This window comes from Allobosea sp. P5_A5 (assembly GCF_056400625.1).
This window is the reverse complement of the sequence record NZ_JBFUKY010000015.1, coordinates 1-83,638: the sequence shown is the minus strand read 5'-3', so window position 1 is coordinate 83,638 and position 83,638 is coordinate 1. Positions and strand designations below refer to the sequence as shown.

The 83,638-nt window shown below is 65.7% G+C and carries 82 protein-coding genes, 1 tRNA gene and 1 pseudogene; 51 read left to right on the top strand and 33 right to left on the bottom strand.

Features of this window, described 5'->3' with window-relative positions:
* The first annotated feature begins 72 nt into the window (after window positions 1–72).
* Window positions 73–149: transfer RNA gene (locus tag AC1DR6_RS21525), tRNA-Met, on the top strand.
* Between the two features lie 143 nt (window positions 150–292).
* Here the strand turns inward: AC1DR6_RS21525 and AC1DR6_RS21520 are convergent.
* On the bottom strand, window positions 293–721 hold the full coding sequence (locus AC1DR6_RS21520; protein ID WP_476831318.1) for a helix-turn-helix domain-containing protein: 429 nt from the start codon (window positions 719–721) through the stop codon (window positions 293–295).
* 242 nt (window positions 722–963) lie between these two features.
* Between AC1DR6_RS21520 and AC1DR6_RS21515 the strand changes: the two genes are divergently transcribed.
* Entirely contained in the window at window positions 964–1,761 is a 798-nt protein-coding gene (locus tag AC1DR6_RS21515; protein WP_476831317.1) for a DUF72 domain-containing protein, read from the top strand.
* Between the two features lie 4 nt (window positions 1,762–1,765).
* Here the strand turns inward: AC1DR6_RS21515 and AC1DR6_RS21510 are convergent, their stop codons facing one another.
* The 5 genes from AC1DR6_RS21510 to htpX form a co-directional block, all read right to left on the bottom strand.
* On the bottom strand, window positions 1,766–2,269 hold the full coding sequence (locus tag AC1DR6_RS21510; RefSeq protein ID WP_476831316.1) for a YbaK/EbsC family protein: 504 nt from the start codon (window positions 2,267–2,269) through the stop codon (window positions 1,766–1,768).
* 4 nt (window positions 2,270–2,273) lie between these two features.
* Entirely contained in the window at window positions 2,274–3,866 is a 1,593-nt protein-coding gene (gene purH, locus AC1DR6_RS21505) for a bifunctional phosphoribosylaminoimidazolecarboxamide formyltransferase/IMP cyclohydrolase (protein WP_476831315.1), read from the bottom strand.
* Window positions 3,867–3,975: 109 nt separating this feature from the next.
* Entirely contained in the window at window positions 3,976–5,736 is a 1,761-nt protein-coding gene (locus AC1DR6_RS21500; RefSeq protein ID WP_476831314.1) for a heparinase II/III family protein, read from the bottom strand.
* A gap of 91 nt (window positions 5,737–5,827) precedes the next feature.
* The gene (locus AC1DR6_RS21495) at window positions 5,828–7,183 is read right to left on the bottom strand and encodes an RsmB/NOP family class I SAM-dependent RNA methyltransferase (protein ID WP_476831313.1); all 1,356 of its coding nucleotides are present in this window, start codon (window positions 7,181–7,183) and stop codon (window positions 5,828–5,830) included.
* 5 nt (window positions 7,184–7,188) lie between these two features.
* Window positions 7,189–8,109, bottom strand: a complete 921-nt coding sequence (gene htpX, locus AC1DR6_RS21490) for a zinc metalloprotease HtpX (RefSeq protein ID WP_476831312.1) — start codon at window positions 8,107–8,109, stop codon at window positions 7,189–7,191.
* Between the two features lie 102 nt (window positions 8,110–8,211).
* Here htpX and AC1DR6_RS21485 point away from each other — a divergent pair, with 102 nt between their 5' ends.
* Window positions 8,212–8,433 (top strand): DUF1674 domain-containing protein, encoded by a 222-nt coding sequence (locus AC1DR6_RS21485; RefSeq protein WP_476831311.1) that lies wholly within the window; start codon window positions 8,212–8,214, stop codon window positions 8,431–8,433.
* A 92-nt stretch (window positions 8,434–8,525) separates the two neighbouring features.
* Window positions 8,526–9,830 carry a class I SAM-dependent methyltransferase gene (locus tag AC1DR6_RS21480; protein WP_476831310.1) on the top strand — a complete coding sequence of 435 codons (1,305 nt, stop codon included), beginning with the start codon at window positions 8,526–8,528 and terminating at the stop codon, window positions 9,828–9,830.
* A 33-nt stretch (window positions 9,831–9,863) separates the two neighbouring features.
* Here AC1DR6_RS21480 and AC1DR6_RS21475 read toward each other — a convergent pair whose 3' ends face one another.
* A complete protein-coding gene (locus tag AC1DR6_RS21475; RefSeq protein WP_476831309.1) occupies window positions 9,864–10,181 on the bottom strand; it encodes a DUF2853 family protein in 318 nt (105 codons plus the stop codon).
* Between the two features lie 239 nt (window positions 10,182–10,420).
* Between AC1DR6_RS21475 and AC1DR6_RS21470 the strand changes: the two genes are divergently transcribed.
* Window positions 10,421–11,368 (top strand): 2-hydroxyacid dehydrogenase, encoded by a 948-nt coding sequence (locus tag AC1DR6_RS21470; protein WP_476831308.1) that lies wholly within the window; start codon window positions 10,421–10,423, stop codon window positions 11,366–11,368.
* On the opposite strand, the gene AC1DR6_RS21465 is transcribed toward AC1DR6_RS21470, so the two are convergent.
* From AC1DR6_RS21465 to AC1DR6_RS21450, 4 genes are all read right to left on the bottom strand, one after another.
* Window positions 11,365–11,880 carry a L,D-transpeptidase gene (locus AC1DR6_RS21465; RefSeq protein WP_476831307.1) on the bottom strand — a complete coding sequence of 172 codons (516 nt, stop codon included), beginning with the start codon at window positions 11,878–11,880 and terminating at the stop codon, window positions 11,365–11,367. The genes AC1DR6_RS21470 and AC1DR6_RS21465 overlap by 4 nt on opposite strands.
* A gap of 119 nt (window positions 11,881–11,999) precedes the next feature.
* Window positions 12,000–12,830, bottom strand: a complete 831-nt coding sequence (locus AC1DR6_RS21460; protein WP_476831306.1) for a heme ABC transporter ATP-binding protein — start codon at window positions 12,828–12,830, stop codon at window positions 12,000–12,002.
* Window positions 12,823–13,917 carry a FecCD family ABC transporter permease gene (locus AC1DR6_RS21455; protein WP_476831305.1) on the bottom strand — a complete coding sequence of 365 codons (1,095 nt, stop codon included), beginning with the start codon at window positions 13,915–13,917 and terminating at the stop codon, window positions 12,823–12,825. Before AC1DR6_RS21455 ends, AC1DR6_RS21460 begins: the two co-directional genes overlap by 8 nt.
* An 8-nt stretch (window positions 13,918–13,925) precedes the next feature.
* The gene (locus AC1DR6_RS21450; RefSeq protein WP_476831304.1) at window positions 13,926–14,885 is read right to left on the bottom strand and encodes a heme/hemin ABC transporter substrate-binding protein; all 960 of its coding nucleotides are present in this window, start codon (window positions 14,883–14,885) and stop codon (window positions 13,926–13,928) included.
* 268 nt (window positions 14,886–15,153) lie between these two features.
* Between AC1DR6_RS21450 and hmuQ the strand changes: the two genes are divergently transcribed.
* From hmuQ to AC1DR6_RS21435, 3 genes are all read left to right on the top strand, one after another.
* Window positions 15,154–15,501 (top strand): heme-degrading protein HmuQ, encoded by a 348-nt coding sequence (hmuQ, locus tag AC1DR6_RS21445; RefSeq protein WP_476831303.1) that lies wholly within the window; start codon window positions 15,154–15,156, stop codon window positions 15,499–15,501.
* An 11-nt stretch (window positions 15,502–15,512) separates the two neighbouring features.
* A complete protein-coding gene (hutX, locus tag AC1DR6_RS21440; RefSeq protein ID WP_476831302.1) occupies window positions 15,513–16,034 on the top strand; it encodes a heme utilization cystosolic carrier protein HutX in 522 nt (173 codons plus the stop codon).
* Window positions 16,035–16,251: 217 nt separating this feature from the next.
* Window positions 16,252–17,607: a hypothetical protein gene (locus tag AC1DR6_RS21435; protein ID WP_476831301.1), complete on the top strand. Its 1,356-nt coding sequence runs from the start codon at window positions 16,252–16,254 to the stop codon at window positions 17,605–17,607.
* A 3-nt stretch (window positions 17,608–17,610) separates the two neighbouring features.
* On the opposite strand, the gene AC1DR6_RS21430 is transcribed toward AC1DR6_RS21435, so the two are convergent.
* A complete protein-coding gene (locus AC1DR6_RS21430; protein ID WP_476831300.1) occupies window positions 17,611–18,333 on the bottom strand; it encodes a fused DSP-PTPase phosphatase/NAD kinase-like protein in 723 nt (240 codons plus the stop codon).
* Window positions 18,334–18,487: 154 nt separating this feature from the next.
* On the opposite strand from AC1DR6_RS21430, the gene ppa reads away from it, so the two are divergent.
* Window positions 18,488–19,024, top strand: coding sequence for an inorganic diphosphatase (ppa, locus tag AC1DR6_RS21425; RefSeq protein ID WP_476831299.1), 537 nt, complete (start codon window positions 18,488–18,490; stop codon window positions 19,022–19,024).
* A gap of 113 nt (window positions 19,025–19,137) precedes the next feature.
* On the opposite strand, the gene AC1DR6_RS21420 is transcribed toward ppa, so the two are convergent.
* A complete protein-coding gene (locus AC1DR6_RS21420; RefSeq protein ID WP_476831298.1) occupies window positions 19,138–20,013 on the bottom strand; it encodes an HpcH/HpaI aldolase/citrate lyase family protein in 876 nt (291 codons plus the stop codon).
* A gap of 88 nt (window positions 20,014–20,101) precedes the next feature.
* Here AC1DR6_RS21420 and AC1DR6_RS21415 point away from each other — a divergent pair, with 88 nt between their 5' ends.
* From AC1DR6_RS21415 to AC1DR6_RS21390, 6 genes are all read left to right on the top strand, one after another.
* Entirely contained in the window at window positions 20,102–21,835 is a 1,734-nt protein-coding gene (locus tag AC1DR6_RS21415; RefSeq protein WP_476831297.1) for a serine/threonine dehydratase, read from the top strand.
* A 164-nt stretch (window positions 21,836–21,999) separates the two neighbouring features.
* Window positions 22,000–23,061: a MaoC family dehydratase gene (locus AC1DR6_RS21410; protein WP_476831296.1), complete on the top strand. Its 1,062-nt coding sequence runs from the start codon at window positions 22,000–22,002 to the stop codon at window positions 23,059–23,061.
* Between the two features lie 144 nt (window positions 23,062–23,205).
* Window positions 23,206–23,607, top strand: coding sequence for a succinate dehydrogenase, cytochrome b556 subunit (sdhC, locus tag AC1DR6_RS21405; RefSeq protein ID WP_476831295.1), 402 nt, complete (start codon window positions 23,206–23,208; stop codon window positions 23,605–23,607).
* Window positions 23,608–23,617: 10 nt separating this feature from the next.
* The gene (gene sdhD / locus AC1DR6_RS21400; protein WP_476831294.1) at window positions 23,618–24,010 is read left to right on the top strand and encodes a succinate dehydrogenase, hydrophobic membrane anchor protein; all 393 of its coding nucleotides are present in this window, start codon (window positions 23,618–23,620) and stop codon (window positions 24,008–24,010) included.
* A gap of 4 nt (window positions 24,011–24,014) precedes the next feature.
* Window positions 24,015–25,847, top strand: a complete 1,833-nt coding sequence (gene sdhA, locus AC1DR6_RS21395) for a succinate dehydrogenase flavoprotein subunit (RefSeq protein ID WP_476831293.1) — start codon at window positions 24,015–24,017, stop codon at window positions 25,845–25,847.
* A gap of 9 nt (window positions 25,848–25,856) precedes the next feature.
* Window positions 25,857–26,657: a succinate dehydrogenase iron-sulfur subunit gene (locus AC1DR6_RS21390; protein WP_476831292.1), complete on the top strand. Its 801-nt coding sequence runs from the start codon at window positions 25,857–25,859 to the stop codon at window positions 26,655–26,657.
* A gap of 238 nt (window positions 26,658–26,895) precedes the next feature.
* Here the strand turns inward: AC1DR6_RS21390 and AC1DR6_RS21385 are convergent, their stop codons facing one another.
* Together AC1DR6_RS21385 and AC1DR6_RS21380 are read right to left on the bottom strand one after the other, a co-directional pair.
* Window positions 26,896–28,137 (bottom strand): NAD(P)/FAD-dependent oxidoreductase, encoded by a 1,242-nt coding sequence (locus tag AC1DR6_RS21385; protein WP_476831291.1) that lies wholly within the window; start codon window positions 28,135–28,137, stop codon window positions 26,896–26,898.
* Window positions 28,134–28,931: a glutamine amidotransferase gene (locus tag AC1DR6_RS21380; RefSeq protein ID WP_476831290.1), complete on the bottom strand. Its 798-nt coding sequence runs from the start codon at window positions 28,929–28,931 to the stop codon at window positions 28,134–28,136. The genes AC1DR6_RS21385 and AC1DR6_RS21380 overlap by 4 nt, the downstream gene beginning before the upstream one ends.
* Before the next feature lie 241 nt (window positions 28,932–29,172).
* On the opposite strand from AC1DR6_RS21380, the gene AC1DR6_RS21375 reads away from it, so the two are divergent.
* The 5 genes from AC1DR6_RS21375 (at window position 29,173) to AC1DR6_RS21355 (ending at window position 36,127) form a co-directional block, all read left to right on the top strand.
* Window positions 29,173–29,808 carry a TetR/AcrR family transcriptional regulator gene (locus AC1DR6_RS21375; RefSeq protein WP_476831289.1) on the top strand — a complete coding sequence of 212 codons (636 nt, stop codon included), beginning with the start codon at window positions 29,173–29,175 and terminating at the stop codon, window positions 29,806–29,808.
* Window positions 29,805–31,052, top strand: a complete 1,248-nt coding sequence (locus AC1DR6_RS21370) for an efflux RND transporter periplasmic adaptor subunit (RefSeq protein ID WP_476831288.1) — start codon at window positions 29,805–29,807, stop codon at window positions 31,050–31,052. Before AC1DR6_RS21375 ends, AC1DR6_RS21370 begins: the two co-directional genes overlap by 4 nt.
* Before the next feature lie 11 nt (window positions 31,053–31,063).
* Entirely contained in the window at window positions 31,064–34,294 is a 3,231-nt protein-coding gene (locus AC1DR6_RS21365) for an efflux RND transporter permease subunit (RefSeq protein WP_476831287.1), read from the top strand.
* A 103-nt stretch (window positions 34,295–34,397) separates the two neighbouring features.
* A complete protein-coding gene (locus AC1DR6_RS21360) occupies window positions 34,398–34,562 on the top strand; it encodes a DUF2256 domain-containing protein (RefSeq protein ID WP_476831286.1) in 165 nt (54 codons plus the stop codon).
* Window positions 34,559–36,127 (top strand): cryptochrome/photolyase family protein, encoded by a 1,569-nt coding sequence (locus AC1DR6_RS21355; protein ID WP_476831285.1) that lies wholly within the window; start codon window positions 34,559–34,561, stop codon window positions 36,125–36,127. The genes AC1DR6_RS21360 and AC1DR6_RS21355 overlap by 4 nt, the downstream gene beginning before the upstream one ends.
* Before the next feature lie 39 nt (window positions 36,128–36,166).
* Here the strand turns inward: AC1DR6_RS21355 and AC1DR6_RS21350 are convergent, their stop codons facing one another.
* Window positions 36,167–36,853, bottom strand: coding sequence for a hypothetical protein (locus AC1DR6_RS21350; protein WP_476831284.1), 687 nt, complete (start codon window positions 36,851–36,853; stop codon window positions 36,167–36,169).
* A 485-nt stretch (window positions 36,854–37,338) separates the two neighbouring features.
* Window positions 37,339–38,238, bottom strand: coding sequence for a DMT family transporter (locus AC1DR6_RS21345; protein ID WP_476831283.1), 900 nt, complete (start codon window positions 38,236–38,238; stop codon window positions 37,339–37,341).
* Window positions 38,239–38,380: 142 nt separating this feature from the next.
* Between AC1DR6_RS21345 and AC1DR6_RS21340 the strand changes: the two genes are divergently transcribed.
* The gene (locus AC1DR6_RS21340) at window positions 38,381–39,247 is read left to right on the top strand and encodes a LysR family transcriptional regulator (protein ID WP_476831282.1); all 867 of its coding nucleotides are present in this window, start codon (window positions 38,381–38,383) and stop codon (window positions 39,245–39,247) included.
* A 45-nt stretch (window positions 39,248–39,292) separates the two neighbouring features.
* A complete protein-coding gene (gene obgE, locus AC1DR6_RS21335; RefSeq protein WP_476831281.1) occupies window positions 39,293–40,336 on the top strand; it encodes a GTPase ObgE in 1,044 nt (347 codons plus the stop codon).
* Window positions 40,337–40,463: 127 nt separating this feature from the next.
* On the opposite strand, the gene AC1DR6_RS21330 is transcribed toward obgE, so the two are convergent.
* Window positions 40,464–41,600 (bottom strand): DSD1 family PLP-dependent enzyme, encoded by a 1,137-nt coding sequence (locus AC1DR6_RS21330; RefSeq protein WP_476831280.1) that lies wholly within the window; start codon window positions 41,598–41,600, stop codon window positions 40,464–40,466.
* A gap of 152 nt (window positions 41,601–41,752) precedes the next feature.
* Here AC1DR6_RS21330 and AC1DR6_RS21325 point away from each other — a divergent pair, with 152 nt between their 5' ends.
* Window positions 41,753–43,573 (top strand): ABC transporter ATP-binding protein, encoded by a 1,821-nt coding sequence (locus AC1DR6_RS21325; protein WP_476831279.1) that lies wholly within the window; start codon window positions 41,753–41,755, stop codon window positions 43,571–43,573.
* Window positions 43,574–43,602: 29 nt separating this feature from the next.
* Here the strand turns inward: AC1DR6_RS21325 and AC1DR6_RS21320 are convergent, their stop codons facing one another.
* The 4 genes from AC1DR6_RS21320 to AC1DR6_RS21305 form a co-directional block, all read right to left on the bottom strand.
* Window positions 43,603–44,613, bottom strand: coding sequence for a Gfo/Idh/MocA family protein (locus AC1DR6_RS21320; protein WP_476831278.1), 1,011 nt, complete (start codon window positions 44,611–44,613; stop codon window positions 43,603–43,605).
* A complete protein-coding gene (locus tag AC1DR6_RS21315; RefSeq protein ID WP_476831277.1) occupies window positions 44,613–45,644 on the bottom strand; it encodes a Gfo/Idh/MocA family protein in 1,032 nt (343 codons plus the stop codon). The genes AC1DR6_RS21320 and AC1DR6_RS21315 overlap by 1 nt, the downstream gene beginning before the upstream one ends.
* A gap of 15 nt (window positions 45,645–45,659) precedes the next feature.
* Window positions 45,660–46,835 carry an extracellular solute-binding protein gene (locus AC1DR6_RS21310; RefSeq protein ID WP_476831276.1) on the bottom strand — a complete coding sequence of 392 codons (1,176 nt, stop codon included), beginning with the start codon at window positions 46,833–46,835 and terminating at the stop codon, window positions 45,660–45,662.
* 130 nt (window positions 46,836–46,965) lie between these two features.
* Window positions 46,966–48,144 (bottom strand): ROK family protein, encoded by a 1,179-nt coding sequence (locus tag AC1DR6_RS21305; protein WP_476831320.1) that lies wholly within the window; start codon window positions 48,142–48,144, stop codon window positions 46,966–46,968.
* Between the two features lie 131 nt (window positions 48,145–48,275).
* On the opposite strand from AC1DR6_RS21305, the gene AC1DR6_RS21300 reads away from it, so the two are divergent.
* From AC1DR6_RS21300 to AC1DR6_RS21290, 3 genes are read left to right on the top strand one after another with little or no spacing between them, the layout of a single operon-like run.
* Entirely contained in the window at window positions 48,276–49,022 is a 747-nt protein-coding gene (locus AC1DR6_RS21300) for a glucosamine-6-phosphate deaminase (RefSeq protein ID WP_476831275.1), read from the top strand.
* A 2-nt stretch (window positions 49,023–49,024) separates the two neighbouring features.
* On the top strand, window positions 49,025–50,059 hold the full coding sequence (locus AC1DR6_RS21295; RefSeq protein ID WP_476831274.1) for an N-acetylglucosamine-6-phosphate deacetylase: 1,035 nt from the start codon (window positions 49,025–49,027) through the stop codon (window positions 50,057–50,059).
* 29 nt (window positions 50,060–50,088) lie between these two features.
* The gene (locus AC1DR6_RS21290; protein WP_476831273.1) at window positions 50,089–51,282 is read left to right on the top strand and encodes an ABC transporter substrate-binding protein; all 1,194 of its coding nucleotides are present in this window, start codon (window positions 50,089–50,091) and stop codon (window positions 51,280–51,282) included.
* 196 nt (window positions 51,283–51,478) lie between these two features.
* Here the strand turns inward: AC1DR6_RS21290 and AC1DR6_RS21285 are convergent, their stop codons facing one another.
* The 5 genes from AC1DR6_RS21285 to AC1DR6_RS21265 form a co-directional block, all read right to left on the bottom strand.
* A complete protein-coding gene (locus tag AC1DR6_RS21285) occupies window positions 51,479–52,600 on the bottom strand; it encodes an NAD(P)/FAD-dependent oxidoreductase (RefSeq protein WP_476831272.1) in 1,122 nt (373 codons plus the stop codon).
* 106 nt (window positions 52,601–52,706) lie between these two features.
* Window positions 52,707–53,417 carry an ABC transporter ATP-binding protein gene (locus AC1DR6_RS21280; RefSeq protein WP_476831271.1) on the bottom strand — a complete coding sequence of 237 codons (711 nt, stop codon included), beginning with the start codon at window positions 53,415–53,417 and terminating at the stop codon, window positions 52,707–52,709.
* Complete coding sequence (locus AC1DR6_RS21275) at window positions 53,417–54,178, bottom strand: ABC transporter ATP-binding protein (RefSeq protein ID WP_476831270.1); 762 nt, start codon at window positions 54,176–54,178, stop codon at window positions 53,417–53,419. Before AC1DR6_RS21275 ends, AC1DR6_RS21280 begins: the two co-directional genes overlap by 1 nt.
* Before the next feature lie 17 nt (window positions 54,179–54,195).
* Window positions 54,196–56,058 (bottom strand): ABC transporter permease, encoded by a 1,863-nt coding sequence (locus AC1DR6_RS21270; protein WP_476831269.1) that lies wholly within the window; start codon window positions 56,056–56,058, stop codon window positions 54,196–54,198.
* 44 nt (window positions 56,059–56,102) lie between these two features.
* Window positions 56,103–57,308 (bottom strand): ABC transporter substrate-binding protein, encoded by a 1,206-nt coding sequence (locus AC1DR6_RS21265; protein ID WP_476831268.1) that lies wholly within the window; start codon window positions 57,306–57,308, stop codon window positions 56,103–56,105.
* A 300-nt stretch (window positions 57,309–57,608) separates the two neighbouring features.
* Between AC1DR6_RS21265 and AC1DR6_RS21260 the strand changes: the two genes are divergently transcribed.
* Window positions 57,609–58,382, top strand: a complete 774-nt coding sequence (locus AC1DR6_RS21260; protein ID WP_476831267.1) for a ferredoxin--NADP reductase — start codon at window positions 57,609–57,611, stop codon at window positions 58,380–58,382.
* A gap of 13 nt (window positions 58,383–58,395) precedes the next feature.
* On the opposite strand, the gene AC1DR6_RS21255 is transcribed toward AC1DR6_RS21260, so the two are convergent.
* The 3 genes from AC1DR6_RS21255 to AC1DR6_RS21245 are packed head-to-tail and all read right to left on the bottom strand — an operon-like array spanning window position 58,396 to window position 61,056.
* Complete coding sequence (locus tag AC1DR6_RS21255) at window positions 58,396–58,824, bottom strand: DUF1810 domain-containing protein (RefSeq protein ID WP_476831266.1); 429 nt, start codon at window positions 58,822–58,824, stop codon at window positions 58,396–58,398.
* 34 nt (window positions 58,825–58,858) lie between these two features.
* A complete protein-coding gene (locus AC1DR6_RS21250) occupies window positions 58,859–60,109 on the bottom strand; it encodes an aminopeptidase (RefSeq protein WP_476831265.1) in 1,251 nt (416 codons plus the stop codon).
* A 59-nt stretch (window positions 60,110–60,168) separates the two neighbouring features.
* On the bottom strand, window positions 60,169–61,056 hold the full coding sequence (locus AC1DR6_RS21245; protein WP_476831264.1) for a GntR family transcriptional regulator: 888 nt from the start codon (window positions 61,054–61,056) through the stop codon (window positions 60,169–60,171).
* An 81-nt stretch (window positions 61,057–61,137) separates the two neighbouring features.
* Here AC1DR6_RS21245 and AC1DR6_RS21240 point away from each other — a divergent pair, with 81 nt between their 5' ends.
* A complete protein-coding gene (locus AC1DR6_RS21240; RefSeq protein WP_476831263.1) occupies window positions 61,138–62,280 on the top strand; it encodes a C45 family autoproteolytic acyltransferase/hydolase in 1,143 nt (380 codons plus the stop codon).
* 47 nt (window positions 62,281–62,327) lie between these two features.
* On the top strand, window positions 62,328–63,884 hold the full coding sequence (locus AC1DR6_RS21235; RefSeq protein WP_476831262.1) for an ABC transporter substrate-binding protein: 1,557 nt from the start codon (window positions 62,328–62,330) through the stop codon (window positions 63,882–63,884).
* On the opposite strand, the gene AC1DR6_RS21230 is transcribed toward AC1DR6_RS21235, so the two are convergent.
* The gene (locus AC1DR6_RS21230; RefSeq protein ID WP_476831261.1) at window positions 63,827–64,528 is read right to left on the bottom strand and encodes a GntR family transcriptional regulator; all 702 of its coding nucleotides are present in this window, start codon (window positions 64,526–64,528) and stop codon (window positions 63,827–63,829) included. The two genes, AC1DR6_RS21235 and AC1DR6_RS21230, sit on opposite strands and share 58 nt — an antisense overlap.
* A 107-nt stretch (window positions 64,529–64,635) precedes the next feature.
* Between AC1DR6_RS21230 and AC1DR6_RS21225 the strand changes: the two genes are divergently transcribed.
* The 19 genes from AC1DR6_RS21225 (at window position 64,636) to AC1DR6_RS21135 (ending at window position 80,448) form a co-directional block, all read left to right on the top strand.
* The gene (locus AC1DR6_RS21225; RefSeq protein WP_476831260.1) at window positions 64,636–65,511 is read left to right on the top strand and encodes an alpha/beta hydrolase family protein; all 876 of its coding nucleotides are present in this window, start codon (window positions 64,636–64,638) and stop codon (window positions 65,509–65,511) included.
* Between the two features lie 23 nt (window positions 65,512–65,534).
* Entirely contained in the window at window positions 65,535–67,076 is a 1,542-nt protein-coding gene (locus AC1DR6_RS21220) for an ABC transporter substrate-binding protein (RefSeq protein WP_476831259.1), read from the top strand.
* 39 nt (window positions 67,077–67,115) lie between these two features.
* Window positions 67,116–68,060: an ABC transporter permease gene (locus AC1DR6_RS21215; protein WP_476831258.1), complete on the top strand. Its 945-nt coding sequence runs from the start codon at window positions 67,116–67,118 to the stop codon at window positions 68,058–68,060.
* A 68-nt stretch (window positions 68,061–68,128) separates the two neighbouring features.
* Window positions 68,129–68,911: an ABC transporter permease gene (locus AC1DR6_RS21210; RefSeq protein ID WP_476831319.1), complete on the top strand. Its 783-nt coding sequence runs from the start codon at window positions 68,129–68,131 to the stop codon at window positions 68,909–68,911.
* The gene (locus AC1DR6_RS21205; protein ID WP_476831257.1) at window positions 68,908–70,611 is read left to right on the top strand and encodes an ABC transporter ATP-binding protein; all 1,704 of its coding nucleotides are present in this window, start codon (window positions 68,908–68,910) and stop codon (window positions 70,609–70,611) included. The genes AC1DR6_RS21210 and AC1DR6_RS21205 overlap by 4 nt, the downstream gene beginning before the upstream one ends.
* 355 nt (window positions 70,612–70,966) lie before the next feature.
* Window positions 70,967–72,280 (top strand): tyrosine-type recombinase/integrase, encoded by a 1,314-nt coding sequence (locus AC1DR6_RS21200; protein ID WP_476831256.1) that lies wholly within the window; start codon window positions 70,967–70,969, stop codon window positions 72,278–72,280.
* Window positions 72,277–73,104: a hypothetical protein gene (locus tag AC1DR6_RS21195; protein ID WP_476831255.1), complete on the top strand. Its 828-nt coding sequence runs from the start codon at window positions 72,277–72,279 to the stop codon at window positions 73,102–73,104. Before AC1DR6_RS21200 ends, AC1DR6_RS21195 begins: the two co-directional genes overlap by 4 nt.
* A 96-nt stretch (window positions 73,105–73,200) precedes the next feature.
* A complete protein-coding gene (locus AC1DR6_RS21190) occupies window positions 73,201–73,431 on the top strand; it encodes a helix-turn-helix transcriptional regulator (protein WP_476831254.1) in 231 nt (76 codons plus the stop codon).
* Window positions 73,432–73,435: 4 nt separating this feature from the next.
* The gene (locus AC1DR6_RS21185) at window positions 73,436–73,633 is read left to right on the top strand and encodes a hypothetical protein (RefSeq protein ID WP_476831253.1); all 198 of its coding nucleotides are present in this window, start codon (window positions 73,436–73,438) and stop codon (window positions 73,631–73,633) included.
* The gene (locus AC1DR6_RS21180; RefSeq protein WP_476831252.1) at window positions 73,633–73,920 is read left to right on the top strand and encodes a winged helix domain-containing protein; all 288 of its coding nucleotides are present in this window, start codon (window positions 73,633–73,635) and stop codon (window positions 73,918–73,920) included. The genes AC1DR6_RS21185 and AC1DR6_RS21180 overlap by 1 nt, the downstream gene beginning before the upstream one ends.
* Window positions 73,917–74,420 carry a hypothetical protein gene (locus tag AC1DR6_RS21175; RefSeq protein WP_476831251.1) on the top strand — a complete coding sequence of 168 codons (504 nt, stop codon included), beginning with the start codon at window positions 73,917–73,919 and terminating at the stop codon, window positions 74,418–74,420. The genes AC1DR6_RS21180 and AC1DR6_RS21175 overlap by 4 nt, the downstream gene beginning before the upstream one ends.
* Window positions 74,417–75,853, top strand: a complete 1,437-nt coding sequence (locus tag AC1DR6_RS21170; protein WP_476831250.1) for a replicative DNA helicase — start codon at window positions 74,417–74,419, stop codon at window positions 75,851–75,853. Before AC1DR6_RS21175 ends, AC1DR6_RS21170 begins: the two co-directional genes overlap by 4 nt.
* Complete coding sequence (locus AC1DR6_RS21165) at window positions 75,850–76,170, top strand: hypothetical protein (protein ID WP_476831249.1); 321 nt, start codon at window positions 75,850–75,852, stop codon at window positions 76,168–76,170. Before AC1DR6_RS21170 ends, AC1DR6_RS21165 begins: the two co-directional genes overlap by 4 nt.
* A 2-nt stretch (window positions 76,171–76,172) precedes the next feature.
* A complete protein-coding gene (locus tag AC1DR6_RS21160) occupies window positions 76,173–77,342 on the top strand; it encodes a hypothetical protein (RefSeq protein ID WP_476831248.1) in 1,170 nt (389 codons plus the stop codon).
* Between the two features lie 16 nt (window positions 77,343–77,358).
* Window positions 77,359–77,823, top strand: a complete 465-nt coding sequence (locus tag AC1DR6_RS21155) for a DUF5681 domain-containing protein (protein WP_476831247.1) — start codon at window positions 77,359–77,361, stop codon at window positions 77,821–77,823.
* On the top strand, window positions 77,810–78,001 hold the full coding sequence (locus AC1DR6_RS21150) for a hypothetical protein (protein ID WP_476831246.1): 192 nt from the start codon (window positions 77,810–77,812) through the stop codon (window positions 77,999–78,001). Before AC1DR6_RS21155 ends, AC1DR6_RS21150 begins: the two co-directional genes overlap by 14 nt.
* Before the next feature lie 696 nt (window positions 78,002–78,697).
* Window positions 78,698–78,865: a hypothetical protein gene (locus AC1DR6_RS21145; RefSeq protein WP_476831245.1), complete on the top strand. Its 168-nt coding sequence runs from the start codon at window positions 78,698–78,700 to the stop codon at window positions 78,863–78,865.
* Between the two features lie 83 nt (window positions 78,866–78,948).
* Complete coding sequence (locus AC1DR6_RS21140) at window positions 78,949–79,929, top strand: hypothetical protein (RefSeq protein ID WP_476831244.1); 981 nt, start codon at window positions 78,949–78,951, stop codon at window positions 79,927–79,929.
* 141 nt (window positions 79,930–80,070) lie between these two features.
* On the top strand, window positions 80,071–80,448 hold the full coding sequence (locus tag AC1DR6_RS21135) for a hypothetical protein (protein WP_476831243.1): 378 nt from the start codon (window positions 80,071–80,073) through the stop codon (window positions 80,446–80,448).
* 90 nt (window positions 80,449–80,538) lie between these two features.
* Here the strand turns inward: AC1DR6_RS21135 and AC1DR6_RS21130 are convergent, their stop codons facing one another.
* A complete protein-coding gene (locus AC1DR6_RS21130) occupies window positions 80,539–80,718 on the bottom strand; it encodes a hypothetical protein (RefSeq protein ID WP_476831242.1) in 180 nt (59 codons plus the stop codon).
* 601 nt (window positions 80,719–81,319) lie between these two features.
* Window positions 81,320–81,544 (bottom strand): hypothetical protein, encoded by a 225-nt coding sequence (locus AC1DR6_RS21125; protein WP_476831241.1) that lies wholly within the window; start codon window positions 81,542–81,544, stop codon window positions 81,320–81,322.
* Window positions 81,545–81,751: 207 nt separating this feature from the next.
* On the opposite strand from AC1DR6_RS21125, the gene AC1DR6_RS21120 reads away from it, so the two are divergent.
* The 3 genes and pseudogenes from AC1DR6_RS21120 to AC1DR6_RS21110 form a co-directional block, all read left to right on the top strand.
* Window positions 81,752–81,934, top strand: a complete 183-nt coding sequence (locus AC1DR6_RS21120) for a hypothetical protein (RefSeq protein WP_476831240.1) — start codon at window positions 81,752–81,754, stop codon at window positions 81,932–81,934.
* Window positions 81,934–82,437, top strand: coding sequence for a GNAT family N-acetyltransferase (locus AC1DR6_RS21115; RefSeq protein ID WP_476831239.1), 504 nt, complete (start codon window positions 81,934–81,936; stop codon window positions 82,435–82,437). Before AC1DR6_RS21120 ends, AC1DR6_RS21115 begins: the two co-directional genes overlap by 1 nt.
* Window positions 82,438–82,474: 37 nt before the next feature.
* Window positions 82,475–83,638 (top strand): annotated as a pseudogene (locus AC1DR6_RS21110) (hypothetical protein); the annotation flags it as partial.

Sequence of the window (83,638 nt, the reverse complement as noted above, 5' to 3'; positions counted from 1 at the left end):
GCGTGATCGTTTAAAGCCAAGGTTCCGGAAAAGCACAAACGCTCCCAGGATACCAAAGGCCAATACCGTTGACGCGGGGTGGAGCAGCCCGGTAGCTCGTCAGGCTCATAACCTGAAGGTCGTCAGTTCAAATCTGGCCCCCGCAACCAAAATACAAAACCCCGTCGCTCCAGCGGCGGGGTTTTTGCGTGAGGGGGGCCTTGGAAGAGCGATCTGCCCGATCATCCAGTCCGCAACCGCGCTCGAAATAGCAGCGGCAAGACGGTGTTCAATGACCGTTCCAAATGACGCTCTAGCGATTACGCTTGTTTTGTTCACGCTTAAGCTGCTGGAAAAGCTCAAGAATGGTGCGCCTGTCAGCGGGATGAGCGAGCTCAGTCAGATCGATATGCAGCGCATCCGAGCGATCCAATGATTGGGCATTCTCCACGCTTTCGGCGTGATAGGTCGCCTGCTGCGGTTCGGCAAATTGCAGCGGTAGCTTCGAACCCAACTTCAATTCGGCCAGGAACTGCCGGGCCGTCGTCTGATACAGGGTTGTCAGCTTCAGCAACTGTGCGAGCGATACTTGTCGTCGCCCCAACTCTTGATAACTGATGAGTTGCTGGCTGACATCGAGAGTATCGGCGACCCGCTGACCCGAGAGTCCCGCTCGCTCTCGCAATTGACGCAGTTTCGCGCCTATCGCTATGTCCAGCTCTCCAGCCGCTTCCTCGTCCACTCATCCCCCCTCTCTTGAGCTTTGAGGGGAGCTGGGGTCGATCGGACGGACAACGCATGTGAAGTTGATAAATGGAGCTTATGCTCGCTAGGTGAGAGGTCTTGCTTGGGCTGGGTCAGTCCCGCCATACCCATGAGCGATCCTGACAGGGGCCGTCCGCCCCGCGAGGTTTATAGGTATGGCTTCCCGCGCGCAGCGCGTGCTCGTACGATCGTCGAACTCCATCAGGCAAGGCGAAACAGATGGCCCAGGGCAAGATCCATATTGGCATCGGCGGCTGGGTGTTCGAGCCTTGGCGCGGGACTTTCTATCCTGAGCGGCTGCCGCAGAAGCGCGAACTCGAGTACGCCGCGAGCCAGCTGACCTCGATCGAGATCAACGGCACCTATTATGGCTCCCAAAAGCCGGAGAGCTTCGCCCGGTGGCGCGAAGAGACTCCAAACAACTTCATCTTCGCGGTCAAAGGCTCGCGTTACTGTACCAACCGCAAGGTGCTGGCCGAGGCCGGTCCTTCGGTCGAAAAGTTCCTGACCAGCGGTCTCGCCGAGCTCAGGCACAAGCTGGGGCCGATTAACTGGCAGTTCATGCCAACCAAGCGGTTTGAGCCGGCTGATTTCGAAGCTTTTCTGAAGCTGCTTCCGAAGGAGTTGGATGGAATCGCGCTGCGTCATGCCGTCGAGGTTCGCCATGACAGCTTCCGCTCACCCGATTTTGTCGCGCTCCTGCGGGAGTATGGCGTCGCGGCGATCACCTCCGCCGACGCCGATTTTCCGCAGATCGCCGATCTCACGGCGCCCTTCGTTTATGCCCGCATCATGGGCACGAAGGAGGCCGAGCCTAAGGGCTATTCCCAGGCCGGCTTGAAGCGTTGGGCGAAATCGGCGCAAGCTTGGGCCGAGGGCGGTGTCCCAGACGGGCTGGACACCATCGCGCCACCGGCCAAAGCGCAGGCGCGCGATGTGTTTCTCTATGTGATCAGCGGCGACAAGGTCCGCAACCCGGCCGCGGCGATGGAACTGATCGCGCTCACGAAAGCCTGAGCCTTCAGGCGTCGTCCAGCAGGGCAGGGGCGCCGCCGAGCTGGGCGACGTCCTGACAGATATCGACCCATTCGGCCGAGGTTAGGGCCGCCATGCGTTCCGGCGCGATGCGAACCGCGCTGTGGGTCGAGCCGGCGGCGGGCACGACTTCGTCGAAAGCCCTCAGCGAGACATCGCAATAGACCTTCAACGACGTCGCCAGCCCGAAGGGGCAGACGCCCCCGACAGGGTGGCCCGTCAGCGCCTCGACCTCGTCCATGCCGAGCATGCGCGGCTTTCCGCCGAGCGCGGTCTTAGCCTTGCGGTTATCGAGGCGGGCATCACCACGCGCCACCACTAGCACCACCTCCTCGCCGATCCTGAGCGAGAGTGTCTTGGCAATTTGTCCGGGCTCGACGCCGTGGGCTGCGGCGGCGAGAGGCACAGTCGCGCTGCTCTGTTCGGTCACGATGACCGTAAGGTCGGGCGCATGGGCTGCGAAGAAGGCGCGGACGGATTCGAGGCTCATCGCATCAGTGGCGGAAGTGGCGGTGGCCGGTGAAGACCATGGCGAGGCCGGCTTCGTCGGCCGCCTGAATGACGAGATCGTCGCGCATCGAACCGCCGGGCTGGATCACCGCCGTCGCCCCGGCTTCGGCCGCAGCCAGCAAACCGTCGGCAAAGGGGAAGAAGGCATCTGACGCCACGACCGAACCCTTCGCCAAGCTTTCCGGCAAGCCGGCGGCCCGGGCGGCCTCTCCCGCCTTCCAGGCGGCGATGCGCGAGGAATCGACGCGGCTCATCTGGCCTGCGCCGATGCCGACCGTGGCGAGATCCTTGGCATAGACAATCGCGTTCGACTTGACGTGCTTGGCGACGCGGAAGGCGAAGCGCAGATCGGCGAGTTCGCGCTCGCTCGGCTGGCGCTTCGTCACGACCTTCAGCGCCATATCGTCGACGACGGCGTTGTCGCGCGACTGGGCGAGGAAGCCACCGGAGACGGTGCGCAGCGAAAGGCCGGGCGCGCKGACGTCCGGCAGGCCGCCCGTCAGAAGCAGGCGCAGGTTCTTTTTCGCAGCGATCAGCGCGATCGCGTCTTCATCGGCATCGGGCGCGATGATGACCTCGGTGAAGACTTCGACGATCTTTCGCGCGGCTTCGGCATCGAGCCTGCGGTTCAGCGCGACGATGCCGCCGAAGGCCGAGACGGGGTCGCAAGCGAGCGCCTTGTCGTAGGCATCGAGCAGCGAGGAGCCCGTGGCCACGCCGCAAGGATTGGCGTGCTTGACGATGACGCAGGCCGCGCTCGCTGCCGGATCGAATTCGGCAACGCATTCGAAGGCCGCGTCGGTGTCGTTGATGTTGTTGTAGGAGAGCTGCTTGCCCTGGACCTGCCGGGCTGTCGACACGCCAGGGCGATTCTCCGGGGTGCGATAGAAGGCCGCCCATTGATGGGGGTTCTCGCCATAGCGCATCGTCTCGGCGAGCGTGCCGCCAAGCGCACGGAAGGGCGGAGCGGTGTCGCCGAGCTCGCTTGCGAACCAGCTGGAGATTGCTGCGTCATAGGCCGCCGTGCGGGCATAGGCTTTCTGCGCGAGTTTGCGACGCAAGGTGAGGGTGGTGGCGCCCTTCTGGGCCGTCAGATCCGCGAGAATGGAGGCGTAGTCTGCCGCATCGACCACCACGGCGACGTCATGATGGTTCTTCGCGGCAGCGCGGATCATCGCCGGGCCGCCGATATCGATGTTCTCGATGCAGTCGTCATAGGGTTTGCCGGCCGAGACCGTGGCCTCGAACGGGTAGAGGTTCACCACCAGCAGATCGATCGGCTGGATGCCGTGGCCGATCATGGAGGCCTGATGTTCGGGATGGGAGCGGATGGCGAGCAGGCCGCCATGCACCTTCGGGTGCAGCGTCTTGACCCGGCCGTCCATCATCTCCGGGAAGCCGGTGAGGTCGGAGACGTCGCTAACAGGCAGTCCGGCCTCGTGCAGCGCCTTGGCGGTGCCGCCGGTCGAAACCAGCGCGATGCCGAGGTCGTGGAGGGCGCGCGCGAAGTCGATCAGCCCCGTCTTGTCGGAAACGGAAAGAAGGGCGCGCTCGACGCGGCGAAGCTCATTCGGCATCGGTCTCAAATCCGGCTCGGATAACGGGGCAGGCGGTTGCGCGCGGGCTATCATGCTGCGGCGCCAAAGGCAAAGACTGCCGCCGCCGGGCTGCTGGGCCGCCGGGCCTTCAGGCCTGGGGATCGGCGTCGGCGTTACCGGAGGCGCCTTCCTGACGTTCGGCTAGGAGCGAGGCCAAGGTCTGGCCGGCGCGCGGGTTGGCCGCGCTGATGCGATGGAGCCGCCAGATCACGCGCGGGGTCGCGGCGGCATCGAAGGCGACGACGATCTGCTCGGTGCGGCGACGGCCATCCGCCGACGCCAGGAAAAGGCTCTCGTCCAGCATGAGTGGCAGGCCACCGGCCTCGAAGCTCCAGACCTCACCGGAGGCGAGAGCCAGCAGGGCGGCGGTATCGTCACGCAGCAGGCTCGCGCGGACATTCGGATGCAAATGGAAGCGCAGCGCGGCCGGCAGCGACGCGCGAGACCCGCTCAGCGTGATCTCGTCCTCGCCCGCGAGCGCGCTGCCGTCGCCGGCGAGCTGCAGGCGGCGCGTGTGGACCGCGCCGAGCGCATATCGGTAGCCGTCATGGCTGGCGACCCATTCCGGGCCGTCGGTGCCTTCCTGCCGCGCGACGCGAACATCGGTGGGGCCGGAAATCACCCGCATCTCGCCGAGCACCCGGCCGAAATTGGCGCTGGAGCGGTCGTCCAGCACCAGCGTCGAATGCGCCGCGGTGCTGCGTGCGGCCAGTTTCAGTTCGGGCGGCCCGAAACGGCTGGAACCGCAATTGACGATGATCCGCTGCGCGCCGCTGGAGAATTCGAAGGCGAGACAACCGGCATGGGCCTCGACGGAATAGGCGCCGCGCGGAGGGGCGCCAGCATCGACGACGACGACGCTGCGCCCGGCCGACAAGCGACCATAGCCCGAATAGGCGGCGTGCTCGGTCGGGCGTCCGCGCGCGTCGTCATAGGCCGCCAGCGTTGCCATCAGATCCGGCGGCGTGATGCCCATGCCGTTGAACAGAGCAAGCGCGCCATCGCCGTGCCGGAACAGCCGCAGATGCGGCATCATGCGTTCAATGGCCGTTAGCACACCGCGCGGCGGCTCGAGCCCACGGGCCGCGAAGGTCTCGCGCAAGGGCAGGAGATCCAGCAGGAGGTCGATCAGCAGGCGCGGGTTGCGGGAGAGATGGCCGCCATCGGGCAGGATCTGGTCGTCGAGTTCGTCCGAGAGCAGCGTCTCGATGCGGCGGCGGCGGGTATCCTGCCCGTCGAGACAAATCGCGGCGAAGGCCAGCGCGATCAACCCGTTCAGCCGGTCCGCGCCCTCGACGGCGCCGGCGAGCGACAGGCGCACGCGGTCCGCCAGCCGCGAAACATGGCGCACGAAGCGGTCGTAAAAAGCGTGATCGACACCTTCCAGCAAAAGCGGCGAGTGCGACAGCAGCGAGACCAACCGCCGCGCGGCCACGCCGGGGCGGCGGGCGATATCGACCCTGTCGCGGCGCCGAACGATGAAATCCTCGACGAGACTGCGGGCGTTGGCCCGAGCGATCGCGGTATCGGCGGCGCGCATGTGGCGAAGCCAGGAAAAACCGTAGAGCGCCTCCGCCCAGGCCTCGCTCGGCGGCTCGACCTCGAAGGGCGATTCGCCATGAGTTCGCAGCGTGCGGCCGGCGAAGGCATAATAGCCCGCATAGAAATCGGCGGCCGTGGTGGGATCGGCGGTGCGCAGATCATGCGGGGCGAAGAGCAGCCGGCTCGCGGGGTGGCGGCCGAAGGGCCAGAGCCGCCGCGTCGCGCCGACCAGCCGGCCACGGGTCCGCCGAGCCGCCCGTCCAATGGCGGCCTGAGCCAATCCCCGGCGCTCGGTCCAGGCGCTCAAATCCTCCACATGCTCCGCTTCCGGGCGCTACCCGCAGGCGACGCCGATCCAGTCGGAAACGGCGCGGCTGCCCGCGCGAATCCTCACGCCGTCATAGCCTGATCAAGCGGCTTGCGTAAAATCCCGCCCATCCCGAAAGGCGCGGGGTTTCCCCCGGCAACTGATGCGGCAAGGTCCTGACATCGCCGCGCGCGTCGATGGCGGCGGCAAGATCGCCGATCTCATGGGCGCTGACGGGGCTGCGACGAAACTGGGGATGGCGTTCGAGAAAGGTCTCGACCTGGGCCTCGCCCTCCTGCGGTTCGAGCGAACAGGTGCAGTAAACCAACCGGCCGCCCGGCTTCGTCAAGGCGGCTGCCGCGTCGAGCAGGCGCGCCTGCAAGGCGCCGAGACGGTCCCGGTCGTCGGGCGATTTCGTCCAGGCGACGTCGGGATGACGGCGGATCGTGCCGGTTGCGCTGCAAGGCGCGTCGAGCAGCACCGCGTCGAAGGGCTCGGCCTGCCAACGCGTGGCGTCGGCGGTGACGATCTCGGCTTCCAGCCCGAGCCGCGCGAGGTTGGCCTTGAGCCGCTTCAGGCGGGGCGCCGAACGGTCGAGCGCGGTCGCGCTCGCGCCCGCTGCGGCGATCTGGGCGGTCTTGCCCCCAGGAGCGGCGCAGAGATCGACGATGCGCTCACCGGGTGCCGGCGCGATCAGCCTGACGGGCAGGGCGGCGGCGGCATCCTGCACCCACCAAGCGCCCTCGGTGAAACCGGGCAGGTCGGCAATGGACTGCCGGCTTCGCAGGCGGATCGACCCTGTTGGAAGCAGGACGCCGTCGAGCTTTTCGGCCCATGTGGCGGCATCGCTTTTGACGCTGAGGTCGAGCGGAGGCTCCTGCCGGTGGCTGAGCGCGATCGCGGCGGCGGCCTCCGGCCCATAGGTCGCGGACCAGCTTTCGGCGAGCCATTCCGGCACGTCACGGAGCGGATCGGCGGCGGCTTCCGCCAGAACCGCGTCGCGCTCGCGGGCGAGCCGGCGCAGCAAGGCATTGCCGAGCGCGACGTAACGGGACGAGCGCGGGTCCTCGTGAAGCTGGCGGATGGCGATGTCGACCGCCGCATGGTCGGGCACGTCGAGAAAGAGAATCTGCGCAGCGGCAGCGGTCAGGACCGGCTCGAACGGACCGGAATTGCGCGGGCTGCCGCGTTCCAGCCGCGCGTCGATAGCGTGCTGGATCGTGCCCAGCCGGCGAAAGGCGGTGATCGCGATGGCGCGCGCGAGCGCCGCGTCTGCTGGTTCGAGCTTTGCGGCTGGTAACAGCCGCTCCAGTGTCTCATCCAACGAGACCTTGGCGCGCAGCACCTCGTCGATGACGCTGGCTACGAGACGACGCGCCGGCAGGCCCGGTGCATCGGAGGGCGCCGGCACCGCTGCGGATTCGCGGTCTTGCTCGGAAGTCGACATGGCCATCAACCCCACGGCCCCGGTTGGCGTTGCGCTTCGCCCCGGGGGCGGGCGGGCGCAGGGGACAGGCCTGCGCCGCCATCTGCCACACCCATGGCCCGAGCCTGCTCCATCAGAGCGGCGATGCGGTTACCGGTGTCGGGATGCGTCGAGAAGAGATTGTCCATGCCGCCTGCGGTCAAAGGATTGATGATGAAGAGAGGCGCCGTAGCAGGCTTCGCCTCGGCTGTCTCGTTTGGAACATGACTGACGCCGGCCGCGATCTTGGCGAGCGCATCCGCGAGCCAGACCGGATTGCCGCAGATCTGGCCGCCCATCTTGTCCGCCTCGTATTCCCGCGAGCGCGAGATCGCCATCTGGATCACGGCCGCCGCCATCGGCGCCAGGATCGAGAGCAGGATCTGGACGATGACATTCGGGCGGTTGTCGCGCGAGCCGAAGACCATGCCGAACGTCACCAGCGAGGAGATCGCACCCGCCATGCTGGCGCTGATCGTCATCGTCAGCGTGTCGTGGTTCTTGATGTGGGCCAGTTCGTGCGCCATCACGCCGGCCAGCTCTTCATGGCTCAGCGTGCGCAGGATKCCGGTCGTCACGGCGACGGCCGCGTTTTGCGGGTTGCGGCCAGTGGCGAAGGCGTTGGGCTGGTCCTCCTGAATCAGGTAGACGCGCGGCATCGGCAGGTCGGCGCGAGCGGCGAGGTCCCGCACCATGCGCCACAGCTCGGGTGCCGTGGCCTCGTCGACCTGCTGCGCGTTGTAAGCGGAGAGTGCGAGCCGGTCGGAGTTCCAGTAAGTGAAGAGGTTGGTGACGACGGCAAAGCCGAGCGCCGCCAGCATGCCGCCGCTGCCGCCGAGCAGATAGCCCACCGCGCCGAACAGCGCGGTGAGGCCCGCCATCAGCATGCCGGTGCGGACGTAATTCATCGTCTTCCTTTCGTGATCATTGGCTTACACGGCCTCGCGCAGGCCGAGTCCGTGCCTTATGTGGTGGGGTGAAACCCGATCCTGCAAGGGAGACGAGGCGCGATGCCCGACGCCACCGAAGACAAAGCCGTTGAAAACACGGCGCAGCGCAGGCCCTTGTCGCCAGCGGCCGAACGCGCGCTCGCCGAGGCCAAGGCCCGGCGCGAGGCGAGCGATGCCCGTGCCGCCGAAATCGCGCGCCCACGCGAGGTCAACGGGCGCGGTGGGCTGGAGCCGGTGCGCTATGACGACTGGGAAGTGAAGGGTATCGCCAGCGACTTCTGAGCCCGCGTCGCCAGCGGACGATGCAACCGGGACGATTGCCAACCCGCGAGGTTGCATTCAAACAGCTTCGAAGCGGATCGGATCATCGCGGCATGGACAGCAACGACAAGCGGCTCGCCGCCCTGCGCCGGCTTCTCGGCGAGGCGCATGAGAAACTGGGGCTGAAACTCGGTTTCCGACTTTGGGACGGCAGCATGGTGCCGGCGGTCTGGCCGCAAAGCGGGCTCGGCATCGCCATCGCCGATCCCGGCGTCGTCGCTGCGCTGCTGCGCAGGCCGAAGCTCGACACGCTGTTGAACCTGCACATTTCGGATCGTTTGGCGATTATCAACGGCTCGCTGTTCGATCTCGCCGCGGCGCGGCCGGATCGCAAGGTCGGGCGTCTTGCCCGCAACATTCCCAAAGGTGCCGTCTTCGAGGTCGTTAGGCGCTTCCTGTTCGCGCCGGGCAAAGCGGCGGACGCGGTCAGCCATCGCAAGGGCGACGAGATCGCCCGCGACGGCGCTCCGGCCACCAACAAGGCCAATATCGCTTATCATTACGACGTCTCGAACGATTTCTACCGGCTCTTCCTCGACGAGGAGATGGTCTACACCTGCGCTTATTTCACAGAGGATCATGGCGATATCGCGCGTGCCCAGCAGGACAAGCTGGACATGATCTGCCGCAAGCTGCGGCTGAAGCCGGGCGACCGCTTCCTCGATATCGGCTGCGGCTGGGGCGCGCTCGTCTGCCATGCGGCGCGCCATTATGGCGTCGAGGCCCATGGGGTCACGCTGGCCGAGGAGCAGCTCGCTTATGCCCGCGACAAGGTCGCCAAGCTGGGTCTCGAAGGAAAGGTCACGCTGCATCTCAAGGATTTCGCCCAGATGGAGGGCGAGTTCGACAAGATCTCCTCCATCGGCATGTTCGAGCATGTCGGCATCGCCAACCATCCGACCTATTTCCGCGCGGTCAACAAGCTGCTGCGGCCACGGGGGCTTTATCTCCACCACACCATCGCGCGGCGCGCCAAGAAGACCGACAAGGCTTTCCGCAAGATGCCGGCCGAGTACCGCGCGCTGGTGCGCTACATCTTTCCCGGCGGCGAGCTCGACCATCTCGGCATGTCGATCACCAATCTCGAGCGCAACGGCTTTGAGGTGCATGATGTCGAAGGCTGGCGCGAGCATTACCAGCGCACGACGCGGCTCTGGTGGGAGCGGCTCGACGCCAACCGGGAGAAAGCCGAGGCCGAGATCGGCCCGGAACGGACGCGGATGTGGCTGCTTTATCTGGCCGGCTGCTCGCTCGCCTTCGAGCGCGGTGGGGCGATGATCAACCAGACACTGGTGTCCAAGCGGCGCAAGGGCCCCTCTGGTCTGCCGCTGACGCGGGCCGATCTCTATCTCGACTAGAGAGGAAAGCCGGCGCCGAGGCGCCGATGGAGATTACTTCTTGGCGAAGAGGTCGAGCTTTCCGTGATGCTCGGCCAGAAGGTAGTAGAAGGTCAGGCGCGACTTGGTGCGGTCGGCCTTCATCGCCTCGCAGACCGCCTTGATCGAGCCGTCGAGATCGCCGGATTTCAGGCCGAGCTTCTTTTTCAGGAAATTTTCCCGCACGCGCTCGATTTCCTTGGGGTCGGAGCAGGCGACGTAGCGGGTGTCGGATTTGCTCATGACCAGTGCGTAGGCCTTGGCCATGCCGGCAAAGGCGGGATCGTTGATCGGCTTCGTGGCGAACTTCTTCAGGTCGGCAAGGTGATCCATCTGCAGCCCCCTCCTGCCCGCGTGGTGCGGGGCGGTTTCGTGTCGCGGTTGCGAGGTTAACGCGGTTTTCTTCGAGGTGCGAGGCCTTCGAGGCTTCTCTTTCGGATCATTCCGGGGGCGCGGTCAGAGCAGTGCCGTCTTGCCGAATGCGCCGGGGGGATGGCCGTTGCTGCGATGGCATGGGTTGAGCTGGACGACCGGTGGTGCTGCGATGCAGCATCTGCGAGGGGATCTTTCGAATGAAGCCGACGATTTTGATGGTGCCGCGTTTGCCGGGCGCGCTCGTGCAGCGGCTCAGCGAGCATTTCGAACTGCTCGGTCCGTTGGAGCGATCGGCGCCGGATGCCTTGCCCGAAGGGGCGGTGCGGGTCGAAGCGTTGCTCACGGTGGGCAGCCAGAAGACCGATGCGGCGCTGATCGACGCCTTGCCGAAACTCAAGCTGATCTGCTGCTATGGAACGGGAATCGAGGGGGTCGATCGCGCCCACGCGAAGGCGCGCGGCATCCAGCTCGCCAATGCGGCGGACGCCAATGCCACCAGCGTCGCGGAATTCGCGATGGGGCTGATGCTCGCGACGGCGAGGCGGATTCCGCAAGGCGACCGTTTCGTGCGGGCCGGTCACTGGAAGGGCAATTCCATCGAACGGATGCCGCCGGTGCCGGGTTTGGCGGGGAAGCGCCTCGGCATCTATGGGCTGGGTGCCATCGGCAGCCGCGTCGCCTTGCGGGCGGCGGCCTTCGAGATGGAGATCGGCTACCACAACCGTTCGCGTCGCGAGGATGTGCCCTATGCCTATCACGACAGCCTGCTCGGACTGGCCGGCTGGGCCGACATCCTGATGGTCTCGGCGCGGGCGAGCGCGGAGAACCGCCATGCGGTCGATGCCGCCGTGCTGGCGGCGCTCGGGCCGGCCGGGCACTTGGTCAACATCTCGCGCGGCATCGCGGTCGATGAAGACGCCCTGTGCTCGGCACTGGAAAGCGGTGGGATCGCCGGGGCCGGCCTCGATGTCTACGAGAACGAGCCGCACGTGTCGGACCGCCTGAAGGCGATCGAGAACGCCGTGCTGACGCCGCATATCGGCGCCAATGCCGAATCGGCGCAGGCCGCGCAGCAGGACATGCTCTTCGGCAATCTCGAAGCCTTCTTCGCAGGCGGTGCGCTGCTGTCGCCCGTCACGCTCTAGGGCATGACGACGACAGGCGTGCCCATCTGCACGCGGGCGTAAAGGTCGATCACGTCGCTGTTGTGCATGCGGAAGCAGCCATAGGAGGCGGCGGTGCCGACCGTCTGCGGCATGTTGGTGCCGTGGATAGCGTATTCGCCGCCTGGGCCGAGGCCGATGACGCGGGCGCCCATCGGGTTGCGCGGCGAGCCGCCGGGAATGACATCGGGCAGGCGCGGATTGTCGCGCTTGACCTCGGACGGCGGGCTCCAGGCCGGGTCGACCTGCAACTCCTCGACATATTTGACGCCGCGCCACTGCTTGCCGGCCTTGCCGACCGCGATGGTGTAACGGATGGCCTCGCCAGGCGCGTAGACGAAATACAGACGCCGCTCCCCGGTGCGGATCACGATCGTGCCGGGGTTGAAACGGGCGTCGTTCAGGCCGACGACCTCACGCGCATGACTTGCGCTGGCGAAAGCCGGCAAGGCTGCACAGGCCAGAAGGCCGGCTGCGATAAGCGATCGGGACATGGGTGGGCTCCGCTCGGACAGGCCGCAGCTTTCGCGCCGATCGGCTGAATCCCGCGTTGAGCGATATGGTGAATCGGCTGCGGCCCCGATTCAGCATGAATCGGCGGTGAATCCCGGCTTCAGGCGGCGGAACGGCCGCGATGCTGCTGCGGCAGCAGGAAGGGCATGCCCGGCGCTGGCGCCCGGCTGAGCGAGAGATCGACCCGGAAGACCTGCTGCAACAGCGCGTCGTCGAGCGTCTGCGCCGGCGGGCCTTGCGCGATGATGCGGCCGCGATCCATCACCACGAGATGGTCGGCATAGGTCACGGCCAGGTTCAAATCGTGCAGGACGACCAGCACGGCGACGCCGCGGCTCGCGATCTGGCGGGCCATGTCGAGCAAAGCCAGCTGGTGGCAGAGGTCGAGGCTGGCGATCGGCTCGTCCAGGAACAGGACCTGCCGCTCGGTGACGCTGCGTCCGGCTTCGAGCTGGCAGAGCACACGGGCGAATTGCACGCGTTGCTGCTCGCCGCCGGACAAGGTCTGGTAGCGGCGCCCGGCAAGGTCGAAGACGCCGGCCGCCGCCAGGCTCTCGGCGACGATCGCCTCGTGGCGCGGGCGGGTCAGCGCGCGGCCGATCCCGTCGACGCCCAGCCTCGCCACTTCGTAGACGTTGAAGGGGAAGGCCAGCCTCGCATGCTGCGCCATCACGGCGCGCTGGCAGGCGAGGCGCCAGGGCGGCATCGCTTTCAGCGGCTCGCCATCGACCTGCACCTCGCCATGGGATGGCGCGAGCTCGCCGGTCAGCAGCTTGAGCAAAGTCGATTTGCCGGCGCCGTTGGGGCCGATCAGGATCGTCGTCGTGCCGGGTGCGAGGTCGAGGGAGGCGTCCGCGACGAGAGCGCGCTTGTCCGCGATGAAGCCGAGGTTTCGGCCTGACAGGATCGTTTTTGGGGGGACTTCAGACATCGAGAGGCCCCGCGCGGCGCAGCAGCAACCAGAGGAAGAAGGGCGCGCCGATCGCGGCAGTGACGATCCCGATCGGCAGCTCGGCGGGTGCGACGATCAGCCGGGCAACGATATCGGCCGCGACCAGCAGCATCGCGCCGCCGAGCGCCGAAAGCGGCAGCAGCAGGCGATGATCCGGCCCGACCCAGAGCCGCACCAGATGCGGCACGACGATGCCGACGAAGCCGATCAGCCCGGCCGAGGCGACGCTGGCGCCCACCGCGAGCGCCACCAGCACAATGGCCATCGCCTTGATGCGTTGCACGGGGATGCCGAGATGATAGGCCTCCGCCTCGCCCAGCATCAGCCCGTTGAGGCCGCGCGCCAGAAAGGGCATCAGCAGCAGCAGCGGCAGGATGATCGGCGCGATCGCCGACAGCTTCGTCCAGCTCGCACCGCCCAGGCTGCCCAGCGACCAGAAGGTCAGGTCCCGCAGCTGCCGGTCGTCCGAGACGAAGGCGAGCAGGCCGGTCAATGCGCCTGACAGCGCGCCGAGCGCAACGCCGGCCAGCAGCATCGTCGCGACGGAGGTGCGGCCCTCGCGGGTCGCGATGACATAAAGGACGAGCGTCGAGATCAGGCCCCCGCAAAAGGCGCCGAACGGCAGGATCGCGAAGGGCAGCTTCATCAGTGTGCCGGTGAGGAAACGATCGCCCAGCACGATCGTCGCCGCAGCAGCCAACCCGGCGCCGGCCGAGACGCCGACGAGGCCGGGATCGGCCAGCGGGTTGCGGAACAGGCCCTGCATCAGCGCGCCGGAGACCGCGAGCCCGGCTCCAACCAAAAGCCCGAGCAGGACCCGCGGCAAACGGATATTCAGCACCACGAGCGCGTCGCGGCCTTCCAGCACCGAGGCGTTGCCGGTGATCCATGCCGTCAGGATGCCGGCGACGCGACCGGGTGCGATCGGGACCGCGCCCTGTCCGATGGCGACCACCGCGAGCAGAAGACAGCCGACCCCGAGGCCGACGCAGGCGATCAGCCCCAGCCTGCGGCGGCCGGCAACCAGCCCGGCGAGCGAGGGCTGCGGGATCGCCGGGGATGACACCGCCAGGCTCAAGGAGCCGCGCCCGTGGTCAGCGGTGGGATGGCCCGCTGCGTGTAAATCGCGGCCATCAGATCGCGAGCGGCGAGAGGCGTGCGCGGGCCGAAGCCGAGCAGATAAAGCCCATCCATATGGACAAGACGCCTGGATGCCGCCGCTGGCGTCTGCGCGAAGACCGGCAGCGCGAACAGCTCCTCGGCCGTGGTGCGATGGTTGCCGCCATTGCTCATCATCAGGATCATGTCGGGGGCGGCGGCGATGATGGCCTCGTCGGTCATCGGCTTGTAGCCTTCGATCGCGGCAGCGGCATTTTCAGCCCCGGCCAGCGCGATCATGCCGTCGGCTGAGCTGTTTCGCCCGCCGACGAGCGCGCGCCCGTTCTGCAGCGAAAGCACGAAGAGAACGCGTTGCGGCTTGCCCAGCCCATCGCGCAAAGTGCCGAGTTCAGCGAAGCTCGCCATCGTTCGGGTGGCGAGGCGCTCGGCCGGCTCGGCCGCGTCGATCGCGGCGCCGATCGCCTTGATCTTGGCGGCGACGCCTTCTGCGGTCTGGCCATCGGGGATGCGCGCCAGCTTGACGCCCGATTCGGCCAGCAGCGAGACCGCGTCCGGGGGGCCGGCGCCCTCGATCAGCAGCACGAGCGACGGCTTGAGCGAGAGCACGCCCTCGGCCGAGATGGCGCGGACATAACCGATATTAGGCTTCTGCTGCAGCGCTTCCGCAGGAAAAAGGCTGGTCGAATCGACGCCGACGAGACGGTCCTGCCGGCCGAGCGCGTAGATCACCTCGGTGATGACGCCGCCGGCGACGACGACGCGGTCGGCGGTTTCAGCCACGGCGCTGCCGGCGCCCCACGGTCCCGACAGGATCGCGACCGCGAGCCCGATCGCCGCCAAGGCGGCACGCGGGGTCGACCACCGGGCGAGAGCGCGGTCGGCGGCGGCTGTGGTGGGACCCTGGCTTTTGGACATCGCGTCGCTCCTGCGCCGCATCCGGCGCCGTGCGCCAGGAATGCCTTGCGTGACTGCTTGCAGTCGGCCTGTCTTACATCGCAACGGTCAAGTAAATCTCAGTTTTTAATGATTAAAAACTAAAACTGTTCTCGACTGTTGTTGACGCAGATATTCGGCTTTACTAGAAGCGGTCAAGCGCGACGTGCTCGGCGTCGCCCCCCGCCGTTCTCGCGCGGCGTTTCGCTATTCGTTTCCCAGGCCTCGCGGCCCAGTGCAGGATCGCCCGATGTTCATCGCCATGAACCGCTTCAAGGTCGTCAAGGGTGAGGAGGCCGCCTTCGAGACGGTCTGGTCCTCGCGCAAGACGCGGCTCGACGAGATGCCGGGTTTCCTCGCCTTCCACCTGCTCAAGGGGCCTGAGAAAGAGGACCACACCCTCTATTCCTCGCATACGAGCTGGGCCTCGAAAGAGGACTTCACCGCCTGGACCAAATCCGATCAGTTCCGCGAATCGCATCGCAATGCCGGCCAGCCGCGCCCGGCGCCGATCTATCTCGGCCATCCGGAATTCGAGGGTTTCGAGACGGTGCTGAGCGAGACCAACCCGCGTCTTCCTCGCCAGGCGGCCGAGTGAGAGCCGAGGCGATGACTTTGGCAGAGGTCGAGGGCCGCGAGCCGATCCAGCATGCCCGCGAGATCCTCGCGGCCAAGCCGGATGCGATGATCGAGGCGGTGGCGCGCGAGGCGGGGGTCTCGACGCGCGCCGCGCTCGATCTGCTGCCGGGCGAGCAGCGTCTCCTGGTCGCGCCGGAGCACCTCGAGGCGCTTTGGCAGGACATCGCCGGATGGGGCACGGTGCTGTTCCTGATGCACACGCCCGACATCGTCCTCGAGGTGGAAGGCTCGCTGCCTGTCGGCAGCTTCGGCCACGGCTATTACAACATCCATGGCGACAGCCCGATCGGCGGGCACATCAAGGCGGAGAACTGCCGGGCGATCTATCTGGTCGATCGCGCCACCGGACAGGGCCGGCGGGCCTGCTCGGTGCAGTTCTTCAACGGCGCGGGCGAGGTGATGTTCAAGATCTTCGTGCGGCGAGATGCCCATCGCGCCTTGCTGCCGGATCAGCTAAAGCGCTTCGAGGATTTGAAGACGCGCTTCGTCTGAGCCGCATATCAGCGCCGCGATGCCCTTCGCATCGCGGCCGCAGCGGCCCGCAGCAACGGCCGATGATGAGATCTGTTTACCTCCGGTTAACCATGAAGGCGCAGCCTGACGGCTCGCGCGATCTGCGGTCGTGATGCCGGATTCTCGTCCCCCGCGGGACGCCTATGACGGCATCGTGGAAGCCGATCCGATCGATGGGCCCGCGGAGGACGCTGCCATGGCCGCTCATATCGTCATGGACCGCGCGAGCTTTCCGCCGCGCCGCTCGCCGCTGACGATCGCATCCGGCCGGCGCTTTATCGCCCGGCGCGCTCCGCTGCTGCGGTCGAGCTTCGGTGCCGCCGCGCTGCTCGGCCTGCGTTTCCTGCAGGCTCGGTTCATCTCGGTCTGGGGGCTGATCATCGCGGCCGCCTTGTGCCCGCCCGGCGTCTTCGCCGCCTTCGCGGTGTTTTCCGCAGCCGTCAATTTCGTCGCCACCGCCTCGCTCCTGCGGCTCGAAATCGTCTTCTTCCAGACCCGTGACCGGGACAGGCTCGGCCTCGCGGTGCGCCTTGCTGGCGTCGTCGGCGCTCTCTTCCTCAGCCTATCCGCGCTCGTGCTGTTCGTTCTGGCGATCACCGGCTGGGTCGCGCCGGCGGTGGCCTTCTTCTTCCTGGTTTCTCTGGCGGCGCGGGCCGGTCTGCGGTTGCTCTGGGCCGAGGCGACGGCAGAGGGCGATTTCCGCGCCGTCGGCAACAGCAATGTCGTTCAGGCCATCGTTCAGCCAATCCTGATGCTCCTGCTGATCTTCATCTTCGGACCCAAGGCTCTTGCGCTCTTCGTAGCCGATGCCGCCGGCCATGTTCTGGCGATGGGGTATCTGCTGAGACGCCGGGCGCCGGCTTTGGCGACGCTCGTCCGGCCCGGCCTGTGGTCCGTGGCCAGCCTGCAAGAGGCCGCGCGGCGCTGGCGTGGCGTCGCGATATTGTTGCTGCCTTCGGCGCTGCTCTCCTATGGCTTCGCGATCGCGCCGATCCTGGCGCTGCCCTATGCCTCGAATGCCGTGCTCGCCGCTCATGTCGCGCTGGCGATGCGCCTGCTGGATATGCCGGCGCAGATGTTCGGCACGGTCGCGGTGCCGCTCACGCTCAACCGCCTGCGGGCTTATGTCGGAGCGCGTCGCCAGTTCTGGATGAAGCTGATGACGCTGGTCCTGACGCTCGTGGCGGCAGGTCTTTTTGCGGCGATAGGCTCGGCCGCCTGGCTCGTGGACATCTTCCTGGACGGCACGCATTGGGACGGCGTCGGCGACACGATCGCGGTCCTGAGCATCTTCTATGCGGCCTCGACCTTGATCGGGCCGTTGCAGGAAATCGCCACGCTGTCCCATCGCGCCATCGGACAGCTTGCGATCAATGCGCTGTCGCTAGTCGCCATCGTCGGCGTGATGCTCGGCTTCGGCGCGCTGACGCCCACGCTGCTTTATGCGCTGGGCGCCGTCTCGGTCCTGCGCACGCTGCTCTATCTCGGCTTCATCTGGCTCGGGCGCGAGGATGTCGCGGGCGAGGAGCCGGGCCTCGCTGCAGCCGGCTAGCGTCTATTCGCGCCGGATCAGGCGGTCGGCGATCAGCGACGAAAAGAGCCCCGGCTTGAACTCGCGCTCCAGCCGGGCGGGATCGTAGATCGTCTCGACCCAGTCCAGGAAGGGAACGCCCTTGGCTTGGCCCTCGCGGCGATAGGCCTCGAAGAAGGCGTCCAGGATGCCGGTCTTGGCAAAGCGGAAATGGCCATAGCGCAATGACAGCTGGCGCATCGCCTCCTCGAGCGGCCTCTGCTCGTGGACCAGCAGGTAAAGCGCCGAGAAGAATCCGGCCCGGTCCGCACCCGACTTGCAGTGCACCAGCGCGGGCTCCTCCAGACTTGCGAAGAAGGCCTTGGCGCCCAGGATCGTCTCGCGCTCGGGTGCGCCGCGCGAGCGCAGCACGAAATCGACGAGGCGGATGCCATGGCGCTCGCTAGCTTCCTTCTGCAAGGGCCAGGAGCCGTGCTCGCGTCCGCCGCGCAGATTGACGATGGTCTTGACGCCCTTGCGCGCGAAAGCCGCGATCTGACCGGGCGCGGGCTGCGACGAGCGCCACAGCCGCGGCGTGACCCGATGCGCATTGAGATAAGCGAGTCGGAAGATGCCGTGGTCGACCAGCAGCATGTTGGCCCAGGCGCGCAGGCGCTGGCCGCCGCTGGCGATCGGCTGGTCCCAGCGTGCGATGCGGGCCATGCGCCTGGCGTATCGTTCTTCGTCGGGCCTCAGGCGGTTCAGCACGGCCCGGTCTCGCGGATGGTCATGATGCGCCCGATAGCAGCGGAAAGGAGCCCGCGCAAATCTGCGGATGCGGCGTCTTCATGAAAGGCTTGGACTTTCCGGCGCGAACTTGCATAAGGCCCCCGCTCATTTCGCCAGAGACAGGTCTTCATTCATGCGCATCGACGCCATCTCCATCGGCAAGAATCCGCCGGACGAAGTCAATGTCCTGATCGAGGTAGCGATTGGCGGCGAGCCGATCAAATACGAGATGGACAAGGAGGCCGGCACGCTTTTCGTCGACCGCTTCCTCTACACCCCGATGCGTTATCCGGGGAATTACGGCTTCATCCCGCACACGCTGTCGGACGACGGCGATCCCTGCGACGTGCTGGTCGCCAATACGCGCCCGCTGGTCCCCGGCTCCTATATCGCCGTGCGTCCGATCGGCGTGATGCTGATGGAAGACGAGGGCGGCGGCGACGAGAAGATCATCGCCGTGCCGGTGCCGAAGCTGACCAAGCGCTACGAGAACGTGCACAACTACACCGACCTGCCGAAGATCACGCTCGACCAGATCCAGCACTTCTTCGAGCACTACAAGGATCTCGAGCCCGGCAAATGGGTCAAGCTCAAGGGCTGGGGCGACGCCGCCATGGCCAAGACGCTGATCATCGAAGCGATGGATCGCGCCAAGGCCGCCAAGGCCTGATCCATCCGCGTGAAGCATCATGCTCGGGCTTGACCCGAGCATGACGGAAACCAGTGCCTTCCGTCCTGAGGTTCTCGGATCGAAGCTGTGCTTCGCCCGAGAATGACGGCAATTTATCCGCTGATCGCGTCCGCCAGAGCCACGGTGCGCCTCGCCATATCGGCGTGCAGCAGCTCGACCATGCGCCCATCGAGCTGAATCGCGCCCTTGCCGGCGTTCTCCGGCCGGTCGAACGCTGCGAGGATCGCTTTGGCGCGCGCCAGCTCGGCCTCGTCCGGCGCGAAGATCGCATTGGCGGTTGCGACCTGCGCCGGGTGGATCAGCGTCTTGCCGTCGAAGCCGCAATCGCGGGCCTGCTCGCATTCGGCCCTGAACCCGGCCTCGTCCTTGATCTCGTTATAGACGCCGTCGAGGATATCGAGGCCATAGGCGCGGGCGGCAAGCAGGGCGGTCGTCAGCCAGGGCAGCATCGGGGCGCGGCCCGGGACCAGGCGGGCGCGCGTTTCCTTGGCGAGATCGTTGGTTCCCATCACGAGACAGGCAAACCTCGTCGCGGGGTCGCGCGCGGCACCGGCAATCGCCTCGACTTGCAGGATCGCGAGCGGCGTCTCGATCATGGCCCAGATCGCGACCCTGGGATCCGCACCAAGCGTCGCCAAGCGGTTGCCGATCTCGACCAGCGTGTCCGGGCTGGAAACTTTCGGGATCAGGATCGCGTCGGGCTCGCTTGCAACGGCGGCCGCTAAATCGGCCTCGAAAAGATCGGTATCGACGCCGTTGATCCGGATCACGACCTCGCGGCGCCCAAAGCCGCCGGCTTTCACCGCAGCGCCGACCTGCTCGCGTGCGGTTGCCTTCAGATCTGGCGCGACGGCATCTTCCAGATCGAGAATCAGAACGTCTGCCTCAATCGCGCGGGCCTTTTCCAGTGCGCGGGCGTTTGAGCCGGGCATGTAGAGCGCGCTGCGGCGGGGGCGAAAAGTCGTCATGGTGGCTCCCAAGGGATCGCGGTCTTGCTGCAGCGCAACCTAAAGCATCGTGGCCCGAGGGGAAGCGCTGCGAAGGGTGGAGTGGTTCATGAAGCGCATCGCCGGCGTCGATGGCTGCAAGGCAGGCTGGATCGCGGCCATAGCGTCGGCTGATCGTGGCTCGGCTCCGGTCATCCGCATCGTCTCCCGCTTCGCCGATCTTCTCGAAGGGGTGGACGCGCCGGAGATCGTCGCGGTGGATATGCCGATCGGGCTGCCGGACCGGATCGAAGGGCGGGGCCGTGGACCGGAAGAAGCGATCCGATCGGTGCTGGGCACCCGCAGCTCCTCGGTGTTCAGCATTCCATCGCGTGCGGCGGTCTATGCGATCGATCGCCCGCTTGCGGGGATGGCGGACATCGCGCTGGCCCATACCGAGACCTGCGAGATCGCCCGCGCCACCTCCGAGCCCTCGGCCGGGTTCAGCCGCCAGGCTTTCATGATTCTGCCGAAGATCCGCGAGATCGACCGGTTGTTGCGCGAGGACGAATCGGCGCGCGCTCGCGTCCGGGAAATCCATCCGGAGCTGGCCTTCTGGACGATGAACGGCGAGAGACCGCTTCGCTTCGCCAAGAAGAGTTCCGAGGGAGCGGCGGAACGAGCCGGCCTTCTTATGGCAAACGACCTCGACCGTGCCACTGTCGAGGCCGTGCCTCCGAAGGGGGCCAAGCGAGACGACCTCCTCGATGCGCTCGCGGCGCTGGTCGTCGCCCGGCACATTGCCGGCGGGCGCGGAAGGCCCTTTCCGGACCCGCCGAGACGCGATAGCCACGGCCTGCCCATCGCGATCTGGACGTTTGCGTCCGGGCCGCCGACACAGGATGCCGATATGAGCGACCGACCCGTCACCCGCCCGATGATCGAAGAGGCTGCTCAGCGCATCGCCGGCCATGCTCGCGTGACGCCGGTGATGAGGCTGGGCGCAGGCGCTTTCGGCAGCGATGCGGACATCTCGTTCAAGCTCGAATGTCTGCAGCATGCCGGCTCGTTCAAGACGCGCGGTGCCTTCAACACCCTGCTCTCGCTCAGCGTGCCGGCGGCCGGTGTCTCGGCGGCATCGGGCGGCAACCATGGCGCCGCCGTCGCCTATGCGGCGATGCGGCAGGGTGTGAAGGCGACCATCTTCGTGCCGGAGATTTCACCTGCCGCGAAGATCGAGGCCATTCGCCGCTTTGGCGCCGATGTCGTGGTCGGCGGCGCGCAATATGACGATGCGCAGGCGGCCTGCGACCGCTTCGTGGCGGAAACGGGCGCGCTGAAGATTCATCCCTTCGCCGCGAAGGAGACGATCGCCGGGCAGGGGACGCTGGGGCGTGAGTGGGACGGGCAGGAGCCCGATCTCGACACCCTCCTCGTCGCGGTCGGCGGCGGCGGCCTGATCTCGGGCATTGCGAGCTGGTTTGCCGGCACCAAGGTCAAGGTCGTCGGCGTCGAGCCGGAGGGATCGCGGGCGCTGCAAGCGGCGCTGGAGGCAAAGGCGCCGGTCGAGGTCAAGGTCGCATCCGTGGCAGCCGATTCGCTGGGCGCACGCAATGTCGGGCCGCTCGTCTACGAGATCTGCAAGGACGCGGTCGACCACGTCGCACTGGTGGCGGATGCGGCGATCAACGAGGCGCAGAAGGTGCTGTGGCGCGATTTCCGGCTCGCTGTCGAGCCTGGCGGCGCGGCGGCGCTGGGCGCGCTGATCAGCGGCGCCTACAAACCGGCGAAGGGCGAGCGGCTCGGCGTGCTGGTCTGCGGCGCGAATGTCGATCTGGCGAAGCTGGCGGCGGTCGTGGGGTAAAGAGGCGTCATTCTCGGGCTTGACCCGAAAATCTCATGACGAAAGAGGCGCACTTTCCTGCATGAAATTCTCGGGGCAAGCCCGGCATGACGTCGGACCTTTCCTTAGGGCTTGCCGCCGCCCTTCGTTGCAACGCACACTCGCCCGCGATCAGGAGGCTTTGCATGCCCGGCGCGAGCGCAAAAACCAGTTCCGGCCGATTCTTCGAGGATTTTCACCTCGGGGACACGATCGTGCACGCGACGCCGCGGACGGTGCGGGCCGGCGATGCGGCGCTGTATTCTTCCCTCTATGGCTCACGCTTCGCCGTGCAGTCCTCCGACGCTTTCGCCATGGCGATCGGCTACCCCACGGCGCCAATCGACGATCTGCTGGTCTTCCATATCGTCTTCGGCAAAACGGTGCCGGACATCTCGCTCAATGCGATCGCCAATCTCGGCTATGCCGATGGCCGTTTCCTCAAGCCGGTGTTTCCGGGCGATACGCTTTCGGCCACCTCCGAGGTGATTGGGCTGAAGCAGGCCTCGTCGGGCGATGCCGGCATCGTCTATGTCCGCTCGATCGGCCGAAACCAGCACGCCGAGATCGTGCTGAGCTATGCAAGGTGGGTTCTGGTGCGCAAGCGCCGGCCGGGCACGCCGGCCCATGCCGAGCAGGTGCCGGAACTGCCCGGCGTCGTCACCCCCGAACTGCTCGGCGAAGGCTGTCCGCCGGTCGAGCTCGCGTCCTATGACGATGCGCTCGCAGGCTCCCGCTTTCGCTGGGCGGATTATGCCGTGGGCGAGCGTATCGACCATGTCGACGGCATGACGGTGGAGGAGGCGGAGCATCAGCTTGCCACGCGGCTCTATCAAAACACCGCGCGGGTTCATTTCGATGCGCACGCCGCCAAGGATAGCCGTTTCGGGCGCCGGCTGATCTATGGAGGCCATGTCATCAGCCTGGCCCGCGGGCTGTCCTTCAACGGCTTGAGCAACGCCTTCCATATCGCCGCGATCAATGGGGGGCGCCATGTCGCGCCGCTCTTTGCAGGCGATACCGTCTATGCCTGGAGCGAAGTGCTGGAATGTGCCGAACTGCCCGGCCGCAGCGATCTCGGCGCGCTGCGATTGCGGCTTGTTGCGACCAAGAACCTGTCCGGTGCCGGGCATCCCTTCAAGGACGGGGAGCGCTATGCCGAGGGCGTGGTTCTCGATCTCGACTACTGGGCACTGCTGCCCCGCTAGCATTTCCGATAAAATGACATAAAATGAAATCCGTCACCAGCGTCGCTTCTGTCGCATTGCAGCACTGTCGGGGTTTCGGTAGACAGCAGATCACTCTAGAATGATCCCAAATGCGCCCCGTATGCCGGCGGCGTCGATCGGAGAATGATCTTGGCCGAGGTCAAGCCCGCGGCTCGCCCGCTGTCCCCCCATCTGCAGATCTACCGCTGGTCCTGGACGATGGCGATGTCCGTCGCCCATCGCGTCACCGGGACGGGTCTCTATCTCGGCACCGTGCTGATCGCCGCCTGGCTTGTCGCGGCCGCGTCGGGCCCGCACGCCTTCGAGACGGCCCAGTGGTTCGCGGGGTCGATCCTCGGCCGCCTGGTGATGTTCCTCTACAGCTTCTCGTTGATCCACCACATGCTCGGCGGTGTGCGCCATTTCATCTGGGACACCGGCAACGGCTATGATCCGCAGACGCGGATGAACCTCGCCAAGTTCTCGCTGGTGGGCTCCATCAGCCTGACGATCCTGATCTGGGTCGTCGCGCTCGTGCTGCGCTGAGGAAACCGCCATGCTCTCCAACTCCTCGATGCGCACCCCGCTCGGCCGTGTTCGCGGTCTCGGTTCGGCCAAATCCGGCACAGGCCATTTCTGGCTGCAGCGGGTCACCGCCGTCGCCAATCTCGTCCTGACGATCATCTTCGTCGGCATCGTCATCGCGCTGGTCGGCCGGCCCTATCCGTCGGCCGTCAAGCTTCTGTCCAACCCGCTCGTCGCCATCCTGATGCTGCTCTTCATCGTCTCGGCCTGCATTCATATGCGGATCGGCATGCAGGTCATCATCGAGGACTATGTCCATCATGAGGGCGCCAAGATCCTCGCTGTGATGGGCAACACATTCTTCGCCATCGTCGTCGGCGCTGCCAGCGTCTATGCGGTGCTGAAGCTGTCATTTGGAGGCTGATCCGATGGCGATCACCAAGTCCCGCCCGGTCCAGGCCTATGCCGGCACGGCCTATCCGATCACCGACCACACTTTCGATGTCGTCGTCGTCGGCGCAGGTGGCGCTGGGCTTCGCGCCACCGTGGGCTGCTCGCAAGCCGGCCTGCGCACCGCGTGCATCAGCAAGGTGTTTCCGACGCGTTCGCATACGGTGGCGGCGCAAGGCGGCGTCGCCGCCTCGCTCGGCAATATGGGCAAGGACACCTGGCAGTGGCACATGTACGACACCGTCAAGGGGTCTGACTGGCTCGGCGATCAGGACGCGATCGAGTATCTGGTGCGTAATGCGCCGGCTGCCGTCTACGAGCTCGAGCATTGGGGCGTGCCGTTCTCGCGCACCGAGGACGGCAAGATCTACCAGCGCCCCTTCGGCGGCATGACCACCGAATTCGGCGAAGGCCCGCCGGCCCAGCGCACCTGCGCGGCGGCCGACCGTACCGGCCACGCCATGCTGCACACGCTCTACGGGCAGGCGCTGCGCCACAACACCGAGTTCTTCATCGAATATTTCGCCATCGACCTGATCATGGACGAGGACGGCCATTGCCGGGGCGTGATCGCGCTGAAGCTCGATGACGGCACGCTGCACCGTTTCCGCGCCCAGCAGACGATCCTGGCGACCGGCGGTTATGGTCGGGCCTATTTCTCGGCGACTTCGGCCCATACCTGCACCGGTGACGGCGGCGGCATGGTGCTGCGCGCCGGCCTACCGATGCAGGACATGGAGTTCGTGCAGTTCCACCCTACCGGCATCTACGGCTCCGGCTGCCTGATTACGGAAGGCGCACGCGGCGAGGGCGGCTACCTCACCAATTCCGAGGGCGAGCGCTTCATGGAGCGCTATGCGCCCTCGGCCAAGGACCTGGCCTCGCGCGACGTCGTCTCACGCTCGATGACGATGGAGATCCGGGCCGGCCGCGGCGTCGGCAAGGACAAGGACCACATCTACCTGCATCTCGACCATCTCGACCCGAAGATCCTGCACGAGCGCCTGCCCGGCATCTCGGAGAGCGCCAAGATCTTCGCCGGCGTCGACGTGACGCGCGAGCCGATCCCGGTTCTGCCGACGGTGCATTACAACATGGGCGGCATTCCGACGAACTTCCACGGCGAGGTCCTGACCAAGGTCGGCGGCGATCCGGATACCGTGGTGCCGGGCCTGATGGCGATCGGCGAAGCCGCCTGCGTCTCGGTGCACGGCGCCAACCGTCTGGGTTCGAACTCGCTGATCGACCTTGTGGTGTTCGGGCGTGCAGCCGGCCTGCGTTGCGCCGACACGGTCACGGCGGGCGAAAAGCAGCCGGAACTGCCTAAGGGCTCGTCTGACCTCGCGCTGACCCGCCTCGACAAGTACCGCAATGCCTCGGGCGGCACGCCGACAGCGGCGCTGCGCGACCGGATGCAGCGGACGATGCAGAACAACTGCGCCGTCTATCGCGAAGGCGACACGCTTGAAGAAGGCCACAAACTGATCCACGAGGTCTGGGGCGGCCTCAGCGATGTCGGAACGAAGGATCGCTCGCTGATCTGGAACTCGGATCTGATCGAGACGCTGGAGTTCGACAACCTGATTACTCAGGCCGTCGTCACCATGGACTCCGCGTTGAACCGGCCGGAAAGCCGCGGCGCCCATGCCCGCGAGGATTATCCGAACCGCGACGACAAGGACTGGATGAAGCACACGCTCGCCTGGATCGACGACGAGAAGCGCACCGTCTCGCTCGACGACCGTCCGGTCCATACCTACACGCTCTCGAACGACATCGAGTACATCAAGCCCAAGGCGCGGGTGTACTGAGGAAATCCGATGGCTGAATTCAACCTTCCGAAGAACTCCCGCCTGACTGAAGGCAAGGCCTGGCCGAAGCCGGCCAGCGCCAAGAATGTCACCGAATTCAAGGTCTATCGCTGGAATCCGGACGATGGCGCCAATCCGCGCACCGACACCTATTACGTCGATCGCGACGATTGCGGGCCGATGGTTCTCGACGCGCTGATCTGGATCAAGAACAAAGTCGACCCCACGCTGACCTTCCGTCGCTCCTGCCGTGAGGGCATCTGCGGCTCTTGCGCCATGAACATGGACGGCAAGAACGGGCTGGCCTGCACGACCGGCATCGACGAGTGCAGCGGTACCACCGGGAAGAGCGCCGGCCGGGTCGCGATCTATCCGCTGCCGCATATGCCGATCGTCAAGGATCTGGTTCCGGATCTGACACGGTTCTACGCACAGCACGCGTCGATCGAGCCTTGGCTCCAGACGACCACGCCGGCACCGGAGCATGAGTGGCGCCAGGCCAAGGATGATCGCGAGAAGCTCGACGGTCTCTATGAGTGCATTCTCTGCGCCTGCTGCTCGACCTCCTGCCCGAGCTATTGGTGGAATGGCGACCGCTATCTCGGCCCCGCCGCGCTGCTGCAGGCCTATCGCTGGCTGATCGATTCCCGGGACGAATCGACCGGTGAACGCCTCGACAATCTGGAAGACCCCTTCCGGCTGTATCGCTGCCACACCATCATGAACTGCGCGAACGCCTGCCCGAAGGGCCTGAACCCGGCCAAGGCGATCGCGGAAGTCAAGAAGATGATGGTCGCCCGCCAGGTCTGAGCCGGCGCGAAAGCTACTGGCGTGGCCGTCTAACGCGACGGCCTGCGCTTCCGGTGCTCACGGACTGAAGTCCGCTCCGCTCCGGTTCTCGGCCGCCACGCCAGCCGACTCACGACAGCGCGTTCGCGCCCAGCTCAGCAGCGCGTCATTCTCGGGCTTGACCCGAGAATCTCATGACGAGACAGCACTGGTTTCCGAGATGGTCGGGTCAAGCCCGACCATAACGCCCTGCCGCCGCTCAACGGATATAACGCCCCGGCCGGAACGGTGTCGGGTCTATTGGCGGCTTTTCTCCGCAGACCATCGCGGCGATGATTTCGCCGGTGATCGGCCCGGTCGAAAAGCCGATATGCTGGCTGCCGAATGCCAGCCAAAGGCCGGGATGGCGTGGCGCCTCGCCGATCATCGGCAAGGAATCCGGCAGGGTCGGCCGCGCGCCGCGCCATGTCTCACCGACGACCTCGCCGAGCGGGAAGGCCTCGCGCGCCGATGCGGTGGCCGCATCGATCTGGCGGTGCTCGTCTGGCGCGTCGCGGTCGGAGAGGTCCACCCCGCTGGTGATGCGAAAGCCCTGCTCCATCGGGGCCATATAATAAGCTCCGTCGACATCGTAGACCGGTCGCGAAAGGCTCGCCCCCGCGTTGGGTTTGAGATGGCGGTGATAGCCGCGCTCGACATCGAGCCAGGGGTCGAGACCGAGCGGCTTCAGCAGGTCGCCGCTCCAGGGTCCGAGCGCCACGACAGCGAGATCAGCCCCGAAGCTGCCCGTCGCGGTGTTGGCGCGCCATCCCCCGCCCTGGCGGATGAGCCCGGTGACGACCGCCTGCTCGATGCGCCCGCCACGCTTGGCGAAAAGCGCGGCATAGGCGGCCGTGACGGCGCCGGGAGAATCGACCGAACCGACGGCGGGAATGAGCAGGCCGGCCGGGAAGATCGGATTCAGGCCCGGCTCGACGCCGGAAATGCCCTGTCTGTCGAGAATCTGCGACCCGATGCCGTGCCGCTTGAGAAACTCATGCTCGGCCCGCGCCGCTTCATGACCGGCCTCGGTGCGCCAGAGCTTTAGTGTCCCGGTTTCGCGCAGGCGATGCGAGACGCCGGCCTCTGCCATCAAGGCGCGATGGCGCTCGACTGTACCTGCCGTCAGCGCCTGCAAGGCCTCGATCCGAGTTCCGGCCTGCGAGGGGCGCGCCTCCCAGAGGAAGCGCAGCAGCCAGCCCGGCCGGGTCAAGGTGCGGCGCCAGCTCAGGTTCAGCGCCGGGTGGCGGTTGCCGAGATAGCTGGCGATCCTGGCGTAGAGCGAGGGATTGTTCAGCGGAACGAACGAGGAGGTCGCGAGCACGCCGGCATTGCCATAGGAGGTTTCCCGGCCTGGCTCCTTGCGGTCGATCAGCGTGACCGTGAGGCCTCGCTTCTGGAGCGCGAGCGCGCATGAGACGCCGACCATGCCGGCGCCGATAACGAGAACTGAACGCGTCACGCGGTTGCCGCTCCGGCTTCCGCCGGCTCCTTCAGCCAATGGTCCAGAAAGGCGTCGAGCCAGAGCCGGATGGCCGGATCATGCTGGAACCAGCCGGGGATATGGGTATGGCCGAGCTGGGCGCCCGGCATCAGCGTGCGTTCGTAGCCGCGCACCGACCAGCGATACATCATCGCCGGCGTCACTTCCGGGTGAAACTGGATGCCGTAGGCCTTTGACCCGGTCCGGATGGCCTGCACGGGGAAGTCGCCGCCCACGGCCAGGCACGCGGCCCCGCTGGGGCAGTCGAAGCCGTCACGATGCCATTGGTAGACGTGGTGCGGCCAAACGAAACCCGCCTCCGACGCGGCGTTCCGCCCGGTTTCGGTGATGTCGAGGGGGTAGTAGCCGACCTCGGCACGCCCTTCGCCATGGGTATAGACGCGCGCGCCCATCTGCTTGGCCAGCATCTGGGCGCCCAGGCAGATGCCGAGGAAGGGTGCATCCTCCTTCAGGCAGGTGGCGATCCAGTCGATCTCGCCCTTGATGAAATCGTCGGGGTCGTTGGCGCCCATCGGACCGCCGAAGATCACGGCGCCGGCGTGGTCGCGCATCGTCTGCGGCAGCGGGTCGCCGAAGCGCGGCTTGCGGATGTCGAGGGCGTGGCCCCGAGCCTGCAGCAACCGGCCGACGCGGCCGGGTGTCGAGTGCTCCTGATGCAGCACGATCAGAACCGGTTTGGCCGGAGCGGAGCGCGACGGCGGCGGCAAGCATCTCGAAGGCGCGCGAGGATATGGAAAGGCGTGTTCGTTCATCAGCGATTTCAGGTTTCGCCAGCGCCGGATCGATCGAGCACGGAAAAGCGCCCGGCGCGGATTAGAATGGGTTCAGCTGCATTTTCAGGCAAGCAAATCTTGCGCCGGGGCGCCGCTTGCGGCGCACGACATCCATGCCTGTTTTGCAGGCAAAGGGGCTGGCGGCGAGACGCGGCTTGACGTCTCGGGCTTGCTCAGGCAATGAGAATGAACGTTCATTCTCATTCGTCGAGCCGTGCCGATGTCTTCGCCCGCTGCCGCATCCGCCGATCACGGACTTTCCGAACGGCATATCCGCATCCTGGATGCGGCCGAGCKGGTCTTCGCGCGCGCCGGCTTTCATGCCGCGACGATGCAGGACGTCGCGGCGGAAGCGGGGATGAGCCCCGGCAATCTCTACCGATACTTCTCGGCGAAGGACGCCATCGTGGCGGGCCTCGCCGAACGCGACCGCAGCCAGATCGCCCTCGACTTCGCGGATTTGTGCCCGCGCAAGGGCCCGCTGCTCGACCAGCTCGAGGCGCTCGGTCGCAGGCATCTGGTTGAGAATCCCCGCGAGAAGGCGGTTATCGCCCTTCAGATCTGGGCGGAGGCCTCCCGCAACCCAGGCATGGCCCAGATGTGCGCCAGCATTGACGGCACCGTGATGGAGGGCCTCTGGGCCGCCATCAGCGAAGCGAAGCGGAATGGCGAATTGCCGGCGCTGCTGGACGAGCGGCGCTTCCTGCTGGCGATCAGCATGCTGGCCGATGGCTTCCTCTGCCGTCGCGCGGTCGATCCTTCGTTCGATACGGCAGTCGCCGCCGAAACCCTGTTCGCCTGCATGCGTGCGCTGGCACAGACGACCCTTCTGCCGGAGCCGGAGAGCCAGTCATGACATCCGCTTTTCTGCCGCGCCGGACTCCGACGATGTCCGTGAAGGAGCGAACCTCGATGACGCTGCGCTTTACCCTTTCCCATGGCCTGGCCGGTCTGGCGCTGCTGGCGGCGATCGCGGTGCCATCCGCGATGCCCGCCCGCGCGCAGGAGCCCGCCGCCCCCAAGCAGTCCGCCGGGCCTTCCGTTACCGTGACTCAGGCGAAGACGACCGAGATCGTCCAGAGTGTCGTGGTCGCCGGCTCGATGGTGGCGCGCGACGAGGTCATGGTGGTGCCTGAGGTCGACGGGCTGTCGATCATCGAGATTCTCACCGAGGAGGGTGACCGGGTGGCGAAGGGTCAAGTGCTGGCGCGGCTCAACCGTGTCACGCTCGATGTCCAGAAAGGTCAGAACGATGCGCAGGTCGCGCGGGCGGAGGCCTCGATCGCGCAGGCCAACGCCCAGATCGCCGAGGCCGACGCCAATCTGGTACAGGCCAACAACGCCTTCGACCGCACCAAGACCTTGCGTGACAATGGCAATGCCAGTGCCGAGACCTTCGACCAACGCGCCGCCGCCGCTCGCTCGGGCCAGGCCCGCGCCAGCTCGGCCCGCCAGGCGCTAGCCATCGCGACGGCCGATCTCGCACTGGCCAAGGCGCAGGGACGCGACATCGAGGTCAAGCTTGCCCGCACCGAGATCAGGGCACCCGCTGCCGGTCTCGTCAGCCGACGCATGGCGCGGCTGGGCGCGACGGCCGCGATGGCATCGAACGAACCGCTCTTCCGCATCATCGCGGATGGCGCCGTCGAGCTGCAGGCCGATGTCGCGGAGGTCGAACTGCCGGGCCTGAAGATTGGCCAGAAGGTCGCGGTGACTCCTGCGGGTGCGAAAGAGGCGCTGGCGGGTACGATCCGCCTGATCGCCCCGGAGGTCGACAAGGCCTCGCGGCTCGGCCGCGTGCGTGTCGCGCTGGACGGCAATCCGCCGGTTGCGCTGGGCAGTTTCGCCAAGGGCGTGATCGAGACCGGGCGGAAATCCGCGGTGACGCTGCCGCTTTCGGCCATCACCTATATTCGCGGCGCTTCGACGGCTCAGGTGGTGAAGGACGGTAAGGTCGAGACGCGCAAGGTGGTGCTGGGGCTGATGGGCGGGGGGCGCGTCGAGATCGCATCGGGCCTTGCCGAGGGCGAGACGGTTGTGGCCCGCGCCGGCACCTTCGTGCGCGACGGCGATGTCGTCACGCCGGTTGCGACGAACTGACGGGTGCCGGCATGAAGATCAACTTCTCCGCATGGTCGATCCGGCAGCCGATTCCGGCGATCCTGCTCTTCGTCGTGCTCTGCGTGCTCGGGCTGATCTCGTTTTCGCAGCTGCCGGTGACGCGCTTCCCCAATATCGACGTGCCGCTGGTCTCGATCACGGTCACGCAATCGGGCGCGGCGCCGGCCGAGCTGGAAACGCAGGTCTCCAAGCGCGTCGAGGATGCGGTCGCCAATATTCCCGGCGTCAAGCATCTGCGCTCGACCCTCACGGACGGCCAATCGCAGACCATCATCGAGTTCCGGCTGGAGACGAACACCGACCGGGCCGTCAACGACGTCAAGGACGCCATCGCCAAGATCCGCGCCGATCTGCCGCGCACCATCGACGAACCGGTGGTCCAGCGCATCGATGTCGAGGGGCAGTCGATCCTGACCTATGGCGCGGCCTCGCCGGGCCTGACGCTGGAGCAGCTTTCCTGGCATGTCGACGATGTCGTTTCGCGCGAATTGCAGGGGCTGAAGGGCGTCGGTCGCGTTGAACGCTATGGCGGTGTCGATCGCGAAATCCGCATCTCGCTCGATCCCGACCGGCTGCTGGCGCTCGGGATCACGGCGGGCGAGGTCAACCGGCAGGTGCGCTCGACCAATGTCGATCTCGCGGGCGGGCGCGGCGAGGTCGGCGGCCAGGAGCAGGCGATCCGCACGCTCGCCGGTGCCAAAACCGTCGCCGATCTCGCCGAAACCAAGATCACCCTGTCGGGCGGGCGCGAGGTCCGCTTGAAGGAACTCGGCCGCGTCGAGGATTCGAACTCCGAGCCGCGCGCCTTCGGTCGGCTGAACAAGAGCCCGGTCGTGTCCTTCGCGGTGTTTCGCTCGAAGGGCTCGAGCGAGCTTTCGGTCAAGGATGTGGTGTCCCAGCGCATCGCCGATCTCAACAAGCGCTATCCGGACATCCGCATCGCGCCGATCGACGACGCGGTCGCCTACACCGCCGGCAACTACAAAGCCGCGATGGAGACGCTGCTGGAAGGCGCGGCGCTCGCCGTCATCGTGGTCTTCCTGTTCCTGCGGAACTGGCGCGCGACGCTGATCACCGCGATCGCGCTGCCGCTGTCGGCGATCCCGACCTTCTGGGCGATGCAGCTGATGGGCTTCTCGCTCAACCTCGTCAGCCTGCTCGGCATCACGCTGGTGACCGGCATTCTCGTCGATGACGCGATCGTCGAGATCGAGAACATCATGCGGCATATGAAGATGGGCAAATCGCCCTATCGCGCCGCGATGGAAGCCGCCGACGAGATCGGGCTCGCGGTGATCGCGATCACGCTGACCATCGTCGCGATCTTCGCGCCGGTGTCGTTCATGGGCGGCGTGGCCGGGCAGTATTTCCGGCAGTTCGGCCTGACGGTCGCGGTCGCCGTGCTGTTCTCGCTGCTGGTCGCGCGGCTGATCACGCCGATGATGGCGGCCTATCTGATGCGTCCGGTCGCGCATGCCGACCCGAGGGACGGGCGCATCATGGGCGCCTATGTCAGCTTGCTGAACGCGACGCTGAAGAAGCGGCGCAATCCGTTCTTTCCGCGCCGCGACGGCTCGGGGACATGGCGGACAATGCCGTTCAATACGGCCTATGCGACGCTGATCGTCGGCTTCCTGTTCCTGTTCGGCTCGATCCAGGCGACGCAGCTCCTGCCCACGGGCTTCATCCCGGACGAGGACACCTCGCGCGTGGTGGCCTCGGTCGAGCTGCCGCCGGGCGCGACGCTGGAAGACACCCGTGTCACCAGCGACAAGCTCGTCGACGCGCTGAAGACGATTCCCGAGGTGCGCGACGTCTTCGTGCTCGGCGGGGCATCGCCGACCGGCCAGCGCGAGGTGCGCCGCGCGGCGGTCTTCGTGCTGCTGAAGCCCAAGGCCGAGCGTTCGATCCGCCAGAAGGAGCTCAAGGTTACCATCGCGGAGAAGCTCGCCAGCGTGCCGGATGTGCGCGCCTGGTACGTCAACGAGCGCGGCGAGCGCGAGATGGCGTTCTCGATCCTCTCCAAGGACGGCGATGCGCTCGACGAGGCGGTGGCGCGGATCGAGACGCAGATGCGCAAGGTCACCGGCTATCTCAACGTCGCGACGGCCGGCTCGCTCAACCGGCCGGAGCTGCGGATCACACCGAAGCTGGAGGAGGCCGCCAGCCTYGGTGTCACGCCGGAGGCGATCTCGGAGGCGGTGCGCGTCGCGACGCTGGGCGATGTCGGCGCCAATCTCGCCAAGTTCACGGCCGGCGACCGGCAGGTGCCGATCCGCGTGCAGCTCGACGAAGCCGCACGCACCGACATCCGCAACATCGCGGCGTTGCGCGTTACCAATACGAGCGGGGTCTCGATCCCGCTGACGGCGGTGGCGACGATCGGCTTCGGCGACGGGCCGAGCTCGATTGACCGCTATGACCGGGTGCGACGTGCCCAGATCGGCGCCGATCTACGGCGTGGCTTCGAGCTCGGCACCGCGCAGGATACTTTCGAGCGGATCGTCAAGCAGGTCGGGCTGCCCAACGGCGTCTGGATCGCGACGACGGGTGATGCCGAGATCCAGGGCGAGGTGGTGCAGGGCTTCATTCAGGCGATGACAACCGGCCTGATGCTGGTCCTCGCCGTACTGATCCTGCTGTTCGGCTCGGTCTTCCAGCCGATCACTATTCTGCTGTCGCTGCCGCTGTCGTTCGGCGGCGTGGTGATCGCGCTGCTGGCGACCGGCAATGCCGTCTCGATGCCGGTCTATATCGGCCTGCTGATGCTGATGGGCATCGTCACCAAGAACGCGATCATGCTGGTCGATTTTGCGGTCGAGGAGGTCGCGCGCGGCAAGGACCGGATGACGGCGGTGATCGAGGCCGGCCGCAAGCGCGCGCGCCCGATCCTGATGACGACCATCGCGATGGCTGCGGGCATGGCGCCTTCCGCCTATGGCGTCGGCGATGGCGGCGAGTTCCGCGCGCCGATGGCGATCGCGGTGATCGGCGGACTTCTGGTCTCGACCGTGCTTTCGCTGGTCTTCGTGCCGTCGTTCTATTCGGTGATGGACGATCTCTCGAAGCTGACGGGCCGGCTCTTCGGCCGCTTCTTCAGCAGCCCCGAGGATGAGAGCCAGTGGCAGCCGCTCCACGACGCGGACCATGCCACGCCGGGCGAAGCCACGGCGGAGGCCATGGGTCGCAACAGGCCGGCCCCTCGGCTTGCGGCGGAATGAGCGATCGGAAGCCGTGGCCTTAAGGCCCGGCCTCCGATGATCCGCGCGCCGGTGATCGGCGTAGGATCACATCGACGAAAACCAGCCGCGATGGTGTCCGCTCATGCCGAAAATGCGAAGCAAGGCGGATTTGCCCACGAAGATCTGCGTCGTCTGCAACCGGCCCTTCGCCTGGCGCAAGAAATGGGAGCGGGTCTGGGAGACGATCGCGACCTGCTCCGACCGTTGTCGCGACCAGGCACGGCTTGACCGACGCGCTGTGCCGTGAAGCGCCTTGTCCTGATCCTGGGGGACCAGCTCAGCCGCGATATCGCCTCGCTCGACGTACTGTCGCCGGGCGATGTCGTTGTCATGGTCGAGGTGGCCGAGGAAACCACCTATGTCCGTCATCACAAGCAGAAAATCGCCTTCATCCTCTCGGCCATGCGCCATTTCGCTGCGGAGCTGAGGGAGGAGGGCGTCACGGTCGATTATGTCGCGCTGACCGACCCCGACAACAGCGGCAGCTTCGGCGGTGAGCTGGCCCGCGCGGTCCAGCGGCATCGTCCGGACCGGATCGTCGTGACCGAGCCCGGCGAATGGCGGGTGCGCCGGATGATGGATGGCTGGTCCGAGGCGACCGGCGTTCCCGTCGAGATCCGCGACGACGATCGCTTCTTCTGCTCACGCGCCGAGTTCCGCGGCTGGGCCGGCGACCGCAAAAGTTATCGGATGGAGTTCTTCTACCGCGAGATGCGGCGTCGCACCGGCCTGCTGATGGATGAGGACGGGCCCGTCGGCGGGCGGTGGAACTTCGACGCGGAGAACCGCAAGCCGCTGCCGAAGGCGGTGATGGCGCCGCCACGATCCCGCTTCGAGCCGGATGCGGTCACGCACGAGGTGATCGCAATGGTGACGGAGCGCTTCGCCGATCATTTCGGCGATCTCGACGGTTTGGGTTGGGCCGTGACGCGGGCGGATGCGCTCGAGGCGCTCGGCTGGTTCATCAAGGAAGCGCTGCCCCGGTTCGGCGATTTCCAGGATGCGATGTCGGAAGACGACCCGTTTCTCTTCCATTCGCTGCTGTCGCCTTACCTGAACGTCGGTCTGCTGCTGCCGCGCGAGGTCTGCCTTGCTGCCGAAGGTGCCTTCCGTCGCGGCGAGGCGCCGCTGAACGCCGTCGAGGGCTTCATCCGGCAGATTTTGGGGTGGCGCGAATATGTCCGGGGTGTCTACTGGCTGGAAATGCCGGCTTACGCGCAGACGAATGCGCTGAAGGCTAAGCGCTCGCTGCCCTGGTTCTACTGGTCGGGCGAGACCGCCATGAACTGTCTGGCCCGGACCATCGAGGATACGCGGCGCCACGCCTATGCCCACCATATCCAGCGCCTGATGATCACCGGCAATTTCGCGCTGCTGGCCGGCATCCGCCCGGCCGAGATCGAGGAATGGTATCTGATCGTCTATGCCGATGCCTTCGATTGGGTCGAACTGCCGAATGTGCACGGCATGATCGCCTTCGCCGATGGCGGCATGCTGGCCTCCAAGCCCTATGCGGCGTCGGGTGCCTATATCGACCGGATGTCGAATTACTGCGGCAGCTGCTCTTACAGCCCTGCCATCAAGCTCGGGCCGGGTGCCTGCCCGTTCAACCTGCTCTATTGGGATTTCCTGGCCCGCAACCGCGAGACGCTTGGACGCCTGCCGCGCATGGCGATGCCCTACCGGACGCTGGACAAGATGCCGGCGGCGCGTGTCGAGGCGATCCGCGCGGAGGCGCAAGTTTTTCTCGATGGGATGAACGAGCCGGCTTCGGTTGCCGGCATGCGCCGGCAGGATGATCTGTTCGGTTGATGAGGTCGTCTGACGGCCGATGCTGTGGTGCGGCGAGGGTCAGGCCTGCTCGATCGGGAAGGACGTGCGTTCGTAGATGTCTTCGAGCCCGTTACGGGTGATAAACTCGTCTTCCCACTGGTGGAGAAGCGCGATGACGGCGGGCCGGTCTTCAGCAGCGACCAAAGCGCCCAACTGGCTGGCCCGCTCGAAGCGCGGCTGCCACCAGTTCCTCATCGTCAAGTGCCAGTCCTTGATCTGCTCGTAGATCGAGGTGGCCTCCTGAAAGCGCCCCAATGCGGCGAGCACATGAATGCGGTAGGGCTCGTGGTGATTCAGCCAGCCATCATATTCGGCGGAACGCGGAACTCCCTCGATCCGAAACATGTCTTCGATGGTCTGCACGCGACGCAGCATCGGCAAGATATTGGTCTCTATCTCTTCGATCGCTGTTTCCATGAATCCAACTTCGGACCACCGGCTCGGCTTGCCGCGGGGCGGCCAAAACTGCTCGGCGGCAAGGCCCCCCAGTGAGCCGGTAGGGTTGAAGCAATGTCCGACATGCCAGAAAAACTGCGGGCAATCCGCACGTGATGTGCGGTCGATCGAGATTGAGCGCAAGACATGTCGCGCCGGCTTAAGCACGAGGTAAGGAACCTTGAAGACCGGGTGATCTTTGACGGTGAGATCGTCGTAGCGAGGGGGCAACCGGTCGAACAACGCCTTGATCTGCTTCTTGGTCGTCATCGTCCGGGCCTGACCTCAGTCACAATGATTCTGCGGATCGGTTCGAAACCTAGCCTGGTCGCATTGGCCAATATATCGGCCCGACGATCACCCAAACCGCTGCGACCTGTCTTCAAATCATAGACGCAGAGCGTGCCGTCGGGTCGATATTCATAGGCATCGACGCGTACCGATTTCGGGTAGCCGTATGGCACTTCTTTGGGACGAGGCTTTCAAGAAATCGCGCTCGCCGCCACCGCCGCCCCATCGCCCGCCATCGGTTGCCCGCCGGAACGCGGGGCTGGTCCGGGTTGTATTTGCTGTGCAGGCGGTCGCGCCGGATCAGGTCGATCTGGTCGCGAACGCGAAGAACCCGCAGGCGCAGGGCCCGCAACGCGTAAGGGGAGGGCGAAAGGTGATGCGGCATAGCGGGCTCCTGCGGGGAGCCCAGTCTCATGCGGTTTCAGCGGCCAGGGATAAGTTCCGGCGGATTGCCGCCCGCCGTCTTAGCCCTTCCGCACCAGCAGCACCGCCGCCAAGATCGCGATGCCGCCGAAGGCCTGCACGGGCGTTGGCTGCTCGCCGAAGATCGCCCAGGCGGCGAGCACGCTGACCAGCGCCGGCCAGACCATGACGAGCGAGGCTGCGCCCGCGCCGTAGCTGCCAAGCGAAAGCGTGATCAGGCCCTGGCCCAGCGCATGGGAGACGAGGCCGAGCGCGATCACCGCGAGCCAGCCCTGGGCGCTGCCGGGCAGGATCTGCTCGCCCATTCCGATGGCAGCGACGAGGCAGAATGCGGCGCAGATCAGGCTGGAGATCAGGCTGACGCGGCCGGCATCGGCATTGGCGCGGGCGCGTCCGACCGCGAGGATATAGACCGCGTAGGACATCGCCGCGCCGAAGGCGAGGCCGTCGCCGAACAGGCTGCCTCGCGCCGACGAACCCATGAATTTTGGCAGGACCAGCAGGACGGCACCGGCAACAGCCAGCATGAGCGCGCCCAGGATGCGGCGGGACGGCTTGTCGCCGAGGAGCAGCCAGCCGCCGAGGACGACGCCGACGGGGGCGAGGTTGCCGAGCAGCGAGGCGTTCGCCAGCGTCGTGTGAGCGAGCGACGCGTTATAGAGGATGACGTCCACGCCGAAAGTCAGACCGGCGAGCGCGATGGCGCCGAAGGCGTTTCCGCGCGGCTTGGCTCTCAAAGGCCGGCGCTGCTCCAAGGCCGTCCAGGCGGCGAGAACAGGAAGCGCGAAGATCATGCGCCAGAAGCCCGCGGCGGCAGGGCCGACATCGGCCAAGCGGACGAACACCCCGGAAAACCCGATGAAGGTCGCTCCCGCGAGCAAGGTCAGGAACATCGCAAGCGCGGGGCTGGCGGTGCGCGCCGGCAGGATGGTGGCGGACATGGCTGGGGTCTTGCTGTTGCGCGACAGGGGCGCGGTTTCGTTTGGACAAAACTACCCGTCTTCCTACCATCGGAAAAACGGATTATACTGATTTAACCATTCTTAAAATCGATCGACGGGGAGCGCCCCGGGGAGGCACGCCTTGAACGGACATTTCGATCTCGCGGCGCTGGCGATGCTCGTCGCCGTCGCCGAAACCGGCGGGTTCACCGCTGCGAGCGCCAGGCTCGGCCGCACGCAATCGGCGATCTCGGTACGCATCCAGGACCTGGAAAATCAGCTCGGCCACAAGCTGCTGGAGCGCTCCCGGCGCGGGGTGACCCCCACCGATGCCGGCGAACGGCTCATCGCCCATGCGCGGCGCCTGCTCGCGGTCGAGCGCGAGGCGCTGGCTGATCTCGATGGCGAGGTGCCGATGGGGCGGCTGCGGCTCGGCATTCCCGACGACTACATGGACGCCTATCTGCGGCCGCTGATCGCGCGGTTCGCGGCCGAACATCCCAAGGTCGAGCTGGAGGTGCGCTGCGATCTCTCCAAACGCATCGAGCCGGCGTTGCTGGCCGGAGAGCTCGATCTCGGCGTGGTGACGCAGGATCCCAACCGGCCGATGGGCGAGGTGCTGCGGCGCGAGCCGCTGATCTGGGTTGCCGCCAAGGGCCATCGCCCCGAATTGCAGGATGTGCTGCCGCTGGCGCTTTTCGCGGAAGGTTGTCGGGCGCGGCCGCGCATCCTCGCGGCGCTCAACACCGCCGGCAAGGCCTACCGGCTGGTGTTCTCCTGCTCGCACACCTCAGGCGTGCTGTCTGCGGTGGAGGCCGGCTTCTGCGTGACGGCGATCACCGAGAGCGCCGTGCCGCCCTCATTGCGCCGGCTCGGGCCTGCCGAGGGCCTGCCGCCCCTGTTCGAGCTGGCAATCGGGCTGATCACGGCGCCGGGGCCGGATCTGGCGGCGCGGCGCTTCGCCGATGCGTTGCGCGACGAAATGAGCGGCCTGAAACATGCGGCCTGATCGCAGCGCATTGCCCTTCCCGTCTGCGAGCCCTACTAGAACGCCATGAAATTCCTCGACCAAGCCAAGATTTATGTGAGAGCGGGAGATGGCGGCGCTGGCTGCGTCTCGTTTCGTCGCGAAAAATTCATCGAGTTCGGCGGGCCCAATGGTGGCGATGGCGGGCGTGGTGGCGATGTCGTCGTCGAGTGCGTCCAGGGGCTGAACACGCTGATCGACTATCGCTATCAGCAGCATTTCAAGGCCCGGACCGGCGAGCACGGCATGGGCAAGGATCGCCACGGCGCCAATTCGCCGGTGGTGGTCCTGAAGGTGCCGCCGGGCACCGAAATCCTTGAGGAGGACGGCGAGACGCCGATCGCCGACCTGACCGAGCCTGGCCAGCGCTTTGTTCTGTGCAAGGGCGGCAATGGCGGCTTCGGCAACGCCTATTTCAAGACCTCGAGCAACCAGGCGCCGAAACACGCCAATCCCGGCCTGCCCGGCGAGGAGCGCTGGGTCTGGCTGCGGCTGAAGCTGATCGCGGATGCCGGTCTCGTCGGCCTGCCCAATGCGGGCAAGTCGACCTTCCTGGCGACGGTGACGGCGGCCAAGCCCAAGATCGCCGATTACCCCTTCACCACGCTGCATCCCGGCCTGGGCGTCGTGCGCGTGCACGACCAGGAAATGGTGCTGGCCGATATTCCCGGCCTGATCGAGGGCGCTCATGAGGGCCATGGGCTCGGCGACCGCTTCCTCGGCCATATCGAGCGCTGCCGCGTGCTGCTGCACCTCGTCGAAGGCACCAGCGAGCACGCCGGCAAGGCCTACAAGATCATCCGCGAAGAGCTTTCGGCCTATGGCGAGGGGCTGGAAGACAAGCCCGAGATCGTGGCGCTGTCCAAGGTCGATGCGCTGACGCCGGAGATGCTCAAGGAGCAGGTCGCGCGGCTGAAGCGAGCCGCCAAGCAGATGCCGATCGTCCTTTCCTCGGCTTCGGGCGAAGGCGTCGAACGTGCCCTCGGCGCGCTGTTTGCGGTTGTGGAACAGGCTCGGCGGGCAGAAGAGCAGGAAAACGCACCGGCGACCGAGGCCGGCTGGCGGCCCTGACCGCACCATCATTCCGAGCGTCAGCGACGCCATCCAGACGGGCCAAACTTACGTCCCCCTGGATTGCTTCGTCGCTACGCTCCTCGCAATGACGGGAGGCAGGCTGGTTGCCTGAAAGCCGCGCGGCTCAGGTCAATGCACCCCGCGCCGCGACAGGCCAGACCGCCTCGACATGCGCATCCGGCCCGTGCAGGCCGCGCACGCAGACATACCAGTCGTGCAGGTTGACGGTCGGGTCGCAATGTCCGGGGATCAGCAGCAGGCGGTCGCCACGATGCGGCAGCGCGATCGGGTCCCCCGTCAGCACGCCGTGCTCGTCGGAGGGCTTGGTGTAGATCGCGCCTTCACGCTGGAAGGGGATCGGCATGCCTGAATCGACGGAGGCGGCCTTGTGGCCGGCATCGATGATCGCGCGGTCGGGCACGGGCTTGCTCATCACCTGCGCGAGGATGAACAGCGCATGTTCGAAGCTGCGGAAGGGCGAGCCGTCCGCCTGGCGGTTGCGGGCATAATCGGCATCCATGAAGATATAGGAGCCGCATTGCAGCTCGTTCCAGATGCCGGACTGCGTTTCGAGCTCGAAGGTACCGGTGCCGGCGCCACTGACGATCGGGCATTCGATCCCGGCCTGCGACAGCCGCTCGACAGTGTTGCGGGCGGCAAGGCCGGCGCGCTCGATCGCCTCGCCTCGCTCGTCGATGGAGCGCATGTGCTGCGCCGAGCCGTGATAAGCCTGCAAGCCGGCAAAGCGCAGCGTATTGGAGCGCGTCACGGCCTCGGCGATGCGCACCGCTCCCTCGCCCGGCGCGACGCCGCAGCGGCGCCCGCCGACATCGATCTCGACCATGATGTCCAGCACCACGTCATGCCGCGCCGCGGCCTCGGCCGCCTCTCGCACGCCGTCCGGATGATCGACGCAGAGCCCGATCCGGGCGGTGCGGGCCAGGATGGCGAGCCGGTCAAGCTTGGCCGGGCTGGCGATCTCGTTGGTGACCAGAACGTCGCCGACGCCGCCCGCCACCAAAATTTCAGCTTCCGAGACCTTCTGGCAGCATTGGCCGATGGCGCCATGGGCGATCTGGCGCAGCGCGATCTCGGGGCTCTTATGGGTCTTCGCATGGGGACGCAGCCGGATGCCGTGGGCTTCGGCGAAAGCGGCCATGGCGACGAGATTGCGCTCGAAGGCGTCGAGATCGAGCACCAGCGCGGGCGTGTCGATTTCGGCGAAGCTTTGGCCCGGCTGCGCCGGAGGGGTCGAAGGCATGCAATCTCCTGAATCGATAGCGCCTATGGGATGACAGCTTCGTGTCGGGAGCAAGACCCCAAACCGCGCGGCGCCATGCCTTGGTAGCACTTGGCCTGGATAGCGCTTGGCTTCGGTAGCGCTTATGCGTCCGGCATGGTAGGCGGCGGCCCATGAAGATCGGCCGCGTCACCGACGACACCCTCGCGCTCTTTGCCCGTGTCTGGCGCGAGCAGGTCAGCCGGTACACGCCGCAAATGGCGATGATCCTGGCGCTGGTCGTCGTCATCGCGGCGACGACGAGCTTCTATCCGCTGCTGATCAAGGCGGCGTTCGATGCCTTCGCCGACCCGCTGACGGCCGAGTCGACCGGCTTTGTCCGGCGCATGGAGCGGCTGGTCTCCAAATCGATCAACTACGATATCGGCGTCATCAACGCGGTCGCGACCGTCGTCGTCATCGTCACGGCCATCAAGGGGTTTTCGCTGCTGGCGCAGACGGTGACGACCAACAGCGTGGTCAGCCGCATCGAGGCCGACATGCAGACCGAGCTTTACGGCCATCTGATCGACGCCGATCTGGCTCAGCTTCAGACCGAAAATCCGGCCTCGCTGACGCAGCGCTTCACCACGGACTTCACCTTCGTGAAGGAGGCGCTGACCCGCATCGTCAACATCGCGATCCGCGATGTTGTGACCGCGATCGCGCTGGTCGGCGCGCTGCTGTGGATCGACTGGCAGATGACGCTGGTGGTCCTGCTGATCGCGCCTGTGGTCGCCCATCCGATCGGACGCATCGGCCGGAAGCTACGGCGCATGGCCAGTTCGCAGCAGGAGCAGACGGGGATCATGGCGAACCTCGTCACCGAAAGCCTGCAAGGCGCGCGCGTCGCCAAGACGGACGGGCTCGAGCCCTATCTGAAGCGCCGCGCGGCCGATGCCTTCGAGACCATCCGCGCGCTCAAGATGAAGTCCGCCAATGCGCGCGGGCGGCTCGATCCCCTGCTCGAGGTCGGCGGCGGCATGGCGGTGGCGGGCGTGCTGGCCGCGATCGGCGTGCGCATCACCTCGGGCTCTTCGACGGTTGGCGATTTCACCGGCTATGTCTCGGCGCTGCTGCTGGCGGCCCAGCCGATGCGCTCGCTGGGAAACCTCAACGCCATCGTGCAGGAGGCCGGGGCCTCGCTGAAGCGCTATTACGCGCTGCTGGACGAGAAGCCGCAGGTGATACAGCGGCCTGATGCCAAGCCATTGACGGTGACGACCGGCGAGGTCGCCTTCCGGCATCTGCGCTTCCGCTATCGCGAGGATCAACGCGCGCTGGAAGGCATCGACCTCGTCGCGCAGGGCGGCCGGACGACGGCGCTGGTCGGACGCTCGGGCTCGGGCAAATCGACGCTGCTGGCGCTGGTGCCGCGGCTTTACGATCCGACCGAGGGGCGCATCGAGATCGACGGGCAGGATTTGCGCGACGTGACGATCACCAGCCTGCGCCGGCAGATCGGCGTGGTCAGCCAGGATGTCGTGCTGTTCGACGATACGGTGCGCGCCAATATCGCGTTCGGGCGCCCGGGCGCGTCCGATGCCGACATCGCGGCGGCGGCGAAGGCGGCTGCCGCGCATGACTTCATCATGGCGATGCCGGGCGGCTACGAGGCTTCGGTCGGCGAGCGTGGCCACAGGCTGTCCGGCGGCGAGCGCCAGCGCATCGCCATCGCCCGCGCGATACTCAAGGACGCGCCCATCCTGCTCCTCGACGAGGCGACGAGCGCGCTCGACACGGAGTCGGAACGGCTGGTGCAGCAGGCGTTGGCGCGGCTGATGAAAGGGCGCACCACTCTGGTGATCGCACACCGGCTCTCGACCATTCGAGAAGCCGACCAGATCGTGGTGATGGACGAGGGCAGGATCGTCGAGACCGGCAGCCATGACGATCTGCTGGCGCGGGACGGCGCCTATGCTCGGCTGTATCGGATGCAATTCGTCCAGGGCTGACGGTCTCGCCGGCTCAAACGGTCGCCCGCTTAAACGTCCCTTCGCGCGGTTTCGAGGATGTCGTCGACGAGGCGTTGCGAGGCCAGGGCCCCCTCGCCGGTCACCACGGGGTCGCGCCCGGTCTCGATGGCGTCGAGGAAGTCGGCGATGACGGCCCGGTGCGCATCATGCGGAAAGTCCATGATGTTGGCGCCGCTGCCGGTCGAGCCCTCGGCCTCGACGATTTCGTCACGCCCGTCGAGGAAGGCGAGGCGCAAGCGGCCGCCGATCAGGGAGGCGTAACCCTTGGTGCCGGTGATCTCGATGCGCTCGGGATATCCGGGGTAGGCGGCCGTGGTTGTGATCAGCGTCGCTGGCGCGCCGTTCGAGGTTTCCAGCAGCGCGGAGACGTAGTCCTCCGTCTCCATGCGGTGGAGCGCGGTGGTGCGGGCCTGGGCGGCCACGACCCGGGTGACACCGACCAGAGACCTGAACAGGTCGAGCGAGTGGATCGCCTGGGTCAGCAGCACGCCGCCGCCGTCGCGGCCGAGCGTGCCGCGACCCGCCTCGTCGTAATAGCTCTGGGGCCGCCACCACGGCACATTCAGAAACGCCGCCTCGACCGTCCCGAGCTCACCGGAGTCGAGCGCTTTCTTGAGGCGCAGGCTCGCGGGACGGAAGCGATGCTGCAAGGTGACACCGAAGATCCGGCCGCTGCGGCGGGCGGCATCGACGAGGTGCTGGCCGCGTGCGCTGGTCAGCTCCAGTGGCTTCTCGACCAGAACATGTTTGCCGGCTTCAAGGCAGCGCGCGGACATTTCGAGATGGTTGCTCGGCGGCGTCAGAACGATGACGGCCTCGACCGTCGGATCCGCCAAGGCCGCGTCGAGGTCGGTCGTCGTCGGGAAAGGGAATTGCCGGGCGTAAGCTTCGGCCCGCTCGGCGGTGCGGCTGACGGCCCAGCGGACCTGCGCGCGCTCGGCGAGATCGAGCAGGCTTTTCGAATGCGGCAGAGAGGCCGGCCCGAGGCCCACAATCGCTATGCCGATTTTGCGCGTCATCATCGCTCCTCGATCCCGGTTAAAGGCCGCATTGGCAGCCATGCCGCCTTGGCCTGCGCTTCAAGCGCCAGCCGGCAGACGGTGAAGACATGGCGCTGCGTCGCCGTGGTTTCGCTGCGGGCGCCGATATCCGCGATCAGATCGCGAAAATAGGTCAGCGGTTCGCGCGCCGCATTGATATGGCGGGTGCCGGATTTGTCGACCAGAAAGACATGGTCGGTGCCGGCCCGGCCGGCGATGTCGACATATTTTCGCAGTTCGATCGTGCCGTCCGTCCCCAGGATGGTGAGGCGGCCGTCGCCCCAGGTCGACAGCCCGTCGGCGGTAAACCAGTCGACCCGGATATAGCCGCCGGCCTTGTCGCTGCGCAGCAGGACCTCGCCGAAATCCTCGAAATCAGGAACCTCCGGCCCGCCGAAATGCCCGACTCCGGACGCAACGATCTCGGCATCCTCCGAACCGGTGAAATGCAGGAACTGGTCGATCTGGTGCGAGGCGATGTCCGTCAGGATGCCGCCATAGGTGCGCTTGTCGAAGAACCAGCCCGGTCGGATCGTCGGGTTGAGCCGGTGCGGCCCGACGCCGAGCGTCTGGACGACGCGGCCGATCGCACCATCGGTGATCAGTTTGCCGGCTACAATCGTGGCCGGTACGATGAAGCGCTCCGAAAAGCAGATCGAGAAGATGCGGCCGGTCTCGGCGACGGCCTGCTCGACAGCGGCAAGCTGGTCGAAACTGGTCACGCCGGGTTTATCGACCATCACATCCTTGCCGGCCCGCATCGCCCGGATCGCGATCGCGGCCCGGTCGTAGGGGACAGCGGCGCAGACGATCAGGTCGACGGAGCCGTCGTCGATCAGCCGATCGGCATCAATCTCCGGCAAGCCCCGAAAACGCTCGCGGAAGCCGGCGAGCACGCGCTCGTCGCTGGTCGCGGGATCGAAGCCGACGCAGGTCGCGCCGGCTTCCAAGAGACCGCCGACCATGTGGTAGATATGGCGGTGGTCGAGGTCGATGGCGGCAAAACGCATCTCTGCCCGCACCCTTTATTGCGGCGCGCCGTGGCCGACGCCGACTTCCTGATCCCAGCGGCGGAAGGCCGCGACGAGACGTTCGGGCGTGAGCGGGGGCTTCGTCGGCAGGCTTTCGATCAGCTTGTCGTATTCGGGCCGGCCATACTCGGCGAGGACGTCGCGGCTCTCCTGCGGCGCCATGGCGAGCGTCACGCCCTTCACCGCCGGGCCAGGGTAGAAATAGCCCTTGTCGAAGGTCACGGCCTGGGCCTCGGGTTTCAGCATATAGGCCATCAAGGCCACGAGCGCCGGCATCTTCGCCGCAGGGACACCCCTCGGAATGCACATGAACTGGGTGTCGGGAATCCAGTGCGTGTTGGCGAGGGTGAAGACCTTCGCTTCCTTAGGGACAATGCCGAGCACGCGGGGATTGATGTCCCAGCCCAGCGTCGAGACGATGACGTCGCGGGTGCCTTCACCGAGTTCCTTCATGGTCGCAGCGGTGCCGCCGGGATAATAGTCGATGCCGGTGCCGAGTTCCTTGAGATAGGCCCAGCTCTTGTCCCAGCCCTTGATCGGGTCCGAGGGGTCGGCATCGCCCAGGATGTAGGGCAGGCCCTGGAGCCAGGTCCAGCCGGGGCCGGAATTGGCAGGCCGCGCATAGGTGAAGCGCTTCGGGTTCTGCTTCACATAGGCAAGCAGTTCCTCTGCGGTCTTCGGCACGGTCTTGAGGCGTTCGGGCGCGTATTCGAACAGCGGGCCGGAGGGCGAATACACCACCGCGACACCTTCGTTCTGGCCGAAATTGCGCTGCATCATCAGCGCCTGCTCGTGGTAGACGTCCTCCTGCTTCGGCAGGTCCTTGGCGTGGGCCTTCCAGACATCGACCCAGAGGCCTTGCTGGATGCCATCCGACATCGCGCCGGGGCCGGTCAGCACGAGATCGATATCAACGCGGTTGGCCTGCTGCTGCGCCTTCAGTTTCGCCGGCAGCTCCGGAGAGGGCGCGCGCGAGAAATTCACCCGCGAGATCAGCTTCGGATTGTCTCGGGCGAATTTTTCGATGGCGGTCTGGGTCAGCTGCAGATTGCCGGCGACGTCGATGATGTTGAGGGCTGCCGGAGCGTCCTGCGCGGAGGCCCGCGTGCTTGCAAGCGCCGCGACGCTCGCAGCCCCGGCCAGCACCGTGCGGCGACTGGGTTTGTCCATGATGTCTCTCCCTGAGCGAGGCTCTCTTCTCATGCCGGGACGGCAAGGCGGAGCCTTCTTCTGGGATACTAGTGCACCACTTTCGGTTGCGCCAATCGCTTTCTGCAGAGCGCCCACGCGGAAAAGGTGGTCAGACCTGCGGCGATAGAAGGGTCTCGACGGCGCGGCTCAAGAGCGGCGCGGCCGCCCCATGGATTTCATAGAGATGCCCGGCCTCGACGCCCGCGAGTTCCGGCATAGCGAAGCCCTCCATCGTACCCTCTTCGCGGAAGAGCGTCACCAGCCGCGCCCAAAGCTGCGCGTTTCGCACGAAGGGGCCGCTGACCGCGATGCGGGCTGGAAATAGGATGCGGCAGGCATTGGCAAGCGAGCGCGCCAGAAGACGGGCCGCGGCCTCGATCTCGGGCTCCGACAGCAGATCGAGCGTGGCCAGCTGGCTGGCGAGGCGGCCTTCGTCTTCCTCCAGACCGGGCCAGCGACGTCTCAGAGTCGGCAGCAGCGACCAGAGTGCCGCTCCGGTTTCGAGGCAGCCGGTATTGCCGCAGCCGCAGGGCCGCGCGCCCAAGGCGGCCAGCCGCCAATGGCCGATCTCGCCGAAGGAGCCGGTCGGGGCGTAGGGCTCGCCATCCTGCGCATAGGCCAGGCCGATGCCCCAGCCCCAATGCAGCAGCAGCGTTCCGCCAGTGCTGTGCTCCGGGCTGCGCGCGGCGCGCGCACGAAGCTCGGCATCGAGATTGCGCACGATGGCGACGGGGCCGGCGATCGGCCCGATGATGCTGCGGATATCGAGGCCGCGCATCCTCGGCCAGCGCGAGGCCAGCAACCACTGCCCGAGCCGGAGATCGATCAGTCCCGATAGCGAGATCGCGGTGCCGGCATGGCTCATCCCCGTGGGCATGGCGGCCAGCAGGGCCGCTGCGAGAGCGGCCATCGCCGTGGCGATCGCATCATTGTCGGCATCTTCCGGGATCGGCTGACGAGGCTGGACGACAAGATGGCCGGAAAGGTCGACCAGTGCGCCGGCAAGCGCCCGGCTGGACACGTAGATCACGGAGGCGCCGATGCGCCGCGTATTCGCGACGAGCAGCAAGGCCGGTCTGCCGCGACCGGCCACGGCCCCAGTGGTCTCGATCAGGAGCCGCCGGGCCAGCAGGTCGGATACGGCCCGCGAGGTCGAGGTCGAGCGCAGATCGAGCCGCCGGCTGATCTCTCCCCGCGAATGGGCTTCGCCAGCAAGGACGAGCGCATAGGCCCGGGCACTGTCGCGGGCCTGCGACGACGCCAGTCGCTCGGGATCGATCGTCAACATACTCAAGCGGCATCCTGTCCTGAATGATTCCAAACCTGCTTGTTCAAAAATATCCTTGCACTGAAGCTTCTCGACCGTAAGCTCATGGAAGCAATATTGATTTTTTTGGTTCGTAAAAGGTTCGAAATTCGATGATCGCGACGCATATCATCTCCGACAAGGCCGAGCTGGGCCGGCGCGCTGCCGATCTCGGTGCCCGGGCCATTCGGGAGGCGCTGGCGCGCGATGGCGAGGCGTCCATCATCGTCGCCACGGGTGCGAGCCAGTTCGAGATGCTCGCTCATCTGGTCAAGGCGGAGGGGATCGACTGGTCGAAGGTCACGGCGTTTCACCTCGACGAATATGTCGGGCTGCCCGAGGCGCACCCCGCCAGCTTCCGGCGTTATCTGCGCGAGCGCTTCATGGCGCCGCTCGGCAACCTGCCGGCTTTCGTGCCGGTCGATGGCGAGGGCGATCCGCAGGCCGCGGCGAAGGCGCTCGGCGAAAAGATCGCCGGCCGGCGCATCGTCGTCTGCTTTGCCGGCATCGGCGAAAACTGCCATCTCGCCTTCAATGACCCCCCGGCCGATTTCGAGACCGAAGAGCCTTATCTCGTGGTCACGCTCGACGAAGCTTGCCGGGGCCAGCAATTCGGCGAGGGCTGGTTCCCGAGCCTGGAGGCCGTACCGCAGCAGGCGATCTCGATGAGCATCCGCCAGATCCTCAAAAGCGAGCTGATCGTGCTGTCGGTGTCCGACACGCGAAAGGCGGAGGCTGCCAAGGCTGCGCTGGAAGGCCCGGTCAGCAACCTCGCCCCGGCGTCGATCCTCCAGACCCACCCGAACGCGGTGATGTTTCTGGACGACGCGGCTGCGTTGCTGCTGGGCCGGAAGAACTGAGCATGAAGACACCCGGCCTTGTCGATCTGCAGGTCAACGGCTTTGCCGGTGTCGATTTCAATTCGGGCACTGTGACCGCCCCGGAACTCGACCGGGCGCTCGAGGCCATGCTGGCGACAGGCGTAACGACCTGTCTCCCGACGATCATCACGGCGCATGCACACGAACTCGAGGCCCGCCTCGCGGTGTTGGACCGCGCCGTGACGGAGAGCCGGCTGGGGGCCTCGATGTGCCCCGGCTACCATCTCGAAGGACCGTTTCTCAATCCGACGCCGGGTTATGCCGGCTGCCACCCGCCGGACGCCATGATCGCGGCCGACGCCGGGTTGGTGGCGCGGCTGGAACGCCGGCTGGCGCGGCCGATCCTGATGGTGACGCTGGCGCCGGAGATGGCCGGCGGGGTCGAAGCGGTCGCGGCTTTGGCGCGGGCCGGAAAAATCGTGGCGATCGGTCACTCCGCCGCCGATTTCGAGATTGTCCGCGCGGCCACTGATGCCGGCGCGACGCTGTCCACGCATCTCGGCAATGGCCTGCCGCAGCAGATGCACAAGCTCGCCAACCCGCTCTTCGCGCAGCTTGGCGAAGACCGGCTGATGGCGGGTTTCATCGCCGACGGCATCCATATCGATCCCAGGGCGCTGAAGAGCCTGATCCGGGCCAAGGGTCTGGACCGTTGCATCCTCGTGACCGATGCCGTCGTCGCGGCCGGCGCCGCGCCAGGCCGCTACAGCTTCGCCGGCATGCCGGTCGATCTCGCGGCCGACGGCTCGGTGCGCCAACCCGGCGGGGCTTCGCTGGCGGGGTCCGCGCTGAAGCTCGACGATGCGGTGCGCAACGTCGTCGCCTGGGGAATCGCGACGGCCGAGCAGGCGATTGCGATGGCCTCCGCGCAGGCGCTCGCGGCGCTGGCGCCGGCCTTGTCGGCGGCGCGTATCACGCTGCCCGTCAGCGAGGTCGTCTGGTCGAGCGCACTGCGCATCGAGCGGGTCCGCGTCGGCGAATTCATACGCGATTATGCGGCCGGCGCGGCCGCGTGAACCATCACGAAAAGCAAAAGGGGATTGAGATGACCGTATTTTCAGGAGGCGTGGACCGCCGCACGGTACTGGGTGGATTGGGAGCGCTCGCGACGGGGGCGGGCGGTGCCTTTGCGGCCTCGCCGCCGCTGCCGGCGTCTCCGGTCGCCATCAACATCATCGATGTCGGCGGAGCCTTGGCGCTGATGCAGCAGGCCTTCGACGATTATCGCAGCGCCAATCCGAAGCTCGTCTCGCGCATCACCTATGTGAAGGCGCCGGCGCCGGAGCTGGCCAGCAAGATCAAGGCGCAGCAGGACGCCGGCCGCTCCGACCTCGATCTGATCCTGACAGGTTCGGATGGGCTGGCAGCAGGGCTGGAGCAGAATCTCTGGCTCAAGATCTTCCCGGATTTCGCCGACAAATTCCCGAATATCGAGGAGAACTACGAGCCGGCGGCGCTGAACCTGCACAAGGTCCAGGGGGCCGGCTTTGGCACGGTGGTGAATTACTACCCTTCCGGACCGCTGCTCGAATACAGCCCCGAGCGCGTCAAGCAGGTGCCGACCACCGTCGAGGAGCTGCTGGCCTGGGCCAAGGCCAATCCCAACAAGTTCATGTATGCGCGCCCGACCAATTCGGGGCCCGGGCGCACCTTCATGATGGGCCTGCCCTATATCCTCGGCGACAAGGACCCGCAGGACCCGGTCAATGGCTGGGACAAAACCTGGGCCTATCTGCAGGAGCTCGGCGAAAGCATCGAGTATTATCCGGCCGGTACCGGCGCGACGATGAAGGAGTTCGGCGACGGCTCGCGCGACATCATCATCTCGACCACGGGCTGGGACATCAACCCGCGCGCGCTGGGAATCGTGCCGAAGGAGGCCAAGATCCAGACGCTGAAGGGCTTCCACTGGGTCTCCGACGCCTTCTTCATGTGCGTGCCGAAGGGCATCCCGAACGACCGCCTCGCCGTGGTGCTCGACATCATGGCGCATGTGCTGACGCCGAAGATGCAGGCCTACGCCTATGACGAGGGCTATCTCTATCCGGGCCCGGCGGTGAAGAACGTGCCGCTCTCGCTCGCGCCCCAGCGCAGCCAGGACGTCGTCGCGGAGTTCGGCCGGCCCGAATATGCCGACCTCATCGCCAAGAACCCGATCGAGCTGCCGCTGAAGCCCGACAAGATGGTGGTCGCCTTCCGCAAATGGGACGAGCTGATCGGCGCCAAGCGCAAGCGCTGAGCGCTGCCTGCCGCTGGTAACACGCATCCGGCGCTTCGCTCCAAACCCGACATGGGTCGTCCCGGACGGAGCGAAGCGAAGATCCGGGATCCATTCCGGAACGCTGATGGGAGAGGTGCCGGAATGAGTCCCGGGTCAAGCCCGGGACGACTGCCTGGTTCCGCGACACATCACTGGTGGTATGCGCACATCTGCCTCAACCTGGTCTGGCCTCGTTGGCGAAGAATCGCAGCGGCCGGAACGTCGCGAGCTCTGGGCGTTCGATGCCGTTGACGATCTCGTCGGCGGCCATCGCCGCCAGGGCGGGCGAAAGTGTCGCGCCGCTATGGGTCACCATGACGTAATAATTCTCGACGCCCGGCACCGGGCCGACCGCCGAGAAGCCATCCGCCGGGATCGGCCGGATGGTCACGCGGGCGGCCTCGGGCTTCAGCGGCGCGATGCCGGGCAGGACGTGGAGCAGCCGGGCGATCACCTCGTTTGCCTGCTCCATCCCGGGATCGCTGCCTAGCTCCGGTGAAACCAACTCGTCGGCGGCGCCGGAATGCACCATCAGGCGCCCGGCTCCGTCCGGCCTGAAATCGCAAAACGGCGTGGCGACGACGCGCTGGATGCCGGAAGGAACCGGCGGCGTGAAGACGAGGAAGCCGACCGTGGGCGCCAGCGGCACATGCGGCAGGGCATTTCCGATCGTGTCATTCGACCAGCGGCCGGTGCAGTTGACCACCAGATCGGCATGGAAGCGCTCGCCGCTTTCGCTGCGCACGCCCTTGACCTTGCCGCCCTCGACGATCGGCCCGGCGATCGGTGTCTGTGTGCGCAGCACCGCGCCATGACGTTTGGCCGCGCTCATCATCGCCTGCGCATAGACCACCGGATCGAGCCAGCCATCCTGCGGATACCAGGCTATCGGCGCGTCACTGACGGCATCGGGCGCGATTTCGGGCTCGAGATCGAGCAGTTGCTTGCGGTCGATCCATTCGGCGCCGTAGCCCCAGTTCTGGAGACGCGCGACGTTCCGCTGCTGCGCCGCCCAGGCGTCCGGCACCTTCCACTCGACGCGTCCGCCGCCATGCCACCAGGGCGTCGCGCCGAACTCGTCCTTCAGCGCGGCATGCGCGCGCATGCCGGCGACATTGAGATCGTGATAGGCGCGCGGCTCCTTGTTGACGGAATTCGTCCAGGCAAAGGAGATGCCGGAGGCGCCGCCGCCGACCCGCGTCGCTTCCAGCACGGTCACTTTGGCGCCGGTCAGGGCTAGGCGATAGGCGAGCGACGTGCCGATGACGCCAGCGCCGACGACGATGATTTCGCTCATGGTCTGCTTCCGCTCAAGGGGTGTTTTTGAAACAGCGATCAACGCTGCCGGTCAGGCGCAGCAAGGACGGGGCCGATCAAAATTCTGGCATGAAGGTCGCGGCATCTCACACCGAAAGATATTGCGCGCGCAGTATGGCGTCGTGTTTGAGCGCAGCCATCGTCCCTTCATGACGGATTTCGCCCTTCTCGATGATCACGGCGCGATCCGCGACGCTGCCGGCAAAGTGCAGGTTCTGCTCCGACAGAAGGATCGACAAGCCTTCGCTCTTCAGCGCGAGGATGACCTTCGCCATCGCCTGCACGATGACCGGGGCCAAGCCCTCCGAGGGTTCGTCGAGCAGAAGCAAGGTCGGGTTGCCCATCAGGGTGCGGGCGATGGTCAGCATCTGCTGCTCGCCGCCCGACATCGCGGCGCCCGGCCGGTCGGGCATCGCGGCGAGGTTGGGGAAAAGCGCGAAGAGCTTCTCGACCGTCCAGCGGGGGGCGCCCTCGCGGTGCGGGCGTTCCCCCACCGCGAGATTCTCGGTCACCGTCAGCTCGGAGAAAATCCGCCGGTCCTCGGGCACATAGCCGATGCCGAGACGGGCGATTTCGAAGGGCTGCCTGCCCTCGATCTGCCGCCCTTCGAAGCGGACCGTGCCGCGAGCCGGCGGGAGCAGCCCCATCAGCGCCTTCATCGTGGTGGATTTGCCGGCGCCGTTGCGCCCCATCAAAGCCAGCACCTCGCCGCGCGCAACCGAGAATGCGACGCCGCGCAAGATCTGGGCTCGGCCGTAATAGGCATCGAGCCCGGCCACTTCGAGCAGCGCGCTCATCAGGCTGTCTCCGGCGTGTCGTCGTCGGTGCCGAGATAGACCGCGCGGACCTTCGCGTCGTTTCGCACGGCGGCGGGCGGGCCGTCTGCGATCAGCCGGCCGCGATCGAGCGCGATGATCCGGTCGGCATGGGCGAAAACCACATCCATGTCATGTTCGGTGAACAGCACGGCGATGCCTTTCGTTTCGGCGATGCTGGCGACGAGCGCCATGAGGTCGATGCGCTCCCGCGGGGCCATGCCCGCCGTAGGCTCGTCCATCAGCAGCAGCCTGGGGCGGTTGGCGAGCGCGATGGCGAGCTCGACGCGCTTCAGGTCGCCATAGGCGAGGATGCCGCAAGCCCTGTCGGCCTGCTCCCGCATCCCGACCTGCGCCAGTAAGGCGTCGGCCTCGGCGACATGGCGATCGCGCGCCGGGGCGAATGCATTCCAGAGTTCGCCCTCCCGCGAGATCAGGGCCATCTGGACATTCTCGCGCACGCTCATCGAGATGAAGGTCGCAGTGATCTGGAAGGTGCGGCCAACGCCATGGCGCCAGATTTCGCGAGGCAGGAGGCCGGTGATCGGGCGGCCCTGAAGCGTCACCGTGCCGGCATCCGGCTTGAGCTGGCCGCCGAGCATATTGAAGCAGGTGGTCTTGCCGGCGCCGTTGGGGCCAATGAGCGCGAGCATTTCGCCGGCTCGCACCTCGAAAGAAACGCCCTGCACCGCGTGCACGCCGCCGAAGGATTTCGCGAGATCACGGACGCTTAGGATGGGCACGGCGTCTGCCGGCGCGCTCACGGCGCGACCCCCGGCAGGCTGCGACGCTCGCGCAGCGCGAGAAAGCCGCCGACCAGACCGCGCGGGAACAGGATGACGAGCAGGACGATCGCGAGGCCGAGCGCGAAGCGCCAATAGGGCGTGAGTTTCACCAGCTGTTCGCTCAGGCCGATATAGGCGAAGGCGCCGACGACCGGCCCCGCTATCGTCTGCACGCCGCCGAGCAGCACCATCAACAGCGCGTCGACCGAGCGGGGAATGGCCAGATAGGTCGGGAAGACCGAGCCTTTCGAGAAGGCAAAGAGCGCTCCCGCAATGCCCGCCGCGAAGGCCGCGATCGCGAATGCGGCCCATTGAACCCGCATCACGTCGATGCCGACCGCCTCGGCGCGCAGCGGATTGTCGCGGCCGGCGCGGAGCGCGTAGCCCAGCGGGGCAAAAATGATCCATCGCAGCAGGACCACGCTTGCCGCACAGATGGCGAGGGTGAGGTAGAAGAACGCGGCCTTCGGCACGGCCCAGGCTGAGGGCCAGACGCCGAGAATGCCGTTGTCGCCGCCGGTGAGTTCGACCCACTGGAACGCCGTCGCCCAAGCGATCTGGGCGAAGGCCAGCGTCAGCATGGCGAGATAGACGCCCGAAAGCCGCACGCAGAACCAGCCGAAGACGACCCCGGCGATGCCGGCAAGGAACGGGGCCATCAGCAGCGCCGGCTCCATCGGCGCTCCCAGCCATTTCACGGCCAGCGCCGCGCCATAGGCGCCGAGCCCGAAATAGGCGGCGTGGCCGAAGGAGGCGAGCCCGCCCGGCCCCATCATGAAGTGCAGCGAGGCGGCGAACAGCGCGAAGATCACGAGTTCGGTCAAAGCCAGCAGCCAGGCGTCGGTCGCGACGATTGGAACCGCAATGAGGAACAGAAGGGCCGCGAGACCCGCGAGCTTCGCCGCTCCGCTTGCTGGTGTCAGCAGCGGCTCGGCTGTAGTGGGCTTGTGGGCCTGGTCCGCTGGCTTGCGGCCCATCAGACCGTAAGGCTTCACGATCAGCACCACCGCCATCACCAGAAAGACGAGGACGAGCGTGATCTTGGGGAAGATCAGGATGCCGAAGGCGTGCAGGATCCCGATGAGAGCGGCTGCAAGATAGGCCCCCCCGACGCTGCCGAGACCGCCGACCACCACGACCACGAAGACCTCGGCGATGGTCGAAAGGTCCATATGCAGCGTCACCGCCTCACGCGGCAGCTGCAATGCCCCGCCGAGACCGGCCAACGCCGCGCCGAAGCCGAAGACCGAGGTGAAGAGCCAGCGCTGGTTAACGCCGAGCGCGCCGACCATCTCGCGGTCCTGCGTCGCGGCGCGCACGAGCGTGCCCCAGCGCGTCTTGCGGAACAGGAACCAGAGCCCGCCTAGCACCACGGGGCCGACTGCGATCAGGACAAGTTCGTAGCTCGGAAACCGGTTGTCGAAGATCAGGACGAAGCTCCTGAAGCCGGGCGCGCGCGGCCCGAGCCGATCCTCCGGCCCCCATATCGCGAGCGCGATGTCCTGCACCATCAGCACCACGCCGAAGGTGGCGAGCAGCTGGAACAGCTCCGGAGCCTGATAGATGCGCCGGAGGATGACGATCTCGATCGCGACCCCGATGAGGCCGACGCACAGCGCCGCCAGCACCACGCCGCCCCAGAAGCCGAGCGGGCTCGCGACCCCGAAGCTCTCGACCAGCGTTGTCGCGAGATAAGCCCCCAGCATGTAGAGCGAGCCATGGGCGAAGTTCACGATGCGCGTGACGCCGAAGATGATCGACAATCCCGAGGCGACCAGAAAAAGCGAGGAGGCCGAGGCCAGCCCGTTCAGCGTCTGCGTCAGGATCAGGTCGAACATGCGGGTTTCGCCACCGGTCGGCTATCGTGTCGATGGCGACCCGCTCAGCCAGCCGGGCGCAGCGTCTTCACCACATCGTCGGGCGGGAGGTAATTCGCGCCGTCGGCGTAGCGCCAGTCGACCATCACGCCCTTGCCGTCCTTCAACGCGGTCTTGCCGACATAGGCGCCGACCGTCGACTGGTGATCGATGGCGCGAAATTCCGCCGGGCCGAAGACGGAGGCGAATTTCAGCCCTGCGAAGGCATCGACGAGCTTTTCCGTCTCGGTCGACTGGGCCTTGTCCACGGCGGCGGCGATCGCCTGCATCGTGGAATAGCCGACGACGGAGCCGAGGCGGGGATAGTCGCCGTATTTCGCCTGATAGGCTTCGACGAATTTGCTATGTTCCGACGTCTTGATCTCGGCATGGGGATAGCCGGTGACGATCCAGCCGACGGGCGCCTCGGCGCCGAGGGGGTCGAGATATTCCGGCTCGCCGGTCAGCATGGAGACGACGCTGCGGCCCTCGAACAGTCCACGCGTGTTGCCCTGGCGCACGAAATTGCTGAGGTCGCCGGCGAAGGTGACGTTGAAGATCGCGTCGGGCTTGGCTGACTCCAGCGCCTGCACAGTGGCGCCGGCGTCGATGCGGCCGAGCGCCGGGAACTGCTCGGCGACGAACTCGACATCGGGCTTGGCCTTCTTGAGCAGCTCCTTGAACCACTTCACCGCCGACTGGCCGTATTCATAGTTTGGGGCGATCAAAGCCCATCTCCTGGCCGGAAGCTTCGCGGCCTCCTCCACCAGCATCGCGGCCTGCATGTAGGTCGAGGGGCGCAGGCGGAAGGTGTAGCGATTGCCCTTGGACCAGACGAGCGCATCGGTCAGCGGCTCGGAGGCGACGTAAAGGCGCTTGTTCTGCAGCGCGAAGTCGCCGAGCGCCAGGCCGATATTCGACAGGTAGCCGCCTGCGAGGAGGTCGACCTTCTCACCATTGATGAGGTCACCGGCATGGCGCACGGCGTCCTCCGGCTTGCCGCCATCGTCGCGGAAGATCGTCTCGAAACGGCGGGTGCCGGCGGCGTTGGCGAGCTCCTGCGCCAGCTCCCAGCCTTGGCGATAAGGCTTCAGGAAGGCCGGCTGCGCGGTGTAGCTGTTGACCTCGCCGATGCGAATGACGCCGCCACCCTGTGCGCGCACGAGCGACGGCGCGCCCAGCACGACGGCGCCGGCGGAAGCCGCCAGGAAGCGCCTGCGGTCGATGGTCATGGACAGTTCCTCGTCAGACGCCGTCAGCCGTCCCCTCCAGACATCGTCGACGGCGGATCGCCGATGCGGCTTTAGATTTCGGCGAGGGGCGCGCGCTCCGCAACGGGTTGCTTGCCTGCGACTTTCGTTGCGGCAGCTGCGCTTGTCAATGAAGGGTGCCGGTCATCGTCCACGCGACGATCCTGGCCATCGCGGCCGGCGCCTCGGGCATGGGAGGTTTACGCGGCGCCGCGTTTCGCTGCACTGCAAAACAGGCTATGAGGCGCGCCGCATGAGCCGACAGCCTTTCAGGACGACGCGATGAGCAATTTCTACGAGGAGCGGGTTTTGAGCGTCCATCATTGGACGGAGAGCCTGTTCAGCTTCACGACGACGCGGGACGCCACGTTCCGGTTCAAGAATGGCCAGTTCACGATGATCGGGCTGAAAATAGGCGAGAAGCCGCTGTTGCGGGCCTACAGCGTCGCCAGCACCAATTACGACGAGGAGCTGGAGTTCTTCTCGATCAAGGTTCAGGACGGGCCACTGACCTCGCGGCTGCAGAACCTGCAGGTGGGCGACCCCATCATCGTTGGCAAGAAGGCGGTCGGCACGCTCGTGCTGGACAATCTCAAGGACGGCCGGCGGCTGTTCCTGCTCGGCACCGGCACCGGGCTGGCGCCGTTTCTCTCGCTGATCCGCGATCCTGAAACCTATGAGCGCTATGCCCAGGTCGTGCTGGTGCATGGCTGCCGGCAGGTGGCGGAGCTGGCTTATGGCGAGCGCATCCAGCGCGAGCTGCCGCAGGACGAGTTCCTCGGCGAGATGATCCGCGCCCAGCTGACCTATTACCCGACGGTGACGCGCGAGCCCTTCCGCAATCGCGGCCGCATCACCGATCTCATCACCTCGGGCCAGCTCTTCACTGATATCGGCCAACAGGGCTTCGACCCCGCGCAAGACCGCTTCATGCTCTGCGGCTCGCCGCAGATGCTGGCCGACCTCAAGACGATCTTCGTCGAACGCGGCCTCACCGAAGGCAATCACGGCGAGCCCGGCGACTACGTCATCGAAAAGGCCTTCGTCGAGAAGTGAGGGGCGTCAAACGCTATCCATGCAGGAGCGCAAGCGTGCGTTCGTCTCGCTCACCATCGAAAAAGGTTTCCAAGACTGCGGCATAGGGATTGGCAGCATCGCCGCTGGCGCGCTCGAACAGCGTCATCGACGAGCGTAGCTTCATGTCGTCGGGCGAGCCGAAGATCGCGTGCGCCGAGCGGCCGGGATGCGCGAGGATGGCCTGGGTGCACCAGTGCAGCCGTTTTCCGAGCAGCGGATGGCCGAGATAGGCCTGCGCCTCGGCCAATGAGCCGATGCCATAGAATTGCGCGGTCGGCGAATGGCCGAGCCCGCGCCATTGCGGGAAGACGAACCACATCCAGTGGCTGCGCTTCCGGCCCGACGCAAGCTCGGCCTTGACGGCAGGCCAGACCTGCTCCTGCGCCGTGACGAAGCGGGCCAGATCATGCGGATCCTGCATCACGGCCCTCCATGCTCGATGCCAGATCTGCAGCTCAGGCCCACTCGCCCTTGCGGAACACCGGCACGCGACGACCGTCCTCGTGGACGCCGTCGATATCGACCTCGCCGGAGCCGATCATCCAGTCGATATGGATCAGGCTTTTGTTGCCGCCCTGCGCTGCGATCTGCTCCGGGGTGAGGCTCGCGCCATCGACGAAGCACTTCGAATAGCATTGGCCGAGCGCGATGTGGCAGGAGGCGTTTTCGTCGAAAAGGGTGTTGTAGAACAGGATGCCGCTCTTCGAGATCGGCGAGGAGTGCGGCACCAGCGCGACTTCGCCCAGCCGGCGCGAGCCCTCGTCGGTGTCCAGCACCTTGTTCAGCACGGCCTCGCCGCGCGAAGCCTTGGCCTCGACGATACGGCCGCCTTCGAAGCGCACCTGGATCTGGTCGATCAGCGATCCCTGATGGGACAGCGGCTTGGTGCTGGAAACGTGGCCCTCGACGCGGCGCGCATGCGGCGTGGTGAAGACCTCCTCGGTCGGGATATTGGGGTTGCAGATGATGCCGTTCTTGGCCGGCGAGGCGCCACCCTGCCAGTCATGATTGTCCGCGAGGCCGACCGTAAGGTCGGTGCCCGGCCCGGTGAAATGCAGCGCTGAAAAACGATGACCGTTCATCCAGTCGCGGCGGGTGCGCAAGGCTGCGTTATGCGCCCTCCAGGCGGCGACCGGGTCGGCCTCGTTCAGCCGGGAGGCGGCGAAGATCGCCTCGGCCAGCTTGGCGACCGCGACATCCTCGGGCTCGTTCGGGAAGACCTGCCTTGCCCAGGCCGGGCTTGGATAGGCCAGGATGTTCCAGTTGACGTCGAAGCCGGTGATCTTTTCCAGCGCCGGCTGGTAGGCGGCGGCATTGGCCTTGGCGGCGCGGCCGACCTTGGCCGGGTCCTCGTTGGCGAGCAGCATCGGGTTGTCGCCGACAACAGCGAGACGGGCGGTGTTGGCCGAAAAGGCCTTGGCGACGCCCTCATAAAGCCAGCCCGGCGCCTTGTCGAAGCTGGCATCCGGCGCGAAGCGATAGCGCGCCAGCGTCACCTCCTCGTCCGACAGCATCGGCGTGACGATGCCGGCACCAGCCTTGTAGGCGTGTTCGGCGATGCGCCGCACCAGCGGAAGCGCCGCCACTGGCGCGGTCAGGAAGAGATCCTGCCCCGGCTGAAGATTGAGGCCGACGCGGATCGCGACCTCGGCCAGCTTGTCGAGCTTGGCGGGGTCGATGGCGTGGGAAGGCTGGTGGGCGTTCATGCGGTCAAGACCTGTCGGATTAGGGTTCGTCGCCATTGCGAGCCGAAATCGTGGCGGGGTCAACCCTCGGGAGGCGCAACGGTGGTCGGCCTGAGCGTGCTGGCGCGCAGCAAATGGCTGCGCATCAGGTCGGAGGCCGCTGCGTTCTCGCCCGCCTCGAGCAGATCCAGCATCCGCAGATGCTCGTCGCAGTTGACCCGGACCCGCTCCAGCCCGAAGACCCAGTCGTAATTCGACAGCCGCCGCAGTTGGTTCTGGCGCTTCACCGCCGAATGGAGGAAGCGGTTGCCGGAGGCGGCGGCCAGCCCTTCGTGAAAGGCGGCGTTCATCTCGTAGAAGCCGATCGGCGAGGTCTCCTGCCAGGGCTGTTCCAGCACTTGACGGTGCCGGGCCCGCATCTCGGCGGTCCAGGCCGGATCGAGCCGAAAATCGGGCTCGAGCATCGTCATCGGCTCGACGATGAGACGGAAACGGTAGCGCTCCAGATGCACGCGGGGATCGCGCGCCGGCTGCAGGAAGCGCCAGCCATAGCCCGGCTTGCGCTCCACCATGTCGAGATCGGCGAGGCGCGCGAGCAGCTTTTGCGCTTCCGGCCGGCCGAGATCATAGCGGCGCATCACCTCCAGCTCGGAGATTTCATCAGGCATGGCGCCGTTTTCGCGGTGCTGCGCGAGCTTGAGCATGGCGAGGTCAAGCGCGTCGGGGGGCGGGGCGGCCGCGCCGGATAGGGGCGGTTGCAGGATTTCGACGCCCTTGTTGAGGTGGCGGCGAACGAAGCCCTGGCTCGCGAGGTGATCCAGCGCGGCGCGGACCGGTGTGCGCGAAACGCCGAGACGTTTCGCCGTCGCGTTCTCGTTGAGCCAGGCGCCGGCAAGCAGCGCGTCGTCGCGAACGAGTTGCAGAATGCGCTCGGCGATCTCCTGCTGCAGTCGGGTCGGCCTGGCCATGGACAGCTCTTGATTGTCTTAGTTTATGATGAAATACATTGTCGCTCGATGTTCCGCCAGCCTATCGGAAAGTTCCGCGCCATGGTCCAGCCCTGTCCTTTCGTCGATGTGTCCGGCATGCCCTATGAGCGTGGGCGCCAGCACGGCGCGGCTGTGCCGACACGGGTCAAGCGCTCGATCGAACTCTATGGCGGACAGCTCGGTGATCTCGGCTACGACGCCGCGGCGAAATCGGCTCTGATCGGCGAGTTCGCCGGCGAGATCGAAGCCTTTGGCGCGCATTACATCGAGGAGATGCGGGGGATCGCGGACGGGGCCGGCGTCGCGCTCGAAGACATTATCATGGTCAATGCCCGCACCGAGGTGATCGCAAAGGCGCGGATGGTCAAGAACAAGCCTGTCGAAGCCACCGAAGAGCTCGACGATGGCTGCACGGGCGCGATCATTCTGCCGGAACGCAGTGCCACCGGCGAGCTGATCCACGGCCAGAACTGGGACTGGCGCGCCGAATGTGCGGAAACCGCGATCGTGCTGCGGGTGCGCCGCGATGACGGGCCGGATTTCCTGACTTTCGTCGAAGCGGGCGGGCTCGCCCGCTGCGGCATGAACGCGGTGGGCATCTCGATCACCGCCAATTACCTCGAATGCGAGCGTGATTTCACCCAGAGCGGCGTGCCGCTGGCGCTGATCCGTCGCAAGGTGCTGGAGCAGGAGCATCTCGCCTTCGCGATCAAGGCGGTGGCAGCAACGCCGAAGGCCTGCTCGAACAACATGATGCTCTCGACCGTGAAGGGCTTTGGCATCGATTTCGAATGCGCGCCGGACGAGGCCTTCCCGATCTACCCGGAAGACGGGATGATTGTGCATGCCAATCACTGGGTCGGGTCGATCGCACTGACCAAGGTCAAGAACACCAGCATCCCCCGCGTGCCCGAGAGCTTCTACCGCGACTGGCGGGTGAAGAAGCTGCTCGACGAGGCCGGCCGCAAGCTGACCGTCGACGATCTCAAGAACGCGCTCTTCGACGATTTCCTGTCGCCCTATTCGGTCTGCCGCCCGGCGCGTCCCAACGAGCAGGGCAATCTTTCGGCCACGGTCGCGATGGTGATCATGCAGCCGGCGAAGGGCATCATGGAGGTCGCGCCGCTGCCGGCGCAGAACCGCGTCTTCACCCGCTACAGCCTGACCGAGGAGCCCGTGCTTCTGGCGCAAGCCGCCGAATAAGATCCTGCGCGCACCGCGTCACGACCGATAACAACAAGGGGAACATGATGCGCCGAACGACTGCCTGCACCTTGCTTTCCGCCGCGCTTCTGTGCGGCGGCCTTGCCCAGTCCGTCTCGGCAAGCGCGCTGAGAATCCAGCTTCGGGCCGACATCCGCTCGATCAATCCGGGCGTCAACCGCGACGCGAATACCGATGGCGTCATCCTGCAGATGGTCGAAGGTCTCGTCGCCTACGGGGAAGATGGCCTGCCAAAGCCGCTGCTGGCGGAGACGATCGCGGTCTCGCCGGACGGCAAGACCTACCGCTTCGCGCTGCGCCAGGGCATCACGTTTCACAACGGCGCCGCATTGACCTCGGCAGACGTGCTGTGGAGCTGGAATCGCTACATGGACCCGAAGACCGATTGGCGCTGCCTGTCGGAGTTCGACGGGCGCGGTCAGGTCAAGGTCGAGACCGTCTCAGCGCCGGACGAGCGGACGGTCGTGTTCCAGCTCGACAAGCCGAGCGCGCTGTTCCTGTCTTCGCTGGCGCGCACCGACTGCGCGATGACCGGCATCCTGCACAAGGATTCGCTGAAAGCCGATGGCAGTTTCGACAAGCCGATCGGAACGGGCCCGTTCAAGCTCGCCGAGTGGCGGCGCGGCGAATATATCAAGCTGGAACGCTTCGCCGGTTACGTCTCGCTGCCCGGCAAGCTCGACGGTCTGACCGGCGCCAAGAAGCCGCTGGTCGACGAGGTCCGCTTCCTCGTCATTCCCGACAACGCCACCGCCAAAGCCGCCCTGCTGAAGGGCGACATCGATATCGTCCCGGACATTGCCAACACCGATATCGCCGAGCTGAAGGGCAACAAGGCGGTCCAGACCTCGGTCGTTTCCAGCATGGGGCTGGTCGGGCTGATCATCCAGACGCGCGATCCGCTGCTGGGCAATGTCAAGCTGCGCCAGGCCATCGCTGCCGCGATCGATTCCAAGGAGCTGGTCAACGCCGTCACAGACGGGATCGGCGTGCCAAACAACGCGATCGTGCCGATGCTCTCGGCCTATTACGGGCCGGTCGAGAGGCAGGGCTGGAGCTACGATCCCGCCGCCGCGAAAAAGCTCGTGACTGATGCCGGCTACAAGGGCGAGACCATCACCATGCTCGCCAACAAGCGTTATCCCGAGAGTTTCGATACCGCCGTCGTCGCGCAGCAAATGCTGCAGGCCATCGGTCTCAAGGTCGAGATCGAGGTGCTGGAATGGGCGACGCAGCTCGACCGCTACACCAAGGGCAACTACCAGATCCAGGCCTTCCCCTATTCGGGGCGCATGGACCCGGCCTTGAGCTACGAGTCGATGACGGGGCCGAAGGACAAGCAGCCGCGCAAGCTCTGGGACAATCCCGAGGTTCAGGCGCTGCTCGACAAGTCGATGATCGTCAACGGCAAGGATGAGCGCCAGGCGATCTTTGACGAGCTGCACAAGCGCTTCCTCGCGGAAGTGCCGATGGTGATGCTCTATAACGGCATTGTCGGTGGGGCGATGAGCGCCAAAACCAAGGGCTATGTCTCGACCGTGAGCTCGCTGCCGCGTGCCTGGGAGGTTACGGTCGGCGAATAGGCCGGCTCGGCCGCGCCGACCTTGGTGATGTGCCGGCCGATCAGCTGCGAGAGCCGGCCGGCATCGCGTGACTGCACGGCTTCGACCATCTCGTGATGCTCGCGGTCGCTTTGCAAAAGCGACTCGTGGGAAATCCAGACGGTGATCTGCGAGCCGCGCGAGCGGTCGCGTAGGCCCCAGATCAGTTCTTCGACGACCGCGTTGCCGCAGAAGGAATACATCAATTCATGGAAGGCGCGGTTGATCTCGCTCTGCTCGGTCCGGCTGCCGGCCGAGACGGAATCGGAAAAGCGCTTCGCCAGCGCGGCCAGCCGCAGGATCGATGCCGCGTCGATCTGCGCGACAATGCCCGCGGCCGCCGCCGGCTCCAGGATCTGGCGGGCTGCCTGGATCTGCTCATAGGTGCGCATGTCGATCGCGGTGACGCGATAGCCCCGATTGGGCACGTGTTCGATCGTCTTGCGGACGGAGAGTTCGTCCAGCGCCGCGCGGACGTCGAAGCGGGTCGCCTGGAAGCGCTCTTCCAGATCGATCTGGCGCAGCCATTCGCCGGGCCGGAACATGCGCAAGCGGATCGCTTGGGCGATCTCGTTGGCGAGCGCGGCGCGGCGCGTGCTGGCGTTGCGGGTTTTCCGTTCCGGCATGGAGGTCTCTCTAGCAGAAATCGCGCGAGCCGGAACGGCCGGGTTGCGGTCGCCTATTCAACATGCAACATAATTGGCGCCAATTATATCGCCAAAGGAAATGGCCGATGAGTGTCGTCCACGAGCCGAGCCGCAAGTCCGATGACGATGCAGCAACGCGCGGCAAGGCGCTCTACGAATTCGGCGCGACTCCGGTCTATGCCTCGAAGCACGACCCGCGCTTCAGCTACTGCCTCTATGTGCCGCGCGATCTCGGCAAGGGCGGGGTCAAGCCGGAGCTTGTCGTCGCCATGCACGGCACCGGTCGTGGCTTCACCGGCTATCGCGATGCCTTCGAGGCCTTCGCGCGCTGGAACCATTGCGTCGTGCTGGCGCCGCTCTTTCCGATCGGCGTGATGGGCGACGATAATCGCGACGGCTTCAAATACATGCGCGAGGGCGGCATCCGCTACGACCATGTCCTGTTGGAGATGGTCGAGGAGGTCGCCCAACGCTACGGGCTCGATTTCAGCCGCTTCGGCCTTTTCGGCTATTCCGGTGGTGGGCACTTCGCCCATCGTTTCCTGATGCTGCAGCCGCAGCGCCTCTGGGGTGTCTCGATCGGCGCGCCGGGCTCGGTGACCCTGCTCGATCCGACCCGCGACTGGTGGGTCGGCACGCGCGACTTCGCCGAGCTGTTCGGCCAGCCGCTCGATATCGAGGCGATGAGGCAGGTCGCGGTGCAGATGGTCGTAGGCGCGGCCGATCTCGAGACCTGGGAAATCACCCACAAGCCCGGCGGCCGCAACTGGATGCCGGATGCCAACCATGCCGGCGCCACACGGCCGGAGAGGCTGGCGATGCTGCGCCGATCCTTCGAAGAGCACGGCATCTCCGCCCGCTTCGATCTGGTGAAGAACACGCCGCATGACGGGCTCAAGGTCGTGCCGGTCGTCGAGGATTTCTTCGCCGGCGAGCTCAAGCGGCTGCGCGCGGCCCGATGAACCATAACGACAAGGGGACCATCATGAACCGAATGCTCGTTTCGGCCCTCGCCTTGGCGCTGTCGGCCGGCGCTGCGGGAGCGCAGACGCTGACCGCCGTGCTCAATGCCGACATCCGCTCGACCAATCCGGGCGTGAACCGGGACGGCAACACCGACGCGGTCCAGATGCATATAGTCGAGGGTCTCGTCGGCTATGCCGAAGACGGCTCTGTCGGGCCGCTGCTGGCCGAGACGGTCGAGATTTCGCCGGACGGCAAGACCTACACCTTCCGCCTGCGCAAGGGGGTGAAGTTCCACAACGGGTCCACGATGACGTCCGCCGATGTGCTGTGGAGCTGGAACCGTTACGTCGACCCGAAGACCGACTGGCGCTGCCTATCGGATGTCGACGGGCGCAACGGCCTCAAGGTGGTCTCCGCCACGGCGCCAGACGCGGACACCTTCGTGATGGAGATCGACAAGCCGAACGCGCTCTTCCTCGACACGCTGGCGCGCGCCGATTGCGGCGGCACAGCCGTGCTGCAAAAGGATTCGGTCAAGGCCGACGGCAGCTGGGACAAGCCGATCGGCACCGGTCCGTTCATGCTCGGCGAATGGAAGCGCGGCCAGTCGGTCCAGCTTCTCGCCTTCGACCAGTATATCTCGCCCAAGGGTGACAAGCGCGACGGCTATATCGGCTCGAAGCGCCCGCTGGTGAAGGAGGCGCGCTTCATGGTCATCCCCGATGCGGCGACGGTGAAGGCCGGCCTGCTCGCCGGCTCGCTCGACATGGCGCTGATGCCGGAATCGGATGTCCCCGACCTGAAGAACGCGCCCAACCTCACGCTCGCCATCGCGCCGAACCCGGTGCGCCATAGCCTGATCATCCAGACGCGCGACCCGCTGCTGAAGAACCAGGCGCTGCGTCAGGCGATCGCGGCCTCGATCGACTTTCCCGAGCTGGTCGCCAACGTCTCGAACGGGCTGGGCAAGCCCAACAACTCGCCGGTCTACATGACCTCGAAGTTCTACGGCGACGCCGAAAAGCGCGGCTTCACCTATGATCCGGCCGCCGCCAAGGCTCTGCTGCAGAAGGCTGGCTACAAGGGCGAGAAGATTGTCATCCTGGCCAACAAGCGCTCCAGCGTGCCGAGCTTCGACACGGCGGTGATCGCGCAGGCGATGATGCAGGCTGCGGGCATCAATGCCGAGATCGAGGTGCTGGAGTGGGCGACCCAGCTCGACCGGTACAACAAGGGCAATTACCAGATCCAGGCCTTCTCCTATTCGAGCCGCTTCGACCCCGCGCTCGGTTTCGAGCAGATCTCCGGCCCCAAGGACAAGCAGCCCCGCAAGGTCTGGGAAGACCCGGAAGCCTTGGCGCTCATCGACAAGTCGATGGTCGTGACCGACCAGGCCCAGCGCCAGACAATCTTCGACGATCTCCACAAGCGTTTCATCGATCAGGTGCCGAGCATCTTCACCCATAACGACCTCGACATCGTCGCTCATTCCAAGCGCGTCAGCGGCGTTACGCCTTGGGCCTCGCAGCTGCGGCTCTGGGAGGTCAGCGTCGCGAAGTGATCTCGCGATCCTGACCGCATCGGGCTTGGGAGGGCTTGGATGTTTCGTTTTGCACTGACGCGAATCGGAATGGCTCTGCCGACGCTGCTGATCGTGGCGGTGTCGGTGTTCGTCATGATCCGCCTGATCCCCGGCGATCCGGCGCAATTGATGCTGGGGGATCTCGCGACCCCGGCAAGCCTGGCCGATCTGCGCGCGCGGCTGGGCCTCGACCAAAGTCTGCCGGCGCAGTTCGGCATCTGGATCGGCAATGTCCTGCACGGTGATTTCGGCCAGTCGATCTCGTCGCAGCAGGCGGTGCTGCCGCTGATCCTGCAGCGCTTCGCGGTCAGCGCGCAGATCGTGCTCGTCGCGGTCGTGCTGGCGAGCTGCGTCGCGGTCCCGGCCGGCGTCATCGCCGCCTGGAAACAGGATACCGCGCTCGATATCGGCTTCGTCGCGACGGCGACGCTGCTGCTTTCGGTGCCGACCTTCTGGCTCGGCCTGCTGCTGCTGCTGTTTTTCGGCCTCAAGCTCGGCTGGCTGCCGGTCGTCGGCTATGTCTCGATCGCGGATGACTGGAGGGCGGGGCTGCTCTATCTGGTCATGCCGATCCTAACGCTGTTCCTGCACGAGATCGGCGTGATCTTGCGGATGGCGCGCGCCTCGACACTCGAGGTGCTCAGGCTCGACTACATCACTCATGCCCGCGCCAAGGGGTTGTCGGAAAGCGCGGTGCTGTGGCGCCACGCCTTCAAGAACGCCTTCGGGCCGACCTGGACGCTGATTGGCCTGGTGCTTGGCAACCTGCTCGGCGGCATCGCGGTGGTCGAGACGGTCTTCACCATTCCGGGCCTCGGGCGCCTCCTGGTCGATGCGATCTTCGCGCGTGACTATCCGGTCATTCAGGGCTGCATGCTGTTCGTCGCCTTCACCTATGTGCTGGTGAACCTCGTGATCGATCTCTGCTACCCGATCTTCGATCCAAGGGTGACGGCCGGATGACCCAGACCGTCACGATCAAGACCCGTCGCCGGCGAAGGCTCCCCGCGCCCAACGCGTTGGTCGGCGGCATGCTGATCGCGATCCTGCTCGCCACGGCCGGGACCGGCGCGCTGTGGACGCCTTATGATCCGCTCAAGCTCTCCTTCCGCGAGAAGCTGGTGGCACCCTCCGCGCTGCATTGGCTTGGCACCGACGAGTTCGGCCGCGACGTGCTCTCGCGCCTGATGGCGGGCGCCGCGACCTCCGTCTGGATCAGCGTCCTTACGGTGACGCTCGCCGTCGTCGCCGGCACGATCATCGGCCTGCTCTCGGGCTATCTGCGTGGCTGGACCGACCGGATCATCATGGCCTTCAACGATGCGCTGCTGGCCTTTCCCGGCATCCTGCTGGCGCTCGGCCTGCTGGCCGTGGTCGGTGCCAACAAATACGGCATCATCGTCGCGCTCGGCATCGCCTACACGCCCTCCGTGGCGCGGGTCGTGCGCGGCACGGTGCTGTCCCTGCGCGAGCGCGAGTTTGTCGCCGCCTCGCGCGTGATGGGCAATTCGGAAGCCTTCACCATGGCGCGCCACATCCTGCCGAACTGCATCGCGCCGCTGACGGTGTTGGCGACGTCGATGTTCGGTTATGTGCTGCTGGCGGAAAGCGCGCTGTCGTTCCTGGGGTTGGGCGTGCCGCCGCCGGCCCCGACCTGGGGCAACATGCTCGCAGCCGCGCGGCCCTATATCGGCCAGGCGATGTGGCTCGGCATCTATCCCGGCCTCGCGATCTCCCTGACCCTGCTCGGCATCAACCTGCTCGGCGACGCCCTGCGCGACAGGCTCGATCCGCGCATGAGGGGCGTGCGATGACCCCGGCATCTCCGAGCGATGTGGCCACCGGAACCGCTTCGGCAGCGAGCGCCACGCCCCTCCTCGACGTCGCCGGGCTGACGCTGGAGATCGGCGCGACCGGCCGCAGGGTCGTCGACGACGTGTCCTTCCAGGTCTTCCCTGGCGAGATCGTCGGAATTGTCGGCGAATCGGGCTCGGGCAAGACGCTCGCGGCCCGTGCCGTGATGGGCTTCGTCCCACCGGCGGTGCGGCTCAGCGGCGGCACGATCCGCTTTGAGGGCCGCGACGTCATGGCGATGCCGGCCAAGGATCTGCGACGGATCCGCGGTTCCCGCGTCGGCATGGTCTTCCAGGAGCCGATGACCTCGCTCAACCCTTCGATGCTGATCGGGCGCCAGCTCGACGAGGGGCTGGCGCTGCATCGCCGGACGCTCGATGCGGCAGGCCGGCGCGCGCTCATCCTCGACATGCTCCGCAGCGTCGGTCTCACCGATCCCGAGGGCGCGCTCGAAGCCTATCCGCACCAGTTCTCCGGCGGCATGCGCCAGCGCATCATGCTGGCCTCGGTGATGCTGCTGAAGCCGGCGCTGTTGCTTGCGGACGAACCGACGACCGCGCTCGATGCCGTTGTCCAGCGCGACGTGATGGAGCTGATGGTCGAGCTGACCCAGGCCAACCAGACCGCCGTGCTGCTGATTTCGCACGATCTCGGCATGGTGGCGCGCTATTGCAGCCGCATCGTCGTGATGCAGCAGGGCGTCGTGGTCGAGCAGGGCCGGGCCGACGAGCTGCTGGCGCGGCCGCAGCACCCCTACACCCGCAAGCTGCTGGCGGCGATGCCGCAGCGGCTACCCGCGCGGCTGCTCCCGCTGGCGCAGATGCCGATCGTCTCGGTGCGGGGCCTCGTCGTCGACTATCCCGGCCGGCAGAGCTTCTTTCGGAAGAGCGAGGGCAAGCGGGCGCTGCACGGCATCTCGCTCGAGGTTCAGCCCGGTGAAGTCGTTGCGGTCGTCGGCGGGTCCGGCTCTGGCAAGACCACGCTCGGCCAGTCCATCGCAGGGCTTGTCAGGCCGTCGGGCGGTGAGATCCACTTCAACCGCAAGCCGATTACGAGAAGCGAGTCGGCTTATTGGAATTACCGGCTGAACTGCCAGATGGTGTTCCAGGACCCCTATTCCTCGCTCGATCCGCGCATGACGATCGCGCAGCTCGTGGCCGAGCCGCTGCGGCTGGGCGAGCCGATGAGCGCGGCCGGCCGCATGGCACGTGTCGCGGAGGTGCTGGCCGAGGTGGGCCTCGCCAACGGTTTCGCGGAGCGCTATCCGCACGAGCTCTCCGGCGGCCAGCGCCAGCGCGTGGCGATCGCCCGCGCTGTGGTGCGCCGGCCGAGCTTCGTCATCGCCGACGAACCGGTCTCGGCGCTGGACGTCACCGTGCGCGCACAGGTGCTCGAGCTCTTCGCCCAACTGCAGCAGAAGCACGGCTTCTCCTGCCTGTTCATCAGCCACGATCTTGGTGTCGTCGAGCAGGTGGCGGACCGTGTCGTCGTCATGCAGGAGGGGCGCATCGTCGAGGAGGGCCCCCGTGACGACATCTTCGACAATCCGCAGCACCCTTATACCCGCAAGCTTCTCTCCGCCGTGCCAAGCCTCGAAAGCACCGGAGAAGGCGGCGTCCGCTTGTTCTGGCGGTTTGGCGAGGTCGGGGCCTCTGCCTGACGCCAAATCGACCGCGGGGCCTTCGCGGGCCGCGCGCGCTCAAGCGTCAGATTTGAGCCATGGAGCGGGCGAGCAGAAGGCTTGTGCCGAAAACCGGCGCTGAACAGCAAAAAGCGCCGGACGAACCGACGCTTGCATGCTTCTCAGATTTTGAGATGTCCTGGAGCGGGAGAAGGGATTCGAACCCTCGACCCCAACCTTGGCAAGGTTGTGGCCAGCGCTTTACAGACTTTCCTCCGATTTCCCAGCGTGTCATAAGTGCCGATGAAGCCCGCGATTTGTTGGGCAGGGCTTTCCTCCGGTTTCCTCGCGGATGACGGACGGTGGACCCCATGTGGACCCCAAGGCGCTATCCATGGCTGGCGAGACGAGCAAGGTAAGGCTGAGCAAGCGTACGGTGGATGCCGCCGAGACACGCGAAAATCGGTATGAGCTTTGGGACGCCGATCTGCCCGGCTTCGGGCTTCGGATCGAGAAGAGCGGGCGCAAGACGTTCATCGTCCGGTATCGAGCTGACGGCGGCGGTCGGAAGGCGACGCGTCGCAACATGGTGGTCGGGCAGTACGGCACCCTGACGCCTGACGAGGCTCGGCAGAAAGCGCGCAAGCTGCTCGGCGGCGTGGCCAACGGTGACGACCCGGCCGCCGGCCGCACCGCGAAGCGCCGCGAGATGACGATTGCCGAGCTGCTAGCGGAATATGAGAAGCGTGGATGCGTCATCCAGCGTGGCAAACGCCAGGGCATGGCGATGAAGCCGCTGACGAAGCGATACACCATGGCGCGACTCAACCATCATGTCCTGCCGCTCCTCGGGAAGCGCCGCGTGTCTGACGTCCGACCGAGCGACATCGTTCGCTTCGTGGCTGACGTTGCCGGCGGCAAGAGCGCTCGCGACGAGAAAAACGATAGCGGTGTCCGTGTCATCGTCCGAGGCGGAGAGGGCGCCGCTCGCAAGGTCGTGCGGGATCTATCGGCCGTCTTCACCTTCGCGCAGCGCTCGGAAATCGCCAGCGAGAACCCGTGCGAGCATGCGGCCGTCAACAAGACCGACAACCAGCGCAAAGCGTTCCTGACGCTCGACCAGGTGCGCGAGTTGGGCAAAGCCCTAGTCGCGCTAGAAGCCAAGGGATCGAACCCCAAGGCCTTGAACATAGCCCGGTTGTGGGCGCTCACCGGCTGCCGCCGCAACGAGGTCGCGGCGCTGAAATGGGTAGAGGTCGACTTCGACCGCGCCGCCCTGATCTTCGGGGACAGCAAGACCGGCTTTTCCATGCGCCCCCTCAACTCTGCCGCGATGGCGCTCCTGGCGTCGATCGGCAAGACGGACGGCAGCGACTATGTTTTCCCGGCCGAACGCGGCGATGGCTTCTATCAGGGGACTAAACGGGTATGGCCGGCGGCGATCAAGCTGGCGAAGCTGCCGGGCGTGACCCCGCACACGCTTCGCCACACGCTCGGCTCGACCTCAGTATCTTCGGGCGAAAGTCTAGAGATGACAGGCGCGCTGCTCGGCCACGCGAACATGCGCTCCACTCAAGTCTATGCCCACCTGCAGGCTGACCCGTCGCTGCGCGTCGCCAATCGGATCGGTCGCACCATCGACGCCGCGCTGAAGGGCAAAGGGAGCGCCGAGATTGTGCCACTGCCCCGCCGGAAGCGCTCGACATGACGGTATCCGATTTTCACAAGGACGAGTACGAAGATCCTGTGCCGGATGCGGTCTACTCGCATCCTGAACAGACCAATGCCTACGCTTTCCTTCAGGCTCGCATCGGCTGCCGCTCGCCAGCCGTCAGCCGCGAGTTGGAGCCACTGCTCGTCCAGTTGGTCGGCCGCACCCTCGAAATCGCTATCCGCTCCGCTGCATTCCCAGATCCGCCCGCCGATTTGATGCCGTGGCAGATACTGGGCGAACATGCCGAGAAAGCGACGAAGGCGATCGATGCGGCAGTAGCCGCGCTAAGCACCTTGGACCCACTGGCTTGGCGCGCGCTCCGAAGGACTAGGTATGGCGGCGAGCGCGACCCTTCCAACAATCTTCGCAAGGGACAGGTCGATGCCGAGGCTGATTTCGCTGCCGTCGACTATACGCGCTCGCTTCTGAGCGGACTTGCCGCTGATGCAAAGCGGCGAAGATCCGAATGGGCGGCCAAGCGTCAGAACATCGGCGACTTATCGCGGCAGGCTTTCGTCATGAAGCTCGCGGAGCTGTGGCTGTTTCTAACAGGCTGCGCCCCCGGCCGTAGCAATGATATCGGCAAGAATCCCTTCCTCGCTTTCGTCGGCGCAGCCTGGACAGACTGGCACGGGGCGAGCGTCGAGACGCCTAGCTTTTACTCGCAGGCGAAAAGCGCTGCTGATGCGCTTCAGAACACGACATCGTGGATGCCGCCGATGTGGACCGATTTGCGGGAGTGGCAGGGGTGTAGCGCGCTAGTCGAGCAGCTCATGCAGAGCAGGGCCGCAAAAGGGAACATAACCACCCCCGAATAAATCTCGGGGTTTAGTTCCCGACCGCCCCGCTGACCTCTGGTTTCCTGAGCTTCCACCGAACGCCACATGCGGCTTCGGCAAGCAAAGGAAGCTCTAATGTCCAATCTGGACGCCCCCGCAGGTAAGCGAAAACTCCCGACGAACGAGGCTGCCTCATATCTTGGCGTCAGCACGTCGATGCTGAACAAGATGCGCCACTTCGGCGGCGGCCCCAAGTATATCTCTATCGGCTCTCGCGTCGTCTACGATCCGGCTGACCTCGATCAGTGGTGCGAGGGCCGCAAGCGCGCCAGCACGTCAGAAGCTTCTTTGCAGGGAGCGGCGTGATCTGATGCAGCTCCAAAGCAAAACCCGGCGCGGGGAAGGCGCCGGGCTCGCAAAGGCTTCATTCCTGGCCGGAATGTCCTGCGAAGATACCATCCCCACCGTCATCGTCAATCGTCTTCAGCGTCGCTTCGGCCTGTCCGAGCTGCACGCCCTCACGGTTCTCCGCCTCGCGTCGCTCGGGCCGCAGGAGGGCCGCAACTGATGGCACACCTGAAGAGCATCACCGTCGCCGTCGAAGGCGATCCGACGCCGAAGACCTTCCGGGGCCGCGACGCCTGGGCCTTGGACAACCTCATCTCGGCCGGCGCACGCGGTTGCACGCCGATCGACCATCCTGGCCCCCGCTGGAGCCATTACGTCTTCAAGCTCCGCCGTGGCGGCGTCGGCGTCGTCACCCACGACGAGAAGCATGACGGCCCCTATGCCGGCAGCCATGCTCGCTACGTCCTAAGCGTGCCTGTCACCGTGATTGAGCGGAGGGCAGCATGATTTCGTTCAGCCCCGATAACCCGCTTGATGTCACCATCCTCAAGGCCTTGGCGGATGCCCAGCCCAATTTCGCGCTGGAGCAGTTCGCACATGTTCTGGAGCAGTGGCGTAAGGCCGGCGCGACGGTCTTCCTCGGCGCTTGGGAGGATGCCTATCGGCACTATGAAGGCGCGGCGCAGGACGAGCCGTCGCGGCATGTCTTCGCGATCCAGCTCGCTTTCGTTATGTGCGGGATTCCTATCATCAATCCCGTCGCTGCCCCGAAAATCCGTGATTTCGATGAGGGCGGTGTAGGAGCGCTGGGCGATGAATACGATTCCGAGGCGGCGCCTGAGCTGATCGAGCGCGGCTTGGCGTTCAATGAGCCCGTACTCCTCCGCTACCCGGACCGGCGCCTTGAGCAGGGCAATGAGGTCCGGTTGACGGCAACTGCCGTAGAGCTGCTTGCGGTTGATCTGAAAGCCTCTGTCCTCCCGTCTGATCCGTGGAGGCAGCATTGAACGCTCTTCACCTCCCTGCAACTGGTCTGCCTCCCGCCTGGACGGAAAGCGCCGCCGCTATGGAGATCGGCATGCTCGGCGGGGTGCTGATGCACCCCAACGCCGTTGGCAGCGCGCTTTCCACGGAAATCGAAGCGCGTCACTTCTCGGACGACGGGCTCGGCACCCTCTGGACCCGAATTCGGGCCGTCGCCCTCCGTGGCGATGTCATCGACCTGCGCACCGTGTTGCAGGGCGGCGCCACGACCATCTTCGGGCCGGAGGTCAGCTTCGAACAGGTGCAGGCGCGCATGCTCGCGGATGCGGTGACGCCTTCCCGGATTGCTCAGTATTGCCGAGACATCAAGGCGAACTGGGCGCTGCGCCAGGTAGTCGGCAAAGCCGACATGATCCGAGGCAATATCCTGGCTCATGATCCACGCGAGCTGGTCGAGCGGGTGCTGACCGACCTCGACGAGGTTCGCGACGTGACCCTTGATCGCAAGGGTGCTCGCCGGGCCAGCCTCGGCGCTATTGCGGCCACGGTCGCGATAGATGCCAGGGCGATGCTCGCTGGCACGGGTTTCCGGCCGCCCAGCTCCGGGCTCGCCACGCTCGACAAGCACTTGCCCATGCGCGGGCTCGCTGCTGGCGCGCTGATCATCCTCGGCGGCCGTACCGGCATGGGCAAGACGATGGTGGCCGCATCGATCGCCAATAAGGTCAGCCGCGCCGGTTACGGTGTCGCATTCTTCTCGCTGGAGGTGCCGGGGACGGAAATCGCCGCGCGCTGCATCGCGGAGAACATCGGCGGCAAGGTCCCGCCCTATGGCGACATCCTGGCCGGCCACATCTGCGAAGCGGATCTCGACGGCATCGAGCAGCAGCGCGACGAGCTTCAGCAGCGGCCGTTCTATCTCGACGACACGCCTGCGCTCGGGATGACCGATATCCTGGTCACGGCGAAGCGGGAGGCGGCGCGGTTCGAACGGCAGGGCACGACGCTGAAGCTGGTCATCATCGACCATGCCCAGATCGTGAAGCCGTCGAGCCGCTATGCCGGCAACCGCGTCGGGGAACTGGGAGAGGTCGCGAACGGGGCGAAGGTGCTGGCCAAGCAACTCGGGTGCGCCGTCATCCTCTGTTCGCAGATCAACCGTGCCTCGGAGGGCCGGGACGACAAGCGCCCGACGCTGGCCGATCTGCGCTCATCAGGTGAGATCGAGGAAGCCGCCGACGCTGTCCTGATCCTATACCGCGAGGCCTATTACGCGGCGAAGTCAGAGAAATACCGCAACCGCGATCCTGACGCGCTCTACGAGTTCGAGAAGATTCGGAACGCCGTCGAGGTTGGCGTCGAGAAGAGCCGGCAGGGCTCGCCTGGTCGCGTCACGCTGTGGTGCGATCCTGCTCGCTCGATCGTTGCCGACATGGCGCAGGACTGGCGGTCATGAGCGACGCTACGCAATTCCTGCTCTCTCGCGATTTTTGGAGAGAAAATCTGCCGTTCAGGCAGCAGGCGTTCGGCAGCATCGAGGCGCTGCTTTGGATCGTTGCGCAGGCGGTAGACGGTGATGAGGAGGAGTGGAACTTCGCCTGCCGCGCCGACACGTTGGCAAAGACATGGTCGTGGACAGAGCGAAAGGTCCATCGGTTTCTGCGAGAAATGCAAACCGCCGGCTTCATCCTGCGCGACCACCGGAATGGGCTGCTCATCATCGGTGTGGCCGATCCCGATCGGTGGCGCGTCAGCGCGCGAAGGGAGGCATAGCCATGGCGCGCATCCGATCAATCCATCCCGGAATCTTCACGGACGAAGCTTTCGTGTCCGTGTCTGTGCACGCGCGCCTGCTCTTCATCGGAGTTTGGTGCGAGGCCGACGATCAAGGCATCTTTGAATGGAGGCCGCTCACGCTGCGCATGCGGATTTTCCCGACTGACACCGTCGACATCGCTGCGGTTTTGGCCGAGCTGGCCAGTCTAGACATGGTCCGGTCCTTTACGGCCGATGGCCGCCAGTACGGCGCGGTGCGGAACTTCTGCCTCTATCAGCGCCCGAAGTTCTTCAAGGCGTTGTTCCCGCTGCCAGCGCAAATAGCCCCTTTCGTTGCCGCAAGCGGGAAGGCACAGAGTGGCCCTCTCAACCATTCTCGCGACCTGACGGCGGCTGATAGAAAGCGCCGCCAGCGGCAGCGAGAGCGTGGACAGCAGGAAGTTGTAACGTGCTCAGCCGTGACATCTACCGTGACAGACCGTGACATTCGTGACATTTCGCCGCCCCCTGGCGAACAGGTCCAAAGTCACGGCTCAAGCGTGACAAGTCACGGCTCAAGCGTGACAGAGCACGAAAAGTCACGCGTCAACCGTGACGAACTCTCCCGTGACAGGGAAATGTCACGCCTAATGGAGAGGAGAGGAGAAGAGAGAGATAAATCTCTCTTGGGCGATTCCGATATATGTCACGTCGGAAAGCCCATCAGGACCAAGCCAGCCAGGAAGGCGAAAAACGAGGACTTCGAGCGATTCAGGGCGGCATACCCCAAGCGTGACGGCACCGATCCGAAGGAGCCAGCGCGTAAGCGTTTCGAAGTAGCGGTGAAGGGCGGAGCAGATCCCGAGATGATTATCGCCGGAGCCAAGGCCTTCGCAGCGGCCGAGCGGAAGCGGAACAACGTCGGCAGCCGCTTCATCCCGCATAGCTCGTCCTGGTTGAACCGGCGTGGATGGGAGGACCATCAGGCGCAGCCGTCTGCGAGCCCTGCCGCCGAGGCCGAGAGTTGGCGCATCCCGGTCGATAGCTGGCGCCGCGATCCGTCGACATGGAACAGCCACGCATGGGGGCCGGCGCCGGGCGAACTGGGATGCAAGGTGCCGCCGAGCTTGCTTGTGGGCTTCGCATCGACATCGCCAGGGCAGCGCCAGAGCGCTACCGGCCGCCATTGACCGAGGATAGGACACCGTGACCGCTGAAGACGACACCCCTGCAAAAGCAGGCGCAGAACAGATCCAAGGGCGCTTTCGCCCGGGCCAAAGCGGCAACCCTGCCGGCAAGGCGAAGGGCACCCGTCACCGCACCACGCTCGCCATTGAGGCGCTGCTTGAGGGCGAGGCCGAGACGTTGACCCGGAAGGCCATCGACCTAGCTCTCAACGGCGACATGACGGCGCTGCGGCTCTGCATGGATCGCCTGGTGCCGGTGCGTCGTGATAGGCCGGTCATGTTCGACTTGCCCAGGATCGGCGGCGCCGGTGAAGTTAAGGCTGCGACGGAAGCCGTCCTCGATGCGGTATCGTCGGGCGAATTGACGCCGGGCGAGGCAGCCGAAATCGGCAAGCTCATCGACACCCATCTCAAGGCTATCGAAGTCAGCGATTTCGAGGATAGGCTGAACAAGCTAGAGGCGAACCGCAATGGCCAGTCGTGATAACCTGCGCCGGATCAAAGCGCTTGAGGGTGGAACGCGCGGCCCTTTGCGGGCGGTGGTCGTGGTGGCCAGCACCTATGCGGCGGCGCTGATCGAAGCGCAGATCGAGCGGGAGAGGCTCGGACTCCAGCCGCGCGACCTCGTGCCAACCATTCTGATATCCGGGCGCGCTGCCTGACGATCGGCGGCCGGGCGGTGTGACAGCCGCTGGTTCAGGGCGCCCAGAGAATGCACCCTCCTCCCCCCACGATAGGCCTTCACGGCCGCGCTTGCTCTTTCCGGTCCCGGCGCGGCCAGCGCCGAGATTGCGTTGGTCGAACAAGGAATGCGGTAACGCCGGTAGCGCCGACGATCCAGGCGAGACATGCGACCTGAACGTGTGCGGTAAGCTCCACCTGTTTCTCCGTCGGTAGCCGGCAAGCCGCGTTCAAACCGGCCCAGCGCCCATAGGTTCCGACCGGAACTTGTCTTGATCCGCCTCGCGCGGGTTTTTGCATGTCGGAAGTCGCGCAGGAGCTTGATCATACGCGGGAGCGGTTGGCCTCTAATGGTTCTCGCCGGGAGCGGCCTTGGCACTAGTTCCGACAATCATCGTCAACGGCCGCGGGGTGATGGGCCGCCGGCCTTCAACTGCGCTGGCCGGCGTGGCCGAAAAGCGCTGGAGCGCAGCTCGGCCGACTTTTCCTCGAAAGCAAGATCCCTCCGAGCAGTGCGGGGCCGGCAGCAACTCGGCAGCTCTGATGCAGCAGTGGCGGGCAATCCACTATAGGCCCGGGTTCAACCCGAAGGCTGGGCTCTCAAATCTGCAGCGTGTTAGCGGCGGGGGCACGGCCCTGCGGAGGGTTCCGAAAAGCGCGAGCGCTTGGTGATGCACATGGTCGACGACGCCATCGCCGCATTTGACTGCGGCAGCGCTGATCCGCATCTGCTCGCCGTGCGCCAGTGCGTCGAGCAGGATATCGCCCCTGTAGGCTGTGGAGGCTTGCTGCTGCTCGACCAAGGCCTCACCCGGTTGGCCAATTATTGTAGTGTCGAGCAGTAGCCACCGTCTTGCTGCCGCTACGGAAGGGCGCTTTAATGCATCTTAAGCGGGAAAAACCGTGGGATTTCGTGCTGGAGGGGAAGATGGTTCGCCGCGTCGCATGTGCGGTTTTCGCCGCATCTATGGTCAGCGGGTGCTCTGCTGACTTTAAGGATTTTGCAGAACCTGGGAAGGTATTCGGCACCACACTTGCGAGCAATCAATCCTTGGAGCGAGATGCTTGGCTATCACTGCAGGATGAGAATCGCCTTTTGCTTTTTTTATCGAGTGGCGGGTATAGCTGCGGCGACCCGAACTACAGGCCGCTTCAGCAAAAGCTTAAGGACACCGATATTTTAGCTTCCGTCGAAAAGCGCTATAAATCGAACCCTAGTTTTGCATACTCTCTAAAGCTGATCACTGAGTATGCTCAGCTTTTGGAAAACATCGATGCGGGCCGAAAAAGCAGTGAGGAAACCCTCCAGGCTGTCGCTGCGTTGGTATCGAGCGGCGCAGCAACCGTCCCGGGTGCGGGCCCCTATGTGCCATTGGTGAAGCCGGCAACAGCCGTCATTGAGCGTGTTCGGTTCCTCGCTGTCACCGGAGCGGTGGAAGCACTAGCGCAAGCGTCTGCGCCCAAATTGGATGAGGCGGCACTCTGGCTCGCCGATGCCTTTGACGAGCTGCAGGCAGCACAGAATGAAACCTTTCATCTCTGGGATAGCTGCGCTCGCGAGCGTCTAATCTTCATTCGCGATGCACCACGTGGGAAAGTCGATAAATTTTCCGCTCAGTTCTCCCAAGCCAGTGGGATTGAACTAGCTGATGCCTATCTGGCGTACCGGGAAAAACGCCGGAAACTTTCGGGTGCCGCAGATCTCCGGAGAACGCTCGATAAGCTTTTGGCCTATAACCAAAAGCTCGCGGCCGGCATCGGCGGATTAACCCCGAAGGACGTAGCTAACGCTGCTCGAGAGGTTGTCGAGTTGGAAGCTGCTCGCGATGCCACGGCTGCAGCGAGCGATATCCAGCGCCGCGACGCAAAAGCCACACGACGTGCAAACGAGGCAGCGGCGCGCCGATAAGTTGGGATAAGCCAGTATCGCCCGGCCCATTGTCGCCCGACTTCTGGATTGGGGCAGGCCATCCGATAGAGTTGATATCTGCTCAATTGTGTAAGAATTAAAGACGTGCCAGCATCCTATCCCTTGGTAAGGGGGGATCTCATGAGCATAGTTTCGCACAGGCCAGTCGTTATAGCCGCAAACCTTATTGCGCTGGGCCTGCTGCTAGCGGCCTTATTCGGACATAAAATTCTGCTGGATGATTATATCGGTATTCACAAAAGTCTCCGTGAAGTTGCGGTTGCGCTCTGGGCATTGCTCGTGCCGGGATGGTTCACAATTGAGGAGAGGTGGGCGCCGCCCTCTTCTGATCAAAGCGCGCTTGAAGCATTCAGAACTGCTCAGCAGACCGGTCGGACAATCTGGAGCGTCGTCGGCGCTGCTGTTTTTACCGTGGTTCTTGCCGCGCCTACCAGTTCAGGAATCGAGCAGGCAAAAACGCCGGGTGTGGGGCAGTCCGCGTCAGTCCCTTCGAAATAGTACGCTTAGGCATCGCGCAACGCCTTGCACTGCTCGGGCCTGACTTGAGCAACGGCCCCGCCTACGAAAGGCGGGGCCTCTAGTTTCAGATCAGCAGGTGCCGCCCTTGCCGCCCGACTTGCAGCCGGACGCGCGGCCGCCGCAGTTCGAGCCGTTCGAGGCCTTGTCGTAGGAGTTCGTGCAGTCGGCTTTCGCCTTCGTCGAGAACGAAGGGATGGCGACGAACGAGAGCGCCACGGTGAGCGCAAAAGCGGTGATTGTCTTGGTCATGTCAGCCCCCTGGAAGCCAGCGTCTGATGCGCTGGCGGAAGCAACCTAAGCGAGCCTTAGCCTTCGGGATATAACCTGAAGGTAGCGACCCCACCCTCACCGGCGGGGTTTCCTATTTCCGGTCCCTCATACGGACAGCCCATGCCCGGACAATCAGAGTTCACGCAGCTAATGCGAACTGCGAGCAGCGGAAGTCAGCCGCGCTTTGCGGGGTACAAGGCGCGGAAGGCCCAAACCGAAATTGCGATGGCTATAAGCGGACTTCCCGCGAAGGCGGCGTTATCCATAGCACCGTGCAGGCCCATAGCTGCCGTGATCCGCCAGAGTATCCACGTCAGGGCAACGCTCAGACAGAGGCCGGCAACAATCTTCTTCAGCATAGGCCCCGCCATCTTCTACGCCCGCGACCGCCAGCCATCGGGCGGCTGGTTTTGTGCATGGCAAGCAGCCAGCGTCTCAAGCCATTCAGCGACGGGCTGAGGTACGGCCGCCGAACCGCTTGCCCATCTGCGAGCCAGTCGTTCATCGCAGCTCAGCGCATCGGCGAGGCCCCGCTGCGTCCAGCGCAGCAGGGCCAGGACTTCGCGAAGGCGGTCCGGCGTCACCCGAACAGCCGAAGCGATGCGACGATCGCGCCTACCAGAGCAGCGCCCGCTGCCATGCCGGCGAACCCGACCTGAACCGGGGCAAGGATGGCGTCGCGCGTCAGCTTCCGAGCTTCGGCCGTCAGCTTGTGAGCCTCGGCGGCGAACTTCCGGGTTTCCTCTTGCGCTCGCTCGATGCGGGCAACCTGCTCTTGAATATCCATGGTGTTGACTTCGGCCATCGGGGCTTTCCCTCGAAATCGCCGGGGACCATCCCTCGGCTATGTCCGCAATATGCGGACAAAACAGCGCAATGTCAAGCGCGATTTGAAAGCGGCGGAAAGCCGATGACCGTCCGTGAATGCTGGTGAATGAGTCTGTTAAGATACTGATTTAGTTGAATTATATTCCAAATCCGCGCATACTGTTTCCAGCACCTGGAGGGCATCATGCGATCCGATCGACCGAGACGAACCGCTACCCTGATCTGCGCGGCTGAACCCGAGCTGCGCGCCGCTGTCGAGGCCGAGGCCCGTCGCCGCGACACGTCCATTTCGAGCACCGTCCGTGCGCTGATCCGGGCTCAGCTCAACGCCACGCAGGCGAGCCCTGCCGCCCAGGCGGCGCACTGATGCTGCTTGGGCCGGCCCAGTTCGCGGACCAGACCGCCGCTCACGCGGAGGCAATTGCCGCGCGGCATATCCTGATCTGCGATGATCTGTTGCCAAAGGCAGAGGCGTTACCGGCATATCTCAGCCAAGCGACTGGCTTGAGGGTGTCGACCACTCCGGCCTCCAAGATGCTCACGCGCAGGGATGCAAAGTGCTTCGGGGTGTTCGCGCTTCACCGTGCCTCGGGCCATGGCGAGGCCGAGCTTGTCATCGTCGCTACTAAGGGGTTGCTGCAACGTTCGGTGCTTCGCTATCTCGCGATGTGGATCTTCGAAGGCTGCGGCGTACGACGCCTCGTCTGCCGCATCCCGAGCACCAATGCAGCGCTTCAACACTACGCCCGCCGCAGCGGCTTCGTCTTCGAAGGCCGAGCCGCCCGATACTTTTCCGACGACATCGACGCCTCGGTCTGGGTGATGTTCGCCCACAGTTGCCCTTGGCTTGCGGGAGGACAAAATGGCTGAATGGTGGGAAGCGGCTCCGTTGGCGCAAGATGCTGCGGTGCCTGAAGGAAACTGGTGGGAGGCTGCCCCGCTGGCGCCTGTTATCCCGTCAGCCCCTGTCGAGCAGCCCGGCATGGTCACTTCGGCCGTTCGCGGCGTCTCGCAAGGCTTGACGCTCGGCGCTGGTGACGAGGGGTCGGCGGTCGCCGCAGCAAGCCCGATCCCCGGCGCCGAGCGACGTGCGCGGATATTGCCACTGCCGGACCCGTTCGACCTGCTATCGGGCGGCGCCCGGATGGTGCTGGAAAAGGTCGCTCCCGGAACCTTCGGCGCTGGCGGCGGGCAGGCCTATGACCGTGGCCTAGAAAGCCGGAGAGGTGACGACAAAGTCGCCAAGGACACAAACCCAATCAGCTTCGGTGCTGGCGAGATTGCGGGCGGCGTGGTCCCGGTGGTCGCTGCGGCCGGCGCCGCTCCGATGGCATTCGGATTGCGAGGCGGCCTCGCCACACGGTCAATTATGAGCGCAGGCTCGGGCTTTGGTGTTGGTGCAGTCCAAGGCTTTAATGCCGGTGAGGGTGGGTTCATACCTCGCATCGAGGAAGCGAAAGCCGGCGCGCTTGGCGGCGCTCTCATCGGCGGCGCAGCGCCCGCAGCCGGTAAGGTCGTGGGCAGCGTCATTCAGCGGATCGGCGACGCGCTCGTGAACCGCACCGCGACGATGCCGGGCTACAATAGCCGGGCGGTGCAGATCGTCGCCGACGTTCTCGATGCACAGCGCGCGGTCAAGCCCAACATGCAGCAAGACCTGGCGAAGCTTGGCCCGGACGCCATGCTGATCGATGCTGGCGACACGATGAAGGGCCTCGGGCAAGGCGTGGCACTCCGTCCGGGAGAGGCCCGCGACCGCATTGTGTCTGCACTGACGGATCGCAAGAATGCGGCGAACGGGCGTATCGGCGAAGACCTCGACAACGCGCTGGGCAAGGCGATTCCGCCGTCGCAGGTGGAAGCCGAGCTTTCGGCTGGTCGGCAGGCGGTCGGCGAAGGCTATAAGCCGGCGCTGAGCGAGGCCGGTCCGATCGATACCTCGACGCTTGCGAACACGCTCGACACCATGGCCGAGACGCTGCGCGGGAAGCCGCGAGACGTCGTCGTCCTTGCGAACACGCTCGACACCATGGCCGAGACGCTGCGCGGGAAGCCGCGAGACGTCGTCGTC

Excerpts from the sequence above, each read along its gene's own strand:
- AC1DR6_RS21265 (WP_476831268.1), bottom strand. The coding sequence starts at position 57,308 with ATGACCATCGACCGCAGGCGCTTCCTGGCGGCTTCCGCCGGCGCCGTC.
- AC1DR6_RS21220 (WP_476831259.1), top strand. The coding sequence starts at position 65,535 with ATGAACCGAATGCTCGTTTCGGCCCTCGCCTTGGCGCTGTCGGCCGGC.
- AC1DR6_RS21370 (WP_476831288.1), top strand. The coding sequence starts at position 29,805 with ATGACATCCGCTTTTCTGCCGCGCCGGACTCCGACGATGTCCGTGAAG.
- AC1DR6_RS21470 (WP_476831308.1), top strand. The coding sequence starts at position 10,421 with ATGAAGCCGACGATTTTGATGGTGCCGCGTTTGCCGGGCGCGCTCGTG.
- AC1DR6_RS21350 (WP_476831284.1), bottom strand. The coding sequence starts at position 36,853 with ATGACGACCAAGAAGCAGATCAAGGCGTTGTTCGACCGGTTGCCCCCT.
- AC1DR6_RS21240 (WP_476831263.1), top strand. The coding sequence starts at position 61,138 with ATGGTCCAGCCCTGTCCTTTCGTCGATGTGTCCGGCATGCCCTATGAG.
- AC1DR6_RS21135 (WP_476831243.1), top strand. The coding sequence starts at position 80,071 with ATGAGCATAGTTTCGCACAGGCCAGTCGTTATAGCCGCAAACCTTATT.
- AC1DR6_RS21225 (WP_476831260.1), top strand. The coding sequence starts at position 64,636 with ATGAGTGTCGTCCACGAGCCGAGCCGCAAGTCCGATGACGATGCAGCA.
- AC1DR6_RS21415 (WP_476831297.1), top strand. The coding sequence starts at position 20,102 with ATGAAGCGCATCGCCGGCGTCGATGGCTGCAAGGCAGGCTGGATCGCG.
- AC1DR6_RS21185 (WP_476831253.1), top strand. The coding sequence starts at position 73,436 with ATGCAGCTCCAAAGCAAAACCCGGCGCGGGGAAGGCGCCGGGCTCGCA.
- AC1DR6_RS21290 (WP_476831273.1), top strand. The coding sequence starts at position 50,089 with ATGACCGTATTTTCAGGAGGCGTGGACCGCCGCACGGTACTGGGTGGA.
- AC1DR6_RS21120 (WP_476831240.1), top strand. The coding sequence starts at position 81,752 with ATGCGATCCGATCGACCGAGACGAACCGCTACCCTGATCTGCGCGGCT.
- AC1DR6_RS21230 (WP_476831261.1), bottom strand. The coding sequence starts at position 64,528 with ATGCCGGAACGGAAAACCCGCAACGCCAGCACGCGCCGCGCCGCGCTC.
- AC1DR6_RS21140 (WP_476831244.1), top strand. The coding sequence starts at position 78,949 with ATGGTTCGCCGCGTCGCATGTGCGGTTTTCGCCGCATCTATGGTCAGC.
- AC1DR6_RS21320 (WP_476831278.1), bottom strand. The coding sequence starts at position 44,613 with ATGACGCGCAAAATCGGCATAGCGATTGTGGGCCTCGGGCCGGCCTCT.
- AC1DR6_RS21245 (WP_476831264.1), bottom strand. The coding sequence starts at position 61,056 with ATGGCCAGGCCGACCCGACTGCAGCAGGAGATCGCCGAGCGCATTCTG.
- AC1DR6_RS21360 (WP_476831286.1), top strand. The coding sequence starts at position 34,398 with ATGCCGAAAATGCGAAGCAAGGCGGATTTGCCCACGAAGATCTGCGTC.
- AC1DR6_RS21480 (WP_476831310.1), top strand. The coding sequence starts at position 8,526 with ATGGACAGCAACGACAAGCGGCTCGCCGCCCTGCGCCGGCTTCTCGGC.
- AC1DR6_RS21270 (WP_476831269.1), bottom strand. The coding sequence starts at position 56,058 with ATGTTCGACCTGATCCTGACGCAGACGCTGAACGGGCTGGCCTCGGCC.
- sdhD (WP_476831294.1), top strand. The coding sequence starts at position 23,618 with ATGCTCTCCAACTCCTCGATGCGCACCCCGCTCGGCCGTGTTCGCGGT.
- AC1DR6_RS21255 (WP_476831266.1), bottom strand. The coding sequence starts at position 58,824 with ATGCAGGATCCGCATGATCTGGCCCGCTTCGTCACGGCGCAGGAGCAG.
- AC1DR6_RS21145 (WP_476831245.1), top strand. The coding sequence starts at position 78,698 with ATGGTCGACGACGCCATCGCCGCATTTGACTGCGGCAGCGCTGATCCG.
- AC1DR6_RS21460 (WP_476831306.1), bottom strand. The coding sequence starts at position 12,830 with ATGTCTGAAGTCCCCCCAAAAACGATCCTGTCAGGCCGAAACCTCGGC.
- AC1DR6_RS21510 (WP_476831316.1), bottom strand. The coding sequence starts at position 2,269 with ATGAGCCTCGAATCCGTCCGCGCCTTCTTCGCAGCCCATGCGCCCGAC.
- AC1DR6_RS21310 (WP_476831276.1), bottom strand. The coding sequence starts at position 46,835 with ATGGACAAACCCAGTCGCCGCACGGTGCTGGCCGGGGCTGCGAGCGTC.
- AC1DR6_RS21180 (WP_476831252.1), top strand. The coding sequence starts at position 73,633 with ATGGCACACCTGAAGAGCATCACCGTCGCCGTCGAAGGCGATCCGACG.
- AC1DR6_RS21315 (WP_476831277.1), bottom strand. The coding sequence starts at position 45,644 with ATGCGTTTTGCCGCCATCGACCTCGACCACCGCCATATCTACCACATG.
- AC1DR6_RS21495 (WP_476831313.1), bottom strand. The coding sequence starts at position 7,183 with ATGTCGACTTCCGAGCAAGACCGCGAATCCGCAGCGGTGCCGGCGCCC.
- AC1DR6_RS21435 (WP_476831301.1), top strand. The coding sequence starts at position 16,252 with ATGGCCGCTCATATCGTCATGGACCGCGCGAGCTTTCCGCCGCGCCGC.
- AC1DR6_RS21165 (WP_476831249.1), top strand. The coding sequence starts at position 75,850 with ATGAGCGACGCTACGCAATTCCTGCTCTCTCGCGATTTTTGGAGAGAA.
- AC1DR6_RS21250 (WP_476831265.1), bottom strand. The coding sequence starts at position 60,109 with ATGAACGCCCACCAGCCTTCCCACGCCATCGACCCCGCCAAGCTCGAC.
- AC1DR6_RS21295 (WP_476831274.1), top strand. The coding sequence starts at position 49,025 with ATGAAGACACCCGGCCTTGTCGATCTGCAGGTCAACGGCTTTGCCGGT.
- AC1DR6_RS21125 (WP_476831241.1), bottom strand. The coding sequence starts at position 81,544 with ATGGCCGAAGTCAACACCATGGATATTCAAGAGCAGGTTGCCCGCATC.
- AC1DR6_RS21390 (WP_476831292.1), top strand. The coding sequence starts at position 25,857 with ATGGCTGAATTCAACCTTCCGAAGAACTCCCGCCTGACTGAAGGCAAG.
- sdhC (WP_476831295.1), top strand. The coding sequence starts at position 23,206 with ATGATCTTGGCCGAGGTCAAGCCCGCGGCTCGCCCGCTGTCCCCCCAT.
- obgE (WP_476831281.1), top strand. The coding sequence starts at position 39,293 with ATGAAATTCCTCGACCAAGCCAAGATTTATGTGAGAGCGGGAGATGGC.
- AC1DR6_RS21215 (WP_476831258.1), top strand. The coding sequence starts at position 67,116 with ATGTTTCGTTTTGCACTGACGCGAATCGGAATGGCTCTGCCGACGCTG.
- AC1DR6_RS21175 (WP_476831251.1), top strand. The coding sequence starts at position 73,917 with ATGATTTCGTTCAGCCCCGATAACCCGCTTGATGTCACCATCCTCAAG.
- AC1DR6_RS21200 (WP_476831256.1), top strand. The coding sequence starts at position 70,967 with ATGGCTGGCGAGACGAGCAAGGTAAGGCTGAGCAAGCGTACGGTGGAT.
- AC1DR6_RS21150 (WP_476831246.1), top strand. The coding sequence starts at position 77,810 with ATGGCCAGTCGTGATAACCTGCGCCGGATCAAAGCGCTTGAGGGTGGA.
- AC1DR6_RS21325 (WP_476831279.1), top strand. The coding sequence starts at position 41,753 with ATGAAGATCGGCCGCGTCACCGACGACACCCTCGCGCTCTTTGCCCGT.
- AC1DR6_RS21345 (WP_476831283.1), bottom strand. The coding sequence starts at position 38,238 with ATGTCCGCCACCATCCTGCCGGCGCGCACCGCCAGCCCCGCGCTTGCG.
- AC1DR6_RS21210 (WP_476831319.1), top strand. The coding sequence starts at position 68,129 with ATGCTGATCGCGATCCTGCTCGCCACGGCCGGGACCGGCGCGCTGTGG.
- AC1DR6_RS21260 (WP_476831267.1), top strand. The coding sequence starts at position 57,609 with ATGAGCAATTTCTACGAGGAGCGGGTTTTGAGCGTCCATCATTGGACG.
- AC1DR6_RS21115 (WP_476831239.1), top strand. The coding sequence starts at position 81,934 with ATGCTGCTTGGGCCGGCCCAGTTCGCGGACCAGACCGCCGCTCACGCG.
- AC1DR6_RS21130 (WP_476831242.1), bottom strand. The coding sequence starts at position 80,718 with ATGACCAAGACAATCACCGCTTTTGCGCTCACCGTGGCGCTCTCGTTC.
- AC1DR6_RS21190 (WP_476831254.1), top strand. The coding sequence starts at position 73,201 with ATGTCCAATCTGGACGCCCCCGCAGGTAAGCGAAAACTCCCGACGAAC.
- AC1DR6_RS21205 (WP_476831257.1), top strand. The coding sequence starts at position 68,908 with ATGACCCCGGCATCTCCGAGCGATGTGGCCACCGGAACCGCTTCGGCA.
- AC1DR6_RS21300 (WP_476831275.1), top strand. The coding sequence starts at position 48,276 with ATGATCGCGACGCATATCATCTCCGACAAGGCCGAGCTGGGCCGGCGC.
- AC1DR6_RS21420 (WP_476831298.1), bottom strand. The coding sequence starts at position 20,013 with ATGACGACTTTTCGCCCCCGCCGCAGCGCGCTCTACATGCCCGGCTCA.
- AC1DR6_RS21380 (WP_476831290.1), bottom strand. The coding sequence starts at position 28,931 with ATGAACGAACACGCCTTTCCATATCCTCGCGCGCCTTCGAGATGCTTG.
- AC1DR6_RS21305 (WP_476831320.1), bottom strand. The coding sequence starts at position 48,144 with ATGTTGACGATCGATCCCGAGCGACTGGCGTCGTCGCAGGCCCGCGAC.
- AC1DR6_RS21195 (WP_476831255.1), top strand. The coding sequence starts at position 72,277 with ATGACGGTATCCGATTTTCACAAGGACGAGTACGAAGATCCTGTGCCG.
- AC1DR6_RS21485 (WP_476831311.1), top strand. The coding sequence starts at position 8,212 with ATGCCCGACGCCACCGAAGACAAAGCCGTTGAAAACACGGCGCAGCGC.
- AC1DR6_RS21450 (WP_476831304.1), bottom strand. The coding sequence starts at position 14,885 with ATGTCCAAAAGCCAGGGTCCCACCACAGCCGCCGCCGACCGCGCTCTC.
- AC1DR6_RS21285 (WP_476831272.1), bottom strand. The coding sequence starts at position 52,600 with ATGAGCGAAATCATCGTCGTCGGCGCTGGCGTCATCGGCACGTCGCTC.
- AC1DR6_RS21235 (WP_476831262.1), top strand. The coding sequence starts at position 62,328 with ATGCGCCGAACGACTGCCTGCACCTTGCTTTCCGCCGCGCTTCTGTGC.
- AC1DR6_RS21280 (WP_476831271.1), bottom strand. The coding sequence starts at position 53,417 with ATGAGCGCGCTGCTCGAAGTGGCCGGGCTCGATGCCTATTACGGCCGA.
- AC1DR6_RS21475 (WP_476831309.1), bottom strand. The coding sequence starts at position 10,181 with ATGGATCACCTTGCCGACCTGAAGAAGTTCGCCACGAAGCCGATCAAC.
- hutX (WP_476831302.1), top strand. The coding sequence starts at position 15,513 with ATGACTTTGGCAGAGGTCGAGGGCCGCGAGCCGATCCAGCATGCCCGC.
- AC1DR6_RS21410 (WP_476831296.1), top strand. The coding sequence starts at position 22,000 with ATGCCCGGCGCGAGCGCAAAAACCAGTTCCGGCCGATTCTTCGAGGAT.
- AC1DR6_RS21160 (WP_476831248.1), top strand. The coding sequence starts at position 76,173 with ATGGCGCGCATCCGATCAATCCATCCCGGAATCTTCACGGACGAAGCT.
- ppa (WP_476831299.1), top strand. The coding sequence starts at position 18,488 with ATGCGCATCGACGCCATCTCCATCGGCAAGAATCCGCCGGACGAAGTC.
- sdhA (WP_476831293.1), top strand. The coding sequence starts at position 24,015 with ATGGCGATCACCAAGTCCCGCCCGGTCCAGGCCTATGCCGGCACGGCC.
- hmuQ (WP_476831303.1), top strand. The coding sequence starts at position 15,154 with ATGTTCATCGCCATGAACCGCTTCAAGGTCGTCAAGGGTGAGGAGGCC.
- AC1DR6_RS21330 (WP_476831280.1), bottom strand. The coding sequence starts at position 41,600 with ATGCCTTCGACCCCTCCGGCGCAGCCGGGCCAAAGCTTCGCCGAAATC.
- AC1DR6_RS21465 (WP_476831307.1), bottom strand. The coding sequence starts at position 11,880 with ATGTCCCGATCGCTTATCGCAGCCGGCCTTCTGGCCTGTGCAGCCTTG.
- AC1DR6_RS21515 (WP_476831317.1), top strand. The coding sequence starts at position 964 with ATGGCCCAGGGCAAGATCCATATTGGCATCGGCGGCTGGGTGTTCGAG.